Below are 85,000 nucleotides of genomic sequence, written 5' to 3'. Positions count from 1 at the left end.
CGCGGCTTCTCCCACGCCGTGCCGCCTCGCGGAAGCGGGTTCAGGCGCGCCGCTTCATGAGAGCCGCCGCCGCGAGGCCGACGCCGGCCATCACCGCCCCGGTGGTCAGGGGATTGAGCGTCGCCCGCGTGTAGGTGCTGGTATGGCGCACCATCCCCGGATGGTCGCCGCGCACGTGGCCATCCTGCCTCGGCTGGTAGAGGGCGCCGTTCGGGTCGCGCGGCGGCTCGGCGCTGAGCTGCTGGCCCGCCATCAGGCTGCCCAGGCGGTCGAACGCGCCGGGCGCGAGTTTTTTCAAGCCGGTCATGGCGCGGCCGCCGCCGCCGACGATGATCTCGCGCTGCGGATGGACCGCGGCGTGCAGGATCGCGTGGGCGACCTCGTCCGGGTGGTAGACCGGCGGCGGCAGCTTCGGCTCGCGGTCGAGATAGTTGCGGGCGTGCTGCGGGAACGGGGTGTCGATCGCCGCCGGCTTGATCAGCGTCACCGAGACCGGTGCCCGGTCCTGATCCAGTTCCATCCGCAGCGCGTCGGTGAAGCCGCGGATCGCGTGCTTGCTCGCCGAGTACATGCCTTGCAGCGGGATCGCGAGGTCGGAGGCGATGCTGCCGAGATTGACGATCGCGCCGCCGCGGCGCCGCAGGTAGGGGGCCGCCACCAGCGAGCCGTAGACCACGCCCCAGAAATTGGTCTGGAACAGCCGGTCGTGGTCCTCGTCCGAGACCTCCTCCAGGCGGCCGTAGATCGAGATGCCGGCATCGTTGACCCAGGTATCGAAGCCGCCGAAGCGCTGCACCGCCTTGTCGGCGATGGCCTGCACGTCCTGGCGCCGGCCGACATCGGCGACGACATGGGTCGCCTGACCGCCCGCCGCCTCGATCTCCTCCTGGATCGTCGCCAGCGCCTCGGCGTTGCGCGAGGCGAGCACCACCCGGGCGCCGGCCCGCGCCGCCATGCGGGCGGTGGCGAGCCCGATGCCGCTGGAGCCGCCGGTGATGACGATCACCTGCTCGCCGAGGGGCTTGTGCGCGTGGCTCATGGAATCCTCCGTACAGGATGGGGGTATCCAGGCCCTAACGATGACGGGCGTGCTTCGTTCATTCGGGCAGGCCCCTCCCATATCTCGAACCTCTGGCACGAGCCCCAACAAGCTATTGGACAGGCGGTCACCGCGCCCTCATGATCCGCGCCGCGGCGAGGCCCCCGACGCCACTCTTCAGAGGGGCCCGTTCGCGCGAGAAGTCAGGGAGGACACCGATGGCAGGGACGGGTCGTGCCGGGAACGTCACGCGGCGCGAAGCGCTGATCGGCGCAGGCGCCGCCGCGGGGAGCCTGATGCTGCCGGGCGGTTCGGCTTTCGCGCAAGGCGCGAAGCCGGCGGAGATCAAGGTCGGCATCGCCACCTACCTGTCGGGTCCGGCCAGCGTCTTCGGCGTGCCGGGCCGCCAGACCGCCGAGATGCTGTTCGACGAGATCAACGCGGCCGGCGGCATCGCCGGCATCAAGGTGCGGCCGATCTTCGTCGACGAGGGTCCAGGCGTCGACCACGTAGTCGGCGAGTACCGCCGGCTGGTGCAGTCGGAGGGCGTACACCTGATCTTCGCGGCGATCTCGTCGGCCGATTGCATCGCCTGCGCGCCGCTCTCCGATGAGCTGAAGCGCCCGACCCTGCTGTGGGATTGCGGCACCCAGCGCATCTTCGAGGACAACCGCTACACTTACGCCTTCCGCACCCAGGCCAACGCCACGCCGGAGATCCTGGCGGCGCTGCTCTACCTCCTAAAGGTCAAGCCGGACTTCAAGTCGATCGCGGTGATCAACCAGGATTATGCCTGGGGCCGCGATTCCTGGGACATCTTCCGGACCGCGATGAACACCCTGAAGCCCGGGGTGAAGATTTCGGCCGAGCTGTTCCCGCGCTTCGGCGCCACCGACTTCTCGACCGAGATCACCCGCGTGCTGGCGCTTCGCCCGGACGTGGTGCTGTCGACCTCCTGGGGCGGCGACCTCGACGCGCTGATCCGCCAGGCCTCGGACCGCAAGCTGTTCGAGCGCGCGACCTTCGTGATGCCGCTCGCCGAATCCTCGCTCCAGCGCGTCGGCAAGGCGCTGCCGGCCGGCCACATCGTCGGCGCGCGGGGCGACCACTGGTTCCTGCACCCGTCGCCGGCCGATCCGGAGCGGCTGAAGCGCTTCAACGAGAGCTACCGCGCCAAGCACAATGCCTGGCCGATCTATCCGTGCTTCCACATGGCCCAGGCCGTCTCGGCGATGAAGGCCGGGATCGAGAAGGCGGTGGCGGCGAAGAACGGCGGCTGGCCGAACGAAGCGGAACTGGCTGCCGCCTTCAAGGGCCTCGAATTCCCCTCCCCCACCGCCAGCGTGCGCATCCGCGAGGACGGCCAGGGCCTCGAGAACCAGCTGATCGGCACCACCCTGCATTCCGACAAATATCCGTTCCCGGTGCTCACCGACATGATCGTCTTCCCGGCCGAGTCCGTGACGACGCCGGTCGGCCAGAAGAGCGCCGACTGGCTGAAGACGCTGACCCCCGACATGGTGGCGAAGCTCCCGCAGGCACAGGCCTTCAAGAGCTGATGGCTTGGCTTTCGATGACTTGGCTGTCGGAGAACGGGATCCTCGTCGGGCTCGCCTTGCTCGACGGGCTGTCCTACGCCGCCGCCGTCTTCATGGTGGCGGTGGGGCTGAACCTGGTGTTCGGCGTGCTGCGGGTGCTCAACGTCGCCCATGGCAGCCTCTACGCCATCGGCGGCTACACGGCCGCGTCGATCGGGCTGTTCGCCGCCTCGCTCGGCGCGCCGCCCTGGCTCGGCCTGCCGATCCTGCTCGCCGCGGCGGTGCTGGTCGGCGTGGTGCTCGGGCCGGTGATCGAGCGGCTCTTGCTGCGCCGGATGCAGGACCGCGAGCCGGTCCTGCAGCTCCTCGTCACCTTCGCGCTGTTCATGATCCTGGAGGACCTGCAGAAGCTGGTCTGGGGCGTGCAGCCGGTGGTGTTCGATGCGCCGCTGAAATGGCTCGGCACCGTCGACGTGCCGTTCGGGCAGGACGCGATCCCGTTCACCGCCTACCAGCTCTACGTGCTGCCCGGCGTCGCCCTCGCGACGCTGGCCATCCTCGCCTACGTCCTTCGCTACACGCTCACCGGCCGGATGGTCGTGGCGGTCACGGTCGATCGCGAGGCGGCCCGGGCCATGGGCATCGACGCCGCCAAGGTGACGATGCTGACCTTCACGGTCGGCGCCGCGCTGGCGGCGCTCGGCGGCGCGCTCGCCGCCCCCACCGTGTCGCTGGTGCCGGGGGTCGGCGCCTCGACCATCGTGCTCTCCTTCGCGGTCGTGGCGACGGCGGGCCTCGGCCAGATCGAGGGGGCGGCGGTGGCGGCCCTCCTCATCGGCCTCGGCCGCTCCTTCGCGGTCTATGTCGCACCGGAATTCGAGGTGGTGGTACCCTACGCCATCATGGTGGCGGTGCTGCTGTTCCGGCCGCAAGGGCTGTTCGGCGTGGCGGAGACCCGGCGGATATGACCTGCACCCTCTTGCACGGAGGCGCCGCGCGATGACCCGCCGCTCCGAAACCCTGCTGGCGCTCGCCGGCGCCGTGCTGATCCTCGTCCTCGCCTACGCGGTGCCGTGGCTGCGCTTCGTGCTCACCATCGCGCTCGCCAAGGGGCTCGCCGTCCTCGGCATCCTGCTGTTGCTGCGGGCCGGCCAGGTCAGCTTCGGCCATGCGCTCTATCTGGCGCTCGCCGCCTATACGGTGGCGTTCGGCGCGGTTCTCGTGCCGGAGGCCCTGCTGCTGCTCCCGGCCGCCGCGCTGATCGCCGGGATCGTCGGCCTGCTGATCGGGCTCTTCGTGGTGCGCTACCGCGAGATCTTCTTCGGCATGCTGAATCTCGCGCTCAGCATGGTGTTCTACTCGGTGCTGGAGAAGTTCTACGCGCTGACCCATGGCGCCGACGGGATCCGGCTCCCGCCCGTCACGTTCCTGGGCCGGCCGCTCGCCGGGGAATCGGGCGAGTGGACGGTTCTGGGTCTGGCCCTCGTCCTGGCGCTCGCCTGCGGTGCGCTCGTGCGGGTGGCGCTCGCCTCGCCGCTCGGGGAAGCGCTCGCCGGCATCAAGACCCGCGAGACCCGGCTCGACTTCATGGGCGTGTCCCCGAAGCGCGTGCTGCTCGCCGCCTACGTCGCCTCCGCCGTGATGGCGGGCTTTGCCGGCGCGATCATCGCGCTCACCACCCGGCACGTCACCCCGGCGCTCAGTTACTGGACCACCTCGGGCGAGCTCGTCTTCATCGCGATCCTGGGCGGGGCCGGCAGCGTGCTCGGGCCGTTCCTCGGGGCGGCGGCCTACGAGCTGACCCGGGTCTATGCCGCGGCGACCTTTGCCAATGCCTGGCAGCTGGTGCTGGGCCTCGTGCTCCTCGGCGTCATCGTGTTCGCGCCGGGCGGCATCTGGGGGATGATCGCGAGACGCAGGAGGGCCGCATGACCGCGCTTCTCTCGGCAAAGGGTCTGCGCCTCGCCTTCGGCGGCCTCAAGGCGGCGGACGGGATCGACCTCGACGTCGAGGCCGGCGAGTTCCTGGCGATCATCGGCCCGAACGGTGCGGGCAAGACCACCTTCATCAACATGACGACCGGCTACCTCAAGCCGCAAGGCGGCTCGATCGCCTTCGAGGGCAAGCCGATCCTCGGCCTGTCGCCGCGGCGCATCGTCGGACTCGGGGTCGCGCGCAGCTTCCAGCTGCCGCAGCTCTTCACCGAGCATACGGTGTTGCAGAACGTGGCCTTGGCGGTCGCGTCCCGCGAGGGCGTGTGGTCGGTGCTCAACCCGCTCTTGCGCCCGCGCTTCCGCGACGAGGCGGCGGAGCTGATCGCGCGCTTCGGGCTCACCCGCATCACCGACGTGCGGGCCGACGCCCTCAACGAGGGCGCGCGCAAGCTCGTCGACATCGCCATGGCGGTGGCGCTCCGCCCCCGCCTCCTTCTGATGGACGAGCCGACGAGCGGCGTCGCGGCGGCCGAGAAGATGGCCATCGTCGAGACCCTGGTGCGGGTGCTGCGCGAGGCGGGCGTGACGGCGGTGTTCGTGGAGCACGACATGGAGGTGGTCGGGCGCTTCGCCGACCGGGTGGCGGTGTGGGGCCAGGGCAAGATCGCGGCGCTCGGGCCCCCGTCCCGGATCCTCAACGATCCGGAGGTGCAGCGCACGGTGATCGGCATCGCTCCGACGGGAGGTGCCCATGCTGCGGCTTGAGGGGGCGGCGGTCGAGATCGCGGGCGCGCCAGTGCTCCGCGGCGTCTCGCTCGATGTTCCGCCGGGCGGGCGCGTGGCGCTCATCGGCCGCAACGGCGCCGGCAAGACCACGACGCTCCGCGCCCTGATGGGGCTCCTGCCCCTCCAGGCCGGCCGGCTCGTCCTCGATGGACAGGAGGCCGGCACCATCCCGGCGCATCACCGCGCGCGGCTCGGCATCGGCTACGCGCCCGAGGAGCGCAAGCTGTTCGGCAGCTTCACGGTGCAGGACAACCTGCTGCTGCCGGCCCAGGTGCTCAAGCTCCCCAAGGCCGAGGTCTCGCGGCGGCTGGATGCCGTCTACACGCTCCTGCCGGAGCTCAAGGACTTCGCCCCCCGCAAGGCGGCGGGCCTGTCGGGCGGTCAGGGCAAGATGGTGGCGTTGGGCCGCGCCCTGATGGTCGGCACCCGGGCGGTGCTCCTCGACGAGCCGTTCCAGGGCCTCGCCCCGGCGCTCGCCCTTCGCTACGCCGAGGCCCTGGCCCGCCTGCGGGCCGCGCTCCCCGACGTCGCGATCCTCATCACCGAGAGCAGCCCGGACCTGCTGCGGGCGCTCGTCGACACCACCATCCAGATCGAGCGCGGCGAGATCTCGGCCGCCTGACGTAACCTGAGGAGTGTTTCCCATGAGGCTGAACGGCAAGGTCGCGATCGTCACCGGCGCCGGCGGCGGCTTCGGCGAGGGCATCGCCAAGCGCTATGCGGAGGAAGGCGCCAAGGTCGCGGTGCTCGACCTGCGCGGCGACGCCGCCGAGCGGGTGGCGGGTGAGATCGGCGCCTCGGCCATCGCCATCGCGGCGGATGTCGGCAGCGCGCTGGATGTCGAGGCGGCGGTGCGGCGCACCACCGAGGCCTTCGGCACGCCGCACATCCTCGTCAACAATGCCGGCACCACCCACCGCAACCAGCCGCTGATGGAGGTGGACGAGGAGGCCTTCGACCGGGTGTTCCGGGTCAACGTGAAGTCGATCTTTCACTTCGTCCGGGCGCTGGCGCCTGCGATGCGCGACAATGGCGGCGGCGTGATCCTCAATGTCGGCTCGACCGCCGGCATCCGGCCCCGTCCCGGCCTGACCTGGTACAACGCCTCGAAGGGGGCGGTGAACCTGATGTCGAAGTCGCTCGCCGTCGAGCTGGCGCCGTGGAAGATCCGCGTCAACGCGCTCTGCCCGGTGATGGGCGAGACCGGCCTGCTCGAAGCCTTCATGGGTGTGCCGGATACGCCGGAGAACCGGGCGAAGTTCGTGGCGACGATCCCGCTGGGGCGGATGTCGCGGGCGTCCGACATCGCCAACGTGGCGTTGTTCCTGGCCTCCGACGAGGCGGAGTTCATCACCGGGGTGGAGATGCCGATCGATGGGGGGCGGACGGTCTGAGAGCCTGTTTGATCGTCTGCTCGAGTCGATCTAGCGCGAACATCGCCACCTCACCTCGTCATCCTGGGGCCGCGAAGTGGAACCCGGGATCCATAACCGCTGACGGCGCAGCACGAGGCGGATGACGACCCGCCTTTTTCTTCGACGTCAGCGGCTATGGATCCCGGGTTCTCGTCTTCGACGAGCCCCAGGATGACGTTGGAGGATTTGAGACTGGGATTGCCAGTCAAGCAGGCTCTGATCGACCATCATCGGCAAAACGGTCGGTCGCGTCCCGCATCCGCGCGGCGATCTCGGGCCCGCCATGGCCCTCCGCCTCCACGATGCAGAGGCGGCTCGCCGGCCAGAGACGGTGCAACTGCCACGCCGTGGCCGCAGGTCCGCTGATGTCGCGGCGTCCATGGATCAGGACGCCCGGGATGGTGCGGAGACGGTCCATGCCGGCGAGGATCGCCTCGGGACCGTGCAGGAAGCCGTCATTGGCCCAGTAATGCGTGACCAGGGTCGCGAACACCGCGTCCCGCTCCGGATCGTCCGGCTTTTGGCCCGGAGGCAAGGACCGATCGAGGGAGACATGCATGTCTTCCCAGGCCATCCAGTCCCGCACCGCCCGCCGACGATCCGACGCGTCGTGTCCCGCGAGGCGCCGCGCATAGGCCTCGACGATGCGCTCGTCCCCGCGCCGGTCGGACGCTGCCGCGAAGGCGTACCACGCCTCCGGAAAGACGCGACCGACGGTCTCGGTGATCCAGGTGACCTCGTCTCGGCTGGTGGTTGTGACGGCGGCCAGCACGAGCGCGCTTACCCGGTCGGGATGCTGCTGCGCGTAGGCGAGCGCCAGGGTTGTGCCCCAGGAGATTCCCGTCACGAGCCAGCGTTCGATGCCGAGATGCCGCCGCACCGCCTCGATATCGGCGATCACGGCTTGGGTCGTGTTGCGGGACAGGCGGCCGAGGTTCGAGGTGGCGAGCGGCCGGCTGCGGCCGCAGCCGCGCTGGTCGATGCCGACGATGCGGTACCGGGCGCCGTCGAAGTGGCGGCGATAGCCGCCGGTCCCGAGTCCGCTGCCCGGGCCGCCATGCAGGAAGAGCGCCGGCCTGCCCTCCGGGTGGCCCGAGGTCTCCCAGTAGATCCGGTCGCCAGCCGCGAGCGTGAGCAGGCCGGATTCGGTCAGGTCCGCCATGGCCCGAAACGCTCCCTCACCGCGGCTGGCAAGTCTCGCAATAGAACGTCGACCGCCCCGACTGCATCAGCCGCCGCACCACCCCCGGCACCCCTTCGCCGTGCACCCCAGTCCCTCCCGGTCGTAGACCCGGAAGGCGTGCTGGAAGGCGCCCGCGCTGCCGTCGGTATGGACGTAGTCGCGCAGGGTCGAGCCGCCCGCCGCCACCGCCTCGGTGAGCACGTCGCGGATCACGGTGGCGAGGCGCTTGGCCTTCGCGGTCGGGCGGCCGGCGGCATCGGCGAGCGTGCCGGCCGGGGCCTCCGGATGGAGCTTGGCCCGGTGCAGGGCCTCGCAGACATAGATGTTGCCCAGCCCCGCGATCAGCCGCTGGTCGAGGAGCGCGGCCTTGAGCGGCGTGCGCTTGCCCGCAAACAGCGTGGCGATCGTCTCGCCGGAGAGCGCGTTGCCGAGCGGCTCGATGCCCATGCCGGCGAAGTGGCGGCAGGTGGCAAGCTCCGCCGACGGCACCAAGTCCATGAAGCCGAAGCGGCGGGCGTCGTTATAGACCACCCGGGCGCCGTTCGAGAGCCCGAACCGGACGTGGTCGTGCTTGGCTTGGCCCTGCGCTCCTTCGAGGTAGAAGTCGCCGGGCGAGACGGTGCGGCCGTCGGGCAGGTGGACATCGAACCGGCCGCTCATGCCGAGATGCATGATCAGCGCCTCGCCGGAGGACAATTCGGCGACGAGGTACTTGGCGCGGCGCGACAGGGCCGTGACCTCCTGCCCCTTCACCCGGGCGGCGAAGCGGGCCGGGAACGGAAAGCGGAGGTTGGGCCGGTTCAGCACGACCTCGGTGAAGCGGGCGCCGACCAGGGCGGGCTCCAGGCCGCGGCGGACGGTCTCGACTTCGGGCAGTTCGGGCATGGCATCCTGGAAGACGGGCGAAGCGCTTAAGGCCGGGAGATGGGGGGCCTGCGCCGGTTTCGCCAATGCGGCGTCGGCGAACCGTTGCGTGCAGTCGCCGGTATTTACGTGACCTTAGGTTAAATTCCGCATGTTGCTGATCGATGGCGGCGAGGTTTCGCTCCCGATCACGACCCGATGCCCCAGGCGGCGGAGTGTGCGATGCAGATTGTCCCCACCACCGGGATCGCGGCCCTGCAGATGTTGCAACGGACCGCCCTTCGCGATGATCCTACCGTGCCACCGGTGACCTCCCCGAGCCTCAAGCCGCAGGATCCGGCGAAAGACCCCTTGGCCCTCGGCCAGGGCACCGACGCGAAGGCCCGGGCCGCGGCGACCGCCGCCCTGTTCAGCGTGAACCACGTGACAGGCGAGAAGCTGCTGATGCAGCGCGTCGAGCAGCTGGGCCAGGTGCTCGGCGTCGAGCGGTCGCACTACAGGACGTTCGAGGAATTCGGCGCGGCGATCAAGGACACTATGCTCAAGCTCACCGCGAATCCGGATGACGGGGCCATGATCTCCGGAATCGCCGCGCGGATGAAGCTCGATTCCAAGACGGTCGAGGTGTTGCTGCAGCAGAAGACGCCCGACCTGCTGTTCCATCTCATCGAGCAGCATCTGGGGCTGGACAAGCTCGGCATTTCGCTCGACAGCCTCGTCACCGCCGCGCAGAACCCGGGAGGCCGCGACGCCGAGCGGATCAAGGAACTCCTCGAACAGGACAGCGGCCCGTCGAAGACTGACAAAGCCGGGCAGCCGCTCCTTCTGGTGACGAAGGACGAGGACGGGCTGTACCGCCTCGCCGCCGGGCCGGAGGCCTGAGCCGGTCCGCTGTGGGCGCGACGAAGCGCACGCCTCGAACGCGCTCCCCAAGATGGTGCTTTGCCCGCGGCTTCGCTATGCAGGCCGCCACGACAGGGGACCTCAAGGCATGGCCGGCGACGAGACCAGCACCGATTTCGGCTTCGAGCGCGTCAGGCTCGCGGAGAAGCAGGACCGCGTCAACGAGGTCTTCCGCTCGGTGGCGAAGCGCTACGACCTGATGAACGACCTGATGTCCGGGGGCCTGCACCGGGCGTGGAAGAGCGCCTTCGTGTCGACGCTTCGCCCGTCGCGCACCCGGCCGTTCCGGCTGCTGGACGTCGCCGGCGGCACCGGCGACATCGCGTTCCGCACCCTTGAGGCCGGCGGGCCCGACACCAAGGTGACGGTGCTCGACATCAACGAGGCGATGCTCGGGGTCGGCCGCGAGCGGGCGGGCCACCGGTACGGCTCGCGCATCGACTTCGTCGCCGGCAACGCCGAGTCGCTGCCGCTGCCGGCCGGCACCTTCGACGCCTACACCATCGCCTTCGGCATCCGGAACGTGCCGCGGATCGAGCTGGCGCTGGCCGAGGCCCACCGGGTGCTCAAGGTCGGCGGCCGCTTCCTGTGCCTCGAATTCTCCCATGTCGACGTGCCGGGGCTCGACAAGATCTACGAGGCCTACTCGTTCAAGGTGATCCCGCGGCTGGGCGCGATGGTGGCGGGCGACAAGGAATCCTACCAGTACCTCGTCGAGTCGATCCGCCGCTTCCCGACCCCCGGGAGCTTTTCCCGGATGATCGAGGAGGCGGGCTTCGGCCACGTCACCCACCGTCCGCTCTCGGGCGGCATCTGCGCCATCCATTCCGGCTGGAAGCTCGCGTGAGGCCTTTCCCGTGCTGAGCGTCGTCGCCCACCTCGCCCGGGGCATCCATGTCGGCTGGGTGATGGCCCGCGAGGGCGCCCTCGCCTTCGTGGACGAGGCCGCCCTGCCGCCCCACCTGCGCCTCGTCCTGCGGTTCGGCCGCAAGCTGGAACGCCCGGGCCTCGGCGCCGGCCGCCTGCCCGCGGCGCTGACCCGCCTCGGGCCGTCCTACGTCAAGTTCGGCCAGTTCCTGGCGACGAGGCCCGACATCGTCGGCATGGCGGCGGCCCGCGACCTGGAGCGCCTGCAGGACCGGGTGCCGCCCTTCCCACAGGACGTGGCGGTCGGCATCCTCGAAGCGACCCTCGGCAAGCCGGTCGCTGAGCTGTTCACCTCCTTCAGCCAGCCGATCGCCGCCGCCTCGATCGCGCAGGTCCACAAGGCGCATCTCGTCGAGGCCGACGGCACCGAGCGGGTGGTCGCGGTCAAGATCATGCGGCCGGGGGTGCGCGAGCGCTTCTCCCGCGACATCCAGGCGATGCGCTTCATGGCCCGGGTGGTCGAGGCCCTGCGCCCCGAGGCCGAGCGCCTGCGCCCGCGCGAGGTGGTGGAGACGCTCGCCCGCTCGGTCGCCATGGAGATGGATCTGCGGCTCGAAGCCGCCGCCCTCTCGGAACTGGCCGAGAACATCAAGGACGACCCCGAGTTCCGGGTGCCGCAGCCGGTCTGGGAACTGACCGGGCGCGACGTGCTGGCGAGCGAGTGGATCGACGGCATCCGCCTCAACGACCGCGCGGCGATCGTCGAGGCCGGCCACGATGTGGCGGCGCTCGGGCGGACCGTGATCCAGTCCTTCCTGCGTCACGCGATCCGGGACGGTTTCTTCCACGCCGACATGCATCCCGGAAACCTGTTCGTCGATCCGGCCGGGCGGCTGGTGGCGGTCGATTTCGGCATCATGGGCCGGCTCGGCCTGAAGGAGCGCCGCTTCCTCGCCGAAATTCTGCTGGGCTTCATCCTGCGCGACTACCGCCGGGTGGCGGAGGTACATTTCGAGGCCGGCTACGTCCCCTCGCACCATTCCGTCGACGATTTCGCGCAGGCCATCCGGGCGATCGGCGAGCCGATCCACCAGCGCCGGGCCGACGAAATCTCGATGGCGAAGGTTCTGACGCTGCTCTTCGACGTCACGGCGCTCTTCGACATGAGCACCCGCACCGAACTGGTGATGCTTCAGAAGACCATGGTGGTGGTCGAGGGCGTCGCCCGCTCCCTCGATCCGCGCCTCGACATGTGGACCACCGCCGAGCCGGTGGTGCGCGCCTGGCTGACCCGCAACCTCGGCCCGATCGGCCGCGCCGACCAGGCCCGCCGCGCGGTGCTGACGCTCGCCGACGTGGTCGCCGACGTGCCCGACCTCGCCCAGCGGGTAAAGCGCGTGCTGGTGCGCCTCGACGAGGAGGGCTTGCGCGAGGTGACGCGCGTCGAGCGGCGCATCCGGATCGAGACCAAGCGGATGGTGTGGTCGACCCTGGCTCTGTGGGCGATCGCCGGGTCGCTGCTGGCGATCGCGTTGCGGTAAGAGCGAGTCATCGACAATCTCCCCGAGATCGTAGCGCTCCCGTCTGTCCAACGCTCCGCGTCATTCCGGGGCCGCGGCAGCGGAGCCCGGAATCCAGACACTCAGTTTGTTCAGGAAGAGGCGGAGAGCGTTTCGCTTCATTCTCAACCATCCGCGGTTCTGGATCCCGGGCTCCGCTGCCGCGGCCCCGGGATGACGCAGAGGGTGTGACGAGTGGTCGTGACACGAGATCGATCGCCGTTCTGTCCCCTCGCAGGCATCTTCCCGGCTTGCGTCCCTCCGCCCCACCGCTTTTGATGGGCCCCACGGCGCCACGATCCGCTCACCCAGAAGCGGAAGGCGCCCGGGAGAACGCCCATGCTCACCCCTCTTCGCGCCGCGCTCCTCGCTGCCGCATCGCTCTGCGCGCTTGCCGCCCCGGCTCGTGCCGCCGAACCGCGCCTCTCCGACGGCAAGGTCAAGCTCGCCGTCCTCAACGACATGTCGAGCGTCTACGCAGATTCCACCGGCCGCGGCTCGGTGATCGCCGCCGAGATGGCGGTGAAGGATTTCGGCGGCACCCTCGACGGCAAGCCGGTCGAGGTCGTCTTCGCCGACCATCAGAACAAGCCGGATGTCGGCTCCAACATCGCCCGGCAATGGTACGACCGGGACGGCGTCGACGTGATCCTCGACGTGCCGACCTCCTCGGTGGCGCTCGCCGTCCAGCAGATCGCCAAGGACAAGGGCAAGGTGCTGATCGTCTCGGGCGGCGGCACCTCGGACCTCACCGGCGTCCAATGCTCGCCGACCGGCATCCACTGGACCTACGACACCTACGCGCTCTCCCACGTCTCCGGCAGCGCCGCGGTGAAGAAGGGGCTCGACAGCTGGGCTTTCGTCACCGCCGACTACGCCTTCGGCCACGCGCTGGAGCGCGACGCCATCGCGGAGGTGAAGCGGTCGGGCGGCAAGGTGCTGTCGACGGTCCGGGCGCCCTTCGCCACCGCCGATTTCTCGTCCTTCCTGCTCCAGGCGCAAGGGTCGGGTGCCAAGCTCATCGCCTTCGCCAATGCCGGCGGCGACACCGTCAACGCGATCAAGCAGGCGCATGAATTCGGCATCGTCCAGGGCGGCCAGACCCTGCTGGCTCTGCTGATCAACATCGACGACGTGCACAGCCTCGGGATCGAGGTGGCGCAGAACCTGTTGCTCACCACCGCCTTCTACTGGGACCGCACGCCGGAGACCCGCGCCTTCGCCGCCCGCTTCAAGGAGAAGGCCGGGCTGATGCCGACGATGCACCAGGCCGGCGTCTATTCCTCGGTGCTGCACTACCTGAAGGCGGTGCAGGCGGCGGGCACCGACGATGCCAAGACCGTGGTCGCCAAGATGCGCGAGACCCCGGTCAACGACATGTTCGCGACGAACGGCCGGATCCGCGAGGACGGCCGCATGGTCCACGACATGTACCTGATGCAGGTGAAGACCCCGAAGGAATCGACGGGCGAATGGGACCTCTACAAGCTCGTCGCCACCGTGCCGGGCGACGAGGCGTTCCGGCCGCTCGCCGAGGGCGGCTGCCCGCTGGTGAAGGCGGCCGCCAAATGAGACGTCAGCGCTGCATGTTGCGCAGGCGGCAATAGCCGCCCATGTCCTGGTAGCCCGCCGGGCAGCGCCGCACGCAGGCGCCGGCCGCGAATTTCAGCGGCGGCCGGCAGACCTGGCCCCGGCCGAGCTGCCGGCGCTGGTACTGGTAGTCCTGCGCCGGTCCGGCCGTGGCGGGCGTGAGCGGCAAGACGCTGGCGGCGACGAACAGGGCGGCACAGGTCAGGCGGGCGAGCATGGTGGGAAACTCCGGCGCGAGGCGCGGGGGTAACCGCCTCATGGGCCGGAAGTTCGGGTTCCTCGCGGGACGTGCTCGCCCCTACCCCTCCACCACCAGTTCCACCCGGTCCGCCGCGAACAGGCTGCACGTCGCCTGGATCGGCAGGCCGGCCGCATCGACATTGACGCTGGTGAGCAGGATCAGCACCCGGCCGGGCGCGAGATCGAGGCGGGCGGCCTCGTCGGCGGCGGCCGGGCGGGCGTGGATGCGGGTCGACAGGCGGGTGTAGTCGGCGATGCCGAACTCGGCATAGGCGCGGGTGAGCGAGCCCAGGGCCTGATAGGCCGCCGCGAAGCCCGTGAAGCGCGGCAGCGGCAGGCAGGTGCGGGCGGTGGAGAGCGGCGTGCCGTCGGCGCGGTGGATCGTCAGCAGTTCGAGCATCGGATCCCCGGGGGCGATGCGCAGCATCTCCGCGGTGGCGGGATCGGCCGGCACGGTCTCTGCGGTGATCAGGTCGCCCCAGGCCTCGCGGCCGGCCCGGCTCACGATCTCGGAGAAGCGGGTGCGCCGGCCGATCGGGTAGGCGAGCCGCGGCGTCTCCACGAAGGTGCCGCGCCCCTGCGTCGCCCGCACCAGCCCGCGTTCGGCGAGCGCCGCCAGCGCCCGGCGCACGGTGTGGCGGTTGACCCCGTACCGTGCCGCCAGCGCCGCTTCCGTCGGCAGCTGCGCGCCGGCAGCCAGGCGCCCGGCTTCGATGTCGGCCGCCAGGCCGTCCGCGATCTGGCGCCACGCCGCCAGGCCCTCGCCCCGTGCCAGCACCGTCACCGGACCGTCGCCCCTCGCATCCATACCGTCATCCAAACTTCATTTGCTCCCGGATCGTCGGTTGTCTATACCATTAGACAATCGAGATGCCAGCGGACCTCGCGATGCCCGATCCTAACCCGGCCCCCCGCCGGCCCGAAACGCCCGAACTCGCGGCTCGCCGCGCCGTGATGGCTTTGTGCGGTCAGGCCCGCTCCGAGGAACTGCGCCGGGCGCTGACGCAGCTCGGCGCCACCGACACCGTCGAAGACCTGCGCCCGCCGGAGACCGGCTTGGTGATGACCCGCGGCCGCATCGGCGGCGACGGGCGGCCGTTCAACCTCGGCGAGGCGACGGTGACCCGGGCGGCGGTGCGCCTCCCCGGCGGCGAGACCGGCTTCGCCTACCAGCTCGGCCGCGACCGCGCGAAGGCGCGGCTCGCCGCGACCCTCGACGCGCTGTGGCAGGTCCCGGCGCGGCGTGCGGCGGTCGAGGCGGCGCTGAGGCCGGTCGCCCTGCGCCGGGACGAGGAGCGCGCGGCGGAGGCGCGCCGGATCGCGGCGACGCGGGTGAATTTCTTCACCATGGCCCGGGGAGAGGATTGATGGCGAGAGGATCGATGCTCGCCCGCGGCTTTGCCGACCCCGTCCACGACGCCCAGGGCGTCTTCCGCGCCGTCATGGATGCGCTGGCGCGTCCCGGCACGATCCAGGCCCTTGCCACGGAACTCGCGCCGCCCGCGCCGCTGGCGCCCGAGCTCGCCGCCATCGCCCTGGCGCTCGGCGATGCCGATGCGCCGTTCTGGCTCGATGCGGCTCTCGCGCGAAACCCGGCGGTGGCGGAGTTCCTGCGCTTCCATACCGGCGCGCGGATCACCCAAGACCCGATGGAGGCGGCGTTCGCGCTGGTCTCGGATGCCGCCGCCTGCCCGGATTTCGGGACCTTCGCGCGAGGAACGCCGGCCTATCCCGACCGCTCCACGACCCTGGTGCTGGCGGTTGCCGCCCTGTCGAACGAAGGCTGGCACCTCGACGGGCCGGGAATCCGGGGGAGCGCCCGCCTGTCGGCCTCGCCGCTCCCGGCGGACATCCTTCCCCGTCTCGCCCGCAACCATGCCGGCTTCCCGCAAGGAGTCGACCTGATCCTGGCAGCCCCCGGCCGCATCGCCGCGCTGCCGCGCTCCACCCGCGTCCAGGAGGGCTGAGCATGTACGTGGCCGTGAAGGGCGGCGAGGCCGCCATCGCCAACGCGCACCGGCTGCTGGCCGAGACCCGCCGGGGCGACGCGAGCGTGCCCGAGCTCTCGGTGGCGCAGATCCGCGAGCAGATGGCGCTCCTCGTCGACCGGGTGATGACCGAGGGCTCGCTGCACGATCCCGACCTCGCCGCGCTCGCCCTCAAGCAGGCCCGCGGCGACCTGATCGAGGCGGTGTTCCTGGTGCGGGCCTACCGCACCACCCTGCCCCGCTTCGGCGCCTCCGAGCCGGTCGAGACCGGCGCGATGACCCTCCGTCGTCGCATCTCCGCCACCTACAAGGACCTGCCCGGCGGCCAGGTGCTCGGGCCGACCTTCGACTACACCCACCGGCTGATCGACTTCGCGCTCGCCGCCGAGGGCGAGGCACCGCCCGCCGAACAGGCCGAGCCGCTGCCGGATGCCGCCCACGCCCCGCGGGTCACAGACCTCTTAGGGAACGACGGGCTGATCGAGCGCTGCGCCCCCGACGACGGCGCACCCCCGGGCGACCTCACCCGCGAGCCCCTCGACTTTCCGGCCGACCGGGCGCTCCGCCTCCAGGCGCTGGCGCGGGGCGACGAGGGCTTCGTGCTGGCGCTCGGCTACTCGACCCAGCGCGGCTACGGCCGCACCCACCCCTTCGTCGGCGAGATCCGGGTCGGCACGGTGGCGGTCGAGTTCGTGCCGGAGGAGCTGGGTTTCGCGGTGCCGCTCGGCGAAGTCGCCCTCACCGAGTGCCAGATGGTCAACCAGTTCCACGGCAGCGCCGAGGTGCCGCCGCAATTCACCCGCGGCTACGGCCTCGCCTTCGGGCAGAGCGAGCGCAAGGCGATGGCGATGGCCCTCGTCGACCGCGCGCTCCGGGCCGAGGAACTGGGCGAGCCGGTCGGCGCCCCGGCACAGGACCAGGAATTCGTGCTGGCCCATTGCGACGCGCTCCAGGCGACCGGCTTCGTCGAGCACCTGAAGCTGCCCCACTACGTCGATTTCCAGGCCGAGCTGGAGCTGGTGCGGCGGCTTCGCACCGAACATGCCGCGCGGCACGAAGCCCCCGCGATGAAGGAGGCCGCCGAATGAGCGCCGAGACCGGCTACAACTTCGCCTATCTCGACGAGGGCACCAAGCGGATGATCCGCCGGGCGATCCTCAAGGCGATCGCGATCCCCGGCTACCAAGTGCCCTTCGCCTCGCGCGAGATGCCGATGCCCTATGGCTGGGGCACCGGCGGCGTGCAGGTGACGGCCGCGATCCTCGGCCGGAGCGACGTGCTCAAGGTCATCGACCAGGGCTCGGACGACACCACCAACGCGGTCTCGATCCGCGCCTTCTTCGCCCGCACGAGCAATGTCGCGGTCACCACCCGCACCCGGGACGCAACCGTGATCCAGACCCGCCACCGCATCCCGGAGGCGCCGCTGCACGAGGGCCAGGTGCTGGTCTACCAGGTGCCGATCCCCGAGCCTCTGCGCTTCCTCGAGCCGCGGGAGACCGAGACGCGCCAGCTCCACGCCCTGGCCGAATACGGGCTGATGCACGTCAAGCTCTACGAGGACATCGCCCGCCACGGCCACATCGCCACCACCTACGCCTATCCGGTCGAGGTGGCGGGCCGCTACGTCATGGACCCCTCGCCGACACCGAAATTCGACAACCCGAAGATGGACGATTGCCCGGCGCTCCAGCTCTTCGGCGCCGGCCGCGAGAAGCGGATCTACGCCGTGCCGCCCCATACGCGGGTGAGGAGCCTCGATTTCGAGGACCATCCGTTCCGGGTCCAGAGCTTCGACCGTCCTTGTGCATTGTGCGGCGCCGAGGGTGTCTACCTGGATGAGGTGCTGCTCGACGATGCCGGCGGGCGGATGTTCGTCTGCTCGGATACCGACCATTGCGAGGAGCGCCGGGCAGACGGTCATGCCGGCACCGGCGGCATGGAGGCGGCGCATGCCTGACCCGACCATCCGCCGCGCCGGCAAGCCCGACCTGCCGGCCGTGCTCGGCCTCTATGCCGAATTGAACGCCGGCCGGGTCGCGACCCTGGACCAGGCCGAGGCGCTGCTGGCGCGCCTCGACGCTTACCCCGATTACGGGCTCTACGTCGCGGAGGTCGAGGGGCGGATCGTCGGCACCTTCTGCCTCGTCATCCTCGACAACATCGCCCATTGGGGCATGCCGTCGGCCCTCGTCGAGAGCGTCGTCGTGAGCGCCACGGAGCGCGGCACCGGCCTCGGCCGGATCATGATGCGGGAGGCCGGCCGTATGGCCGGCGAGAAGGGCTGCTACAAGGTCGCCCTGTCCTCGAACGTCGACGCGAAGCCCGCGCACCGCTTCTACGAGAGCCTCGGCTTCGAGCGATACGGCTACAGCTTCCGGTTGGATCCGCCCTTTACGACCGGTAACGGGCCGTCCGCGGACGGAGAAGCCGTGGGTTCCCTCTCCCCGCCCGCGGCCGGGCTGCCCGGGGAAACGAGAAGGCGCGGGTTTTCCCCTCCCCCTCTGCGGGGGAGGGTGGCCTACGAAGTAGGCCGGGAGAGGGGCAGCGCGACGCTACTCCAGGTGGCGCCCTTCACGAAGCGCGCGACTTCTCCGGAAGCGGCGTCCCCTCTCCCGGCTCGCTCCGCTCGCCACCCTCCCCCGCAGAGGGGGGAGGGGAAAACCTGCGCCTCTCCTTGATCCCAACCAGCCTCGTGACCGACACGGAGGAGACCGCATGAGCGCCCCGCTGCTCCAGGCCCGCGGCCTGACCAGGCATTACGGCGCCCGCACGGCTTGCGCCGACGTGTCGTTCGATCTCGATCCCGGCGAGGTGCTGGCGATCGTCGGCGAATCCGGCTCCGGCAAGTCGACGCTGCTGTCGCTGATCGCCACCGAGCTCAGCCCCGATTCCGGCAGCGTCTCCTACCGGATGCGCGACGGGGTGATGCGCGACCTCGCGACCTTGAGCGAGGCCGAGCGCCGTGCCCTGATGCGGACCGATTGGGGCTTCGTGCGCCAGGACGCGGCCAAGGGCCTGCGCATGGCGGTCTCGGCCGGCGGCAATGTCGGCGAGCGGCTGATGGGCGCGGGTGCCCGCCATTACGGCACCATCCGCGGCACGGCGCTCGAGTGGCTGGACAAGGTCGAGATCGCCGCCGACCGGATCGACGACCCGCCGACGCGGTTCTCCGGCGGCATGCGCCAGCGGCTCCAGATCGCCCGCAACCTCGTCACCGGCCCGCGGCTGGTGCTGATGGACGAGCCGACCTCGGGGTTGGATGTGTCGGTCCAGGCCCGCCTCCTCGACCTGATCCGCGGCCTCGTCGCGGAACTGGGGCTCGCCGTCGTCATCGTCACCCACGACCTCGCGGTGGCCCGGCTCCTGTCGCACCGGGTGATGGTGATGCGCGCCGGCCGGGTGATCGAGACCGGCCTGACCGATCAGGTGCTCGACGATCCCCGTGAGCCCTACACCCAGCTCCTCGTCTCCTCGGTGCTCGCCGCATGAATCCCGCTCAAGATTCCCCGGCCCTCGAATTCCGCGACGTCGCCAAGACCTTCACCCTGCACCTGCGCGGCGGCGTGCAACTGCCGGTGATGGGCGGCGCCGATCTCGCCGTGCATCCGGGCGAATGCGTGGTGCTCGGCGGGCCATCGGGGGCGGGCAAGTCCTCGCTCCTCAAGATGGCCTACGGCAATTACCGCTGCGACCGCGGACGGATCCTGGTCCGCGACGGTGAAACCGTGATCGACGTGGCCTCGGCCTCGCCCCGCGAGGTGCTGGCCCTGCGCCGCCGCACCATCTCCTACGTGTCGCAGTTCCTGCGGGTGATCCCGCGGGTCGGCGCCCGCGAGGTGGTGGCCGCCGCCGGCCGCGAGGGCGGCCTGCCCGCCGACATCGCGCTCGCCCGCGCCGAGGAACTGCTCTCCCGCCTCAACCTGCCGGAGCGCCTGTGGGACCTGCCGCCCGCGACCTTCTCGGGCGGCGAGCAGCAGCGGGTCAACATCGCCCGCGGGCTGATCGCCGAGCGGCCGATCCTGCTCCTCGACGAGCCGACCGCCTCCCTCGACGCGCAGAACCGCGCCGTGGTGGTCGATCTGATCCGCGCCCGCCAGGCCGCCGGCGCGGCGTTGCTCGGCATCTTCCACGACACCGACGTCCGCGAGGCGGTGGCGACCCGGGTGGTCGACGTCACCGCCTTCGCGCAGAAACGTGCCGCATAAGAAGGGGACCTCCATGCAAGACCGGATCCTCGAGAACGCCACCCTGGTGCTGCCCGACCGGGTGCAGCACGGCTGGCTCGCCATGGTCGACGGCCGCATCGCCGAGATCGGCGAGGGCCGGGCGCCGGAACGCGGCCTCGACCTCCAGGGCGACCACCTGATCCCGGGCCTCGTCGAGCTCCATACCGACCACCTCGAGAGCCACTACGCGCCCCGCCCCAAGGTGCGCTGGCACCCGCTCGGCGCCGTGCTCGCCTACGATGCGCAGATCGCCGCCTCCGGCATCACCACGGTGTTCGATTCGCTGCGCGCCGGCAGCGACCCGGACGGCAGCGGCTTGGGGCCCGAGCTGATGCAGCTCGCCGGCGCGATCGAGACCGCCAAGGGCGCCGACCTGTTCCGCGCCGAGCACCTGACGCACCTGCGCTGCGAGATCCCCTCCGCCGACCTCCTCGACACGGTGCGGGACTTCACCGCGCTCTACCCCGTCGGGCTGATCTCGCTGATGGACCACACCCCCGGCCAGCGCCAGTTCCGCGACATCGAGAAATATTACACCTACGCCACCCGCGGCGGCCGCTCGATCGTCGAGATCCAGGCCAACACCGCGCTCAAGATCCGCGACGGCCAGGCCTTCAACGCGGTCAACCGCCCGGCCCTGGTGGCGCTGGCCCGGGAGCGCGGCATCGCGCTCGCCAGCCACGACGACACCACGCTCGCCGACGTCGCCATGGCGAGGAACGAGGGCGTGCGGCTGGCCGAATTCCCCACCACCCTGGAGGCGGCGCAGGCCGCGCACGACGCCGGCATCACCGTGATGATGGGGGCGCCGAACCTGATCCGGGGCGGCTCGCATTCCGGCAACGTCGCGGCCGAGGACCTGGCCCGGGACGGCCTCCTCGACGTGCTCTCCTCCGATTACGTGCCGGCGAGCCTCCTGATGGCGGCGTTCGGCCTGCCCGAGCGGGTCCCCTCGATCACCCTGCCGGAGGCGGTCGCCACCGTCACCGCCAACCCGGCCCGGGCCACCGGTCTCGACGACCGCGGGCGCATCGCCCCGGCGTTGCGGGCCGACCTCGTGCGGGTGCGCCTCGCCGAGGGCGTGCCGGTGGTGCGCCAGGTCTGGCGCCAGGGACGGCGGGTGGCGTGATGGCGGATGGCGGCTTCGTCCTCGTCGTCGGCCCGAGCGGAGCCGGCAAGGACACGCTCCTGCGGCTCGCGCGCGAGGCGCTCGCGGGAGAGCCCCGCTACGTCTTCCCGCGCCGCCTCGTCACCCGGCCGCCCTCCGCCCACGAGGACAACCTGCCGATCGACGAGGCGGATTTTTCCGCGGGCGAGGCGGAGGGCCGCTTCGCCCTGTCCTGGCGCGCCCACAACCTCGGCTACGCGCTGCCGGCGGAGACGGTCGCGCTCGCGCGCGACGGGCATGTCGTCGTCTGCAACGTCTCGCGCCGGGTGGTGGGCGAGGCCCGCCGGCGCCTGCCCGGCGTCACCGTGATCGAGGTCACCGCGCCGCCCGAGGTGCTGGCCGCCCGCCTCGCCGCCCGCGGCCGGCGGGAGGACGGCGACCTCGGCGCGCGGCTCTCCCGCTCGGCATCGGTCATCGCCGACCTCGTGGTGATGAATGACGGCCCGCCGGAGGACGGGGCGGCCCGGCTCCTCGCCCATCTGCGGGCGCGCTGACGGCGTTCGTGTCGCTGCGTCAGGCGTCCGGACCACGATGAACGGCCCCGGCGGCCGCGCTTTGCGAAACTTTCGGCCCTCGTTCATGATTTCCGTATCGGGCCCCCCTATGTGGCGGACCGAACGGGAGACCAGGACCACCGTGATGAGCGAACCGCGCGAGACCGAGCTGAAGCTGGATGTCGAGGCCTCCGACCTCGCCCGCCTGCGGGAGCACCCGCTGCTCGCCGGAGACTGGACCGAGACCGAGTTGACCTCGGTCTATTACGACACGCCGGACGGCTCCTTGCGCGAGGCCGGCTACACCCTGCGGGTGCGCCAGGACGGCGACCGCCACATCCAGACCGTGAAGGCCCGGGGCGGCGGCGGGGCCGGCCTGTTCGACCGGTCGGAATGGGAGAGCGACATCGCCGGGCCGACGCCCGAGCCTGCCGCCCTCGCCGGCACGCCCGTCGCCAAGCTCCTCGACGGCGCGACGGATCTGAACCCGCTCTATTCCTCCACGGTGACCCGGAGCATGCGCCGCCTCGCCGATACCGGGCCGGCCGGCAGCCGCATCGAGGTCGCCCTCGACCGCGGCCGGATCTGGGCGCCGGACGACCGCGTCTCGCCGATCAGCGAGATCGAGTTCGAGTTGACCGGCGGCGTGCCCTCGGCCCTGTTCGATCTCGCCCGCACGATCGGGGCCGACGTGCCCCTGCGCCTCGGCGTGCTGAGCAAGTTCGAGCGCGGCGACGCCCTGATCAAGGGCCGCCTCAACCGGGCCGTGAAGGCCGAGCCGGTGCCCCTCGATACCGGGATGACGGCCGCCGACGCGTTCAAGGCCGTGGCCTTCGCCTGCCTGCGCCAGATGCGCCTCAACGAGACCGTGCTGCTCGCCCGCCGCGACGTCGAGGCCCTGCACCAGCTGCGGGTGTCGTTGCGCCGCCTGCGCTCGGCCTTCTCGCTGTTCGGCAGCGTGGTCGAGGACCGGCGGATGCCGGGGATCAAGGCGGAGCTGAAGCGCCTGAGCGAGCCCTTCGGCCACGCCCGCAACCTCGACGTCTATCTCGGCAAGACCCTGCCGCTGGAGCGCGAGCGCCGGCCGGACGAGACCGGCCTCCTGATCCTGGAGCGCCACCTCGAGACCGAGCGCGCGACGGCGCACGACGCGGTGCGGGCGGTGCTGGAGAGCCGCGAGTGGCGCGACCTCCTCCTCGACCTCGTCGCCTGGATCGAGGCCGGCCCCTGGCTCGGCCCCGACAACCCGAATGCCGACCGGCGCGACGGCCCGGCCCGGGCCTTCGCCACCGAGGAGCTGGAGCGCCGCCGCCGCCAGGTGAAGAAGCGCGGGCGCCACCTCGCCGATCTCGATCCCGAGGCACGCCACCGGGTGCGGATCGCCGCCAAGAAGCTGCGCTACGGCGCCGAGTTCTTCGCCGCCCTCTACGACGGCAAGAAGGCCGCCAAGCGCCACAAGGTCTTCGTCGAGGCCCTGGCCGACCTCCAGGACCATCTCGGCGACCTCAACGACATCGCCACCGCCCACACGCTGGCGGCCGAGCTCGCCAAGGGCGCGCCGGAGGGCGCGGTGTTCGCGGCGGGCATGGCCACCGCCGATACCGAGGCGCGGACCGGGCACCTGCTCGCCGAAGCCGACAAGGCGCATCGCGCCCTGATCGACGTGCGCCCGTTCTGGCGCTGATGTCCGGCTCCCGCGCCTGTCCGGCTCAGGCGCGGGACATCAGGACCGGGGCATCAGAGCGTACAGCGTGATCGCCGCGGCGTTCGAGACGTTGATGCTCTGGATCGCCCCGCGGAACGGGATGCGGGCCATCACGTCGCAGCATTCGCGGGTGCGCTGGCGCAGGCCCTTGCCCTCGGCCCCGAGCACCACGACGAGCGGCGTCTTCGGCCCGACGGCATCGAGGGTCTCGGGCGCCTCCGAATCGAGCCCGACCCGGGTGAAGCCGCGCTCGCCGAGCTCGATCAGGGCTTCGGCGAGGTTGCGCACCACCACGAACGGCACGTGCTCGAGCCCGCCCGAGGCGGATTTGGCGAGCACGCCGGTGACCGTCGGCGAGTGCCGGGCGGTGGTGACGATGGCGGTGACCCGAACGCCGCCGCCGTGCGCACGATCGCCCCGACATTGTGCGGATCGGTGATCTGGTCGAGGGCGAGCAGCACCGCGTCGTCGGGCAGCGCGTCGAAGGCCGGGCCCTCCAGCGGCTCGGCCTCGAGATAGAGACCCTGATGCACCGGTTCCGGCCCGAGCAGCCCGGTGATGGTGCCCGGCTTGACGATCTCCGGCGCGATGCGCAGCTCGCCGACCTCCTCGGCGAGGCGCACCGCCGCGTTCTCGGTGGCAAGCAGCTTGATGAACTGCCGGTTCGGGTTGCGCAGGGCCTCCGAGACCGGATGCCAGCCATACAGCACCGCCGGCCCGTCATCGTCGCCGCCGGGCTTCCAGCCTGACCCGCCTCTGCCGGGCCCGCCCTTGCCGGGACCGCCTCGACCCGGGCCGCCCTTGCCGGCCCAGCCCTGGCCCTGCCCGCCCTTCCAACCGCCCCCGCGCGGCGTCTGCCTCGTCGTCATCCGTCGTCCCGCCCGCGTTCAAGGCCAACCCGGCGCCGACAAGACCGAGCCATCGGTGTCCGTCAAGCCCATCAATCCTGTTGCCCTCCCGAAAGAACCCCACTATAGCTCCCCTCGCCCCGCTTGAGCGCCCTTCGTCTAGCGGTCTAGGACGTCGCCCTTTCACGGCGAAAACACGGGTTCGAGTCCCGTAGGGCGCGCCACCAAAATCCGGCAATCCGCCGATTCTGCGTGGTGCGTTGCCAAGCGCTTGGCCATATAACCGCCTCACAATGATGCGGAGCCGTATGATGTACGCCCGGCCTGTGCGGGCTGATCCGGCACCTCCAACGCGAAGCCGCTGCCAGCCGCCGCGAGGCGCGTGGCAGTCCGCTGCCGCGGGGCTCCGGCCTTACAGGCCGTGTGCCCTTCGTCTCTCTCCAGCAGTACCATGGGCCGGTCTCCGAGCGCTCGAACGCCTCGCCGGAGATGCGCGGCCCGGGGTTGGCGGGAGCAGGATCAAGGTGTCGTGCCCGACGCCTCATGTCGGCGGTTCCCGAACGGCGCGATCGTCGACGTCTCGCAGGGTCTCGGTGGCGGGGCCTGGGCGGGGACAGCGCCGCGCCCGCGTCGTGACGCCCCCTAGATCCCCGAAGACGGCCGCGCGGGATCCGACTTGGCCGCACCGGCGGGCGAACCGTTCGGGGTCCAAGGCCGCGGCGATGCGCCTGGCCTCGGTCCCTCGGCGGAATGCGGCGTTCAGAACCGCGCCGTCAGGAAAACCCGCACGTTCCGCCCCGGCAGGACGATCTCGTCCTTCTTGAACGAGGCCGAGTTGCGGATCACGTCGTTGAGCAGGTTCGTGCCCTGCACGCCGAGCGTCACCTCGCTCCAGCCGGTCGTCGCGAGGTCGAAGGCCTTGGTGTAGCTGACCTCCGCCCGCAGGTTGTCGTAGCCGGGCGTGCGCGTCTCGTAGGGCGCGGTCTCGGTATGGGCGAAGGCGTGGAGCAGGTTCATCCGCGCGTACCAGCCGTCGGCCCTGACGAACACACCGCCGCCGACCCGGTGCGGCGGGATGCGCGGCACGTAGGTGCCGTCGTCGAAGGTCGCGCGCACGAAGTCGTACTGCGCCTCGATGCCGGCAAAGCCGTTGCCGATCGGCAGGAGATCGAGCTGCGAGCCGATCTCGGCACCCGCGAAGGTCGCGTTCTGCTGCGAGTACACGATCTGGGCCAGCTCGTCGTCGCTGCCGCAGCTGCCGAAGTCGTCGCCGCAGCGCAAGCCGGTCAGGCGCTTGTAGATGAAGCCGGTATAGCGGGTGTAGTAGCCGGTGGCATCGAGGCGGAACGGGCCGACGGCGCGGCGGATGCTGGCCTCGATGGTGCGGGCGCGCTCCTTCTTCAGGTTCGGGTCGCCGATCTCGAAGGTTTCGGTCGCGTCGTGCGGTCCGCGGGAATAGAGCTCGAAGGCCGACGGCGCCCGCTCGACATATTGCCCGGTCAGGCTGGCGACGAAGCCGTCGGGCAGGTCTTGGAGGATGCCGAAGCTCGCGCTCTTCGGGGCGAAGTGCCGGCGGCGGCCATAGGAGAGCGGGTCCTCGCCGTCGACCGGGATGTAGTCGCCGGGAAACAAAGTCGCGGTGCCGGTGGAGCGGGCGCCCTCCATCCGGCCCGCCGCCTGGAGCCGCAGGCCGCGCTCCAGCGCCAACTCCTCGAACAGGTAGACGGCGTTGCTGCGCGAATCGGTCGGCGCCAGGAGGCCGCCGGCCTCGCCCGAGGTGCCGATCAGCCGCCGGTCGGTCTGGAGGCCGAGCGCGCCGGTGAGCGTGCCCAGCGGCGTGACGACCGGCACGTGCTGGATCTCGAGCCGTCCTTCCGCCTGACGGTTCTTGAAGGTGGCCTGGATGCCGTCGATCCCGTCGCCGCCGATGCCGATCTCGTTGTGGCGGTAGGTCGAGCCGCCGAGCCAGAACCGGATCGCCTCCACCGGCCCCTCGAGCGGGCGGTACTCGCCCTTGGCCTGGAGCCGGTCCTGGGTCGGGTCGAGGCGGGTGCGGCTGTCGGCGGCCTCGCCGCCCGGGATCTGGTAGAGCGCGTCGTAGTGGCTGAACGACAGGCCGACGAAGCCGCGGTCGAACAGGTACGACATCCCGACCGCGCCGCCCTGGGATTCGTTCGCCGAGTTGCGCTGGATGCCGAGCGGCGTGTCGTAGCTGTCGGCGGCGGTCTTGAAGCCGTCGGCGTGGAAGGCGACCGATGGACCGGCGGCATCGATCGTCGCGGCGCCGTTGCGGCCGTTATCGACGGACGAGTATCCCGTCGTCACCCGCCCGGCAAAGCCGTTCGGCGGAGGGAGCGTCGGGATGCGGTTGTCCTCCACCGAGACCACGCCGCCGATCGCCTGGCTGCCGTAGCGGAGCGATGCCGGACCGCGGATCACCTCGATGCGGTTGGCGACGAGGGGGTTGATCGGCACGGCGTGGTCCTCGCCGAGATCCGAAACGTCCTGGACGCCGATGCCGTTCTCCTGGATCCGCACCCGGCCGGTATCGAGGCCGCGGATGATCGGCCGGCTCGCGCCGCCCGGCGCGTAGGTGGTGGCGGAGAGGCCGGGCCGGTCGAACAGGGCGTCGCCCAGGGTGCGGGGCTGCTGGCGCGCGATCTCGCCTTGCGTCACGACCGTGACCGGCGAGAAGGTGGTGGTGACGACCGGCAGCACCCCGACCGGGAAGGTGCCCCCCGCCCCCGCCCCGCCGGCGGGCGCCGCGGCGATGGGGCTCGGCGAGGCGACGTCGATCGTATCGAGGGCGATGTCCTCGGCCCGGGCCGCCGGGCTGGCAAGGGTGAAGGCCGCCGCCAGCAGCACCGGGCCCGCCCCGAACGATCCGACCTTGCTCATCCTCGCCCCCGCAAACGCTATAACATTGCATTCGCGCGACGAGGGACGGGCTGGCAAGGGGGCAGCCGGCGCGCCCCGCACGAGGCGCGCCAAGCGTAACGTTATTACAACATGGGGGAGTATCCGCGCGCCGCGCGGTCCCGCCTCCTCAGCGCCCGGCCAGGTCCCGCCGCAGGGTCGGCAGCCCGATCCCGGCGGCATCGAAGCCGCCATCGACCGCGAGCGTCTGGCCGGTGACGTAGCTCGCCCGCGGGCCGCACAGGTAGACGATGGCGTCGGCGATCTCGCGCTCCAGGCCGTAGCGGTTGAGCGGCACGGCGTCGTGGTAGTCGGCGCGGATGGCGGGGCTGTGGACCTCCTTGGCCATGGCGGTGTCGACCGGGCCCGGCGCCACGGCGTTGACCCGGATGTTCAGGTGGGCAAGCTCCACCGCCTGCTGCTTCGTCAGGTGCTTGAGCGCGGCCTTGCTGGTGCCGTAGGCGACCCGCAGGGTCGAGGCGCGCTGCCCCGAGATCGACGTGATGTTGACGATGGCGCCGCCGCCGCCCCGGGCCATCACCGGGGCCGCCGCCTGCACGCACAGGAACGGGCCGGTGAGGTTGACGGCGAGCACCCGGGCCCACTCGGCGGGGCTGGTCTCGAGGAGCGGCTTGAACACCGCGGTGCCGGCATTGTTGACCAGCGCATCGAGCCGGCCGAAACGGGCCTCGATGGCGGCGACCGCCTGCGCCACGGCATCCGCGTCGGCGACGTCGGCGGTCAGCGCCAGGGTGTGGTCGGGCCGGTCGAGCGCCGCCGCGGCCCGCTGTTGCGCCGCGCCGTCGATGTCGAGGAGCGCGACGCGCCAGCCCTCGTCGAGGAAGAGCTGCGCCGTCGCCAGCCCGATGCCCCGCGCCGCGCCGGTGACCCAGGCGACCTTGCCCTCGTCCGCCATCGCATGTCCTCCCGTTGTTAGGCCTGTTGGTTATGCCTCCTGCATCGCGGGCGGTGGCCGGCAGGTCAAGCCGGATCGGGCGTCGCGTTGCGGGCCATGAAGCTCTGCGCGCTGCCGGTCGCGGGATCGACGAAGATCACGTCGGTCGGCGCGCGCCGGGGCGTGTCGACGGAGAGGAACACCACCGGTCCCTCGATCAGCCGCGGCATGGCGTGGATCACGCCGCGCTCGAAGAACAGGAGCTGGCCGGGCCCGAACTCCGCCTCGTCGGACGGCTCGCCGATCCAGAACGTGCCGCGGCCGGACAGCACGTAGAGGTATTCGTCGCAGCCCTCGTGGTAATGCGCCGGCGTCGGCCGGTAGACGCGAAACACCCGGGCGCTCGCCGCCGGCCGGTCGGTCAGGTAGGTGTCGACCAGCATGGTGGTCGCGCTCTCGGGCAGGGCGGCGGCGATCGCCCCGATGTCGAACCGGCCCCTGTTCGGCGGCGCGCCGGATGCGCTGTCGGCCATCTCGTCCTCCCCTGCGGCCCGTCCAATCGATCAAGCTAGCGCGGCTTCGGGCGCGGCGGGAGGGGCGAAAACGCCGGTCCCGTGTGCTTCGGTCGCGGGCAATTTTTTAGAAGCCCCTTAGTCTTCGATCTTGACGCAGGATCGGCGCCGGCTACCCTCCCGTACAATTCGCCGCCAAAAGGCGAAGCTGACGCAAGAGGGAGGAGAGTGGATGCCAGCATCCATGTCGCCCGGTCACGCCATCACGGCCACGCCATGCCGCTGATGACGCGAATCGTTTATTTCCGACATCGTGCCGCGAGCGTGGCCTTTGCCTCGTTTCTCGGATGTGTCCCGGCGCTTGCCGGCGACATCGACGTGGTGCACGCCTTCGTGGCGCCCACCGAGAAAGTCGGGTCCGACATCCCGCTCCACCTGACGGTGATGAACCGCGCCGCCGAGGCCGATGCCCTGGTGCGTTTCCGCTGCCCCTTCGCGAATTTCAGCGAGCGGGTCACGGTCGACAAGGGCGGCGAGGGCCCGCCTTCGAAACGCCCGGTCCAGACCATCGCCGTCAAGGCCGCGGGCGAGACCGCCCTGACCCCGGAGGGCATGCACGTCATGCTGCTCCAGACCCGGCAGCCGCTGGTGGCGGGCGAGCGCTTCTCCTGCTCGGCGAGCTTCCGCAAGGCCGGCGCCATGGAGGTACCGGTCGAGGTCCGCGCCGCGAATTAGGAATAAAAGCCTAAAAAAGATGCCCGGCTGTGAAACGGCCCATGCCGAGGCGACGACACATCAAAGGGCCCACCGGAGGAGACACCCATGACGACGTCCCGCACGGCACGGCGCATCCTCGCCGCGACCTCGCTCGCCGCCCTGATGGCCGGCGCCCCGTCCGTTCCCCCGGCGCTCGCCGCCGAGGGCGGCGTCACGCAGGAGCGCCTGCTGAACGCCGACAAGGAGGAGGGCAACTGGATCCAGCACCACAAGAACTTCGCCGGCCACCGCTACTCGACGCTGAACCAGATCAACAAGGGCAACGTCACGGGCCTCAAGGTCGCCTGGACGATGGCGCTCGGCGGCATCGAATCCGGCGGCATCTGGAGCCATGGCGGGCTCGAAGGAACGCCGATCGTCGAGAACGGCATGATGTACGTCACCGACGGCTGGGGCTCGGTCTACAAGATCGACACCCATGGCGGCGAGGGCAAGCTCGTCTGGAAGATGGACCCGAAGACCGACCGGGAATGGGCCGGCGCGGTCGCCTGCTGCGGCGTCAACAACCGCGGCGTCGCGCTCTGGGGCGACCTCGTGGTCAGCCACACCCTCGACGGGCGGCTGATCGCCACCAACAAGGAGACCGGCCAGGTCGCCTGGCAGCGCCAGGTCGCCGATCCCGACAAGGGCGAGACCATCACCGGCGCGCCGCTGATCGTGAAGGGCCTGGCGATCTCGGGCGTCGGCGGGGCCGAATACGGCATCCGCGGCTGGATCGCCGCCACCGACCTGAAGACCGAGAAGGAGGTCTGGCGCACCCACACCATCCCGGGCAAGGGCGAGCCCGGCTCCGAGACCTGGAAGGGGCCGAACAACGCGGCGGTCAGCGGCGGCGGCTCGACCTGGGTCACCGGCACCTACGATCCCGACACCGACACGATCGTCTGGGGCGTCGGCAATCCGGGCCCGGACTGGGACAACGCCTACCGGCCCGGCGACAACCTCTACACCGATTCGACGCTCGCCCTCGATGCCACGACCGGCAAGATCAAGTGGCACTTCCAGCACACGCCGAACGACCCTTACGACTATGACAGCGTGTCGGAGAACCTGCTGGTCGATGCCAATGGCCGCAAGCTCGCCATCGAGGCCGACCGCAATGGCCACGCCTACGCGGTCGACCGGACCAACGGCCAGTTCGTCTGGGCGACGCCCTTCGTCAAGAAGGTGACCTGGACCAAGGGCATCAACCCCGATACCGGCAAGCCGTTCGAGTACGACCCGAACAAGGACGTGCAGCGCTACAACCCGGCGGCGACTCCTAGCGCCGAGAACAAGAACGCCGATTTCTGCCCGGGCAACATGGGCGGCAAGAACTGGCCACCGACCGCCTACAACCCGAACCTGCAATACTGGTACATCCCGGTCATCGAGAGCTGCAACCGCGTCACCCATGAGGCGATGACGCAGGCGAACCTGAAACCCCGCGAGTTCTTCACCGGCGGCGGGCCGAGCCAGCCGTTCCGGATCACCGGCAGCGTGACGGCGATCGACGTGAAGACCGGCAAGGTCGCCGGCAAGCACGAGACCCAGTTCCCGCTGCTCGGCGGCATGCTGGCCACACCCGATCTCGTCTTCACCGGCGAGCCCGGCGGCGGGGTGATGGCGCTCGATGCCAAGAGCCTCGACAAGCTGTGGGAGTTCCGCACCGGCAGCGGCGTCAACGCCCCCCGATGACCTTCACGGTCGACGGCAAGCAGTACGTTGCGATCCTGGTCGGCCTCGGCGGCGCCTGGGACAAGTGGTTCATCGACTCGACCCCGGAGCTGAAGAACATCCAGACCGGCTCGATGCTCTACGTCTTCGCGCTCTGAAGCGGGATCCTTCCAGGCGGGGCGCCGCGGCGCCCCGCCGCGCACGAGGTTTTGACGGATGCGGAAAACGATGCTGCCGGTGGTGCTCGCCGGCCTCGCGCTCGCCTCTCCGGCCTGGGCGCAGGGCGCCCGGACCGCCGCGGGCGAGGGCGATCTCGCGGTGTTCAAGAAGGCCTGCTCGGGCTGCCACAAGTGGCATGGCGGCGGCGGGGGCGGCTATGGCGGCGAGGCCCTGTCTCTGCGCAAGACGCAGCTCGACAAGGATCAGGTTGCCGAGGTGGTGCGCTGCGGCCGGCCGGGCACCGGCATGCCCTACCACCTGCGCGGCGCCTACGATTCGGTGAAGTGCTACGATTCGCTCAAGGCCGACATGGCCGGCAACATGCCGCCGGAGACGGCGGTCTTCCTACGCCCGGCGGAGATCGAGGCGGTGGCGACGTATGTCGTCACCCAGCTCAAGGGCAAGGGCGAGCCGACCTTCGAGGAATGCACCGCCTTCTTCGGAACGACCTCCCGGGCCTGCGACGTCTACCGCAAGAAGGAGGGCTCCGATGCGCCGACCGTCTCGCACTGATCTCGCGGTCCTGGCCGCCCTCCTCTGCGCCGGGCCGGCGCTCGCCGCCGGTCCCGAGGTCGCGGACCTGCGCGACCTGCGGGTCGGGATGCCGGTCTCGGAGATCTCAAGGACCGGCTACGGCGACCTCGCCTGCCGCGAGGGCCCGGCGCGCACGCTCGCGGCCTGGAGCGACTGGCGCGCCTGCCCGGCCGATGCCAAGGGCCTGCACGCGATCGGCTTTGCTTACGCCGACGGCACCACCCGCAACGGCACCCGGGTCGCCGGGCATCCGGCGCGCCTGACGCTGCTCGTCGGCGACGACGCCCGGGTCGACGGGCTGGTGATCGAGACCGACGACGCGGTGCCGCTCTACCTGCGCAAGAAGGGCCACCTCCTCGGCCTCCAGGCCCGCAGCCATTGGGGCGACGACGGCTGGACCTGCGCCGAGGGCAAGCCCACCGGCGACGAGACCCCGCTCGGCGAGACCTTCGTCAAGGAGGAGTGCCGCAAGGCCCTGGGGCCGAAGAGCGTCACGGTGACCCGCGACCTCTACGGCCATCAGGGCGCCGACCCGCGCGCCTTCATCAGCCGGACGCGGATCGTGGTGGCGGCGACGAAGTAGGGACCGGGGATTCTCCTCGACCTGCGGGCAAAAGGCTGCCCCGGGAAGAGGAGAAGGCCCACCCCGTATCCCGACGCGCGTCGCGTGCCCCCGTCGGGGCCGGCGTCCGACTAGCTGACTGTTCGACAACGGCGGCTTCAGCCGCGGTTCAACGCGGCTGGGCGAGTGTGGCGACATGCCGGCGGTCGCCACCGCCCGGCCGTCTCAGCCCAGAGTCGCCCGCCATGACCGCGCGCTCCTTCATCCTCGGCAGCCTCGCGCTCCTCGCCCTCGCCGGCCCGGTCGCCGCAGCCGATCTCGACGACGACCCGCCGCCCCGCTTCGAGAACCGCGGCGCTTGGCCCGAGCCGTCGCCGGCACCCCCGCCTCCCCCGCCGCGCTTCGGGCAAGGGCCGGTCGTACGAGGCCCCGTCGTTCAAGGTCCGGAGGCCTGCCGCGTCTTCGTCAAGCGGCGCATCGACCCTTATGGCGACGAGGTGGTGCGCCGGGTCCGGGTCTGCGACGAGAGCCCGGGATATCGGGACAGCGGCTACCGCGACGGCCCGCGCTGGGGCGGCCCGCCGCCCTGGCACCGCCACCGGCACTGGGACGACGAGCCCGGCCCCGGCCGCTGGTAGAGCCTCATCCGACAATCGGGATCTCGGTCCCGATCGTCACCTCGGTCGCATCGACCCGGCAGGTGAAGGCGTGGGCCGCCACCCCGGCCTCCCGCGCGCGCCGGAACGCGGCGGCAAAGCCCGGGTCGAGGTCGCCCGCCACGGCGAAGCGGTCGGCCCGCATCTGCACCACCCAGATCACCAGGGCGCGGCCGCCCTGGCGCACCACCTCGGCGAGCTCGTCCATGTGGCGGGCGCTGCGGGCGGCGACGCAGTCGGGGAACTCGGCGAGGCCGGGCTCGCGCATCAGGTGGCAGTTCTTGACCTCGACATGGATCGGCCCGGCGGCGTCGCCGGCGAGGAAATCGACCCGGCTCGCCCGGCCATAGGCCACCTCCGCCCGCCAGGAGGTGGCGCCGGCGAGCGGCTTCAGGCGTCCATCGTGAAAAGCCTCGGCCACCAGGGCGTTCGGCCGCGCCGTGTTGATGCCGACCCATTGCGGCCCGCCCGGCAGATCCGCCTCGACCAGCTCCCACGACCAGGCGAGCTTGCGCGCCGGGTTGGTGGAGGCCGAGAGCAGGACCGGCCGGCCGGGCTCGACGAGCCCCAGCATCGCCCCCGGATTGGCGCAATGCGCCGTGACGAGCGTGCCGTCGGCGAGTTCGACATCGGCGAGGAAGCGCTTGTAGCGGCGCACCAGCCGGCCTTCGGTCAGCGGGCCGGGGAAGCGCATGAGGAAGCGGTTTCGGTGGGCATTCCCGGCGCTTAACCGGCGGGAGCCGGGGTGTCACGCTTGAGCCTCGGGGGAGGCCGCGATAAGGCGGGCATCAACCCTGTTGCCCCCGTCGCGGGGCGGTCACGAGGACACGCGATGTCTGACGCCAGCCCCGTCCCGGTCACGGCCGCCATTCTGGTCATCGGCGACGAGATCCTGTCCGGACGCACCAAGGACAAGAACATCGGCTACATCGCCGAGTACCTGACCAATTCCGGCATCGACCTGCGCGAGGTGCGGGTGGTGCCGGACGTGGCCGAGGAGATCGTGGCGGCGGTGAACGCGCTTCGCACCCGCTACACCTACCTGTTCACCACCGGCGGCATCGGGCCGACCCACGACGACATCACCGCCGATTGCGTGGCACAGGCCGTCGGCGTCGGGATCGACGTCGATCCGCGAGCGAAGGCGATGCTGCTCGAGCGGATCAAGCCCGAGGACCTCAACGAGGCCCGCCTGCGCATGGCCCGCATCCCGTTCGGCGCCGCGCTGATCGAGAACCCGATCTCGAAGGCGCCGGGCTTCATGATCGAGAACGTGATCGTGATGGCGGGCGTGCCCTCGATCATGCAGGCGATGCTCGATTCGGTCGCCCCGCGGCTGAAGACCGGCGCGCGGGTCGCCGCCGAGACGATCGAGGCCGGCAACCTGCCGGAGGGCGGCTACGCCGAAGGGCTCGCTTCCATCGCCAAAGCCCATCCCGGCGTCTCGATCGGCTCCTACCCGTCGATGACGCCGGCAGGATTCCGCAACCAGATCGTCGTGCGCGGGCGCGAGCCCGAGGCGCTGACCGCTGCACGCACCGAGATCGAGGCGCTGATCGCGCGCCTGCAGGCCGAACGGAACTGAGGATACGATGGCTGCCCCGAGCGACAAGGCTTTTCCCGTTTCCTGGGACCAGTTCCACCGCGATGCCCGGGCGCTCGCCTGGCGGCTCGCCGGCGCCGGCCCGTTCGAGGCCATCGTCTGCATCACCCGCGGCGGGCTGGTGCCGGCGGCGATCGTGGCGCGCGAGCTCGGCATCCGGCTCGTCGAGACCGTGTGCGTGGCGAGCTACCACGATTACCAGGAGCAGGGCGCCCTCCACGTGCTCAAGGACGTGGCGCCGAGCATCCGCGCTATCGGCGACGGCTCCGGCCGCGGCGTGCTCGTCCTCGACGACCTGACCGACACCGGCAAGACCGCCCAGGTGGTGCGCGCCATGCTGCCCCAGGCGCATTTCGCCACCGTCTACGCCAAGCCCGCCGGGCGTCCGCTGATCGACACCTTCGTCACCGAGGTGAGCCAGGACACCTGGATCTACTTCCCGTGGGACATGGGCCTGTCCTACCAGGCGCCGATCCAGCCCGGAACGTCCGGTTAAGGTATTCACCTCGCTAACGCGATCCGGCACATTCGCCGGATCAGTTGAGCGAGGTCTTGGCCCTGTCCGCGGGGGCCTCGCGACGACGGCCAGATCGATAAAATTGCGCAGATCCATTTCAGCGCGGCCGAGCAGGTGGGGCGCCATTCTCCTTCCTAACGAAGGGGATGGCGCAGATGACCACGGGTTTCGGGCACCAGGTGAAGCGGGTTCTGGTCGGCGTGGCGATGCTCTCGGCGGCGTTCGTGTCGGGCCGGACCGACGAGGCGGCGGCCCAGACGCTGGCCGCCCTCCCCCTGCCGAGCGCAGGCGCCCCGGATCTCGGCCATGCCCGCCCGATCGTCGGCTGGGTCGAGTTCTGCGCCCGCTACGCCTCGGAATGCGCGGTGGATGCCAGCGAGCCGGCCCAGGTCACCCTGACCCCGCGGCTGTGGCAGACGGTCAGCGGCATCAACCGCCAGGTGAACACCTCGCTCCGCGCGGTCACCGACCAGGAGCATTGGGGCGTGCCGGACCGCTGGGACCTCGCCGAGGACGGCTCGGGCGATTGCGAGGATTTCCAGCTCCTCAAGCGCAAGCTGCTGGCCCAGGCCGGCCTGCCGCGCCGGGCGATGCGGATGACCGTGGTGATCGACGAGAAGGGCGAGGGCCACGCCGTGCTGATGCTGCGCACCGACCGCGGCGATCTGGTCCTCGACAACAAGACCAGCGCCGTGCTGCCCTGGCACAAGACCGGCTATACCTTCATCAAGCGCGAATCGCAGGACGCCACCGCCTGGGTGTCGCTCGGCGGTGCCACCGCCCCGACCGTCACCGCCAACCGGTGATCCGGGAGCGTCCTTCCGGTACACGGGTCGCCAGCCCGTGCGGCGCCTGGGCGAGGCGGCTTGCCGCATCGCGCGGTGATCGCCCGGACAGCGCGTGATCCGCCGAATCAGCCAAAGAATCTGCGTATCGAATTGGAACCAAAGTGCGGCAGGGGCGTTTACCAGGGTTTAAATTTTTCGGTTGAGTGCCGCCCGGCCCCGTGGCAGCTTGGATGCAAGAACCAAGCGAAGAGTCGATGGGGCGATGCGGGCAGTGTTGGACGGCCTCGGCCGGGCGAGCCATGTCGATGCGCGGCATGTCGATCGCCAGGGCCTCCTGAAGCGTGGCGTCCGGGCGGCGCAGCTAGGACTTCTCGGCACGCTGCTGCTGATCGGCGGCGCGACGACGCAGGGGCAGACCCAGACCCTGGCGGCCCTGCCCGATGCCAGCGTGGCGATCGAGCGCGGCGGGGCGGCAAAGCCCGTGAGCGCCTGGACCGATTTCTGCAACCGCTACCCGGCGGAATGCGCCGTCGATACGAAAGAGCCGGCCACCCTGACGATGACGCCGGCCCTCTGGCGCACGCTGACCGCGGTGAACCGGCGCGTCAACGGCCGCATCCGGCCGATGATCGACCAGGACCATTGGGGCGTGGTCGACCGCTGGGATTTTCCCGACGACGGCATGGGCGATTGCGAGGATTACCAGCTCCTCAAGCGCCGGATGCTGGTGGAGCGGGGCCTCGCCCGCCGCGCCCTGCGGATGACCGTGGTCATCGACGAGATCGGCGAAGGCCACGCCGTGCTGATGGTCCGCACCGACCGCGGCGACTACATCCTCGACAACAAGACCAACGCGATCCTGCCCTGGCAGCGCACCGGCTACACCTACGTGAAGCGCGAGGGCCAGGACGGTCTCGCCTGGGTGGCGCTGAACGGCATCATCTCGCCGGTCACGACCGCGAACCGCTGATCCGGGCCACCCGGATCCAGGACAGGGCATCCTCGGCCGGATGCCCCCTCGGCCCGAAGCCGGCGCGCGGCGCAAGGGGATCGGGATCTCCTGCATAGTCGCGCCGCGCCCTGTCCCCGTGGTCCGTCCGGGCCAAAGCGGCCGTCATTCGGGCCTGCGCCTCGTCCCCGTGATCGTGCCGCGAGATCGTCCCGAACCCATCGGGCGCTTCGTCGGTGCGCCCCACCGCCGCCGGACCTCGGGTGTGAGCCTGTGCCCGCCCGGGCCGTCGTCGTCGGGTACCTCCGGCTTGACGCGCATCGAGACGAGCGAAGCCCCGGTGGGACGCGCGAGTCCCCATCGGTCGCCGGACGGGGCAGGTGGAAGGCTGGTTCGCCGCCATTCGGCTGCCGGGGCGGCGTGGACCGCGAGGGCCGGCATTCCCGCAGAAGATGAGGACGCGACGGGTATCGCCCGCATCCCTCGATCGCGGACTGCTCGCGACGAAGGGCGATGCGTCCGCCGCGCCGATCGGCCCTGCCTTCCTGCGCGGCAAGGCCGGATCGAGCGATCGCATCGATCCGCTGCCGTCGTACCTGCCGGCATCTCCCTGGTCGGCCGGGATTCCCGCCTTCGGCGAGCCCGGGGCCGACGGGAGGGGTGCCGAAGGGCCGGCGTCCTCGTTCCGAAAAAAGAAGCCCCGCGGCTCGCGCCGCGGGGCTTCTTTCTTCGTCAAACGGTCAGGCGGGCTCAGCCGACCCGCACCCGCCAGATCTCCTCGGCATAGTCCCGCATCGTCCGGTCGGACGAGAACCACGCGGTCCGCGCCGTGTTGAGGATCGCCGAGCGCCACCAGGTCCGGGGCTTGCGCCAGGCGGCATCGACCTCGCGCTGCGCCCGCCAGTAATCGTCGAAATCGGCGGTGAGCAGGAAGCGGTCGCCGTGGGTCAGCTCGTCGACCAGCGGGCGGAAGCGGCCCGGCTCGCCGGGCGAGAACCCGCCGGCGGCGATCATGTCGAGGGCGCCGCGCAGGCGGGGCGAGGCCGCGATGGCCCGTGAGGCGTAGCCCGGCTGGCTCTGCGTGCGCTGGACGCCGGCCGCGTCGAGGCCGAAGATGAAGATGTTGTCGGGACCGACATGGTCCTTGATCTCGATATTGGCGCCGTCGAGCGTGCCGATGGTGAGCGCGCCGTTCAGCGCCAGCTTCATGTTGCCGGTGCCCGAGGCTTCCAGGCCGGCGGTCGAGATCTGCTCCGAGAGGTCGGCGGCCGGGATGATCGATTCGGCGAGGCTCACCGAGTAGTTCGGCACGAAGGCCACGGTCAGGCGCCCGGCCACGTCCGGATCAGCATTGACGCGCTTGGCCACGTCGCTGGCGAGCCGGATGATCAGCTTGGCCTGATGGTAGCTCGGCGCGGCCTTGCCGGCGAAGAGCTTGACCCGGGGCGTCCAGTCGCGGTGCGGCTCGGCCTTGATCGCCTGGTAGAGCGCGACCGTCTCCAGGATGTTGAGGAGCTGGCGCTTGTATTCGTGGATGCGCTTGATCTGGACGTCGAACAGGGCCTCCGGATCGAGCGTGATGCCGGTGCGATCCTCGACGACGCGGGCGAGCGCCTCCTTGCGCTCACGGCGCACGGCCGCGTAGCGCGCCTGGAAGCCGGCATCGTCGGCGAAGGCGGCGAGCCCCTCGAGGTGGCGCGGATCGTCGAGCACCTTCGCGCCGACCGCCTCGACGGCGAGCGCCGTGAGGCCCGGATTGGCGTTGTGGAGCCAGCGCCGGAAGGTGATGCCGTTGGTCTTGTTGACGATCTTGTCGGTGTCGAGGACGTGGAGCGGCGCGAACACCGTCTGGCGCATCAGCTCGGTATGGAGCGCCGAGACGCCGTTGACCCGGCGCGCGCCGAGGAAGGCGAGATGGCCCATGCGGACCCGCTTGCCGTGGCTCTCGTCGATCAGCGACACTTCGGCGAGGTGCTCGGGCGAGCTGCCGTGCTTCGACACCTCCTCGAGGTGCATCCAGTTGATCAGGTAGATGATCTGCATGTGGCGCGGCAGCAGCCGCTCCATCAGCTCCACCGGCCAGGTCTCCAGGGCCTCCGGCATCAGGGTGTGGTTGGTGTAGCCGAGCGTTTGCGTGGTGACGTACCAGGCATCCTCCCAGGCCATGCCGTGCAGGTCGACGAGGAGCCGCATCAGCTCCGGCACGGCGATGGCCGGGTGGGTGTCGTTGAGCTGGATCGCCGCATGGTCGGGCAGCGAGCGCAGGTCGCCGCGCTCGACGACGTGGCGGCGCACCAGATCCTGGAGCGAGGCCGAGGTGAAGAAGAATTCCTGGCGCAGGCGCAGCTCCTGGCCGGCCGGCGTGCCGTCGCTGGGATAGAGCACCCGCGAGATTGCCTCGGCCCGGGCGCGGTCGGCGACCGCGCCGACATGGTCGCCGGCATTGAAGCGGGCGAGATCGATCGCTTCCGGCGCGCGGGCGGCCCAGAGGCGCAGCGCGTTGACGTGCTTGGCACCACGGCCGATCACCGGGGTGTCGTAGGGCACGGCGCGCACGGTCTCGGCCGGGCGCCAGACCCGGCGCAGCGTCCCGTCGGGCTGGACGCTCATGGCGACGTCGCCGCCGAAGCCGACCTCGCAGGCGGCGTCCGCCCGCTCGAACTCCCAGGGGTTGCCCTCGGCGAGCCAGGTCTCCGGCACCTCGCGCTGGACCCCGTCCTCGATCAGCTGACGGAACAGGCCGTGATCGTAGCGGATGCCGTAGCCGTAGGCGGGAATCGCGAGGCTCGCCATGCTCTCCATGAAGCAGGCGGCGAGCCGCCCGAGGCCGCCATTGCCGAGCGCCGCGTCGGGCTCGGCGCCCGCCACCGCGTCGAGATCGACGTTCAGGCCCGCAAGCGCCGCCCGCACGGTCTCGGCGACGCCGAGATTGCCCATCGCGTCGGAGAGCAGGCGCCCGATCAGGAATTCGAGGGAGAGGTAATGCACGCGCTTGACCGGCACGATCCCGGCCGAGATGGCGCTGGCGGCGACCGCCCGGTCGCGCAGGGCAAGGGCGGTGGCGACGAACCAGTCGCGGTCGCGCGCCGTCGCGGGCGTCTTGCCCAGGGCATAGGCGAGCTTGGCGAGGATCGCGGTGCGCATCACCGTGACCTCGTCGCCCGCCGGCGCGGCGGGCGCGGCCTGCGGCATCCAGGAGCGCGCCGTCTCGGCATCCTGCGGCGCTTGCGCCTCGCGGGGAGCCTCGTCGCGCTGGCGACCGGACAGAAGAAATTCGTTGAGCACCTTGGAACCCCCTTCCCTGCCGCAGGTCTCGTGTTGCTGCAGCGCGATCTCGCGTCGCGTGCTGTGCAGCAAACCTTTGGCCACGGCAGCATCGTGTGGCTGTGGGACGGCGATGTCGAGACGCCGGGAGAAGCTTGAGCGTTATGACTGACGCCGTGTTGCTGTCCCGACACGTCTCACGGAAACGAGACTTGATTTTGGCGAAGCGGCCTGAAGCGAGTGTGAACGCTTTCGGAGCCGCCCGCAGGCCGGACCTTAGGATTAAGCCATGCCCTTGGGGAATGGCCAACCGTCGGGGCAGGGTCGCGCCGGGATCCGACCTTCCGGTGTCTGACCTTCCGGCGGCAGGGCGTCGCTCTTCCGGCGAATCGGCCGCGGGACCTCCCGGCACGCACGAGGCGCGAGGCCTCCCACCATGCCGGCGACGTCATCATGGTGTCGTGGCCACCGGTGATGCAGGTTTGCCACGCCTGAGGCCCCGCGCGCAGGGCCGCGGGAACCGGGTGCGGCGAGACGGCTTCCCTCGGGGGAGCCAATGCCGCGGGCGTCCCTATAAGGCCGGCCGCCCGGTCGCTCAACCCCCTGTGTCAAACTCAATTGCGCCCAATGCGGCGCCGCCCGGGAGCCCCGCATGACCGAGGACGCGAAGCCCGCAACCCTGCTGGCCGGCGAGCTGTGGTGGAAGGCGGGCCTCGTCTACCAGGTCTATCCGCGCTCGTTCCAGGACACGAACGGCGACGGCGTCGGCGACCTTCGGGGCATCACGGCACGGCTCGACTACCTGGCCTGGCTCGGGGTCGATGCGGTGTGGCTGTCGCCGGTCTGCCGCTCGCCGATGGCCGATTACGGCTACGACGTCTCGGATTACTGCGACATCGACCCGCTCTTCGGCACGCTCGCCGATTTCGACGCGCTCGTGGCGGAGGCGCATCGCCGCCGCCTGCGGGTGATCATGGATTTCGTGCCGAACCACACCTCGCAGGAGCATCCGTGGTTCCGCGAGGCCAGGGCCTCGCGCGACAGCGCGAAGCGCGACTGGTACATCTGGCGCGATCCCGGCCCCGACGGCGGTCCGCCGAACAACTGGATCAGCAATTTCGGCGGCCCGGCCTGGACCCTCGATCCGGCGACCGGGCAATACTACTACCACGCCTTCCTGCGCGAGCAGCCGGACCTGAACTGGCGCAACCCGCAGGTGCGCGCCGCGATGATGGACGTGCTGCGCTTCTGGCTCGACCGCGGCGTCGACGGGTTCCGGGTCGACGTGATCTGGCACCTGATGAAGGACGAGGCGCTTCGCGACAACCCGGTCAACCCGGATTACGTCGCCGGCGAGCCCGAGATCAACCGCCTGCTCCAGATCCATTCCGCCGACCAGCCCGAGGTGATGGATGTCATCGCCGAGATGCGGGCGGTGCTGGAGGAATACGAGGCACGGGTGCTGATCGGCGAGATCTACCTGCCGCTGGAACGGCTGGTCGCCTATTACGGCACCGACCTGTCGGGGGCGCATCTGCCGTTCAATTTCCAGCTGATCCAGACGCCCTGGCATGCCGAATCGGTGGCGCGGCTCATCGCCGAGTACGAGGCGGCCCTGCCCGTGGGCGGATGGCCGAACTGGGTGCTCGGCAACCACGACCAGCCCCGCATCGCCGCCCGGGTCGGCGATGCGCAGGCCCGGGTGGCGGCCGTGCTGCTCCTGACCCTGCGGGGCACGCCGACGCTGTATTACGGCGACGAGATCGGCTTGGGCCGGGTGCCGATCCCGCTGGAGCGCGTGCGCGACCCCTGGGAGCACAACGAGCCGGGTCGCGGCCGCGACCCGGAACGCACCCCGATGCAGTGGGCGCCCGGGCCGCAGGCCGGCTTCTCCACCGTCGAGCCCTGGCTGCCCCTCGATCCCCAGGCCCAGACCCGCAACGTCGAGACCCTGCGCGACGACCCGACCTCGATCCTGACGCTGCACCGCCGCCTGATCGCGCTGCGACGCGAGCACCCGGCCCTCGGCATCGGCGCCTACCGGGCGGTGTCGGCCTCGGGAGACGTCCTCGTCTACGAGCGCCTGCACGGCGACGAGGTGATCCGGGTCGCGCTCAATTTCGGGCACGAGGCTTGCACGACCGAGGCGCCGTCCGACTGCGACTGGGAGGTGCTGCTGTCGAGTGCCGGCGGACGGCGCGGCGAGGGCCCGCAGGACGGGCATTTCGCACTTGCGGCAGACGAGGCCCTGGTGCTGCTCCGGCACGCGCCGGCGGCCGGCGGCCGCAGCCGGGCTTTACCCGCCTAAGCTCCGGACGGGACGCGGCACAGCTTCGGGAAGCGGCGAAAGCTGGAATTTTAGCTTTCGATTAATCTATTTTGTCTTGCCGCTTCCGCCGATCGTGATATTGTGCAGTGCAATGGAACCGAGGCGGGAATGGCGCGTTGTCGTGGCGGTACGCCGCGGAATCGTCCGCTCGTGATTCGTCCGGCTCGCGGCGTGGGGGCTCTTTCATGACATTTGCGGCGTCGGCACGGTCGGCTTCCCTCGCGCCGGCAATGCCGTCCGGCGGCTCCCCGCGGGACGCCGTCGAGGGTCTGCGCGGCTCGCTCAAGCCGCGGATCCTCTACGCGACGCCCGAGATGGCGGATTTCGTGAAGACCGGCGGCCTTGGCGAGGTCGCGGCCTCCCTGCCCCGGGCCCTGCGCCAGCATTACGACGTCCGCATCCTGATCCCCGGCTACCGCCAGGTCGTCGAGCGCCACCCCGACATGACCGTGGTGGCCCATCTCGCCGGCAGCGCCGAGATGCCCCCCTGCGACCTCGGCTTGATCGAGACCGGCGACGGCCTGCCGGTCTACATCATCCTGAATTCCGGCCTCTACGAGCGCGACGGCTCGCCCTACGGCGACCAGGGCGTCGACTTCCCGGACAACGACCTGCGCTTCGGCCGCCTCAGCCTCGCGGCCGCCGAACTGGCGCAGGGCGTCGATCCGGACTGGCGCGCCGACCTGCTGCATCTCAACGACTGGCAGACGGCCCTGGCGCCGGCCTACCTGGCCTGGCGGGGCCTGCGCACGCCGACCGTGCTCACCATCCACAACCTCGCTTATCAGGGCCTGTTCCCGTGGGAGAATCTCGGCCGCCTCGGCGTGCCGGAGAGCGCCTTCCACATCGACGGGGTCGAGTTCTACGGCAAGCTGTCCTTCCTCAAGGCGGGCCTGTACTATTCCTCGCACGTCACCACCGTGAGCGAGACCTACGCCCACGAGATCACGACGCCGGAATTCGGCTGCGGCCTCGACGGCCTGCTGCGCACCCGCGCCCATCAGGGCCGGCTCGCCGGCATCCTCAACGGCATCGACGAGAGCTGGGATCCCCGCACCGATCCCCACCTTGCCACCCGGTTCGAGCCCGACGACTGGAAGGGCAAGCGCGCCAATGCCGACGCGGTGCGGACTCGCTTCGGGCTCGGCGTCTCGCGCGGGCCGCTCTTCGCCATCGTGTCGCGCCTCGTGCACCAGAAGGGCGTCGACCTGACGCTGGCCGCCGCCGAGTCGATCGTCGCCGAGGGCGGCCAGCTCGTGGTGACCGGCCAGGGCGAGCCGCGCTTCGAGGCCGCCTTCCTCGATCTCGCCCGGCGCCATCCCGGCGCGGTCGGGGTGCGGGTCGGCTTCGAGGAGACCGACGCCCACCGGATGTTCGCCGGCAGCGACTTCCTGCTGATGCCGTCGCGCTTCGAGCCCTGCGGCCTTGCCCAGATGTACGCCCAGCGCTTCGGCTCGCTGCCGATCGTCCACCGCACCGGGGGGCTGGCCGACACCGTCGAGGACGGCGTCACCGGCTTCCTGTTCGGCGAGGCCTCGCTCAAGGGCCTGAGCGGCGCGATCCGCCGCGCCTTCGACACCTTCGCGTCGAAGCGGCGCCTCGGCGCCATGCGGCGCAACGCCATGGCCCGTGAGTTCGGCTGGGACCGGGCCGCCGACAGCTATTCCTCGCTCTATACCCGGGCGGTCGGCAACGGGGCCGATCTGATGCGCGGGCGCGCGGTGGCCTGAACGGGGCCGGTTTTCGCGCCGCGCGACGCGGCCTCGCTCGCTCGTTTCCTCGACCCCGCGGCGCCACCGGCGCCGCGGGGTCGTTCGCGTTCCGGAGGCCGGCCTTGACATCTCCCCTAGCGTCATGAACATATGAGCACGTGTTCATGTGTTGAGGAGAGAACCGGCGTGCGGCCCCTGTCGCCCGAGCAGGTCACGGATGTGGCGGAGGTCTTCCGGCTCCTCGGCGAGCCGAACCGCCTGCGCATCGTGCTGGCCTGCCTGGAGACGGCGTGCACCGTCGGCGAGATCGGCGAGGCCCTCGGCCTGTCGCAATCGCTGACCTCGCATCACCTGCGCCTGCTGCGCACCGCCCGCATCCTGCGCGCAGTGCGCCACGGCCGGAACGTCGCCTACGCGATCGACGACGATCACGTGCGCGACGTGCTGCGCAACATGGTCGCCCACCTCACCGAGCCGCACGAGCACGGCCACCCCCATCACGACCACGACGAGGAACCGGATCCATGACCAGCCCGACCAACGAGACCGTGAAGTGCGCCTGCGAGGATTGCGTCTGCGAGGTGTCCGCGGCGAAGGCCGTGTCCCGTGACGGCAAGGCCTTCTGCTGCGAGGAATGCGCCGAGGGCCATCCCCACCATGCCGGCTGCGACCACGCCGGCTGCGCCTGCCACGGCTGACGCCGGTCGGGGGCGTGATTACGCCCCCCACATGCTCTAAAGCCCCGGGGATGCGCAACGCCCGGGACCCCCGGGCCGGGGATGGATGAGCCGATGATCGCGGGCTGGACGGTGGTGCTGGCGGCCCTCGTCTATATCTGCGCCCTGTTCGCGGTGGCCCATTGGGGCGACGTGGCCGGGCGGACCCTGATGCGCGACGCACGGGTGCGGCCGACGATCTACGCCCTGTCGCTCGCGGTCTACTGCACCTCCTGGACCTTCTTCGGCTCGGTCGGCCTCGCGAGCCATGCCGGCCTCGACTTCCTCACCATCTATGTCGGCCCGGTCCTGGTGATCGGCCTCGGCCACCGGCTGGTCGCCCGGGTGGTGCGGATCGCCAAGGCCCAGAACTCGACCTCGATCGCCGACTTCATCGCTGCCCGCTACGGCAAGAGCGAGCGCATCGCCGCGCTCGTCTGCCTGATCGCGGTGGTCGGCGCGGTGCCCTACATAGCCCTGCAGTTGCGGGCGGTGGCGGCCTCGCTCCAGGTCTTCCTCACCGCCACCGACGGGGTCGGGGCGCCGGCCGGGATGCTGGGCGATCTCGGCCTGTTCGTGGCCCTGGTGCTCGCCGGCTTCGCGGTCGCCTTCGGCACCCGCCACGCCGACGCCACCGAGCACCAGGACGGGCTGACGCTGGCGGTGGCGCTCGAATCCCTCGTCAAGCTCATCGCCTTCCTCACCGTCGGCGGCTTCGTGGTCGGCTGGATGCTGCGCGACCTGCCGGAAGCCTCGAGCGCGGTGCACGGCCTCGGAACGCTCGCCGGCCAGAGCTCGGGTCCCTCGACGCTGATCGTCCAGACCCTGCTCTCGGCGGCGGCCGTGCTGCTGCTGCCGCGTCAGTTCCACATGGCGGTGGTGGAGAACCGCGCGGTCGCCGATGTCGGGCGGTCGGCCTGGACCTTCCCGCTCTACCTCGTGCTCATCAACCTGTTCGTGGTGCCGCTGGCGCTCGCCGGCCTCGCCCTGTTCCCGGAGGGGACGGTGCAGCGCGACATGACCGTGCTGGCACTTCCCCTGCACGAGCGGGCCGACGGCATCGCGCTGGTCGCCTTCATCGGCGGCCTCTCGGCGGCGACCGCGATGGTGATCGTCGAATCGGTCGCCGTCGCCATCATGATCTCGAACCACCTCGTCATCCCGGTGGCCCTGCGCCGGCGCAACCTCGTGGCCGGCGCGGTGCCGTCGCCCGAGCCCGCCTCCCCGGATCTCGGCGGCTACGTGCTGGTGGTACGCCGCATCGCCATCGTCGCGGTGGTGCTGGTGGCCTATGCCTATTCGCGGGTCGCCGGCGAGGTGGCGCTCGCCTCGATCGGGCTCCTGTCCTTCGCGGCGGTGGCCCAGATCGCCCCGGCCTTCATCGGCGCGCTCTACTGGGGCCGCGGCACGGGATTGGGCGCCGCCGCGGGGCTCACCGTCGGCTTCGCGGTCTGGCTCTACACCCTGCTGCTGCCGAGCCTCGTCACCGGGGACGGCTGGGGCGCCTCGCTGATCGCGGACGGGCCGTTCGGCATCGAATCCTTGAGCCCGACGGCCCTGATGGGTCTCGACGACTTCCCCCGCCTCGTCCACGGCACGCTGTGGAGCCTCGGCCTCAACACGCTGGCCTATGTCGGCTTCTCGCTGCTGCGCGGGCCGAGCGCGATCGAGCGCCTGCAGGCCGAGGCCTTCGGGCACCAGGCGGGGCCGGGCACGCCGAGCTTCCGGCTGTTCCGCAGCGCCGTTACCCTGGGCGAGTTGCGCGCCACGGTGGCCCGCTTCCTCGGCGAGGAGCGGGCGGTGCGGGCCTTCGAGGACTTCGCGCAGGGCCAGGGAAGCGGGCCCCCGCGGGACGACGCGGTGGCGGGCCTGCCCGAACTGCGCCATGCTGAGCACCTGCTAGCCTCGGCGATCGGCGCCTCCTCGGCCAGGCTCGCCCTGTCGCTGCTCCTGCGCCGGCGCAACGTCTCGCCCAAGGCGGCGCTCAAGCTCCTCGACGACGCCTCGGCGGCGTTCCAGTACAGCCGCGACATCCTCCAGCACGGGCTCGACCACGCCAAGCAGGGCATCACGGTCTTCGACCGCGAGATGAAGCTGATCGTCTGGAACCGGGCCTTCGCCGACCTCTACGACCTGCCCCCCGACATGATCCAGACCGGCATCGGGCTCGAGGCGATCGTGCGCTTCAATGCCGGCCGGGGCGCCTACGGGGCGCGGGACGCCGACACCCTGGTGCGTGAGCGCATCGCCGCCTTCCGGCTCGAATCCGGGCCGCAGCGCCTGCGCCTGCATCCGAGCGGCCGGGTGATCGAGATCCGCGCCAACCTCCTGCCCAATGGCGGCGTGGTCGCGACCTATACCGACGTGACCGATTCGGTCGCCGCCGAGGAGGCCCGCACCCGCCTCAACGAGGAGCTGGAGTCGCGGGTGCGCGAGCGCACCGAGGAGCTGACCCGGCTGAACGCCGCGCTGACCCGCGCCAAGGCCGAGGCCGAGGAGGCGAACGCCTCGAAGACCCGCTTCCTGGCGGCGGCCAGCCACGACATCCTCCAGCCGCTCAACGCCGCCCGGCTCTATGCCAGCGCCCTGGTGGAGCGCGACCGCTGCACCGACCCGACGCTGGCCGAGAACGTCGACGCCTCCCTCGACGCCGTCGAGGAGATCCTGACGGCGCTCCTCGAGATCTCGCGCCTCGATACCGGGGCGTTGCAGCCGCAGCTCTCGATCGTGCGGGTCTCCGAGCTCTTCCGCCAGGTCCAGCGCGAATTCGGCCCGATGGCGCAGGAGAAGGGCCTGAGGCTCACGGTGATGCCCTCGTCCCTGGCGTTGCGCTCCGACCGGCAATTGCTGCGCCGGCTCCTGCACAACCTGGTCTCGAACGCCATCAAGTACACGCCGAAAGGACGCGTGCTCGTCGGCGCGCGGCGCCGCGGCGACCGGGTGGTGCTGATGGTGCTGGATACCGGGCTCGGCATCCCGGCGGCGCAGCAGAAGCTGGTCTTCCGCGAGTTCCAGCGCCTCGACCAGGGCGCGCGGGTCGCCCGCGGCCTCGGCCTCGGCCTGTCGATCGTCGACCGCACCGCGCGGCTCCTCGACCACCCTGTGAGCCTCGCCTCGCAATCCGGCCGCGGCTCGGCCTTCTCCGTCGCCGTGCCGGGCGCCCCGTTGCGGCCGGTGGTCGAGATCCAGGGCGAGGCGCCGCGCCCCGCCACCGTGCCGCTCGCCGGATTGACGGTGCTGGCGGTCGACAACGAGCCGGCGATCGTCGACGGGATGCGGGTGCTCGTCGGAAGCTGGGGCTGCGCCCTCCACACCGCCGGCTCGCTCAGCGAGGCCCTGGCCCTGGTGCTCGGCGGGCAGGTCCGCCCCGACGTGATCGTGGCCGATTACCACCTCGACCAGGGCACCGGCCTCGACCTGATCGCCGGCCTGCGGGCGGCGCTCGCCGCCGACATCCCGGCGGTGCTCCTCACCGCCGACCGCTCGCCGGACGTGCGCGACGCGGCGGGCGCCCAGCGGGTCCAGGTCCTGAGCAAGCCGCTCAAGCCGGCCGCGTTGCGCGCCCTGCTGACCCGGTGGCGCGACCAGAGGGCGGCCGCGGAGTAGATCGGGTCAGTGCCGGACCCACATCACCCGGGCCATCCAGGTGATCTCGGAGGTCGGCACGATCCGGTCCGGATCGCCGGGAACCGTCCCGCTGAGCTCGGCCGCCCGGGGAGTGCGCCGCCTCAATTCGGCGACCAGGATGTTGCCGCCATCCAGGCAGGTCATCACCCGGTCGCCCCGGCGGATCGCCGCGGTGGGGGAGACCACCAGCACGTCGCCGTCCCGGTAGAGCGGTGCCAGGATGCCGTTCCGCACCTCGATGGCAAAGCAGCGGTCCGGCCCGAGGCCCGGCAGCGCCACCTCCTCGATCACGCTGCCGTTGCCCGGCAGGCCGTTGGGGCCGAGCTGGACGGCCGCGCTCTCGCTGCCGAACAGCGGCACCGCGATGCGGGCGTCCGGGTGTCGCGGCTCGATCAGGCGCAGGAAATCGTCGAGGGTGGCGCCGGTGGCCGCCAGGATCTTGGCGACCGATTCGGTCGAGGGCCAGCGCTTGCGCCCGTCCGGGCTCACCCGCTTCGAGCGGTTGAAGCTCGTCGCGTCGAGCCCCGCGCGCTTGGCAAGGCCCGAGGCGGTCAGGTTGTTGCGTTCGGCGAGGTGATCGATCGCGGACCAGATCCGCTCGTGGGACAGCATGGAAGACCTGGCTCGACGCGGGGCGGTGTTCACCACCGAACTAACAAATGTAAAGTACCCAACCCTCACCGAAAGGCAACGGGCGTTGCCGGTCCATCCCGGGCCCGCTATCGCTCGCCCTCGACCACGCCGGAGCGGCAAGCGGCGCCCAGGCCCCCGATCGACCCAGGACCCCGATCCATCCAGGACCCCGATCCACCCATGACCCTGATCTACAAGATTTGCCCGGCCGCCCTGTGGCGCGACGCCGAGGCGGCCGGCCGGTTCGACGGCTCCCCCGTCGACCTGGCGGACGGCTTCATCCACTTCTCGACCGCCGCGCAGGCCCCGAGACCGCCGCCAGGCACTTCGCCGGGCAGGACGACCTACTCCTGATCGCGATCGACGGGGAGGCATTGGGGAAGGCCCTGCGCTACGAGCCGTCCCGCGGCGGCGCCCTGTTCCCGCATCTCTACGGCCCGCTGCCGCTCTCCGCCGTCCGGCACGTCGCGGCGCTGCCGCTCGGGGCGGACGGCGTCCATGTCTTCCCGGATCTGGCAGGAGGTTGATCGTGCTCTCGGCCGTTTTCCCGCTCGTCCGCCCCGTGCTGCAGGCCCTCGATGCCGAGACCGCCCACGGCCTGACCATGGGGGCCCTCGCGCGCCTTCCCGTGCGCCGCCCGCCCGCCGACGACCCGCGCCTCGGCGTGACCGTCCTATCGCGCCGCTTCCCCAATCCCGTCGGGCTGGCGGCGGGGTTCGACAAGGGCGCGCGGGCGCCGGACGCGCTGCTCGGGCTCGGCTTCGGTTTCGTCGAGGTCGGCGGGGTGGTGCCGCAGGCCCAGCCGGGCAACCCGCGCCCGCGGGTCTTCCGGCTGCCGGAGGACGGGGCGGTGATCAACCGGTTCGGCCTCAACAGCGAGGGTCTGGCCGTGGTGCGCGCCCGCCTCGAGGCCCGCCGCGGCCGGCCGGGCATCGTCGGGGTCAATATCGGGGCGAACAAGGAGGCGACCGACCGCATCGCCGATTACGTCGCCTGCACGCGGGGCCTCGCGGGGCTCGTCGACTTCATCACCGTCAACGTCTCCTCGCCCAACACGCCGGGCCTGCGCGACCTCCAGGGCGAGGCGTTCCTCGACGACCTCCTCGCCCGGGTGGTCGCGGCCCGTAACGAAGCGGATGCCGGCACCGCCGTCCTGCTCAAGATCGCCCCGGACATCAGCCTCGACGGCCTCGACGCGATGACCGCCACCGCGCGCCGCCGCGGCGTCGACGCGCTCGTCGTCTCCAACACCACCGTGGCCCGGCCGGCGAGCCTCGCGGGGGCGGCCAAGGGAGAGACCGGCGGCCTGTCCGGCCGGCCGCTCTTCTCGCCCTCGACCCGCCTGCTTGCCGAGACGTCCCTGCGGGTCGGAACCGCGCTGCCGCTGATCGGCGTCGGCGGGATCGATTCGGCGGAGGCCGCCTGGACCAAGATCCGGGCCGGCGCGAGCCTGGTGCAGCTCTACTCGGCGCTGGTCTATGCCGGCCCGGGCCTGGTCGAGGAGATCAAGGCCGGGCTGGTGCGCCGGATCGAGGCGGAGGGGCTGCGGAGCCTGGCGGACGTCGTCGGGCGCGATGCGGCGGAGCTGGCGCGCTCGGCGTGAGGCGCCGGTCCCGAGGCCCCTGTCCCGAGGACCCTGCCGGACGACCGACCTCCCGCGTCCGGTCGCGGCGCGATCGGGCGCCGTCCCAGGCGGCAAGGCCGGAGCACCGGACCGACGGGATGCCCCAGCGTCACCGCCGGTTCATCGCATCGGCCTAGTCTTCCTCGGACACGGGGCAGCGCCCCGGGGACATGGAGAAAGCCGTGAGGTCACTGATCGCCGCCGCCCTGCTCACCGTCGCCGCCGGTGCGCCCCAGGCCTGGGCCATGGGCAACCCGGCCTCGGCCTATTGCGAATCGGTCGGCGGGAGCCTCGAGATGCGTGAGGGTCGGCAGGGAACGGTCGGCCTCTGCCATCTGCCCGACGGGCGCGTCGTCGAGGAATGGAAGCTGTTCCGCAGCGCGAACCGGAAGAAGCTCGTCGGAGGCGCCGGAAATCCCGCGTCGGTGTATTGCGAATCGGTCGGCGGGAGCCTCGAGACGCGCCGGAATCGGCAAGGAACGGCCGGTTTCTGCCACCTGCCCGACGGGCGCGTCGTCGAGGAGTGGACGCTGTTCCGCGGCTCGCAACGGCCATCGCGCTGAACGCGGATCGAGCCTTCGGTCGAGCGCCCCGCACCTCACCCGGGATGCGGGGCGCCCGTTCCTATTTCGCCTTCAGGAACTCCCCCACCTCCAGCAGCACGAACTCGTTGTCGTCCACCCGATGCGGGTCGCGGCTCGCCGAGAACGGCAGGTTGTTGTCGTTGCCGACGACGATGTGGGTGTCGTCCACCTTGTCGACGTTCTCGATCGTCCAGAACGGCATCGCGAGCGCGCCGTCGGTGAGGGGCTTGCGCGCCTTTCCGGCCGGGTCGGCGATGCGCATCAGGTCGACGAAGCCGATCTTGCGGACCGGACCGCCCTGGTTTCCGTCGGTCATCTCGATCTTGTAGACGCGCTTGAACCGGGCCGGCACCGAGAAGCAGTCCGGCCCCTTCTGTCCCGCCGGGCAGGCCCGGTCAGCGGTGCCCTCGCCGTCGTCGCGCTCGATGACGAGGCCGGTCGTGCCGTCGATCAGGTTGAAGTCGCCGATGGCGTTGCCGGCCTGCTCGAGCGGATAGAACCAGGACCGGCCGGTCCAGGTCTCGGCCTTGGTGTCGAATTCCAGGATCCGCAGGACCGTGCGGCCGTCCTGCGTCTCGAACGCCTTGGCGTCGGCGTCCCAGAGCGGACCTTCGAGAAGCGCGTAGAGCCGGCTGCCGTCGGGCGAGGCGGCCATGCCCTCGAAGCCCTTGGAGCGACGGGCGTTGAAGACCACCGCGCCGCCGGGCGCGGCGGGCGTCGTCACCGCCGGATTGTCGGGGGAGCGGACGGGCTTGCCCGAAGCCTGGGTATCGACCACCGCCTCGATCTTGCCCTTGCGGTCGGCCTTGATCAGGAACGGTCCGAACTCGTCGCCGATCCAGATGTGGTCGCCGACGAACTGGAAGCTCTCGGGGTCGAAGTCGCTGCCGGTGAGGTAGCGGCTCTCCGTCGCCTCGTTGGCGATGCGGAACGGCACCTTCCGGTCGGGATCGCGCAGGTAGATCGTCTCCAGCCGCTCGACGCCGCCCGTCCCGAAGTCGATCCGGTAACGGTTGAGGTACAGCATCGCGTCGGGCGAGTTCGCCTTGGTGCCGAAGCCGTTATCGGTGAGCACCCAGTAGGTGCCGTCCGGCATGTGCTTGATGCCGGAATGGCCCTGGAGCGGCTGGCCGCGCAGGGGCAGCTTCATGCTGGTGGCGCGGCCCATCGACTGCGCCTCGACCGTGCCGACCGCCTCGACCCGGCGGCCGGTGGTGAACTTGCCCGGCGTGGCGAGGTCCCTGGGCACATCCGCCGGCAGCGGCGCGACGCCGTCGGCCGGCAGAAGGGCGTGGCCGGCAAGGGCCGCCGGAAAGGATCGGGGCGCAGGCGGGGCCTGCGGGGCCTGCGCCAGGACGGCGGAGACGCCCGACATGAGCAGCGTGACGACGAGAAGCGAACGGCGCGGCATGGAATCCTCGCGGGGAACGGCGCGGCCGTTCTGGCGCATCATCCATGTCGGCAAAGTGACGACACGGCCCGCCCTGCGGCGAGACCCGGACGCGATCCTCAGCCGTGATGCGGGTCGCCCGGGGCCGGCATCGGCTTGGCGCCGCGGTCGAGGGCGGAGCGGATCCGGTCGGCGAGCTCGGCCTTGCGGTAGGGCTTGCCGAGCACGTCCATGGTCGGGGTGGCGGGCCCCTCCGCCACCAGGTCCTCGTTGTAGCCGGTGGTCAGCAGCACCGGCAGGTCGGGCCGCATCGACTGGGCCCGCTTGGCCAGGACCAGCCCGTTGACCCCGCCCGGCATCACGATGTCGGAGAACAGGAGGTCGATCCGCTCCTCGCGCTCCAGGACGCCCAAGGCCTCCTCGCCGTTGCGGGCGGCGAGCACCTGGTAGCCCAGGCTCTCGAGGTATTCGCGGGCGAGCGCCCGCACGTCGTCGCTGTCCTCGACCACCAGCACGGTCTCGTCGCCGCGCCGCAGCACCGCCTTGCGCTCGGCGGGCTCCTCCTCGACGGCGGCGGCGCTCCCGCAGGGAAACAGCATCGTGATGACGGTGCCGCCGGCGCCGTTCTCGTGCGGCCGGCTCTCGATCTCCAGCCGGCCGCGGGATTGCTGCACGAAGCCGTGCGCCATGGCGAGGCCGAGGCCGGTTCCCTTGTCGGGGCCCTTGGTGGAGAAGAACGGCTCGGTCGCCCGCTCGGCCACGTGGGGGGGCATCCCCTCCCCCTCGTCGCGCACCCGGAGCGCCACGTAGTCGCCCGGCGGCAGGTTGCGGGCCTTGCCGTTGCCGTTGAGATGGATCGTCCCGGTCGAGATCGTCACCGTGCCGCCCTTCGGCATCGCGTCGCGGGCGTTGATGAGCACGTTGAGGAGCGCCATCTCGAGGTTGGTGCGGTCGAGCGTGACCGCCGGCAGCCGCGGCGTCAGGTCGAGGCGCACCGAGACGGTGCTGCCGAGCGTGCTCTCCGCGACCTCGGCGAAGGCCAGCACCAGGGCGTTGAGGTTGAGCGAGCGCGGCTCCAGGCGCGCCTTGCGGGCGAAGGACAGGAGCTGCTTCGTCAGCTTGGCGCCGCGTTCCGCCGCCGCGGCGGCGTTGGCGAGCTGGCGCTGGGCCCGCTCGTGGGTGACGGAGTTGCGCGCCAGTTCGAGGTTGCCGGAGACGACCTGGAGCAGGTTGTTGAAGTCGTGGGCGAGGCCGGCGGTGAGCTGGCCGATCGCCTCCATCTTCTGGGCCTGGCGGAACGCCTGCTCCGACACCCGGCGCCGGGTCACGTCGAGCTGCGAGGCGAAGAAATACACGATCTCCCCGGCCTCGTCGAAGACCGGGCCGATGAAGATGCCGTTCCAGAACGGCGAGCCGTCGCGCTTGTAGTTCAGGATCTCGGTCGCGATCGCCCGGCGCTCCTCGACCGCCTGGCGCAGCTCGGCGACGGTCTCGCGGCTGGTCTCCGGCCCCTGGAGGAAGCGGCAGTTGCGGCCGACCAGCTCGGCCTGCGTGTAGCCGGTGAGGTCCTGGAACGCCCGGTTGGCGAACACGATCGGGTTGTCGGGCCGCCGGGGATCGGTCAGGATCATCGGCATCCGGGTCATCTCGATCGCCGCGAAGAACACGCTGCCGCGGTCGTCGAGACCGGGCTCGCGGATCGTCGCGGATTTGAGATGCGCCAGCGACGGCGCCTCCGCGGAATGGCTGGCTTCCGGCTCCGGCGCTCCGGCCCGATCGTCTTCGCTCACGCCACCACCCGGCTCGCCATACGCCACCCTGCCGGTGGGACTTTCCTCGATGCGGGACAATGGGGGGCAAGAGCGAATCGTGCAAGGCCTACTCTCGCCGTCGGTCGTCGCCGAGGACGCCCGCTCGTCCTTTCGCCCTTACCCACGCCCTTGCCCGGCCCCGAACGCCGTCGCTTCGCGGAGCGGACCGGCTGCCATGCCGGCTCGGGAAACTCGCCGGCTCAAGAAACTCGGCCATCCGGCACGAACGGCCTTGCGGACCCCGGATGCCCTGGCTATAAGCCCGGTCGTCGGCCACGGCCGGCGGTTCGGAGTGTAGCGCAGTCTGGTAGCGCACCACGTTCGGGACGTGGGGGTCGCAGGTTCAAATCCTGCCACTCCGACCAACGCTCTTTACGGAGCGCCAAGTCTTCCCGAGACCATCGAGCATCTGCAAAGATGGACGATGTGCTGATACAAGTGCCTTCGGGCGCGTCGGAGTGTAGCGCAGTCTGGTAGCGCACCACGTTCGGGACGTGGGGGTCGCAGGTTCAAATCCTGCCACTCCGACCATTCTCCCCTTTGGGGATGTGTCTTCCCGAGAATATTATGGCTCTGGCACAGGTTGCGGACAGGGTTCAGTGTCGGACTTCCCCGGATCGGTGGACACCAAGAGCGCTTTCGCGTGAGGTGTGTTTGCCATGCCGTGAACCCACCCCCCTTACCCGGCGGAGTTCCGCCGCCAGATGGTCGCGCTGGTCCGCGCTGGACGCGGCCCCGACCGATCTTGCCCGTGAGTTCGAGCCGTCGGCTCAGGCCATCCGCATGTGGTCGCGCATCGACCAGCCGACAATTACCGATCCCCGGAGCTCCCCTTCGCGGCTCCGGGATATCGATTGATCGACGGAGCTGCCGCATCTCCGGCGCAAGTCACGCCGCCCGCGCTTCCAGGAGGGGCGGCAAGGCCTTGAGGTCGAGAGGCTTCGACAGGAAGCCGTCGAAGCCGGCAGCAAGCGCCGCGGCCTGATCCTCGGCCTGGACGTTCGCGGTGAGCGCCACGAGGCGCAGCCGCGGCAGGTGGTGCATGGATTCATGGGCGCGCACCTGCCGTGCCGCTTCGAGCCCGTCGAGGATCGGCATGCGGATATCGACGAGGGCGAGGTCGAACCGGGGTCCGGCACACGCTGCCTCCTGAAGCCGTGCGACGGCCTCCGCACCGTCCCTGGCCCAGAGCACGACGGCACCGAGGCGCTCGAGGGCCTTGGTGGCGAGCAGCGCGTTGATCGGGTTGTCCTCGGCCAGCAGCACCCGCGGCCGTCGCGACGATGGCCGCAGGGTGCCTTCCTGCGCGCGCGGAACCAGGGTGGGCGGCGGCGCCGGCTCGGCGAGGCGCGCGAGGAGCGAGGTGAGGCGCACGGGCTTGATGAGATAGCGGTCGAATCCGGCTGCCGCCGGGGAGCCGAAATCGCGCCGGTCGAACGGCGACAGCAGCACGATGCTGCGACCCACCTCCGCCTGCCGCGCCGCGGCGGCGATCCCGCGCACGGCGGAATCTCCCAGTGCCCGGTCGGCGATGACCGCATCGAATCCGTCCGTGCGCAGGATCGCGGCGGCTTCGTCGGCCGTTTCGACCATGACGGCCTCGGCGCCGGCCCGACCGAGGCGGCGGGCGATATAGGGCGCCTCGAACGCGGCCGCCGCCACCACCAGGACGCGCCGTCCGGCGAGGCTAGGGGTCTGCGGCCGGGCGCGGCCGGGGACCGGACGCAACGGGAGATGGACCCGGAAGCAGCTCCCCTCCCCGGGCCGCGACGTGACGTCGAGCCGGCCGCCCATGCGGTCGACGAGGCGCCGGGTGATGGCGAGGCCGAGGCCGGTGCCCTCGTGCCGCCGGCTGGCGCTGCCGTCGCCCTGCTCGAATTCCTGGAACAGGAGCGGCAGACGTTCCTCGGGGATGCCCGGACCGGTATCGTGGACGGCGACCGTGAATCCGGTCTCGTCCCAGGCCGCCGTGATGCCGACGCCGCCGGACTCCGTAAACTTCACCGCGTTGCCGGCGAGGTTGATCAGGATCTGGCGCACCCGGTCGGCGTCGCCGATCAGCTGGGCCGGCAGCGCCTCGACGTCGGCGGCGATTTCGAGGCCCTTGTCCTGGGCGCGGGGCGCCAGCAACTCCACGATGCTCTCGACCAGGGAGGCCGGGTCGAACGGTTCGGCGGCCAGGTCGAGGCGGCCAGCCTCGATCTTCGAGAAGTCGAGGATGCCGTCGATGAGCGACAGCAGCGCCTCGCCCGAGGTCTTCACCGCCTCGGCATAGGTGCGCTGCTCGGGGTTGAGCGGCGTGTCGAGCATCAGGTCGGCCATGCCCATGATGCCGTTGAGCGGCGTGCGGAATTCGTGGCTGACGCTGGCGATGAAGCGGGATTTCGCCACGCTCGCGGCCTCGGCCCGGCTGCGCGCCTCCTCGAGGGAGCGGGCCGCTTCGACCCGCTCGGTGACGTCGCGGCCCGCCCGCAGCACCTCGGGCCGCCCGTCGCGCCCGGCGGTCATGGTCTCCACGAAGGCGAACCAGCGCAAGGGCCCGCCATCGGCCGGCAGGATGGCGAGATCGACGAGCCGGGCCCCGTCGGGGCGCTGGCGCAGCTCGCCCCGCTCGACCACCTCGGCCTCCCGGCTCGTGCCGAGCAGTGCCTCGGGCGTGGTGCCGAGCAGCGCGGCGAAGCCCTGGTTGGCGAAGGTGATGCGGCCCTCGGCATTACGCTGGACGACGAGCTCGATCTGCGCCTCGACCAGGGTGCGGTAACGCTGCTCGCTCTCGGAGGTGCGCCAGACGAGATCGTGCAGGCGCTCGACCTCGCCCTCGCGCCGGCTTCGGCCCAGGCGGCTCCATCGCGCCGTCACCCAGGCGAGAACGGCCAGGAATCCGATCGCCACGCAGAGCCACACCATTCCGCATCCTCCTGCGCCATGTCGAGGGTCGAGGATGGCGGCTGGAGCTGAAAGATGAGTGGGGAAAGTCGCTTAGCGAGACCTTTGGTCGATCGTGCAAATCCGCCGATCGGCGGTGACGGTTTGGTGACCGTTGCTCGTCACGCTGCCGCCGGGCGCCGGTCCGAACGGCTGCGATAGGACAGGGCCTCGGCCAGGTGGAGGCGGCGCACCTGCGCTTCGCCGTCGAGGTCGGCGAGCGTCCGGGCGACGCGCAGCACGCGGTGGAAGCCGCGGGCGGAGAGCCGCATGGCGTCGGCCGCGTCGCGGATCAGCGCCATCCCCTCCGGATCGGGTTGAGCCGCCGTCTCGATCAGGGTCGCCGGGCAGGAGGCGTTGGTGGTGCCGGAGGGCTGGCCGGCCTCGGCGTAGCGCCGCTCCTGCAGGAGGCGCGCCGCGGCGACCCGGGCGGCGGCTTCCGCCGAGCCCTCGTCCGGCGGCGGGAGGATCAGGTCGGCGGCGGTGACGGCCGGCACCTCGATCTGGAGGTCGATGCGGTCGAGGAGCGGGCCGGAGAGCCGGGCCTGGTACTGCGCGACGCAGCGCTCGTTGGGCCCGCGCCGGCAGGCGAAGCCCGGCTCCGTCGCCTGGCCGCAGCGGCAGGGGTTCATCGCGGCGACGAGCTGGAACCGGGCCGGGTAGGTCACGCGGTGGTTGGCCCGGGCGATCATCACGTTGCCGGTCTCGAGCGGCTGGCGCAGGGAATCGAGCACCTGGCCGTTGAATTCCGGCAATTCGTCGAGGAAGAGCACGCCGCCATGGGCGAGCGACACCTCGCCGGGCCGGGCGCCGATGCCGCCGCCGACGAGCGCCGCCATCGAGGCGGAATGGTGCGGCGCCCGGAACGGCCGGCGGTTCGACAGCGCGCCGTCCTTCAGCGTGCCCGCGACCGACTGGATCATCGAGACTTCGAGCAGCTCGCGGGGCCGAGCGGCGGCAGGATCGAGGGCAGCCGGGCGGCCAGCATCGACTTGCCGGCCCCGGGCGGGCCGTTCATCAGGAGATTGTGGGCGCCCGCCGCCGCGATCTCGAGCGCCCGCTTGGCGCCCTCCTGGCCCTTGATCTCGCGCAGGTCCGGCAGCGCTCCGGCGGCGGCGGCCACCGCCGGCACCGGGCGGGCCATGACCTGCGTGCCCTTGAAGTGGTTGGCGAGCTGGATCAGCGAGCGCGGCGCCAGCACGTCCATGTCGCCGGCGGCCCAGGCGGCCTCCGGGCCGCTCGCCGCCGGGCAGATCAGCCCGAGGCCCCTTGCATTCGCCGCCATCGCGGCCGGCAGGACGCCGGCCACCGCCGTGAGGCTGCCGTCAAGCGCCAGTTCGCCAAGCACGCAATAGCCCGACAGCGCGTCCGCCGGCAGGGCGCCGATGGCGCACATCATGCCGAGCGCGATCGGCAGGTCGTAGTGCGAGCCTTCCTTCGGCAGGTCGGCGGGGGCGAGGTTGACGGTGATGCGCTTGGCCGGCAGGGCGAGGCCGGAGGCGATCAGCGCCGAGCGCACCCGCTCCCGGGATTCCGCCACCGCCTTGTCGGGCAGCCCGACCACCGTGAAGGCGACGGCGCCGGGGGTGATCTGCACCTGCACGTCGACGGCGCGCGCCTCGATCCCCTCGAAGGCGACGGTGGCGACGCGGGTGACCATGCGGAGGAGGCCTTCGGGCTGGCGATCTACCGCTACGTTAGTTCGCGGACCGCCCCGGCACAACCCGGAACCGCAACACTGCATCCCAGTGGCGAAAAAGACCGTCGCAGCGTTTTCCGACGCCGCAGCGACCGGTTCGTCGACAGAAAATGCGGCAGATTCAAAACCCGAAGCAGCGATCGGGCGCTGGTCCAGACACGAAAAAGCCCGGCACGGGGCCGGGCCATTTCCTCTCATCCCGTGGACCGCTGGCGCCGTGACAGCGCCGGTCCTCGGGGACGGCGCATTACGCCTGGGCGGCCTGGAGGCCCTTCACGCGGGCGGCGAGGCGCGAGACCTTCCGCGACGCGGTGTTCTTGTGCACGATCCCCTTCTGGGACGCGCGCATGATCTCGGGCTCGGCGCTGCGCAGGGCGGTCATGGCGTCGCCATGATTGCCGGCCTCGATCGCCTCCTCGACCTTGCGGATGAAGGTGCGCATGCGGCTGCGGCGCGAGCGGTTGACTGCCGTACGCTTGGCAATCTTGCGGGTCATCTTCTTGGCCGACACGGTGTTGGCCATCGGCGTTCCTCATTCGTAAAAGCGAGGCCCGAGCGATCCCGGCGGGATCGTGGCGTCGCGTGTCAGGGCATGGAAGCACGGGCAACCCGCCGGGCGAAAGCCCGCAGGTCCGCGAGCCGCGGTCTATAGACGCGACCGGGCGGATCGTCAATGGCGGGCTTCCGAGGCCCGGAACACTCTGCCCGCTCAATGGTTGAGGTTCCCACACAGACACGGGAGATTCCCATGATCCGTTCCGCTTCCCTCCTCGCTGCCGGCCTGCTCGCCGTGGCAGGCGTAGCGATCCCGCACCAGGCCGAGGCCAAGGGCTGCATCAAGGGCGCGATCGTCGGCGGGCTCGCCGGCAAGGTGGTCGGCCACGGCAAGGCCGGCGCCGCGGCCGGTTGCGCCGTCGGCCACCACAACGCCAACAAGAAGGCGAGCCAGGCCCAGCAGGGTCAGTGAGCACACGGGCGGTGCGCGCGGGGCGGTAGGCCGCTCCCGCACCTCCGGATTATAAGGGGGCGGCTCCGGCAGCGGGGCCGCCCCTTTCGCATCGAGCCCGTATCACTGGAGCCCGCATGACGTCCCCCGACGGCGCCCTGGTCCTGTTCTCCGGTGGGCAGGATTCCGCCACCTGCCTCGCCTGGGCCCTCGACCGCTTCGCCCATGTCGAGACCCTCGGCTTCGATTACGGCCAGCGCCACCGGATCGAGCTGGACTGTCGGGCCTCCCTGCGCGCCGAGATGACCCGGATCGTGCCGGCCTTCGCCGGGCGCCTCGGCGAGGATCATACCTTGTCCCTCGCGGCCCTCGGCGAGGTCTCCGAGACGGCGCTGACCCGGGAGACCGCCATCGCCATGGAGGCGGGCGGCCTGCCCAATACCTTCGTGCCGGGCCGCAACCTCGTCTTCCTCACCTTCGCGGCCGCCCTCGCCTATCGCCGGGGATTGCGCCACGTCGTCGGCGGCATGTGCGAGACGGATTTCTCGGGCTACCCCGATTGCCGCGACGACACGATCAAGGCGCTGCAAGTCGCGCTCAACCTCGGCATGGAGCGCCGCTTCGTGCTGCACACGCCCCTGATGTGGATCGACAAGGCCGAGACCTGGCGGCTCGCCCGCGACCTCGGCGGCGAGGCCCTGGTCGATCTCATCGTGCGCGAGAGCCATACCTGCTACCTCGGCGAGCGCGGGGCGCTGCACCCTTGGGGCCATGGCTGCGGCACCTGCCCGGCCTGCGCGTTGCGGGCTGCCGGCTATGCGCGGTTCCGCGCCGAGGATGCGTGACGCGCGCTTGCGGCCTGCCCTCCCGTTCGCGCAGAGTGCGCCGCAAATATGGGAGGAGAGACGCATGACCGCCTGCATCGTCGGCTGGAGCCACACGCCCTTCGGCAAGCACGACGCCGAGACCGTCGAGAGCCTGATCGTCCGGGTGACCAACGAGGCGCTGGCCCATGCGGGGATCGGCCCGCAGGACGTCGACGAGATCGTGCTCGGCCACTACAATGCCGGCTTCACCCCGCAGGACTTCACCGCCTCCCTGGTGCTCCAGGCCGATGACGGGTTTCGCTTCAAGCCGGCGACCCGGGTGGAGAATGCCTGCGCCACCGGCTCGGCGGCGGTACACCAGGGCATCAAGACCATCGAGGCCAAGCGTGCCCGGGTGGTGCTGGTGGTCGGCGTCGAGCAGATGACCCGCACGCCCGGCGCGGAGATCGGCCGCACCCTGCTGAAGGCCTCCTACCTGCCGGAGGACGGCGACAACCCGGCGGGCTTCGCCGGCGTGTTCGGCAACATCGCCGGCGCCTATTTCCAGCGCCACGGCGACCAGTCCGACGCACTCGCGATGATCGCCGCCAAGAACCACCGGAACGGCGTCCAGAACCCCTACGCGCAGATGCGCAAGGATCTCGGCTTCGAGTTCTGCCGCACCGAGTCGGACAAAAACCCCTTCGTCGCCGGCCCGCTCAAGCGCACCGATTGCTCGCTGGTCTCCGACGGTGCCGCGGCGATCGTGCTGGCCGATACCGAGACGGCTTTGCGGATGCGCCGCGCCGTCGCCTTCCGGGCCACGGCGCATGCGCAGGACTTCCTGCCGATGTCGAAGCGCGACGTGCTGAAGTTCGAGGGCGCCGCCACCGCCTGGGCCCGGGCGCTCGGCCAGGCCGGCATCACCCTCGACGACCTGTCGCTGGTCGAGACCCACGACTGCTTCACGGTCGCGGAACTCATCGAGTACGAGGCGATGGGCCTGACCAAGGAGGGGCGCGGCGCCGACGCGATCCGCGAGGGCTGGACCGCCAAGGAGGGCAAGCTGCCGGTCAACCCGTCCGGCGGGCTGAAGGCCAAGGGCCACCCGATCGGCGCCACCGGCGTGTCGATGCACGCCCTCTCGGCGATGCAGCTCGTCGGCGAGGCCGGCGGGATGCAGATTCCGGACGCGACGCTCGCCGGCGTGTTCAACATGGGCGGTGTGGCCGTGGCGAACTACGTCAGCGTGCTCGAGCGCATCAAGTAGGATCGAGGAGCGCAGGATCATGACGGCGTAACGATGTCGGCCTTCCTGGTCCTGCTGCTCGCCTACACGATCAGCCAGTTCGATCGTGGCTTCCTGGCGATGGTCGCGCCGGATCTCGGGCCCGAGCTCGGCCTCGGGCCGTCCGACCTGGCGTTGCTCTCGGCGGGCTGGTTCCTGGCCTTCGCGGCCGGCCAGGTGCCGACCGGGCTCCTCCTCGACCGGATCGGGCCGCGGCGCACGGTGGCGGGCTTCCTGGTGCTGGCGGCCTTCGGGGCGGGGCTGCTCGGCCTGGCGCATGGTTTTGCCGGCGCCGCCGCCGCGATGGCGCTGATCGGGCTCGGCTGCGCGCCGGCCCTGATGGGCGGGATGTACCTGTTCGGCCGGTCCTATCCGCCCGAGCGCTTCGCCATGCTGTCCTCGCTGATGATCGGGCTCGGCACCTCGGGCGACCTTCTCGGTTCCACGCCCTTGGCGTGGGCGAGCCATGCCTTCGGCTGGCGCACGATCCTGTTCGGGCTGGCCCTCGTCACCCTGGCGGCGGCCGGGCTGGTCCTGTGGCTGATCGAGGATCCGCCGCAACTCGCCGATCCGCACAAGGGTCCGGCAACGACCTCGGTCTGGCGCGGCTTTGGCGAGGTCGCCCGGATGCGGGCCCTGTGGCCGGTCTTCCCCGTCGTCTTCGTCAGCTACGCGGTCGTGATCGCGACGCGCTCGCTCTGGGTCGGGTCGTATCTCGGCAGCGTCCACGGCCTCGACGCGCTCCAGCGCGGCAACGGCACCCTGGCGATGAGCGCCGCCATGGCGGCCGGCGCCATCGGCTACGGGCCGCTGGAGCGGCTGGTGCGCGATCCGAAGCGCACGGCCCTTGCCGGTTGCCTCGTCACCGGGCTGGCGCTCTCAGGGCTCGGCCTGTTCGGCGGCGGCTCGACGGCGTTGGCCGTCGCGCTCCTGGCGCTGACCGGCGCGGCGGGCCTGAGCTACGGCATCCTGATGGCCCATGCCCGGCTTTTCTTCCCCGCCCACCTGCTCGGGCGCGGCGTCGCCTTCATGAACATCGTCTTCATGGGCGGCGCGGCGGCGATCCAGGGCCTGTCGGCCCTGTTCGTGCTGGGGACCGGTGGGCTCGAGCCGGATGCGCTGTACGGCCGGCTGTTCCTGGCCTACGGGCTGGCGCTGCTGGCGGCGACGGTGGTGTATGCCTTCGCCCCGCGGGAGCCGGTATTCGGGCAGGTCGCACCTGCCGATCCCGGTCGAGGAGCGCCCGCCCCTACCCCGCCTCCCCCGGCGTCCGCGCCCGCAGCGCCAGGGCGTGCAGGCCGCGCTTGAACGCGTCGTCGAGGAGCGCATTCACCATGCGGTGACGCTCCACCCGGCTCTTTCCCTCGAAGGCCGCCGACACCACATCGAGACGGAAGTGAGTTTCCCCCCCTTCGCGCCAGCCGGAATGACCGGCATGCTGGTGTGACTCGTCGACGACGCTCAGCGCCGTCGGCGCCAGGCGCTCCTCCAGCGTCGTCCTGATCCAGTCGCCCAGACTCATCGCGCACCCGTCCTTAACCTGCTTCGGATCGAGTGACCGGAGCGGGCCCCACCCGTCAAGCCGTCCGGTTCCGCCTGCGGCATCAGGCCCGCAGGCCTTGTGCCCGCCCCGCCGCCCCTCATAATCGCCCCGTCATGGATCTGAACTCGCCCCTGTTCGACCGCATCCGCATCCGGCCCTCGTGCGACGAGCCGAAGAAGGCCGAGGGTCCGGCCTGCGACCGGCCGGGCTGCACCCAGCCCGGGCTGCACAAGGCGCCCAAGGGGCGCAAGCAGGAGGGCCAGTACTGGCGCTTCTGCATGCAACACGTGCGCGAGTATAACGCCTCGTACAATTACTTCGACGGGATGAACGACGCCGCCGTCCAGGCCTACCAGAAGGACGCGGTGATCGGGCATCGCCCGACCTGGGCGATGGGCGTCAATCCCGGCGGGAAAACCGGCCCGAAGCCCGACGCGGCCCCGCGCGACTGGGACTACGTCGACCCGCTCGGCATCCTGCGCGGCGAGGGCGCCGGCCCGGCCGCGTCGCGCCGCGCCCGGGCGGAGCCGCCGCCGCCGCGCTACTCGGCCCCGGTACGCAAGGCGCTCGACGTGCTCGGCCTCGACGAGGGCGCCGACCAGGCCGCCATCAAGGCCCAGTACAAGGCGCTGGTGAAGCGCTTCCACCCCGATGCCAATGGCGGCGACCGCTCGTTCGAGGATCGCCTGCGCGACATCATCAAGGCCCACGACACCCTGCGGGGCGCCGGCCTGTGCTGAGGCCGGTGCCGCTCCCGCGCCGGGCACGGATCTCGCATCCCTGATCCGTCGCGAAAGGGGCTCGAAAGTGGGCGCCTGCCCCATATATCCGGGTCAGGCACGTTTGCGCCGGCTCCCCCCGCAGACTAATGACATGCGGCGCCCGCCGGACTCTCCCGCGCCGTCGCGACATCCGCAGGATCGCCCGAGGACGGGCGGCCTGCCCCGACGAGGCTCCGTATGCTTGCTGAGAAGACGCCACCCGCTCTCCCGGACACGACCGTCTCGGTGCGCAAGGTGTTCGGGATCGATTCGAACCTCGAGGTGCCGGCCTTCTCGGCCACCGACGAGCACGTGCCGGATCTCGATCCCGACTACCTGTTCGACCGCGAGACCACGCTGGCGATCCTCGCGGGCTTCGCCCGCAACCGCCGGGTGATGATCACCGGCTATCACGGCACCGGCAAGTCGACCCACGTGGAGCAGGTCGCCGCGCGGCTGAACTGGCCCTGCGTGCGCATCAACCTCGACAGCCACGTCTCGCGCATCGACCTCGTCGGCAAGGACGCGATCGTGCTCCAGGAGGGCAAGCAGGTCACCGCCTTCCAGGACGGCATCCTGCCCTGGGCGCTGCAGAACAACGTCGCGCTGGTCTTCGACGAGTACGATGCCGGCCGGCCGGACGTGATGTTCGTGATCCAGCGCGTGCTCGAAGTGTCGGGCCGCCTGACGCTCCTCGACCAGAAGCGGGTGATCCGCCCGCATCCCGGCTTCCGCCTGTTCGCCACCGCCAACACGGTCGGCCTCGGCGACACGTCGGGCCTGTATCACGGCACCCAGCAGATCAACCAGGGCCAGATGGACCGCTGGTCGATCGTCACCACGCTCAACTACCTGCCGCACGACCGCGAGGTCGACATCGTGCTGTCCAAGGCGCCGCATTACCGCGGCGAGGGCGGGCGCGACATCGTCAACAAGATGGTGCGCGTCGCCGACCTCACCCGCAACGCCTTCATCAACGGCGACCTGTCGACCGTGATGAGCCCGCGCACGGTGATCACCTGGGCCGAGAATGCCGACATCTTCAACGATATCGGCTTCGCCTTCCGGGTGACCTTCCTCAACAAGTGCGACGAGCTGGAGCGCGCGCTGGTGGCCGAGTTCTACCAGCGCTCCTTCGGCAAGGAGCTGCCCGAGAGCGCGGTGAACGTCGCACTGAGCTGAACCGGGAGCAACCCCGATGGATGACCCGACCCTCGATCACCGGCGCGACGGCACCGACGCGGTCGAGGGCCGGGCGTCCTACGAGCGGGACTATTTCTCCTGGGTGCAGGAGCAGGTGGCGCTGATTCGGGCGCGCCGCTTCGACGAGGTCGACGCGGAGCACGTAGCCGAGGAGCTGGAGGATTTGGGCAAGAGCCAGCTCTCCCGGCTCCACAGCACCTTGCGCGTCCTCGTGATGCACATGCTGAAGTGGGACCAGCAGCCCGAGCACCGGACGGCAAGCTGGATTTTCTCGATCGCCGAGCAGCGGCGGCGCTATCGTCGGTTGCTGCGCGACAATCCCGGCCTCAAGCCGCACCGGGAAGCGACGCTCGCCGATGCCTATGAGGAAGCCCGACTATGGGCCGCGGATGAGACCCATCTCGAACCCGACGACTTCCCGAAGGCCTGCCCCTACACCTGGGACGATCTCCTGGACCGTCCCTTCGACTTCGACTCGCTGAAGAAGTAGCCGCGCCATGTCCATCTCCAACCGCAAGCCCGGCGAGAAGCGCGAGTCCGTCGCCGAGCCGCTGAAGCGCTCGGTGGCCGGGACGCTGCGGGCCATCGCCCGCAAGGCCGAGATCGAGGTCACCTTCGCGACCGACCGGCCGGCGCTGACCGGCGACAAGGCCCGGCTGCCCGAGCCGCCGCGCAAGCTCTCCCCCGGCGACGTCGCGATCCTGCGCGGCCACGCCGATTCGATGGCGCTTCGCCTCGCCTGCCACGACAACGCCGTCCACCGCCGCCTCGCCCCCGAGAACGCCGCCGCCCGCGCGGTCTTCGACGCGGTCGAGCAGGCCCGGGTCGAGGCGATCGGCTCGCGCCGCATGGCGGGCGTGGCCGGCAACCTCACGGCGATGCTGGAGGACCGCTACCATCGGGGCGGCAAGTACGAGGAGATCACCGACCGGGCCGACGCGCCGATGGAGGATGCGGTCGCCCTGATGGTGCGCGAGCGCCTGACCGGCCAGGCCCCGCCCCCGGCCGCGCAGCGCATCGTCGGGCTGTGGCGCGAGTTCATCGAGGATCGCGCCGGGCGCAACCTCGACGGGCTGATGGGCAACCTCGAGGACCAGCGCGCCTTCGCCCGCTCGGTGCGCGACCTGCTCTCCTCCCTCGACATGGCGGACGAGGCCCCCCTCGATCCCGACGACGAGGAGAACGACGACGAGAACGAGGCCGAATCCGACGAGCAGCAGGCCGGCGAGGGCGAGGCCGAGCAGCAGAGCCAGGGCGACCGGGCCGAGATGGAGGTCTCGGACGAGGCCTCCGACGAGATCGAGGAAGGTGCCACCGAGGCCGCCGACGCGCCGTCCGGCGAGTTGCCGGAGGATGCCGAGGACGCCGACTCCGAAGAGGCCTCCGAATCGTGGCGCCCGCCGGGCCCGCGGGCCAACGAGCCGCGCGGCCCGGACTACAAGGTGTTTTCCCAGAAATACGACGAGGTCGTCCACGCCGAGGACCTGTGCGACGCCGACGAGCTGGCGCGCCTGCGCTCCTACCTCGACAAGCAGCTCGCCCATCTCCAGGGCGTGGTCGGGCGCCTCGCCAACCGTCTCCAGCGGCGTCTCCTGGCGCAGCAGAACCGCGCTTGGGAATTCGACCTCGAGGAAGGCCAGCTCGATCCGGCCCGCCTGATGCGCGTCGTGATCGACCCGTTCCAACCGCTCTCGTTCAAGCACGAGAAGGACACCAACTTCCGCGATACGGTCGTCACCCTGCTGCTCGACAATTCGGGCTCGATGCGCGGCCGGCCGATCACCGTGGCGGCCACCTGCGCCGACATCCTGGCCCGCACGCTGGAGCGCTGCGGCGTCAAGGTCGAAATCCTGGGCTTCACGACGCGGGCCTGGAAGGGCGGCCAGTCGCGCGAGGCCTGGCTGCAATCGGGCAAGCCGCCGACCCCGGGGCGGCTCAACGACCTGCGCCACATCGTCTACAAGTCGGCGGACGCGCCGTGGCGCCGGGCGCGCAAGAATCTCGGCCTGATGATGCGCGAGGGCCTGCTCAAGGAGAACATCGACGGCGAGGCCCTGGACTGGGCCCACAAGCGCCTGCTCGGCCGGCCCGAGCAGCGCCGCATCCTGATGGTGATCTCCGACGGCGCCCCGGTCGACGATTCGACCCTCTCGGTCAATCCGGGCAACTACCTGGAGCGCCACCTGCGCTACGTCATCGACGAGATCGAAACCCGCTCCCCGGTGGAGCTGCTCGCCATCGGCATCGGCCACGACGTGACCCGCTACTACCGCCGGGCCGTGACCATCATCGATGCCGAGGAACTCGGCGGCGTGATGACCGAGAAGCTGGCCGAGCTGTTCGAGGAGGATGCCGGTCCCGCGCCGAGGCGCCGGATGGCGGCGGGCGGGCGGCGATAGGTCTTCGTCCTCTCCCACTCACGACCTCATCCTGAGGTGTCAGTCGATTGCGAATCGACTGACCTCGAAGGAGGGCTCCAGGAATCGCCAAGACTTCTGGAGCCCTCCTTCGAGGCTCGCATACGCTCGCACCTCAGGATGAGGTCGCAGGTAGGATGAATGATGTCATCGACTACCATGCGTCCAACACGAAAAACCCCCGGGCGCCGCAGCGCATCCGGGGGTTTTTGGCGATCGTCCTGACGAAGGAGGCGCCGGGCGCCTCCTTCGTGAAAAGAATCAGGCCGCCTCGGCGAGCTTCTTCTCGATCTCGCGCTTCAGCAGGCGGGCGTTCTGCGACAGGTCGGTCTCGCCGGCCTTGACCAGGAACGCGTCGAGGCCGCCGCGGTGCTCGACCGAGCGCAGGGCGTTGGCCGAGATGCGCAGGCGCACCGAGCGGCCGAGCGTGTCGGACAGCAGGGTGACGTTGCACAGGTTCGGCAGGAACCGACGCTTGGTCTTGTGGTTCGAGTGGCTCACGAGGTGGCCGGTGAGCACCCCCTTACCGGTGAGCTCGCAGCGACGCGCCATGGTCTATATCCTCAACTGGTCTTCGTTCGGCGAGGGACCGCGCAACGCGAGAGCCGGGCGTGCTGCGCACCCCGGTTGAACCGGACCCCGCGAAGTCCCTGGAAAGCACGCGCCTATAGAGGCAGAGTCAGGGTCTCGTCAAGGTCTCGGGCTGCGCCGCCCCGTTCGCGGCGGCGTGCGCCCCGCGCGCCCGCGAGACGATCCGTTAACCCTGATCGCGTCACGATAGGGCCAGATTCCCCCCGCTTCATCGGTGGCGGGCGACGGCGTTCGAGATCGGTTTCCCCCATGCGTTCCAAGGCCCTCCTCTCGCTCGCCGTCACGGCGGGGCTCGCCCTTCCGGCCGGCGAGGCGACGCCGGCCCAGGCCGCGCGGGGCCGCGCGCCGAAGGCCGGCGAGACCACGGTCACGGTCGATTACGGCATCACGCTGGCCGGCGTGCCGATCGGGACCGCGCAGGTCATCGGCGCGACGCAGGGCCCGCGCTACACCATGGATGTCAGCGCCCGCCTCACCGGCCTCGTCGGGGCGATCACCGGCGGCTACGGCTCAGGGAGGGCGAGCGGCACGGTGGCGGCCCGGCCGGTGCCGGCGGCCTTCGCCCTCGCCTCCCACAGCGCCAGCGCCTCGATCACCGTGCGGATGGCGCTCGCCCGCGGCAACGTGGTCGCTTCCGACATCGCGCCGCCGCTCGTCCCCGATCCCGAGCGAGTCACGGTGAGCGAGGTCCACAAGCGCGGCGTCATCGATCCGGTGAGCGCCCTGATGATGCCCGCCCAAGGGCGCGGCGACCTCACCGATCCGCAGAACTGCAACCGCACCATCCCGGTCTTCGACGGCGCGAGCCGGTTCAACGTGGTGCTGACCTATGCCGAGACCCGCAGCATCCAGAAGCCCGGCTATGCCGGCCCGGTGCTGGTCTGCAACGCCCGCTACCAGCCGATCGCCGGCCACCGGCCGGACCGGCCGGGGGTGAAGTTCATGGAGGACAACACCGAGATGTCGGTGTGGCTCGCCCCCGTCGAGGGTGCGCGGGTGCTGCTGCCCCTGCGCATCGCCGTGCGCACCCAGATCGGCCTGAACATCATCGAGGCGACGCGGTGGTCCCAGAACGGCGGCCAGGGCGTTCCGGACACGACCGTGCAGGCGGCGGCGCAGAGCCCGGAGCCGCCCCCGGCGGACGGGCGCTAGGACCATGCGCCGCGCCCTCCCCCTCCTCCTGCTGCTCGCCCCGCTCCCGGCCCTGGCGCAAGGGCTCTCGACCGGACCCGATTGCGGCGGCGACGCCTATTCCTCGGCGACGATCGGCACCAACCCGCCCGGACCGCTGGTCGCGGTGCCGGACACCCTCTGCGCCGACCTCGAGCAGGGCCGGGCGCCGAGCACCCGCATCGACGTGATCGCGCCCGGCCTGGCGCCGCCGCCTCCTTATGGCGACCCGTATGGCGATCGGTACGCCCCCGCCCCATATGACGGGAGGCCGCTGCTCGGGCCACGGCCGCCCCGCGGCCGCGATCCGGTGCGCTGAAGGGGTCGCACGACGATCCCGGCGCGGAGTGCGGGACGGCGCGGCGGCCGCTGCCGGTAATCGCCCCGAGGATGTCTGTCCGACCCGATGACGCGCCGCTCCCTCTCACCGCAGGCCCGCTTGCGCGGCGCCACGGCGGTGCTCGGTCCCACCAATACCGGCAAGACCCACCTCGCCATCGAGCGGATGCTCGGCCACCCGACGGGCATGATCGGCCTGCCGCTGCGGCTGCTGGCGCGTGAGGTCTATCACCGCGTCGTCGAGCGGATCGGCCCCGAACGGGTCGCCCTCGTCACCGGCGAGGAGAAGATCAAGCCGAACCGGCCGAGCTACTGGATCTGCACCGCCGAGGCGATGCCGCGGGACAACACCGTCGACTTCGTCGGCATCGACGAGATCCAGCTCGGGCCGACCGCGACCGCGGCCACACCTTCACCGACCGGCTGCTGCACCAGCGCGGCCGCGAGGAGACGCTGCTGATCGGCTCGGCCACGATGGAGCCGCTGGTCAAGTCGCTGATCCCGGGCATCCACGTCACGACGCGGCCGCGGCTGTCGCAGCTGAGCTTCGCCGGCAGCCGCAAGCTCTCGCGCCTGCCCCAGCGCAGCGCCATCGTGGCCTTCTCGGCCGAGGAGGTCTACGCCATCGCCGAGTTGCTGCGGCGCCAGCGCGGCGGCGCCGCGGTGGTGCTCGGCGCCCTCTCGCCCCGCACCCGCAACGCCCAAGTCGAGCTCTACCAGTCCGGCGAGGTCGATTACCTGGTGGCGACCGACGCGGTCGGCATGGGCCTCAACCTCGACGTCGACCACGTCGCCTTCGCGTCGAACCGCAAATACGACGGCACGCGCTTCCGCGACCTCTCCCCGTCCGAGATGGCGCAGATCGCGGGGCGCGCCGGACGCCACCTGCGCGACGGCACCTTCGGCACCACCGGGCGCTGCCCGCCGATGGAGGCCGAAATGGTCGAGGCCCTGGAGGGCCACACCTTCGAGCCGCTGCGGATGCTGCAATGGCGCAATCCCGACCTCGATTTCCGCTCGGTCGACGCGCTGCGCCGCAGCCTCGGCGAGCATCCGAGCGAGCGCGGGCTCACCCGCGCGCCGACCGGCGACGACGAGGCCGCCCTCGACCTCCTGGCCAAGGAGGACGACATCCGCGACTACGCCACCTCGAAGAGCGCGGTCGAGCGGCTGTGGCAGGTCTGCGGCGTGCCGGACTATCGCAAATCCGCGATCCAGACCCATGCCGACCTGATCGCCCAGCTCTTTCGGTTCCTGATGCGCGGCATGGCCGGGCGCATCCCGGTCGACTGGTTCTCGCAGCATGTGGCGATGGTCGACCGCACCGACGGCGACATCGACGCCCTGTCGCAGCGCATCGCGCATGTGCGCACATGGACCTTCGTGGCGAACAGACCCGACTGGCTCGCCGACCCGGAGCATTGGCAGGGCGAGACGCGTCGGGTAGAGGACAGGCTGTCCGACGCCCTGCACGAGCGGCTGGCGAGTCGATTCGTCGATCGGCGCACCAGCGTGCTGATGCGGCGCCTGAGAGAGAATACCATGTTGGAAGCTGAGATCACCGCGGGCGGCGACGTGACGGTCGAGGGACAGCACGTCGGCCACCTGCACGGATTCCAGTTCGTGCCGGATCCCGGTGCCGAGGGCCAGGAGGCCAAGACCCTGCGCAGCGCCGCCGAGAAGGCGCTGGCGAGCGAGATCGAGGCGCGGGCCGACCGGTTCGCCGCCGCGGCCGACGCGGCGCTCGTGCTCTCGAACGACGGCACGATCCGCTGGACCGGCAACCCGGTCGCCAAGCTGGTCCCGGGCGAGAAGCTCTACGCCCCCGGCCTGCGGCTGCTCGCCGACGAGCAGCTCAGCGGGCCGGCCCGCGAGAAGGTCGAGACCCGGCTGAATGCCTGGCTCAAGGCGCATATCGTTCGCCTGCTCGGCCCCGCCCTCGAGCTCGAGACCGCCGCCGACCTCACGGGGCTCGCCCGCGGCATCGGCTTCCAGGTCGCGGAGGCGCTCGGCGTGCTGGAGCGCGCCAAGGTCCTCACCGAGATGCGCAGCCTCGACCAGGAGGGCCGTGCGGCGCTTCGCAAGCACGGCGTGCGCTTCGGCGCCTACCACATCACCATGCCGGCGCTCCTGAAGCCCGCGCCCCGCACCCTGGCGGCGCAGCTCTGGGCGCTGCAGAACGGCGGCCTCGACCAGCGCGGCCTCGACGAGATCGCGCATCTCGCCGGCTCGGGCCGGACCTCGATGCCGGTGGACCCCGAGATCGCCAAGGGCCTCTACCGCGCCGCCGGCTTCCGGGTCTGCGGCGGCCGGGCGGTGCGCGTCGACATCCTCGAGCGCCTGGCCGACCTGATCCGTCCGGCGATCGCCTACGTGCCCGGCACCACCCCCGGCGAGCCGCCTCCGGGCACTGCCGACAAGGACGGCTTCGTGCCGACCGTCGGCATGACCTCGCTCGTCGGCTGCTCGGGCGAGGATTTCTCCTCGATCCTGAAATCGCTCGGCTACGTCGTCGACCGTCGTCCCGGCCCGGCCATCACCGTCGCCCTGCGTCCCGCCGCCCCGACGGTGCCGGTGCAGCCGAAGGTGGCGGAGACCGGCGAGGCGTCGGCCGAGGCGGGCGAGGCCGCGACCGGTGACGAGGCGCCGACCGAGGCCGTGACGGCGGAAGCGGCCTCCGACGACGCGCCGGCCGAGGCCACCGCGCAGGACGAGACCTCCGCCGAGGCGACCGAGGCCCATGAGACCGAGGTCCAACAGACCGAGGCGCGAGAGGTCGAGGCCCAAGAGGTTGAGGCCCAAGAGGTCGAGGCGCCTGCCGCGGAGCCGGTCCAGGCCGAGCCGGCGGAGCCGATCCAGGAGAGTGTGGCTTACGACGCCGCCTCCGAGGACGCTGCCGTGGAGGCGCCCGTCTCCGAGGAGCCGGCCCCGGGCGAGGCTGAGACCGCCGAGGCTGCGCCTGCCGCGCAGGCCGAGTCGGGCGAGACCGCCGAAGGCACCGAGGTCGAAGCCGCTGGCGAGACCACCGAGGCGCCAGCCGAGCCGGCGGAGCCGATCGTCATCGAGGTGTGGCGGATGCACCGCCACCAGCGCAACCACGCGCCGCGCCACCAGGGCCGCGGCCGGCCGCAGGACGGCCAGCAGCGCGAGGGCGGCCAGCGCGACGGCCGGTCCCGTGGCGGCTTCCCGCGTCCGGAGGGCGGCGAGGGTGCGCCGGCGGAGCAGCGCGCGGCTCATCGTGGCCCTCGCGAGGGCCAGCGCTGGGGTGACCGGCGCCCGGGCGAGAACCGCGGCGAGCGTCCCGCCGGAGAAGGCCGGCCCGAGAACCGGTTCGAGGGCCGCGGCGGCGAGAACCGTGGCGAGGGCCGCCGCGACGGGCGTCCCCCGCGCGGGCCGCATCCGGGAGGCCGCGAGGGCGGTCGTCCGCCGCAGGACCGGCGCGACGGCGCTCCCCGCAACGGCGGCATGCACGAGGCCCGGTCGCCCCGGCGCGACCGCGCCCCGGATCCGGATTCGCCTTTCGCCAAGCTCCTCGCCCTCAAGGCGCAGATGGAGTCGCGAGACGGCGACAAGCGCTGAGCCATGCGCGCGGACCGGCAGCGCCTCGACAAGTGGCTGTGGTTCGCGCGCTTCGCCAAGACGCGCTCGCTGGCCGCGCGCCTGATCGAGGACGGCTTCGTGAGGGTGAACGGCCAGCGGGCCGACGCCCCCTCGAAGGCGCTGGCGGTGGGCGACGTGGTCACGGTCGCGGCCCAGCACGTCACGGCGGCGGTGCGGGTGGTCGATCTCGGCGAGCGGCGGGGTCCGGCACCCGAGGCCCGGCTGCTCTTTGACGATCTCTCCGCCGTCCCCCCGGCGGGGCCGGAACCCGGCGGGGCGGACTGACCGTCCGCAACCGCGCTTGGCACGCGAAAGCGTGACGCGAAGGCGACGCTCGACGGCAACGCGACCCCGCCCCGCAATGGGCGGCTTGCAAGCCCGCCCTCCCGGGTCTAAGGCCCGCCCCACACGCCCGGGCGCCGCGCGAGCGCTCTTTCGTCTTCGAGGTTTCACCGGCCCATGACCTACGTCGTCACCGACAACTGCATCAAGTGCAAGTACATGGACTGCGTGGAGGTGTGTCCGGTCGACTGCTTCTACGAGGGCGAGAACATGCTCGTCATCCAGCCGGACGAGTGCATCGATTGCGGCGTGTGCGAGCCCGAATGCCCGGCCGAGGCGATCAAGCCCGACACCGAGCCGGGCCTGGAGAGCTGGCTGAAGCTGAACGCCGACATGGCGAAGAGCTGGCCCAACATCACCCAGAAGAAGGCCGCCCCGGCCGACGCCAAGGAGTGGGACGGCAAGACCGGCAAGTTCGAGGCGCATTTCTCGGCCAATCCCGGCTCCGGCGACTGAGCGAAGCCGCGTGATCCGGCGGGGATGGTTGCCGACCTGTTGCTATCCCTGTCCCGACCGCATGACGGGTCTGCGATTTACCCGCCAAGCTGGTGAAATCGGGTGCAAGGTGCCTGCGCGGCCGCGCCGGGCGCCTGAATTTTTTTGATTTTCAAGCCTCTTCGTGCTAGCTTCTTCGTCGCCGTCGCTTTTCGTCCGACGTGCGGCCTTCGTCCACCGAGCGGGAATTTTTCGATGGGACGGGGCGGCATGCGATCAGCCAAGGTGGATCCTATCCGGTCCGCAGCGCGTTCGGACGTTCCTTAGCTATGGTTTGACAGGGACTGGCGGGCGCCCCTCGGGACGTCCGGCAGGCGCGTATTTTTCGCCGGGTGCCCTGACCCGGATGAATGATCCGGTCGCGGACATTGCCGCGAACGGTGACCTGGAGGCAACCCCCGCATGACGACCGCCAAGAAGACGACAGCCGCCCGGCAGGGATTCAAGACCGGCGAAGCGGTCGTGTATCCGGCTCACGGCGTCGGCCGCATCACGGCCATCGAGGAGCAGGAGATCGCCGGCTACAAACTCGAGCTGTTCGTGGTGGCGTTCGAGAAGGACAAGATGGTCCTGCGGGTCCCGACCGCCAAGGCCAATTCCGTCGGCATGCGCAAGCTCGCCGAGCCGGAACTGGTCAAGAAGGCGCTCGACGTGCTGACTGGCCGCGCCCGGGTGAAGCGCACCATGTGGTCGCGCCGGGCCCAGGAATACGAGGCGAAGATCAATTCCGGCGACCTGATCGCCGTGACCGAGGTGGTGCGCGACCTCTTCCGCTCCGACGCCCAGCCCGAGCAATCCTATTCCGAGCGCCAGCTCTACGAGGCCGCCCTCGACCGGGTGGTGCGCGAGATCGCGGCGGTGAACCGCATCACCGACACCGAGTCGCTCAAGCTCATCGAGCAGAGCCTCGCCAAGTCGCCGCGCCGCGCCAAGGGCGCCGAAGCCGAGGCCGACGGCGAGGACGTGCAGGACGAGGCCGAGGCCGCCTGAGGCCCCCACTCCTGTCCACCAGACGATCGAGAGCCCGGCCCCGTGCCGGGCTTTCGCATGTTCGGGCCTCCCTTCCCGAGCGTCCGCCTCATACCGCCGCCGGGTCATCGTGCCCGTGAAACAATCGCACCGCCGAGGATTTTTTCGCGGTGCGGGAACCTCCGGCCTGGTCCCGCCGTTGTCGCAGGCCTTGCGGTGTAACGGGCGCGCTCCATGCTGCGCCCCGGCCTCATCGCGACACACAGCGCTCACCATAGCGGCGGAGGCGGGGATGGCGGAAATCGCAGGCATACGTCGGCAGTTCGTGCGAGTTGCGATGGATGCGCCCTTCCTCGAACGGGAGGAGGAGCGCGGCCTCGCGGTGCGCTGGAAGGACGAACGCGACGAGCAGGCCCTGCACCGCCTGATCTCCGCCCATATGCGGCTCGTGATCGCCCTGGCCGGCCGCTTCCGCCATTACGGCCTGCCGATGGCGGACCTGGTCCAGGAGGGCCATGTCGGCCTGATGGAGGCCGCCGCCCGCTTCGAGCCGGAGCGGGAGGTGCGCTTCTCGACCTACGCGACCTGGTGGATCCGCGCCTCGATCCAGGACTATATCCTGCGCAACTGGTCGATCGTCCGCGGCGGCACCTCCTCGGCCCAGAAGGCCCTGTTCTTCAATCTCCGCCGCCTGCGTGCCCGGCTGATGCAGTCGACCGACGAGCGCGTCGGCGACGAGATCCACCGCCGCATCGCCACCGCCATCGGCGTCTCCCGCGAGGACGTGGCGCTGATGGATGCCCGTCTCTCCGGCCCGGACATGTCCCTCAATGCTCCCGTCGGCGATGACGGCGAGGCCTCGGCCGAGCGGGTCGACTTCCTGGTCGACACCTCTCCCCTGCCCGACGAGACCGTCTCCGACGCCGTCGACGGCGAGCGCCGCCTGACCTGGCTGCGCCAGGCGCTCACGGTGCTCTCCGAGCGCGAGTTGCGTATCCTGCACGAGCGGCGCCTCGCCGAGGACCAGGCGACCTTGGAGGCCCTGGGCCATCGCCTCGGCATCTCGAAGGAGCGTGTGCGCCAGATCGAGAACCGCGCCCTTGAGAAGCTCCGTCGTGCCCTGGCCGAGCGTTTCCCGCAGTCGAATGCGACCGGGATGAGCGCCTACGTCTGAGGCCGTTCGATCGGTCCTGGCGAAGACCGACGCCCCCGCGTCGGTCCGGGGCCGCCGAAAGCGGCGCCCGGAGTTCCAAACCATCCTGGCTCGGGATGAGCGGGACGCGATCCGCCTTCCCTCGATCACCCGCGCACCCGGCTTCTGCACGCCGCTTTTGCGGCTGCGGAATGACGAGGTGGCCCCTGGGGCTGGGGAGCGGGTCGTACACAGCCTTCCCAGCGTCCGATCAGCGCCCTTCCCGGAATTCACACCGGCCACGACGTCCCGGAACCACGCGGCGGAACTGGAACACCATCGATCAGGCCGCATCGTCACGGGCGCCGACAGACCGGCGGACGCATCCTCACCGATCCTCGATCGTCAGCTTCTGGAAGCCCTTTGCTGCCAGCTTCGGCCGCTTGGCGCTGAGGATGCGGGAGTTTACTCCCGTCCAGCCGATCTCGCCCGAGAGGCGGCCGTACTCGATCTTCGGACAGCGGTTCATCACCATGGTGACGCCCCGCGCCTCGGCCCGGGCCGCCGCCTCGTCGTTGCGCACGCCGAGCTGCATCCAGATCACCCCCGGCAGCGGGTCGAGGGCCAAAGCCTCGTCGACGAGGGGGCCGGCAGCTTCGGAATTGCGGAAGATCTCCACCATGTCGACCGGCTGGCGGAGATCGGCGAGGCGCGCCACCACCGGCCGGCCCAGGAGTTCGGTTCCCGCGAGGCCCGGATTGACCGGAATCACCTGGTAGCCGCGCTCCAGCAGGTATTTGGTGACGATCCAGCTCGGCCGGGCCGGGTTGGCGGAGGCGCCGACCAGCGCGATGCTGCGCACCTGCCGCAGGATCTTCCTCAGGTGCTCGTCGTCGTAGCGGTCGTGGCTCATCGGGCGGCCTTCCGGTCGAGGAATGCCGCGATCCCGTCCTCGGCGGAACGGGCGAGCATGTTCTGCGTCATCACCCGGCCCGCATGGGCGTAGGCCTCCGCCAGCGGCATCTCCAGCTGCTCGTAGAAGGCGCGCTTGCCGACCCGCACCGTATAGGCGCTGCGCGCCGCGATTCCGGCGGCGAGATCCTGCGCCTGACGAAGCGCCGCGCCGGCGGGCACCACCCGGTTGACGAGACCGAGCGCCCGCGCCTCCTCGGCATCCGCCATCTCGGCGGTGAGCAGCATCGCCATCGCGGCCTTGCGCGACAGGTTGCGCGACAACGCCACCATCGGGGTCGAGCAGAACAGGCCGATCTGCACGCCCGGGGTGGCGAAGCGGGCCGCCCCGCCGGCCACGGCGAGGTCGCAGGAGGCGACCAGCTGGCAGCCGGCCGCCGTCGCGATCCCCTCCACCGCGGCGATCACCGGCTGCGGCAGGGCCGGAATCGCCATCATCACCGACGAGCAGAGGTCGAACAGCTCCGCGAAGCGCGCAGCCCCCGGTCGGCTTCCGCCCGGTAGGCGGTCATCTCCTTCAGGTCGTGGCCGGCGCAGAAGGCCGGGCCTTCCGCCGCCAGCACCACGGCGCGCACGCTCTCGTCCCGGGAGAGGCGGGCGAACTCCTCCGAGAGCGCGGTAAGCATCGCGTGCGAGAGGGCGTTGCGGGCCTGGGGCCGGTTGAGAACGAGGGTCGCGACGCCGTCATGGTCATCGCGGAGGAGCAGGTGATCGGACATGCGGTCTCAAATGAGGGGCGGAACGGATGGCCTATTGTCCGGTGCCGGGCGCCGTGCTGCAAGATCGTGCATGACGACAACCGGACACGCCCCACGCATGCCTGCCGCCCTCATGATGGACCGCGATGCGGTCGCGGCCTTCCTCGACGAGGCCTTTCCGCAGATCCATCACGGCGGGCCCGGCCCGGTGGTCGAGAGCGTCGGCCCGATGACAGCCACGATGCGCCTGCCCTATCACGAGCGCCACCTGCGCCCCGGCGGCACAATTTCCGGCCCGGCGATGATGGCGCTCGCCGACGTGGCGCTCTACGTCGCGATCCTGTCCCAGATCGGCCCGGTGGCGCTCGCCGTCACCACCAACCTGTCGTTCAACTTCATGCGCAAGCCCGCGCAAGCCGATCTCCTGGCGGAAGCGCGCCTGCTCAAGCTCGGCCGCTCGCTCGCCGTCGGCGAGGTGCTGATCCGGAGTTCGGGCCGGAAGGACCGGAGCTCCGACGACCTCGTCTGCCACGCGACCGGCACCTACGCGATCCCGCCAAAATAGCGGTATCATGATACCGCTACGCCGAAGCTGCTCGAAAATCTCGCTTTTTTGCCGTTTCGGGTTTTTCGGTTCGCTTGACGCGGGTGGGAACCTCCGTTAATGAGCCGGCATCGCCGCTGCGCGCTCAGTCCTGACCGCGGCGGCGTCCTGTTTTTTTCGTCAAGACTTCCGGGACTTATCCGCGATGAAGACTTTTTCGCTGAAGCCCGCCGACGTCGACAAGAAGTGGGTGATCATCGACGCGGAGGGCCTCGTGGTCGGCCGCCTGGCGTCGATCATCGCGATGCGTCTGCGGGGCAAGCACAAGCCCCAGTACACGCCCCACGTCGATTGCGGCGATAACGTCATCGTCATCAATGCCGAGAAGGTGAAGTTCACCGGCCGCAAGTATAACCAGAAGGTGTACTACCACCACACTGGTTACGCCGGCGGCATCAAGGAGCGCTCGGCCAAGTTCATCCTCGAGGGTCGCTTCCCCGAGCGCATCGTCGAGAAGGCCGTGGAGCGCATGCTGCCGCGCGGCCCGCTGTTCCGGCAGATCCTGGGCAACCTCCGGGTCTACAAGGGCAACGAGCATCCCCACACCGCCCAGCAGCCGGAGACGCTCGACGTCGCCGCTCTCAACCGCAAGAACGTGAGCGCGTAAGATGGCGACCCTTCAGTCTCTCGCCGACCTCGGCCAGGCCAGCAAGGCCCAGAACTCGTCGCAGGGCGAGAACGAGGCCCCGGTCCACGTCCAGAAGCTGGACTCCCTCGGCCGCGCCTACGCGACCGGCAAGCGCAAGGACGCGATCGCCCGCGTGTGGATCAAGCCCGGCGCCGGCAAGATCACGGTGAATGACCGCCCGGTCGACACCTACTTCGCCCGCCCGGTGCTGCGCATGATCCTGCAGCAGCCGCTCCAGATCGTCGACCGCGTCGACCAGTACGACATCGTCGTGACGGTCGCCGGCGGCGGCCTCTCCGGCCAGGCCGGCGCGGTGCGCCACGGCCTGTCCAAGGCCCTGACCTACTTCGAGCCGGAGCTGCGCTCCCCGCTGAAGCGCGAGGGCTTCCTGACCCGCGATCCGCGCGTGGTCGAGCGCAAGAAGTACGGCCGCAAGAAGGCCCGCCGCAGCTTCCAGTTCTCGAAGCGCTAAAGCGACCTTTCCGGTCCTTGCAAACAAGGAGGGCGGGCCCGCGAGGGCCCGCCCTTTCTTCATGGGGCGTTGTGTTCGCTCAGGCGCTCAGAGCCCGCTCCAGCTCGCCCTTCGACATGGTGGAGCGCCCCGGGATGTTCTTCTCCCGCGCCTTCTTCATCAGTTCGGCCTTGGTCGGCCCGCCAGTTCCGCGGCCGGCATGCGAGGCCTTGCGCGCCGCCGCGGCCTTCTTCGCCACGTCCTTCGGCTGCTTCGAATGCTGCTTGCCCTTGGCGCTGTCGGCGCGCTTCTTAGCGGTGGAGCGCTTGTACTCGTCGTCGGAGAGCGATTCCCGAGCCTTCTTCGGCAGGTAGCGTTCGCCGGTCTCGCCGCTCTCCTTGCCCGACTTGGTGTCCCACTCCTCTTCGGTCCATTGCTTGAGGTGGTTGTCGGACGACTTCTTGCCCTCGTAGCCGCCACCCTCCTCCTTGTATTCCTGCACCGCCATCTGGGCCTTGCGCGCCGACCACTGGCCGGGCTTGCCGCCCTTCGACGACCGGGTGACGTCCTTCTTGACCTTCTCCCACAGCTTCGGGTCGGTCTTCTTGGCGGTTCCGGCCATGATGTGCTCCTGACGTCGGCTCTCGTCGATCTGGCAGCACAACCGGGGCGCGCGGGCCGGGTTCCTCTGGGGCGGGTTCTCCGGCTGTGGACAGGCCTGCGACATGAGACCGTCGCGGATCACGCGGCACAGTCCGCCCTCGCGGACCGTCATTGCCGATTGACTCGACGGCCCGCCGCCCGCCATCACCACGCGCGCCGCCCGGCATCGGCCGGTGGAGCGCCACGGAGACCTCGCCCATGACCCGCAAGCACAGCCCGAGCGTCTTCATCGACGGCGAGGCCGGCACGACCGGTCTCGGCATCCGCGAGCGCCTGGACGCCTTTTCCGACATCACGGTCCGGTCGATCCCGCACGAGAGCCGCAAGGATCCGGAGGCGAAGCGCACGCTCCTGTCCGAGGTCGACCTCGTCATCCTCTGCCTGCCCGACGAAGCCTCGCGCGAGACGGCGGCGCTCGCCGATTCGCTCCCCGGCGGCGGCCCGCGGCTGCTCGATGCCAGCACCGCCTACCGGGTCGATCCGGCCTGGACCTACGGCTTCGCCGAACTGGCGCCGGAGCAGGAGGCCGCCATCCGGGCCTCGCGCCGGGTCTCCAACCCGGGCTGCTACCCGACCGGCGGCATCGCACTCCTGCGCCCGCTGATCGATGCCGGCCTGATCCCGGCCGACCACCCCATCAGCATCAACGCGGTCTCTGGCTACAGCGGCGGCGGCCGCAAGATGATCGAGGCCTACGAGGCCGGCGAGGCCCCGGCCTTCCAGCTCTACGGCCTCGGCTTCGGTCACAAGCACCTGCCCGAGACCCAGAAATACAGCGGCCTGACCCGCCGCCCGATCTTCGTGCCGTCGGTGGGCAATTTCCGCCAGGGCATGCTGGTGTCGATCCCGCTGCATCTCGACCTGCTGCCCGGCCGCCCGAAGGTGGCCGATCTGGAGGCTGCGCTGGCCGCCCGCTATGCCGGCACCACACTGGTCAAGGTCGTCACTGCGGCCGAGGACGGCGCCGACCGCGAGCGCATCGAGCCCGAGGCGCTGAACGACACCGACACGCTCGAACTCCGGGTGTTCGGCTCCGACACCCACCGCCAGGCGCTGCTGGTCGCGCGTCTCGACAATCTCGGCAAGGGCGCCTCGGGCGCCGCGGTGCAGAACCTGCGCCTGATGCTCGATCTCGCTTGAGCGTCCGGCTGCCGGAGAGCGCCTCCCCCCTTTCGGTAATCCAGGCGCCTGTCCGGTCACCCCAACAATACTGACATCCCCGATGCCATCCCGGGGCTCGCCAGCGGCAAGAACCCGGGATCCATGACCGCTCATGCTTCAGGATGAAGCGGAACGCCGACCGCCTCGTTCGGCATCGTGAGCGTTCATGGATCCCATGGTTCCACTGTCGCGGCCCCGGAATGACGATGGAGGGTTCGCGGTCGGTGCTCCCGATCGAACGGGCCCGAGCCTACCCCCGCGACGGGATCTCCAGCCCGCGCTGCACCGCCGGCCGCGCGAGGCCCCGCTCCAGCCACGCCGGCACGGCCGCGAGGGCATCGTACTCCACCAGCGCCCGCGCCTCATAGAAGCCGATCAGGTTGCGCACCCAGCCGAGCATCGCGATGTCTGCGATGGTGCAGTCCGCCCCCATGATCCAGTCGCGACCGGACAGCCGCGTCTCCAGTACCCCGAGCAGCCGCTTCGACTCGTCACGGTAGCGGTTCAGGGGCCGCTTGTCCTCGATCTCGCGACCGGCGAATTTATGGAAGTAGCCGAGCTGGCCGAAGATTGGCCCGAGCGCCGCCATCTGGAAGAACAGCCACTGCGCGGTCTCGTAGCGCCCCGCCGGATCGGCGGGGATCAGCCGCCCGGTCTTCTCCGCAAGATAGAGCAGGATCGCGCCCGATTCGAACAGGGCGAAGGGTCGGCCCCCCGGCCCGTCCGGATCGATGATCGCCGGGATCTTGCCGTTCGGGTTGAGCGACAGGAACTCCGGATTCCAGGTCTCGTTTCTTCCGATGTCGACGGCATGAGGCTCGTAAGGGAGCCCCAGTTCCTCAAGGGCGATCGACACCTTCACGCCGTTCGGCGTCGGCCAGGAATAGAGCTGGATCCGGTCCGGATGCCGGGCCGGCCAGCGGGCGGTGATCGGGAAGGCGGAGAGATCGGGCATCGCCGGGAAACTCCCTCGAGGGGATTTCGACGATACCCGACCGCGCCGGCCTGCGTCAGTCCTTCGCGGCGAAGTGCTTGGCCAGCAGCGGCAGGTGGTCGGTCCCGTGGCCGGCCTCGACCAGCCCGTCGAGATCGGCCAGCACCCCCTCGGCGACCCTGCGCTCGGCGCCAAGCCCCTCGGCCATCGCCACGTAGTAGCTCAGGTCCTTGCGGGCATTGGCGATCGAGAACCGCATCGGCGAGGAATCGCCCGCGAGCAGGAAGGGCGACAACCGGTCGAGCGCGGCGCCGTGGCCGCCGCCCTTGCGCAACACCTCGACCAGCACCTCGGGTGCGATGCCGGCCCGGCCGGCGCAGGCCGCCGCCTCGGCGATCAGCGCGACGGAGCCGAGCGACACGTAATTGTGCAGGAGCTTGAGGGTATGGCCCGCCCCGGCCTCGGGACCGGCATGAAAAATGTTCTCGGCGAAGGCCGAGAGCAGCGGCTGCATCGCCTCGAACAGGTCCGGCTCGGCCCCGACCAAGAGGTTGAGCCGCCCTTCCGCCGCCTCCTTCGGGGTGCGGGTCATCGGCGCGTCGAGGAAGCGCCCGCCGGCTCGCGCCACCGCCGCGGCAACCCGCGCCGTCGAGGCCGGAACCGCGGTCGAGCAATCGATCACCACCGTGCCGGGCCGCAACGAGGCGAGAAGCCCGTGATCGCCCAGCAACACGTCCTCGACCTGCGGCGTGCCGGTGACGCACAGGATCACCACCTCGCTCGCCCGCGCCAGGGAGGCCCGGTCGGCGTGGCGCGTCGCGCCCAGGGCGTCGAGGTCGTCCGTCGGCTGGTTGCCCGGATGGTCGAGATAGCCCAGCGGCCAGCCCTTGCGCGCGATGTTGAGGGCGATGCCATGGCCCATCAGCCCGACGCCGACGATGCCCACGCTCTGCTTGCTCATGATGACGTCTCCTCGATGAAAAAGATCAGGCGAGCGCACGGCGCACGGCGTCCGCTACCTCGGTGCAGGTGGCACCACCGCCGAGATCGCGCGGCACCGCCCGGCCCTCGCGCAACACCGCGCCGACCGCCGCCTCGATCCGGTCCGCCGCGACGGCGAGGCCCGCATCGGCCTTCCGGCCGGCGAGCCAGCGCAGCATCATCGCCCCCGACAGGATGGTGGCGACCGGGCTCGCGACGTTCTGGCCCGCGATGTCCGGCGCCGAGCCGTGGGCGCCCTGGAACAGGGCGTGGCTGTCGCCGATCTCGCCCGAGGGCGAGATGCCCATCCCGCCGACGGTCGCGGCGCCGAGATCCGAGATGATGTCGCCGAACATGTTCTCGGCCACGATCACGTCGTAGAAGTCGGGCCGCTTGAGCATGTGCACGGTGATCGCGTCGGCATAGGCGTAATCGATGGCGATGCCGGGATAGCCGGCATGGACCTCGTCGCAGATCCGGCGGAAGAAGGCGTAGGACCGCAGGATGTTGGCCTTGTCGCAGACCGTGACACGGCTCTGCCCGTCGCGCGGCGCGCCGGAACGCTTGGCCGCGAGATCGAAGGCGAAGCGCGCCACCCGCTCGGTGCCCTTTCGCGTCACCACGAGGCTGTCGGAGGCGACTTCGTCGCGAAGGACCACCCCGGCGCCGCGGCTGGCATACAGCCCCTCGGTGTTCTCGCGCACGATGACGTAGTCGATGCCGCCGCCCTCGAAGGCGCGCAGGGGCGAGAGCACGCCGGGCAGCAGCTTGATCGGCCGGACGTTGGCGTAGAGGTCGAGGCGGAAGCGCAGGCGCAGGTGCAGGTCGTTGCCGACTTCCGTCCCGTCCGGGTACACCACGCCCGGCAGGCCGGCGGCCCCGTGCAGGATTGCGTCGGCGTCGCGGCAGCCCGCGAAGGTGTCGTCCGGCAGAACCTCGCCGCTCTTCACATAGTGGCCGGCCCCGCCCTCCAGCATCGCGAAGGCGAGGGTGCCGGCGCCGCAGGCTTCCGTCAGCACCGCCATCGCCGCCTGCGTCACCTCGGGCCCGATGCCGTC

76 protein-coding genes, 3 tRNA genes and 6 pseudogenes (1 of these 85 only partly in view) are annotated in these 85,000 nt (G+C 70.8%); 60 read left to right on the top strand and 25 right to left on the bottom strand.

Annotation, left to right across the window (positions count from 1 at the left end; translation table 11 throughout):
* Positions 1-40 precede the first annotated feature (40 nt).
* Entirely contained in the window at positions 41-1,039 is a 999-nt protein-coding gene (locus tag F1D61_RS26555) for an SDR family oxidoreductase (protein WP_203155115.1), read from the bottom strand.
* 218 nt (positions 1,040-1,257) lie between these two features.
* Between F1D61_RS26555 and F1D61_RS26550 the strand changes: the two genes are divergently transcribed.
* The 6 genes from F1D61_RS26550 to F1D61_RS26525 are packed head-to-tail and all read left to right on the top strand — an operon-like array spanning position 1,258 to position 6,691.
* The gene (locus F1D61_RS26550) at positions 1,258-2,598 is read left to right on the top strand and encodes an ABC transporter substrate-binding protein (RefSeq protein WP_203155114.1); all 1,341 of its coding nucleotides are present in this window, start codon (positions 1,258-1,260) and stop codon (positions 2,596-2,598) included.
* Positions 2,598-3,545 (top strand): branched-chain amino acid ABC transporter permease, encoded by a 948-nt coding sequence (locus F1D61_RS26545; RefSeq protein ID WP_246775545.1) that lies wholly within the window; start codon positions 2,598-2,600, stop codon positions 3,543-3,545. The genes F1D61_RS26550 and F1D61_RS26545 overlap by 1 nt, the downstream gene beginning before the upstream one ends.
* A 31-nt stretch (positions 3,546-3,576) precedes the next feature.
* Complete coding sequence (locus F1D61_RS26540) at positions 3,577-4,509, top strand: branched-chain amino acid ABC transporter permease (RefSeq protein WP_203155113.1); 933 nt, start codon at positions 3,577-3,579, stop codon at positions 4,507-4,509.
* A complete protein-coding gene (locus F1D61_RS26535) occupies positions 4,506-5,276 on the top strand; it encodes an ABC transporter ATP-binding protein (RefSeq protein WP_203155112.1) in 771 nt (256 codons plus the stop codon). The genes F1D61_RS26540 and F1D61_RS26535 overlap by 4 nt, the downstream gene beginning before the upstream one ends.
* On the top strand, positions 5,263-5,919 hold the full coding sequence (locus F1D61_RS26530; RefSeq protein ID WP_203155111.1) for an ABC transporter ATP-binding protein: 657 nt from the start codon (positions 5,263-5,265) through the stop codon (positions 5,917-5,919). The genes F1D61_RS26535 and F1D61_RS26530 overlap by 14 nt, the downstream gene beginning before the upstream one ends.
* Before the next feature lie 22 nt (positions 5,920-5,941).
* Entirely contained in the window at positions 5,942-6,691 is a 750-nt protein-coding gene (locus F1D61_RS26525) for an SDR family oxidoreductase (protein WP_203155110.1), read from the top strand.
* 226 nt (positions 6,692-6,917) lie between these two features.
* On the opposite strand, the gene pip is transcribed toward F1D61_RS26525, so the two are convergent.
* Complete coding sequence (pip, locus tag F1D61_RS26520) at positions 6,918-7,874, bottom strand: prolyl aminopeptidase (protein WP_203155109.1); 957 nt, start codon at positions 7,872-7,874, stop codon at positions 6,918-6,920.
* 16 nt (positions 7,875-7,890) lie between these two features.
* Positions 7,891-8,780 (bottom strand): annotated as a pseudogene (gene mutM / locus F1D61_RS26515) (bifunctional DNA-formamidopyrimidine glycosylase/DNA-(apurinic or apyrimidinic site) lyase).
* A 201-nt stretch (positions 8,781-8,981) separates the two neighbouring features.
* Here mutM and F1D61_RS26510 point away from each other — a divergent pair.
* The 4 genes from F1D61_RS26510 to F1D61_RS26495 all read left to right on the top strand — a co-directional run bounded on the left by F1D61_RS26510 (position 8,982) and on the right by F1D61_RS26495 (position 13,660).
* A complete protein-coding gene (locus F1D61_RS26510; protein WP_203155108.1) occupies positions 8,982-9,641 on the top strand; it encodes a hypothetical protein in 660 nt (219 codons plus the stop codon).
* Between the two features lie 109 nt (positions 9,642-9,750).
* Positions 9,751-10,509: a bifunctional demethylmenaquinone methyltransferase/2-methoxy-6-polyprenyl-1,4-benzoquinol methylase UbiE gene (gene ubiE / locus F1D61_RS26505; protein ID WP_203155107.1), complete on the top strand. Its 759-nt coding sequence runs from the start codon at positions 9,751-9,753 to the stop codon at positions 10,507-10,509.
* Between the two features lie 10 nt (positions 10,510-10,519).
* Positions 10,520-12,070, top strand: a complete 1,551-nt coding sequence (ubiB, locus tag F1D61_RS26500; RefSeq protein ID WP_203155106.1) for a 2-polyprenylphenol 6-hydroxylase — start codon at positions 10,520-10,522, stop codon at positions 12,068-12,070.
* Between the two features lie 357 nt (positions 12,071-12,427).
* Complete coding sequence (locus F1D61_RS26495) at positions 12,428-13,660, top strand: ABC transporter substrate-binding protein (protein WP_203155105.1); 1,233 nt, start codon at positions 12,428-12,430, stop codon at positions 13,658-13,660.
* Positions 13,661-13,664: 4 nt separating this feature from the next.
* Here F1D61_RS26495 and F1D61_RS26490 read toward each other — a convergent pair whose 3' ends face one another.
* Positions 13,665-13,895, bottom strand: a complete 231-nt coding sequence (locus F1D61_RS26490; protein WP_203155104.1) for a hypothetical protein — start codon at positions 13,893-13,895, stop codon at positions 13,665-13,667.
* Positions 13,896-13,976: 81 nt separating this feature from the next.
* A complete protein-coding gene (gene phnF / locus F1D61_RS26485) occupies positions 13,977-14,726 on the bottom strand; it encodes a phosphonate metabolism transcriptional regulator PhnF (RefSeq protein ID WP_203155103.1) in 750 nt (249 codons plus the stop codon).
* A gap of 146 nt (positions 14,727-14,872) precedes the next feature.
* Here phnF and phnG point away from each other — a divergent pair, with 146 nt between their 5' ends.
* The 10 genes from phnG (at position 14,873) to F1D61_RS26435 (ending at position 23,481) form a co-directional block, all read left to right on the top strand.
* Positions 14,873-15,286, top strand: a complete 414-nt coding sequence (gene phnG, locus F1D61_RS26480; protein ID WP_246776014.1) for a phosphonate C-P lyase system protein PhnG — start codon at positions 14,873-14,875, stop codon at positions 15,284-15,286.
* Positions 15,287-15,300: 14 nt separating this feature from the next.
* Complete coding sequence (gene phnH / locus F1D61_RS26475; protein ID WP_203159289.1) at positions 15,301-15,885, top strand: phosphonate C-P lyase system protein PhnH; 585 nt, start codon at positions 15,301-15,303, stop codon at positions 15,883-15,885.
* A gap of 2 nt (positions 15,886-15,887) precedes the next feature.
* Positions 15,888-16,994: a carbon-phosphorus lyase complex subunit PhnI gene (locus F1D61_RS26470; protein ID WP_203155101.1), complete on the top strand. Its 1,107-nt coding sequence runs from the start codon at positions 15,888-15,890 to the stop codon at positions 16,992-16,994.
* A complete protein-coding gene (locus F1D61_RS26465) occupies positions 16,991-17,866 on the top strand; it encodes an alpha-D-ribose 1-methylphosphonate 5-phosphate C-P-lyase PhnJ (protein ID WP_203155100.1) in 876 nt (291 codons plus the stop codon). Before F1D61_RS26470 ends, F1D61_RS26465 begins: the two co-directional genes overlap by 4 nt.
* Positions 17,859-18,587 carry a GNAT family N-acetyltransferase gene (locus F1D61_RS34465; protein WP_246775543.1) on the top strand — a complete coding sequence of 243 codons (729 nt, stop codon included), beginning with the start codon at positions 17,859-17,861 and terminating at the stop codon, positions 18,585-18,587. The genes F1D61_RS26465 and F1D61_RS34465 overlap by 8 nt, the downstream gene beginning before the upstream one ends.
* A 37-nt stretch (positions 18,588-18,624) precedes the next feature.
* Positions 18,625-19,398 (top strand): phosphonate C-P lyase system protein PhnK, encoded by a 774-nt coding sequence (phnK, locus tag F1D61_RS26455; protein ID WP_203155099.1) that lies wholly within the window; start codon positions 18,625-18,627, stop codon positions 19,396-19,398.
* Positions 19,395-20,114 carry a phosphonate C-P lyase system protein PhnL gene (gene phnL, locus F1D61_RS26450; protein WP_203155098.1) on the top strand — a complete coding sequence of 240 codons (720 nt, stop codon included), beginning with the start codon at positions 19,395-19,397 and terminating at the stop codon, positions 20,112-20,114. Before phnK ends, phnL begins: the two co-directional genes overlap by 4 nt.
* A gap of 13 nt (positions 20,115-20,127) precedes the next feature.
* Positions 20,128-21,264 carry an alpha-D-ribose 1-methylphosphonate 5-triphosphate diphosphatase gene (locus F1D61_RS26445; RefSeq protein WP_203155097.1) on the top strand — a complete coding sequence of 379 codons (1,137 nt, stop codon included), beginning with the start codon at positions 20,128-20,130 and terminating at the stop codon, positions 21,262-21,264.
* Positions 21,264-21,797, top strand: a complete 534-nt coding sequence (gene phnN, locus F1D61_RS26440; RefSeq protein ID WP_203159288.1) for a phosphonate metabolism protein/1,5-bisphosphokinase (PRPP-forming) PhnN — start codon at positions 21,264-21,266, stop codon at positions 21,795-21,797. The genes F1D61_RS26445 and phnN overlap by 1 nt, the downstream gene beginning before the upstream one ends.
* Positions 21,798-21,942: 145 nt before the next feature.
* Complete coding sequence (locus tag F1D61_RS26435) at positions 21,943-23,481, top strand: CHAD domain-containing protein (protein ID WP_203155096.1); 1,539 nt, start codon at positions 21,943-21,945, stop codon at positions 23,479-23,481.
* A gap of 39 nt (positions 23,482-23,520) precedes the next feature.
* On the opposite strand, the pseudogene rlmB reads toward F1D61_RS26435, so the two are convergent.
* Positions 23,521-24,371: pseudogene (gene rlmB, locus F1D61_RS26430) on the bottom strand (23S rRNA (guanosine(2251)-2'-O)-methyltransferase RlmB).
* Between the two features lie 127 nt (positions 24,372-24,498).
* On the opposite strand from rlmB, the gene F1D61_RS26425 reads away from it, so the two are divergent.
* A tRNA-Glu gene (locus F1D61_RS26425) sits at positions 24,499-24,574 on the top strand.
* Between the two features lie 535 nt (positions 24,575-25,109).
* On the opposite strand, the gene F1D61_RS26420 is transcribed toward F1D61_RS26425, so the two are convergent.
* From F1D61_RS26420 to F1D61_RS26410, 3 genes are all read right to left on the bottom strand, one after another.
* The gene (locus F1D61_RS26420) at positions 25,110-27,248 is read right to left on the bottom strand and encodes a TonB-dependent receptor (protein ID WP_203155095.1); all 2,139 of its coding nucleotides are present in this window, start codon (positions 27,246-27,248) and stop codon (positions 25,110-25,112) included.
* 148 nt (positions 27,249-27,396) lie between these two features.
* On the bottom strand, positions 27,397-28,182 hold the full coding sequence (locus tag F1D61_RS26415; RefSeq protein ID WP_203155094.1) for an SDR family NAD(P)-dependent oxidoreductase: 786 nt from the start codon (positions 28,180-28,182) through the stop codon (positions 27,397-27,399).
* A gap of 65 nt (positions 28,183-28,247) precedes the next feature.
* On the bottom strand, positions 28,248-28,694 hold the full coding sequence (locus F1D61_RS26410; RefSeq protein ID WP_203155093.1) for a cupin domain-containing protein: 447 nt from the start codon (positions 28,692-28,694) through the stop codon (positions 28,248-28,250).
* A gap of 357 nt (positions 28,695-29,051) precedes the next feature.
* On the opposite strand from F1D61_RS26410, the gene F1D61_RS26405 reads away from it, so the two are divergent.
* The 6 genes from F1D61_RS26405 to F1D61_RS26385 all read left to right on the top strand — a co-directional run bounded on the left by F1D61_RS26405 (position 29,052) and on the right by F1D61_RS26385 (position 33,059).
* Entirely contained in the window at positions 29,052-29,408 is a 357-nt protein-coding gene (locus tag F1D61_RS26405; RefSeq protein ID WP_246775542.1) for a copper chaperone PCu(A)C, read from the top strand.
* 87 nt (positions 29,409-29,495) lie between these two features.
* A complete protein-coding gene (locus tag F1D61_RS26400) occupies positions 29,496-31,127 on the top strand; it encodes a PQQ-dependent dehydrogenase, methanol/ethanol family (protein WP_246775541.1) in 1,632 nt (543 codons plus the stop codon).
* A complete protein-coding gene (locus tag F1D61_RS34460) occupies positions 31,124-31,264 on the top strand; it encodes a hypothetical protein (protein ID WP_246775540.1) in 141 nt (46 codons plus the stop codon). The genes F1D61_RS26400 and F1D61_RS34460 overlap by 4 nt, the downstream gene beginning before the upstream one ends.
* 58 nt (positions 31,265-31,322) lie before the next feature.
* Entirely contained in the window at positions 31,323-31,838 is a 516-nt protein-coding gene (locus tag F1D61_RS26395) for a c-type cytochrome (RefSeq protein ID WP_246775539.1), read from the top strand.
* Positions 31,816-32,442, top strand: a complete 627-nt coding sequence (locus F1D61_RS26390) for a hypothetical protein (protein WP_203155092.1) — start codon at positions 31,816-31,818, stop codon at positions 32,440-32,442. Before F1D61_RS26395 ends, F1D61_RS26390 begins: the two co-directional genes overlap by 23 nt.
* A 224-nt stretch (positions 32,443-32,666) precedes the next feature.
* Positions 32,667-33,059: a hypothetical protein gene (locus F1D61_RS26385; protein WP_203155091.1), complete on the top strand. Its 393-nt coding sequence runs from the start codon at positions 32,667-32,669 to the stop codon at positions 33,057-33,059.
* A gap of 4 nt (positions 33,060-33,063) precedes the next feature.
* Here F1D61_RS26385 and sfsA read toward each other — a convergent pair whose 3' ends face one another.
* Positions 33,064-33,771, bottom strand: a complete 708-nt coding sequence (gene sfsA, locus F1D61_RS26380) for a DNA/RNA nuclease SfsA (RefSeq protein ID WP_203155090.1) — start codon at positions 33,769-33,771, stop codon at positions 33,064-33,066.
* 138 nt (positions 33,772-33,909) lie between these two features.
* On the opposite strand from sfsA, the gene F1D61_RS26375 reads away from it, so the two are divergent.
* From F1D61_RS26375 to F1D61_RS26360, 4 genes are all read left to right on the top strand, one after another.
* Complete coding sequence (locus tag F1D61_RS26375; RefSeq protein WP_203155089.1) at positions 33,910-34,662, top strand: competence/damage-inducible protein A; 753 nt, start codon at positions 33,910-33,912, stop codon at positions 34,660-34,662.
* A 7-nt stretch (positions 34,663-34,669) separates the two neighbouring features.
* A complete protein-coding gene (gene gpt, locus F1D61_RS26370; protein ID WP_203155088.1) occupies positions 34,670-35,176 on the top strand; it encodes a xanthine phosphoribosyltransferase in 507 nt (168 codons plus the stop codon).
* Between the two features lie 176 nt (positions 35,177-35,352).
* Positions 35,353-36,003, top strand: a complete 651-nt coding sequence (locus F1D61_RS26365) for a transglutaminase-like cysteine peptidase (protein WP_203155087.1) — start codon at positions 35,353-35,355, stop codon at positions 36,001-36,003.
* Positions 36,004-36,247: 244 nt separating this feature from the next.
* A complete protein-coding gene (locus F1D61_RS26360) occupies positions 36,248-36,955 on the top strand; it encodes a transglutaminase-like cysteine peptidase (RefSeq protein WP_203155086.1) in 708 nt (235 codons plus the stop codon).
* A 729-nt stretch (positions 36,956-37,684) separates the two neighbouring features.
* Here F1D61_RS26360 and F1D61_RS26355 read toward each other — a convergent pair.
* A complete protein-coding gene (locus F1D61_RS26355; protein ID WP_203159285.1) occupies positions 37,685-40,219 on the bottom strand; it encodes a glycogen/starch/alpha-glucan phosphorylase in 2,535 nt (844 codons plus the stop codon).
* 631 nt (positions 40,220-40,850) lie between these two features.
* Between F1D61_RS26355 and F1D61_RS26350 the strand changes: the two genes are divergently transcribed.
* The 5 genes from F1D61_RS26350 (at position 40,851) to F1D61_RS26330 (ending at position 48,561) form a co-directional block, all read left to right on the top strand.
* Positions 40,851-42,506 carry an alpha-amylase family glycosyl hydrolase gene (locus F1D61_RS26350; RefSeq protein ID WP_432443179.1) on the top strand — a complete coding sequence of 552 codons (1,656 nt, stop codon included), beginning with the start codon at positions 40,851-40,853 and terminating at the stop codon, positions 42,504-42,506.
* Between the two features lie 251 nt (positions 42,507-42,757).
* A complete protein-coding gene (gene glgA / locus F1D61_RS26345) occupies positions 42,758-44,257 on the top strand; it encodes a glycogen synthase GlgA (protein ID WP_246776012.1) in 1,500 nt (499 codons plus the stop codon).
* Between the two features lie 168 nt (positions 44,258-44,425).
* Positions 44,426-44,767, top strand: a complete 342-nt coding sequence (locus F1D61_RS26340; RefSeq protein ID WP_246775538.1) for an ArsR/SmtB family transcription factor — start codon at positions 44,426-44,428, stop codon at positions 44,765-44,767.
* Entirely contained in the window at positions 44,764-44,937 is a 174-nt protein-coding gene (locus F1D61_RS26335; RefSeq protein ID WP_203155083.1) for a metallothionein, read from the top strand. Before F1D61_RS26340 ends, F1D61_RS26335 begins: the two co-directional genes overlap by 4 nt.
* Positions 44,938-45,030: 93 nt before the next feature.
* Complete coding sequence (locus F1D61_RS26330) at positions 45,031-48,561, top strand: PAS domain-containing hybrid sensor histidine kinase/response regulator (RefSeq protein WP_203155082.1); 3,531 nt, start codon at positions 45,031-45,033, stop codon at positions 48,559-48,561.
* Positions 48,562-48,567: 6 nt separating this feature from the next.
* Here the strand turns inward: F1D61_RS26330 and F1D61_RS26325 are convergent, their stop codons facing one another.
* Positions 48,568-49,194 carry a S24 family peptidase gene (locus F1D61_RS26325; protein ID WP_203155081.1) on the bottom strand — a complete coding sequence of 209 codons (627 nt, stop codon included), beginning with the start codon at positions 49,192-49,194 and terminating at the stop codon, positions 48,568-48,570.
* 201 nt (positions 49,195-49,395) lie between these two features.
* Between F1D61_RS26325 and F1D61_RS26320 the strand changes: the two are divergent.
* From F1D61_RS26320 to F1D61_RS26310, 3 genes and pseudogenes are all read left to right on the top strand, one after another.
* A pseudogene (locus F1D61_RS26320) lies at positions 49,396-49,742 on the top strand (DUF952 domain-containing protein).
* A 2-nt stretch (positions 49,743-49,744) separates the two neighbouring features.
* Positions 49,745-50,818 (top strand): quinone-dependent dihydroorotate dehydrogenase, encoded by a 1,074-nt coding sequence (locus F1D61_RS26315; RefSeq protein ID WP_203155080.1) that lies wholly within the window; start codon positions 49,745-49,747, stop codon positions 50,816-50,818.
* A gap of 203 nt (positions 50,819-51,021) precedes the next feature.
* The gene (locus F1D61_RS26310) at positions 51,022-51,402 is read left to right on the top strand and encodes a putative hemolysin (RefSeq protein WP_203155079.1); all 381 of its coding nucleotides are present in this window, start codon (positions 51,022-51,024) and stop codon (positions 51,400-51,402) included.
* A gap of 61 nt (positions 51,403-51,463) precedes the next feature.
* Here the strand turns inward: F1D61_RS26310 and F1D61_RS26305 are convergent, their stop codons facing one another.
* Positions 51,464-52,834, bottom strand: a complete 1,371-nt coding sequence (locus tag F1D61_RS26305; RefSeq protein WP_203155078.1) for an esterase-like activity of phytase family protein — start codon at positions 52,832-52,834, stop codon at positions 51,464-51,466.
* 98 nt (positions 52,835-52,932) lie between these two features.
* The gene (locus F1D61_RS26300) at positions 52,933-54,603 is read right to left on the bottom strand and encodes a histidine kinase famiy protein (RefSeq protein ID WP_246775537.1); all 1,671 of its coding nucleotides are present in this window, start codon (positions 54,601-54,603) and stop codon (positions 52,933-52,935) included.
* Positions 54,604-54,912: 309 nt separating this feature from the next.
* On the opposite strand from F1D61_RS26300, the gene F1D61_RS26295 reads away from it, so the two are divergent.
* Positions 54,913-54,989, top strand: a tRNA-Pro gene (locus tag F1D61_RS26295).
* An 89-nt stretch (positions 54,990-55,078) separates the two neighbouring features.
* Positions 55,079-55,155, top strand: a tRNA-Pro gene (locus F1D61_RS26290).
* A 357-nt stretch (positions 55,156-55,512) separates the two neighbouring features.
* Here the strand turns inward: F1D61_RS26290 and F1D61_RS26285 are convergent.
* The 3 genes and pseudogenes from F1D61_RS26285 to rpsT all read right to left on the bottom strand — a co-directional run bounded on the left by F1D61_RS26285 (position 55,513) and on the right by rpsT (position 59,771).
* Positions 55,513-57,531, bottom strand: a complete 2,019-nt coding sequence (locus F1D61_RS26285; protein ID WP_203155076.1) for an ATP-binding protein — start codon at positions 57,529-57,531, stop codon at positions 55,513-55,515.
* 140 nt (positions 57,532-57,671) lie between these two features.
* Positions 57,672-59,209, bottom strand: a pseudogene (locus F1D61_RS26280) (YifB family Mg chelatase-like AAA ATPase).
* Positions 59,210-59,495: 286 nt separating this feature from the next.
* A complete protein-coding gene (gene rpsT / locus F1D61_RS26275) occupies positions 59,496-59,771 on the bottom strand; it encodes a 30S ribosomal protein S20 (RefSeq protein WP_203155075.1) in 276 nt (91 codons plus the stop codon).
* 225 nt (positions 59,772-59,996) lie between these two features.
* Here rpsT and F1D61_RS26270 point away from each other — a divergent pair, with 225 nt between their 5' ends.
* The 4 genes from F1D61_RS26270 to F1D61_RS26255 all read left to right on the top strand — a co-directional run bounded on the left by F1D61_RS26270 (position 59,997) and on the right by F1D61_RS26255 (position 63,596).
* Positions 59,997-60,215: a hypothetical protein gene (locus F1D61_RS26270; RefSeq protein ID WP_203155074.1), complete on the top strand. Its 219-nt coding sequence runs from the start codon at positions 59,997-59,999 to the stop codon at positions 60,213-60,215.
* Positions 60,216-60,331: 116 nt separating this feature from the next.
* On the top strand, positions 60,332-61,039 hold the full coding sequence (gene queC / locus F1D61_RS26265; protein ID WP_203155073.1) for a 7-cyano-7-deazaguanine synthase QueC: 708 nt from the start codon (positions 60,332-60,334) through the stop codon (positions 61,037-61,039).
* 64 nt (positions 61,040-61,103) lie between these two features.
* On the top strand, positions 61,104-62,270 hold the full coding sequence (locus tag F1D61_RS26260) for an acetyl-CoA acetyltransferase (protein ID WP_203155072.1): 1,167 nt from the start codon (positions 61,104-61,106) through the stop codon (positions 62,268-62,270).
* 33 nt (positions 62,271-62,303) lie between these two features.
* Entirely contained in the window at positions 62,304-63,596 is a 1,293-nt protein-coding gene (locus F1D61_RS26255) for an MFS transporter (RefSeq protein WP_203155071.1), read from the top strand.
* On the opposite strand, the gene F1D61_RS26250 is transcribed toward F1D61_RS26255, so the two are convergent.
* Positions 63,538-63,810, bottom strand: coding sequence for a BolA family protein (locus F1D61_RS26250; RefSeq protein WP_048452134.1), 273 nt, complete (start codon positions 63,808-63,810; stop codon positions 63,538-63,540). The two genes, F1D61_RS26255 and F1D61_RS26250, sit on opposite strands and share 59 nt — an antisense overlap.
* A gap of 134 nt (positions 63,811-63,944) precedes the next feature.
* Between F1D61_RS26250 and F1D61_RS26245 the strand changes: the two genes are divergently transcribed.
* From F1D61_RS26245 to cobT, 4 genes are all read left to right on the top strand, one after another.
* Positions 63,945-64,571, top strand: coding sequence for a J domain-containing protein (locus F1D61_RS26245; RefSeq protein ID WP_203155070.1), 627 nt, complete (start codon positions 63,945-63,947; stop codon positions 64,569-64,571).
* A gap of 219 nt (positions 64,572-64,790) precedes the next feature.
* A complete protein-coding gene (cobS, locus tag F1D61_RS26240; RefSeq protein WP_203155069.1) occupies positions 64,791-65,774 on the top strand; it encodes a cobaltochelatase subunit CobS in 984 nt (327 codons plus the stop codon).
* Between the two features lie 16 nt (positions 65,775-65,790).
* The gene (locus F1D61_RS26235; RefSeq protein ID WP_203155068.1) at positions 65,791-66,285 is read left to right on the top strand and encodes a DUF29 domain-containing protein; all 495 of its coding nucleotides are present in this window, start codon (positions 65,791-65,793) and stop codon (positions 66,283-66,285) included.
* Between the two features lie 7 nt (positions 66,286-66,292).
* Positions 66,293-68,194 carry a cobaltochelatase subunit CobT gene (gene cobT, locus F1D61_RS26230; protein ID WP_203155067.1) on the top strand — a complete coding sequence of 634 codons (1,902 nt, stop codon included), beginning with the start codon at positions 66,293-66,295 and terminating at the stop codon, positions 68,192-68,194.
* A 279-nt stretch (positions 68,195-68,473) separates the two neighbouring features.
* Here the strand turns inward: cobT and rpmB are convergent, their stop codons facing one another.
* Positions 68,474-68,764, bottom strand: a complete 291-nt coding sequence (gene rpmB, locus F1D61_RS26225; protein WP_203155066.1) for a 50S ribosomal protein L28 — start codon at positions 68,762-68,764, stop codon at positions 68,474-68,476.
* 288 nt (positions 68,765-69,052) lie between these two features.
* Between rpmB and F1D61_RS26220 the strand changes: the two genes are divergently transcribed.
* The 7 genes and pseudogenes from F1D61_RS26220 (at position 69,053) to F1D61_RS26190 (ending at position 76,892) form a co-directional block, all read left to right on the top strand.
* Positions 69,053-69,955, top strand: a complete 903-nt coding sequence (locus tag F1D61_RS26220) for a DUF3108 domain-containing protein (RefSeq protein WP_203155065.1) — start codon at positions 69,053-69,055, stop codon at positions 69,953-69,955.
* A gap of 4 nt (positions 69,956-69,959) precedes the next feature.
* On the top strand, positions 69,960-70,292 hold the full coding sequence (locus F1D61_RS26215) for a hypothetical protein (protein ID WP_203155064.1): 333 nt from the start codon (positions 69,960-69,962) through the stop codon (positions 70,290-70,292).
* Between the two features lie 87 nt (positions 70,293-70,379).
* Positions 70,380-73,891: pseudogene (locus F1D61_RS26210) on the top strand (helicase-related protein).
* 3 nt (positions 73,892-73,894) lie between these two features.
* A complete protein-coding gene (locus F1D61_RS26205) occupies positions 73,895-74,197 on the top strand; it encodes an RNA-binding S4 domain-containing protein (protein WP_203155063.1) in 303 nt (100 codons plus the stop codon).
* Between the two features lie 174 nt (positions 74,198-74,371).
* Positions 74,372-74,710: a ferredoxin FdxA gene (fdxA, locus tag F1D61_RS26200; protein ID WP_203155062.1), complete on the top strand. Its 339-nt coding sequence runs from the start codon at positions 74,372-74,374 to the stop codon at positions 74,708-74,710.
* Positions 74,711-75,151: 441 nt separating this feature from the next.
* Entirely contained in the window at positions 75,152-75,739 is a 588-nt protein-coding gene (locus F1D61_RS26195; protein WP_203155061.1) for a CarD family transcriptional regulator, read from the top strand.
* 271 nt (positions 75,740-76,010) lie between these two features.
* The gene (locus F1D61_RS26190) at positions 76,011-76,892 is read left to right on the top strand and encodes an RNA polymerase factor sigma-32 (protein WP_203155060.1); all 882 of its coding nucleotides are present in this window, start codon (positions 76,011-76,013) and stop codon (positions 76,890-76,892) included.
* 346 nt (positions 76,893-77,238) lie between these two features.
* On the opposite strand, the gene F1D61_RS26185 is transcribed toward F1D61_RS26190, so the two are convergent.
* Together F1D61_RS26185 and F1D61_RS26180 are read right to left on the bottom strand one after the other, a co-directional pair.
* Positions 77,239-77,763, bottom strand: coding sequence for a CoA-binding protein (locus tag F1D61_RS26185; protein WP_203155059.1), 525 nt, complete (start codon positions 77,761-77,763; stop codon positions 77,239-77,241).
* Positions 77,760-78,541 (bottom strand): annotated as a pseudogene (locus F1D61_RS26180) (enoyl-CoA hydratase). Before F1D61_RS26180 ends, F1D61_RS26185 begins: the two are co-directional and overlap by 4 nt.
* A 97-nt stretch (positions 78,542-78,638) precedes the next feature.
* Here F1D61_RS26180 and F1D61_RS26175 point away from each other — a divergent pair.
* The 3 genes from F1D61_RS26175 (at position 78,639) to rpsI (ending at position 80,224) form a co-directional block, all read left to right on the top strand.
* Positions 78,639-79,085, top strand: coding sequence for a PaaI family thioesterase (locus F1D61_RS26175; protein WP_203155058.1), 447 nt, complete (start codon positions 78,639-78,641; stop codon positions 79,083-79,085).
* Between the two features lie 184 nt (positions 79,086-79,269).
* Positions 79,270-79,731, top strand: a complete 462-nt coding sequence (rplM, locus tag F1D61_RS26170; RefSeq protein ID WP_091745022.1) for a 50S ribosomal protein L13 — start codon at positions 79,270-79,272, stop codon at positions 79,729-79,731.
* Between the two features lies 1 nt (position 79,732).
* Complete coding sequence (rpsI, locus tag F1D61_RS26165) at positions 79,733-80,224, top strand: 30S ribosomal protein S9 (protein ID WP_093570597.1); 492 nt, start codon at positions 79,733-79,735, stop codon at positions 80,222-80,224.
* Positions 80,225-80,303: 79 nt separating this feature from the next.
* On the opposite strand, the gene F1D61_RS26160 is transcribed toward rpsI, so the two are convergent.
* Entirely contained in the window at positions 80,304-80,825 is a 522-nt protein-coding gene (locus tag F1D61_RS26160; protein WP_203155057.1) for a hypothetical protein, read from the bottom strand.
* A gap of 239 nt (positions 80,826-81,064) precedes the next feature.
* Between F1D61_RS26160 and argC the strand changes: the two genes are divergently transcribed.
* Entirely contained in the window at positions 81,065-82,006 is a 942-nt protein-coding gene (gene argC, locus F1D61_RS26155; RefSeq protein WP_203155056.1) for an N-acetyl-gamma-glutamyl-phosphate reductase, read from the top strand.
* A gap of 271 nt (positions 82,007-82,277) precedes the next feature.
* On the opposite strand, the gene F1D61_RS26150 is transcribed toward argC, so the two are convergent.
* The 3 genes in view from F1D61_RS26150 to F1D61_RS26140 are tightly spaced (at most 55 nt apart) and all read right to left on the bottom strand, a layout consistent with a single transcriptional unit that may run on beyond the window.
* Positions 82,278-82,982 carry a glutathione S-transferase family protein gene (locus F1D61_RS26150; protein WP_203155055.1) on the bottom strand — a complete coding sequence of 235 codons (705 nt, stop codon included), beginning with the start codon at positions 82,980-82,982 and terminating at the stop codon, positions 82,278-82,280.
* Positions 82,983-83,037: 55 nt separating this feature from the next.
* Entirely contained in the window at positions 83,038-83,922 is an 885-nt protein-coding gene (locus tag F1D61_RS26145; RefSeq protein WP_203155054.1) for an NAD(P)-dependent oxidoreductase, read from the bottom strand.
* 25 nt (positions 83,923-83,947) lie between these two features.
* Positions 83,948-85,000: the 3' portion of an isocitrate/isopropylmalate dehydrogenase family protein gene (locus F1D61_RS26140; protein ID WP_203155053.1), read on the bottom strand. 33 nt of this gene lie beyond the right edge of the window; the window shows 1,053 of its 1,086 coding nt (coding positions 34-1,086); its start codon lies off the right edge, out of view — the gene reads right to left on this strand; the stop codon is at positions 83,948-83,950.

The organism is Methylobacterium aquaticum (assembly GCF_016804325.1).
Lineage (GTDB): Bacteria > Pseudomonadota > Alphaproteobacteria > Rhizobiales > Beijerinckiaceae > Methylobacterium > Methylobacterium aquaticum_C.
This window is presented reverse-complemented; position numbering and strand designations above follow the sequence as displayed.

What these genes read in the sequence shown, in the direction of transcription:
- sfsA (WP_203155090.1), bottom strand. Translation starts at nt 33,771, where the DNA reads ATGCGCTTCCCCGGCCCGCTGACCGAAGGCCGGCTGGTGCGCCGCTAC.
- F1D61_RS26545 (WP_246775545.1), top strand. Translation starts at nt 2,598, where the DNA reads ATGGCTTGGCTTTCGATGACTTGGCTGTCGGAGAACGGGATCCTCGTC.
- queC (WP_203155073.1), top strand. Translation starts at nt 60,332, where the DNA reads ATGACGTCCCCCGACGGCGCCCTGGTCCTGTTCTCCGGTGGGCAGGAT.
- rpmB (WP_203155066.1), bottom strand. Translation starts at nt 68,764, where the DNA reads ATGGCGCGTCGCTGCGAGCTCACCGGTAAGGGGGTGCTCACCGGCCAC.
- F1D61_RS26335 (WP_203155083.1), top strand. Translation starts at nt 44,764, where the DNA reads ATGACCAGCCCGACCAACGAGACCGTGAAGTGCGCCTGCGAGGATTGC.
- F1D61_RS26420 (WP_203155095.1), bottom strand. Translation starts at nt 27,248, where the DNA reads ATGAGCAAGGTCGGATCGTTCGGGGCGGGCCCGGTGCTGCTGGCGGCG.
- rpsT (WP_203155075.1), bottom strand. Translation starts at nt 59,771, where the DNA reads ATGGCCAACACCGTGTCGGCCAAGAAGATGACCCGCAAGATTGCCAAG.
- glgA (WP_246776012.1), top strand. Translation starts at nt 42,758, where the DNA reads ATGCCGTCCGGCGGCTCCCCGCGGGACGCCGTCGAGGGTCTGCGCGGC.
- F1D61_RS26150 (WP_203155055.1), bottom strand. Translation starts at nt 82,982, where the DNA reads ATGCCCGATCTCTCCGCCTTCCCGATCACCGCCCGCTGGCCGGCCCGG.
- F1D61_RS26250 (WP_048452134.1), bottom strand. Translation starts at nt 63,810, where the DNA reads ATGAGTCTGGGCGACTGGATCAGGACGACGCTGGAGGAGCGCCTGGCG.
- F1D61_RS26145 (WP_203155054.1), bottom strand. Translation starts at nt 83,922, where the DNA reads ATGAGCAAGCAGAGCGTGGGCATCGTCGGCGTCGGGCTGATGGGCCAT.
- F1D61_RS26235 (WP_203155068.1), top strand. Translation starts at nt 65,791, where the DNA reads ATGGATGACCCGACCCTCGATCACCGGCGCGACGGCACCGACGCGGTC.
- phnF (WP_203155103.1), bottom strand. Translation starts at nt 14,726, where the DNA reads ATGGATGCGAGGGGCGACGGTCCGGTGACGGTGCTGGCACGGGGCGAG.
- F1D61_RS26390 (WP_203155092.1), top strand. Translation starts at nt 31,816, where the DNA reads ATGCGCCGACCGTCTCGCACTGATCTCGCGGTCCTGGCCGCCCTCCTC.
- ubiE (WP_203155107.1), top strand. Translation starts at nt 9,751, where the DNA reads ATGGCCGGCGACGAGACCAGCACCGATTTCGGCTTCGAGCGCGTCAGG.
- F1D61_RS26470 (WP_203155101.1), top strand. Translation starts at nt 15,888, where the DNA reads ATGTACGTGGCCGTGAAGGGCGGCGAGGCCGCCATCGCCAACGCGCAC.
- F1D61_RS26525 (WP_203155110.1), top strand. Translation starts at nt 5,942, where the DNA reads ATGAGGCTGAACGGCAAGGTCGCGATCGTCACCGGCGCCGGCGGCGGC.
- cobS (WP_203155069.1), top strand. Translation starts at nt 64,791, where the DNA reads ATGCTTGCTGAGAAGACGCCACCCGCTCTCCCGGACACGACCGTCTCG.
- F1D61_RS26375 (WP_203155089.1), top strand. Translation starts at nt 33,910, where the DNA reads ATGTCTGACGCCAGCCCCGTCCCGGTCACGGCCGCCATTCTGGTCATC.
- F1D61_RS26435 (WP_203155096.1), top strand. Translation starts at nt 21,943, where the DNA reads ATGAGCGAACCGCGCGAGACCGAGCTGAAGCTGGATGTCGAGGCCTCC.
- F1D61_RS26330 (WP_203155082.1), top strand. Translation starts at nt 45,031, where the DNA reads ATGATCGCGGGCTGGACGGTGGTGCTGGCGGCCCTCGTCTATATCTGC.
- F1D61_RS26255 (WP_203155071.1), top strand. Translation starts at nt 62,304, where the DNA reads ATGTCGGCCTTCCTGGTCCTGCTGCTCGCCTACACGATCAGCCAGTTC.
- F1D61_RS26555 (WP_203155115.1), bottom strand. Translation starts at nt 1,039, where the DNA reads ATGAGCCACGCGCACAAGCCCCTCGGCGAGCAGGTGATCGTCATCACC.
- F1D61_RS26540 (WP_203155113.1), top strand. Translation starts at nt 3,577, where the DNA reads ATGACCCGCCGCTCCGAAACCCTGCTGGCGCTCGCCGGCGCCGTGCTG.
- rplM (WP_091745022.1), top strand. Translation starts at nt 79,270, where the DNA reads ATGAAGACTTTTTCGCTGAAGCCCGCCGACGTCGACAAGAAGTGGGTG.
- F1D61_RS34465 (WP_246775543.1), top strand. Translation starts at nt 17,859, where the DNA reads ATGCCTGACCCGACCATCCGCCGCGCCGGCAAGCCCGACCTGCCGGCC.
- F1D61_RS26530 (WP_203155111.1), top strand. Translation starts at nt 5,263, where the DNA reads ATGCTGCGGCTTGAGGGGGCGGCGGTCGAGATCGCGGGCGCGCCAGTG.
- argC (WP_203155056.1), top strand. Translation starts at nt 81,065, where the DNA reads ATGACCCGCAAGCACAGCCCGAGCGTCTTCATCGACGGCGAGGCCGGC.
- F1D61_RS26160 (WP_203155057.1), bottom strand. Translation starts at nt 80,825, where the DNA reads ATGGCCGGAACCGCCAAGAAGACCGACCCGAAGCTGTGGGAGAAGGTC.
- F1D61_RS34460 (WP_246775540.1), top strand. Translation starts at nt 31,124, where the DNA reads ATGACCTTCACGGTCGACGGCAAGCAGTACGTTGCGATCCTGGTCGGC.
- F1D61_RS26490 (WP_203155104.1), bottom strand. Translation starts at nt 13,895, where the DNA reads ATGCTCGCCCGCCTGACCTGTGCCGCCCTGTTCGTCGCCGCCAGCGTC.
- F1D61_RS26220 (WP_203155065.1), top strand. Translation starts at nt 69,053, where the DNA reads ATGCGTTCCAAGGCCCTCCTCTCGCTCGCCGTCACGGCGGGGCTCGCC.
- F1D61_RS26365 (WP_203155087.1), top strand. Translation starts at nt 35,353, where the DNA reads ATGACCACGGGTTTCGGGCACCAGGTGAAGCGGGTTCTGGTCGGCGTG.
- F1D61_RS26445 (WP_203155097.1), top strand. Translation starts at nt 20,128, where the DNA reads ATGCAAGACCGGATCCTCGAGAACGCCACCCTGGTGCTGCCCGACCGG.
- F1D61_RS26205 (WP_203155063.1), top strand. Translation starts at nt 73,895, where the DNA reads ATGCGCGCGGACCGGCAGCGCCTCGACAAGTGGCTGTGGTTCGCGCGC.
- phnG (WP_246776014.1), top strand. Translation starts at nt 14,873, where the DNA reads ATGGCTTTGTGCGGTCAGGCCCGCTCCGAGGAACTGCGCCGGGCGCTG.
- F1D61_RS26185 (WP_203155059.1), bottom strand. Translation starts at nt 77,763, where the DNA reads ATGAGCCACGACCGCTACGACGACGAGCACCTGAGGAAGATCCTGCGG.
- F1D61_RS26195 (WP_203155061.1), top strand. Translation starts at nt 75,152, where the DNA reads ATGACGACCGCCAAGAAGACGACAGCCGCCCGGCAGGGATTCAAGACC.
- F1D61_RS26410 (WP_203155093.1), bottom strand. Translation starts at nt 28,694, where the DNA reads ATGGCCGACAGCGCATCCGGCGCGCCGCCGAACAGGGGCCGGTTCGAC.
- phnK (WP_203155099.1), top strand. Translation starts at nt 18,625, where the DNA reads ATGAGCGCCCCGCTGCTCCAGGCCCGCGGCCTGACCAGGCATTACGGC.
- F1D61_RS26215 (WP_203155064.1), top strand. Translation starts at nt 69,960, where the DNA reads ATGCGCCGCGCCCTCCCCCTCCTCCTGCTGCTCGCCCCGCTCCCGGCC.
- F1D61_RS26190 (WP_203155060.1), top strand. Translation starts at nt 76,011, where the DNA reads ATGGCGGAAATCGCAGGCATACGTCGGCAGTTCGTGCGAGTTGCGATG.
- F1D61_RS26305 (WP_203155078.1), bottom strand. Translation starts at nt 52,834, where the DNA reads ATGCCGCGCCGTTCGCTTCTCGTCGTCACGCTGCTCATGTCGGGCGTC.
- cobT (WP_203155067.1), top strand. Translation starts at nt 66,293, where the DNA reads ATGTCCATCTCCAACCGCAAGCCCGGCGAGAAGCGCGAGTCCGTCGCC.
- phnH (WP_203159289.1), top strand. Translation starts at nt 15,301, where the DNA reads ATGCTCGCCCGCGGCTTTGCCGACCCCGTCCACGACGCCCAGGGCGTC.
- phnN (WP_203159288.1), top strand. Translation starts at nt 21,264, where the DNA reads ATGGCGGATGGCGGCTTCGTCCTCGTCGTCGGCCCGAGCGGAGCCGGC.
- pip (WP_203155109.1), bottom strand. Translation starts at nt 7,874, where the DNA reads ATGGCGGACCTGACCGAATCCGGCCTGCTCACGCTCGCGGCTGGCGAC.
- F1D61_RS26285 (WP_203155076.1), bottom strand. Translation starts at nt 57,531, where the DNA reads ATGGTGTGGCTCTGCGTGGCGATCGGATTCCTGGCCGTTCTCGCCTGG.
- rpsI (WP_093570597.1), top strand. Translation starts at nt 79,733, where the DNA reads ATGGCGACCCTTCAGTCTCTCGCCGACCTCGGCCAGGCCAGCAAGGCC.
- F1D61_RS26550 (WP_203155114.1), top strand. Translation starts at nt 1,258, where the DNA reads ATGGCAGGGACGGGTCGTGCCGGGAACGTCACGCGGCGCGAAGCGCTG.
- F1D61_RS26360 (WP_203155086.1), top strand. Translation starts at nt 36,248, where the DNA reads ATGCGGGCAGTGTTGGACGGCCTCGGCCGGGCGAGCCATGTCGATGCG.
- F1D61_RS26535 (WP_203155112.1), top strand. Translation starts at nt 4,506, where the DNA reads ATGACCGCGCTTCTCTCGGCAAAGGGTCTGCGCCTCGCCTTCGGCGGC.
- F1D61_RS26415 (WP_203155094.1), bottom strand. Translation starts at nt 28,182, where the DNA reads ATGGCGGACGAGGGCAAGGTCGCCTGGGTCACCGGCGCGGCGCGGGGC.
- F1D61_RS26400 (WP_246775541.1), top strand. Translation starts at nt 29,496, where the DNA reads ATGACGACGTCCCGCACGGCACGGCGCATCCTCGCCGCGACCTCGCTC.
- F1D61_RS26260 (WP_203155072.1), top strand. Translation starts at nt 61,104, where the DNA reads ATGACCGCCTGCATCGTCGGCTGGAGCCACACGCCCTTCGGCAAGCAC.
- gpt (WP_203155088.1), top strand. Translation starts at nt 34,670, where the DNA reads ATGGCTGCCCCGAGCGACAAGGCTTTTCCCGTTTCCTGGGACCAGTTC.
- F1D61_RS26270 (WP_203155074.1), top strand. Translation starts at nt 59,997, where the DNA reads ATGATCCGTTCCGCTTCCCTCCTCGCTGCCGGCCTGCTCGCCGTGGCA.
- F1D61_RS26465 (WP_203155100.1), top strand. Translation starts at nt 16,991, where the DNA reads ATGAGCGCCGAGACCGGCTACAACTTCGCCTATCTCGACGAGGGCACC.
- F1D61_RS26385 (WP_203155091.1), top strand. Translation starts at nt 32,667, where the DNA reads ATGACCGCGCGCTCCTTCATCCTCGGCAGCCTCGCGCTCCTCGCCCTC.
- F1D61_RS26245 (WP_203155070.1), top strand. Translation starts at nt 63,945, where the DNA reads ATGGATCTGAACTCGCCCCTGTTCGACCGCATCCGCATCCGGCCCTCG.
- F1D61_RS26350 (WP_432443179.1), top strand. Translation starts at nt 40,851, where the DNA reads ATGACCGAGGACGCGAAGCCCGCAACCCTGCTGGCCGGCGAGCTGTGG.
- F1D61_RS26395 (WP_246775539.1), top strand. Translation starts at nt 31,323, where the DNA reads ATGCGGAAAACGATGCTGCCGGTGGTGCTCGCCGGCCTCGCGCTCGCC.
- F1D61_RS26495 (WP_203155105.1), top strand. Translation starts at nt 12,428, where the DNA reads ATGCTCACCCCTCTTCGCGCCGCGCTCCTCGCTGCCGCATCGCTCTGC.
- phnL (WP_203155098.1), top strand. Translation starts at nt 19,395, where the DNA reads ATGAATCCCGCTCAAGATTCCCCGGCCCTCGAATTCCGCGACGTCGCC.
- fdxA (WP_203155062.1), top strand. Translation starts at nt 74,372, where the DNA reads ATGACCTACGTCGTCACCGACAACTGCATCAAGTGCAAGTACATGGAC.
- F1D61_RS26510 (WP_203155108.1), top strand. Translation starts at nt 8,982, where the DNA reads ATGCAGATTGTCCCCACCACCGGGATCGCGGCCCTGCAGATGTTGCAA.
- F1D61_RS26175 (WP_203155058.1), top strand. Translation starts at nt 78,639, where the DNA reads ATGCCTGCCGCCCTCATGATGGACCGCGATGCGGTCGCGGCCTTCCTC.
- F1D61_RS26325 (WP_203155081.1), bottom strand. Translation starts at nt 49,194, where the DNA reads ATGCTGTCCCACGAGCGGATCTGGTCCGCGATCGATCACCTCGCCGAA.